At 53.2% G+C, this 115343-nt stretch carries 80 protein-coding genes and 3 tRNA genes (2 of these 83 only partly in view); 40 read left to right on the top strand and 43 right to left on the bottom strand.

Features of this window, described 5'->3' with window-relative positions:
* Both QET40_RS08890 and QET40_RS08885 read left to right on the top strand, forming a co-directional pair.
* Nucleotides 1–491: the end of an AI-2E family transporter gene (locus QET40_RS08890; protein WP_280126819.1), read on the top strand. Its footprint begins 727 nt before the window's first position; only the last 491 of its 1218 coding nucleotides appear in the window; its start codon lies beyond the left edge, outside the window; its stop codon occupies nucleotides 489–491.
* 7 nt (nucleotides 492–498) lie between these two features.
* Complete coding sequence (locus QET40_RS08885; protein WP_280126818.1) at nucleotides 499–2100, top strand: arylsulfatase; 1602 nt, start codon at nucleotides 499–501, stop codon at nucleotides 2098–2100.
* Between the two features lie 188 nt (nucleotides 2101–2288).
* Here QET40_RS08885 and tatC read toward each other — a convergent pair whose 3' ends face one another.
* Nucleotides 2289–3512 (bottom strand): twin-arginine translocase subunit TatC, encoded by a 1224-nt coding sequence (gene tatC, locus QET40_RS08880; protein WP_280126817.1) that lies wholly within the window; start codon nucleotides 3510–3512, stop codon nucleotides 2289–2291.
* A gap of 56 nt (nucleotides 3513–3568) precedes the next feature.
* Between tatC and QET40_RS08875 the strand changes: the two genes are divergently transcribed.
* On the top strand, nucleotides 3569–4885 hold the full coding sequence (locus QET40_RS08875) for a glutamate--tRNA ligase family protein (RefSeq protein WP_280126816.1): 1317 nt from the start codon (nucleotides 3569–3571) through the stop codon (nucleotides 4883–4885).
* Nucleotides 4886–4956: 71 nt separating this feature from the next.
* On the opposite strand, the gene QET40_RS08870 is transcribed toward QET40_RS08875, so the two are convergent.
* The 3 genes from QET40_RS08870 to QET40_RS08860 form a co-directional block, all read right to left on the bottom strand.
* Entirely contained in the window at nucleotides 4957–5676 is a 720-nt protein-coding gene (locus QET40_RS08870) for a YitT family protein (RefSeq protein ID WP_280126815.1), read from the bottom strand.
* 613 nt (nucleotides 5677–6289) lie between these two features.
* The gene (locus tag QET40_RS08865) at nucleotides 6290–7558 is read right to left on the bottom strand and encodes a hypothetical protein (protein ID WP_280126814.1); all 1269 of its coding nucleotides are present in this window, start codon (nucleotides 7556–7558) and stop codon (nucleotides 6290–6292) included.
* Between the two features lie 65 nt (nucleotides 7559–7623).
* Nucleotides 7624–8424, bottom strand: coding sequence for a CbiX/SirB N-terminal domain-containing protein (locus QET40_RS08860; RefSeq protein WP_280126813.1), 801 nt, complete (start codon nucleotides 8422–8424; stop codon nucleotides 7624–7626).
* A 150-nt stretch (nucleotides 8425–8574) separates the two neighbouring features.
* Between QET40_RS08860 and QET40_RS08855 the strand changes: the two genes are divergently transcribed.
* A complete protein-coding gene (locus QET40_RS08855) occupies nucleotides 8575–10518 on the top strand; it encodes a phospho-sugar mutase (RefSeq protein ID WP_280126812.1) in 1944 nt (647 codons plus the stop codon).
* A gap of 564 nt (nucleotides 10519–11082) precedes the next feature.
* On the top strand, nucleotides 11083–23367 hold the full coding sequence (locus tag QET40_RS08850) for a hypothetical protein (protein ID WP_280126811.1): 12285 nt from the start codon (nucleotides 11083–11085) through the stop codon (nucleotides 23365–23367).
* A 262-nt stretch (nucleotides 23368–23629) separates the two neighbouring features.
* On the opposite strand, the gene QET40_RS08845 is transcribed toward QET40_RS08850, so the two are convergent.
* Nucleotides 23630–25465, bottom strand: a complete 1836-nt coding sequence (locus QET40_RS08845; RefSeq protein WP_280126810.1) for a GreA/GreB family elongation factor — start codon at nucleotides 25463–25465, stop codon at nucleotides 23630–23632.
* A 250-nt stretch (nucleotides 25466–25715) separates the two neighbouring features.
* Between QET40_RS08845 and purC the strand changes: the two genes are divergently transcribed.
* From purC to QET40_RS08815, 6 genes are all read left to right on the top strand, one after another.
* Entirely contained in the window at nucleotides 25716–26426 is a 711-nt protein-coding gene (gene purC, locus QET40_RS08840; protein ID WP_280126809.1) for a phosphoribosylaminoimidazolesuccinocarboxamide synthase, read from the top strand.
* A gap of 33 nt (nucleotides 26427–26459) precedes the next feature.
* On the top strand, nucleotides 26460–26906 hold the full coding sequence (locus tag QET40_RS08835; protein ID WP_280126808.1) for a hypothetical protein: 447 nt from the start codon (nucleotides 26460–26462) through the stop codon (nucleotides 26904–26906).
* A gap of 33 nt (nucleotides 26907–26939) precedes the next feature.
* Complete coding sequence (gene purL, locus QET40_RS08830) at nucleotides 26940–29342, top strand: phosphoribosylformylglycinamidine synthase subunit PurL (protein WP_280126807.1); 2403 nt, start codon at nucleotides 26940–26942, stop codon at nucleotides 29340–29342.
* Nucleotides 29343–29387: 45 nt separating this feature from the next.
* A complete protein-coding gene (locus QET40_RS08825) occupies nucleotides 29388–30095 on the top strand; it encodes a phosphoribosylformylglycinamidine synthase subunit PurQ (protein ID WP_280126806.1) in 708 nt (235 codons plus the stop codon).
* Between the two features lie 28 nt (nucleotides 30096–30123).
* Nucleotides 30124–30906 carry a hypothetical protein gene (locus QET40_RS08820; RefSeq protein WP_280126805.1) on the top strand — a complete coding sequence of 261 codons (783 nt, stop codon included), beginning with the start codon at nucleotides 30124–30126 and terminating at the stop codon, nucleotides 30904–30906.
* Nucleotides 30907–31037: 131 nt separating this feature from the next.
* On the top strand, nucleotides 31038–31406 hold the full coding sequence (locus QET40_RS08815) for a septum formation initiator family protein (RefSeq protein ID WP_280126804.1): 369 nt from the start codon (nucleotides 31038–31040) through the stop codon (nucleotides 31404–31406).
* 108 nt (nucleotides 31407–31514) lie between these two features.
* Here QET40_RS08815 and QET40_RS08810 read toward each other — a convergent pair whose 3' ends face one another.
* From QET40_RS08810 to eno, 3 genes are all read right to left on the bottom strand, one after another.
* On the bottom strand, nucleotides 31515–31913 hold the full coding sequence (locus QET40_RS08810) for a hypothetical protein (RefSeq protein ID WP_280126803.1): 399 nt from the start codon (nucleotides 31911–31913) through the stop codon (nucleotides 31515–31517).
* A 51-nt stretch (nucleotides 31914–31964) separates the two neighbouring features.
* Entirely contained in the window at nucleotides 31965–32357 is a 393-nt protein-coding gene (locus QET40_RS08805; RefSeq protein ID WP_280126802.1) for a hypothetical protein, read from the bottom strand.
* A gap of 99 nt (nucleotides 32358–32456) precedes the next feature.
* Entirely contained in the window at nucleotides 32457–33746 is a 1290-nt protein-coding gene (gene eno / locus QET40_RS08800) for a phosphopyruvate hydratase (RefSeq protein ID WP_280126801.1), read from the bottom strand.
* A 132-nt stretch (nucleotides 33747–33878) separates the two neighbouring features.
* Here eno and QET40_RS08795 point away from each other — a divergent pair, with 132 nt between their 5' ends.
* From QET40_RS08795 to QET40_RS08765, 7 genes are all read left to right on the top strand, one after another.
* Nucleotides 33879–34508 carry a hypothetical protein gene (locus QET40_RS08795; protein WP_280126800.1) on the top strand — a complete coding sequence of 210 codons (630 nt, stop codon included), beginning with the start codon at nucleotides 33879–33881 and terminating at the stop codon, nucleotides 34506–34508.
* A gap of 34 nt (nucleotides 34509–34542) precedes the next feature.
* On the top strand, nucleotides 34543–35463 hold the full coding sequence (locus tag QET40_RS08790; RefSeq protein WP_280126799.1) for a dihydrodipicolinate synthase family protein: 921 nt from the start codon (nucleotides 34543–34545) through the stop codon (nucleotides 35461–35463).
* Nucleotides 35464–35474: 11 nt separating this feature from the next.
* Nucleotides 35475–36659: an AGE family epimerase/isomerase gene (locus tag QET40_RS08785; protein ID WP_280126798.1), complete on the top strand. Its 1185-nt coding sequence runs from the start codon at nucleotides 35475–35477 to the stop codon at nucleotides 36657–36659.
* Nucleotides 36660–36770: 111 nt separating this feature from the next.
* A complete protein-coding gene (locus QET40_RS08780) occupies nucleotides 36771–37745 on the top strand; it encodes a serine hydrolase (RefSeq protein WP_280126797.1) in 975 nt (324 codons plus the stop codon).
* Between the two features lie 58 nt (nucleotides 37746–37803).
* A complete protein-coding gene (locus tag QET40_RS08775) occupies nucleotides 37804–38886 on the top strand; it encodes an ATP-dependent 6-phosphofructokinase (protein WP_280126796.1) in 1083 nt (360 codons plus the stop codon).
* 203 nt (nucleotides 38887–39089) lie between these two features.
* A complete protein-coding gene (locus QET40_RS08770; RefSeq protein ID WP_280126795.1) occupies nucleotides 39090–41225 on the top strand; it encodes an alpha-L-fucosidase in 2136 nt (711 codons plus the stop codon).
* 149 nt (nucleotides 41226–41374) lie between these two features.
* Nucleotides 41375–41989: a DUF2238 domain-containing protein gene (locus QET40_RS08765; RefSeq protein ID WP_280126794.1), complete on the top strand. Its 615-nt coding sequence runs from the start codon at nucleotides 41375–41377 to the stop codon at nucleotides 41987–41989.
* A gap of 232 nt (nucleotides 41990–42221) precedes the next feature.
* On the opposite strand, the gene QET40_RS08760 is transcribed toward QET40_RS08765, so the two are convergent.
* The 7 genes from QET40_RS08760 to QET40_RS08730 form a co-directional block, all read right to left on the bottom strand.
* Entirely contained in the window at nucleotides 42222–43376 is a 1155-nt protein-coding gene (locus QET40_RS08760) for a S41 family peptidase (protein WP_280126793.1), read from the bottom strand.
* An 89-nt stretch (nucleotides 43377–43465) separates the two neighbouring features.
* Complete coding sequence (locus QET40_RS08755) at nucleotides 43466–44980, bottom strand: arylsulfatase (protein ID WP_280126792.1); 1515 nt, start codon at nucleotides 44978–44980, stop codon at nucleotides 43466–43468.
* Between the two features lie 35 nt (nucleotides 44981–45015).
* Nucleotides 45016–47868 carry a sugar-binding domain-containing protein gene (locus QET40_RS08750; protein ID WP_280126791.1) on the bottom strand — a complete coding sequence of 951 codons (2853 nt, stop codon included), beginning with the start codon at nucleotides 47866–47868 and terminating at the stop codon, nucleotides 45016–45018.
* 23 nt (nucleotides 47869–47891) lie between these two features.
* Entirely contained in the window at nucleotides 47892–50081 is a 2190-nt protein-coding gene (locus QET40_RS08745; RefSeq protein ID WP_345783067.1) for an alpha-L-fucosidase, read from the bottom strand.
* Between the two features lie 80 nt (nucleotides 50082–50161).
* Nucleotides 50162–53533: a DUF5107 domain-containing protein gene (locus QET40_RS08740; RefSeq protein WP_280126789.1), complete on the bottom strand. Its 3372-nt coding sequence runs from the start codon at nucleotides 53531–53533 to the stop codon at nucleotides 50162–50164.
* A gap of 59 nt (nucleotides 53534–53592) precedes the next feature.
* Nucleotides 53593–54966: a sugar porter family MFS transporter gene (locus tag QET40_RS08735; RefSeq protein WP_280126788.1), complete on the bottom strand. Its 1374-nt coding sequence runs from the start codon at nucleotides 54964–54966 to the stop codon at nucleotides 53593–53595.
* A 35-nt stretch (nucleotides 54967–55001) separates the two neighbouring features.
* Nucleotides 55002–57719: a sugar-binding domain-containing protein gene (locus QET40_RS08730; RefSeq protein ID WP_345783066.1), complete on the bottom strand. Its 2718-nt coding sequence runs from the start codon at nucleotides 57717–57719 to the stop codon at nucleotides 55002–55004.
* A gap of 316 nt (nucleotides 57720–58035) precedes the next feature.
* Between QET40_RS08730 and QET40_RS08725 the strand changes: the two genes are divergently transcribed.
* Complete coding sequence (locus tag QET40_RS08725; RefSeq protein WP_280126786.1) at nucleotides 58036–59088, top strand: LacI family DNA-binding transcriptional regulator; 1053 nt, start codon at nucleotides 58036–58038, stop codon at nucleotides 59086–59088.
* 17 nt (nucleotides 59089–59105) lie between these two features.
* Here the strand turns inward: QET40_RS08725 and QET40_RS08720 are convergent.
* Nucleotides 59106–59180: transfer RNA gene (locus QET40_RS08720), tRNA-Val, on the bottom strand.
* Between the two features lie 202 nt (nucleotides 59181–59382).
* On the opposite strand from QET40_RS08720, the gene trxB reads away from it, so the two are divergent.
* The gene (trxB, locus tag QET40_RS08715) at nucleotides 59383–60312 is read left to right on the top strand and encodes a thioredoxin-disulfide reductase (protein WP_280126785.1); all 930 of its coding nucleotides are present in this window, start codon (nucleotides 59383–59385) and stop codon (nucleotides 60310–60312) included.
* A 41-nt stretch (nucleotides 60313–60353) separates the two neighbouring features.
* On the top strand, nucleotides 60354–61733 hold the full coding sequence (locus QET40_RS08710) for an L-serine ammonia-lyase (RefSeq protein WP_280126784.1): 1380 nt from the start codon (nucleotides 60354–60356) through the stop codon (nucleotides 61731–61733).
* Nucleotides 61734–61855: 122 nt separating this feature from the next.
* On the opposite strand, the gene QET40_RS08705 is transcribed toward QET40_RS08710, so the two are convergent.
* A complete protein-coding gene (locus QET40_RS08705; RefSeq protein ID WP_280126783.1) occupies nucleotides 61856–62215 on the bottom strand; it encodes a hypothetical protein in 360 nt (119 codons plus the stop codon).
* A gap of 125 nt (nucleotides 62216–62340) precedes the next feature.
* On the opposite strand from QET40_RS08705, the gene QET40_RS08700 reads away from it, so the two are divergent.
* Nucleotides 62341–63066 carry a GDSL-type esterase/lipase family protein gene (locus QET40_RS08700; RefSeq protein ID WP_280126782.1) on the top strand — a complete coding sequence of 242 codons (726 nt, stop codon included), beginning with the start codon at nucleotides 62341–62343 and terminating at the stop codon, nucleotides 63064–63066.
* 24 nt (nucleotides 63067–63090) lie between these two features.
* Here QET40_RS08700 and QET40_RS08695 read toward each other — a convergent pair whose 3' ends face one another.
* Nucleotides 63091–63789: a hypothetical protein gene (locus tag QET40_RS08695; protein ID WP_280126781.1), complete on the bottom strand. Its 699-nt coding sequence runs from the start codon at nucleotides 63787–63789 to the stop codon at nucleotides 63091–63093.
* A 143-nt stretch (nucleotides 63790–63932) separates the two neighbouring features.
* On the opposite strand from QET40_RS08695, the gene QET40_RS08690 reads away from it, so the two are divergent.
* The 5 genes from QET40_RS08690 to QET40_RS08670 are packed head-to-tail and all read left to right on the top strand — an operon-like array spanning nucleotide 63933 to nucleotide 68260.
* Nucleotides 63933–64946: an aspartate-semialdehyde dehydrogenase gene (locus tag QET40_RS08690; RefSeq protein WP_280126780.1), complete on the top strand. Its 1014-nt coding sequence runs from the start codon at nucleotides 63933–63935 to the stop codon at nucleotides 64944–64946.
* Nucleotides 64947–64982: 36 nt separating this feature from the next.
* Entirely contained in the window at nucleotides 64983–65867 is an 885-nt protein-coding gene (locus QET40_RS08685) for a farnesyl diphosphate synthase (RefSeq protein ID WP_280126779.1), read from the top strand.
* Nucleotides 65868–65889: 22 nt separating this feature from the next.
* A complete protein-coding gene (gene nadC / locus QET40_RS08680; protein ID WP_280126778.1) occupies nucleotides 65890–66744 on the top strand; it encodes a carboxylating nicotinate-nucleotide diphosphorylase in 855 nt (284 codons plus the stop codon).
* A 41-nt stretch (nucleotides 66745–66785) separates the two neighbouring features.
* Complete coding sequence (pdxH, locus tag QET40_RS08675) at nucleotides 66786–67424, top strand: pyridoxamine 5'-phosphate oxidase (protein ID WP_280126777.1); 639 nt, start codon at nucleotides 66786–66788, stop codon at nucleotides 67422–67424.
* Entirely contained in the window at nucleotides 67421–68260 is an 840-nt protein-coding gene (locus QET40_RS08670) for a D-hexose-6-phosphate mutarotase (protein ID WP_280126776.1), read from the top strand. The genes pdxH and QET40_RS08670 overlap by 4 nt, the downstream gene beginning before the upstream one ends.
* A gap of 53 nt (nucleotides 68261–68313) precedes the next feature.
* On the opposite strand, the gene folP is transcribed toward QET40_RS08670, so the two are convergent.
* Nucleotides 68314–69264 (bottom strand): dihydropteroate synthase, encoded by a 951-nt coding sequence (folP, locus tag QET40_RS08665; protein ID WP_280126775.1) that lies wholly within the window; start codon nucleotides 69262–69264, stop codon nucleotides 68314–68316.
* Between the two features lie 107 nt (nucleotides 69265–69371).
* On the opposite strand from folP, the gene QET40_RS08660 reads away from it, so the two are divergent.
* The gene (locus QET40_RS08660; RefSeq protein ID WP_280126774.1) at nucleotides 69372–69950 is read left to right on the top strand and encodes a hypothetical protein; all 579 of its coding nucleotides are present in this window, start codon (nucleotides 69372–69374) and stop codon (nucleotides 69948–69950) included.
* Nucleotides 69951–70202: 252 nt separating this feature from the next.
* Here QET40_RS08660 and QET40_RS08655 read toward each other — a convergent pair whose 3' ends face one another.
* The 6 genes from QET40_RS08655 to QET40_RS08630 all read right to left on the bottom strand — a co-directional run bounded on the left by QET40_RS08655 (nucleotide 70203) and on the right by QET40_RS08630 (nucleotide 76117).
* A complete protein-coding gene (locus tag QET40_RS08655) occupies nucleotides 70203–70637 on the bottom strand; it encodes an exosortase system-associated protein, TIGR04073 family (RefSeq protein ID WP_280126773.1) in 435 nt (144 codons plus the stop codon).
* A 58-nt stretch (nucleotides 70638–70695) separates the two neighbouring features.
* Nucleotides 70696–71703 carry an NAD(P)H-dependent glycerol-3-phosphate dehydrogenase gene (locus QET40_RS08650; RefSeq protein WP_280126772.1) on the bottom strand — a complete coding sequence of 336 codons (1008 nt, stop codon included), beginning with the start codon at nucleotides 71701–71703 and terminating at the stop codon, nucleotides 70696–70698.
* Nucleotides 71704–72357: a glycerol-3-phosphate 1-O-acyltransferase PlsY gene (plsY, locus tag QET40_RS08645; RefSeq protein ID WP_280126771.1), complete on the bottom strand. Its 654-nt coding sequence runs from the start codon at nucleotides 72355–72357 to the stop codon at nucleotides 71704–71706.
* A gap of 139 nt (nucleotides 72358–72496) precedes the next feature.
* Entirely contained in the window at nucleotides 72497–74341 is a 1845-nt protein-coding gene (locus QET40_RS08640; RefSeq protein ID WP_280126770.1) for a DEAD/DEAH box helicase, read from the bottom strand.
* A 121-nt stretch (nucleotides 74342–74462) separates the two neighbouring features.
* Nucleotides 74463–74954 carry an HAD-IA family hydrolase gene (locus QET40_RS08635; RefSeq protein ID WP_280126769.1) on the bottom strand — a complete coding sequence of 164 codons (492 nt, stop codon included), beginning with the start codon at nucleotides 74952–74954 and terminating at the stop codon, nucleotides 74463–74465.
* A 125-nt stretch (nucleotides 74955–75079) separates the two neighbouring features.
* A complete protein-coding gene (locus QET40_RS08630) occupies nucleotides 75080–76117 on the bottom strand; it encodes a DUF6268 family outer membrane beta-barrel protein (RefSeq protein WP_280126768.1) in 1038 nt (345 codons plus the stop codon).
* 202 nt (nucleotides 76118–76319) lie between these two features.
* Between QET40_RS08630 and QET40_RS08625 the strand changes: the two genes are divergently transcribed.
* Nucleotides 76320–76395, top strand: a tRNA-Phe gene (locus tag QET40_RS08625).
* A 32-nt stretch (nucleotides 76396–76427) separates the two neighbouring features.
* Nucleotides 76428–76504, top strand: a tRNA-Pro gene (locus QET40_RS08620).
* A 449-nt stretch (nucleotides 76505–76953) separates the two neighbouring features.
* Here QET40_RS08620 and phoU read toward each other — a convergent pair.
* The 7 genes from phoU to QET40_RS08585 form a co-directional block, all read right to left on the bottom strand.
* The gene (phoU, locus tag QET40_RS08615) at nucleotides 76954–77616 is read right to left on the bottom strand and encodes a phosphate signaling complex protein PhoU (protein ID WP_280126767.1); all 663 of its coding nucleotides are present in this window, start codon (nucleotides 77614–77616) and stop codon (nucleotides 76954–76956) included.
* Nucleotides 77617–77638: 22 nt separating this feature from the next.
* Entirely contained in the window at nucleotides 77639–78406 is a 768-nt protein-coding gene (gene pstB, locus QET40_RS08610) for a phosphate ABC transporter ATP-binding protein PstB (protein ID WP_322190028.1), read from the bottom strand.
* Nucleotides 78384–79271 (bottom strand): phosphate ABC transporter permease PstA, encoded by an 888-nt coding sequence (pstA, locus tag QET40_RS08605; protein ID WP_280126766.1) that lies wholly within the window; start codon nucleotides 79269–79271, stop codon nucleotides 78384–78386. The genes pstB and pstA overlap by 23 nt, the downstream gene beginning before the upstream one ends.
* A 3-nt stretch (nucleotides 79272–79274) precedes the next feature.
* Nucleotides 79275–80201: a phosphate ABC transporter permease subunit PstC gene (gene pstC / locus QET40_RS08600; RefSeq protein ID WP_280126765.1), complete on the bottom strand. Its 927-nt coding sequence runs from the start codon at nucleotides 80199–80201 to the stop codon at nucleotides 79275–79277.
* A 34-nt stretch (nucleotides 80202–80235) separates the two neighbouring features.
* Entirely contained in the window at nucleotides 80236–81237 is a 1002-nt protein-coding gene (pstS, locus tag QET40_RS08595; protein ID WP_280126764.1) for a phosphate ABC transporter substrate-binding protein PstS, read from the bottom strand.
* A 267-nt stretch (nucleotides 81238–81504) separates the two neighbouring features.
* On the bottom strand, nucleotides 81505–82998 hold the full coding sequence (locus QET40_RS08590; protein ID WP_280126763.1) for a flotillin family protein: 1494 nt from the start codon (nucleotides 82996–82998) through the stop codon (nucleotides 81505–81507).
* A gap of 90 nt (nucleotides 82999–83088) precedes the next feature.
* Nucleotides 83089–83661, bottom strand: coding sequence for a hypothetical protein (locus QET40_RS08585; RefSeq protein ID WP_280126762.1), 573 nt, complete (start codon nucleotides 83659–83661; stop codon nucleotides 83089–83091).
* Between the two features lie 172 nt (nucleotides 83662–83833).
* Here QET40_RS08585 and QET40_RS08580 point away from each other — a divergent pair, with 172 nt between their 5' ends.
* Complete coding sequence (locus QET40_RS08580; protein ID WP_280126761.1) at nucleotides 83834–86812, top strand: glycoside hydrolase family 2 TIM barrel-domain containing protein; 2979 nt, start codon at nucleotides 83834–83836, stop codon at nucleotides 86810–86812.
* 199 nt (nucleotides 86813–87011) lie between these two features.
* Here QET40_RS08580 and QET40_RS08575 read toward each other — a convergent pair whose 3' ends face one another.
* Nucleotides 87012–89918 carry a hypothetical protein gene (locus QET40_RS08575; protein ID WP_280126760.1) on the bottom strand — a complete coding sequence of 969 codons (2907 nt, stop codon included), beginning with the start codon at nucleotides 89916–89918 and terminating at the stop codon, nucleotides 87012–87014.
* Nucleotides 89919–90008: 90 nt separating this feature from the next.
* On the opposite strand from QET40_RS08575, the gene QET40_RS08570 reads away from it, so the two are divergent.
* On the top strand, nucleotides 90009–91205 hold the full coding sequence (locus QET40_RS08570) for a metallophosphoesterase (protein ID WP_280126759.1): 1197 nt from the start codon (nucleotides 90009–90011) through the stop codon (nucleotides 91203–91205).
* Here QET40_RS08570 and QET40_RS08565 read toward each other — a convergent pair.
* Nucleotides 91197–92921: a thiamine pyrophosphate-dependent enzyme gene (locus tag QET40_RS08565; protein ID WP_280126758.1), complete on the bottom strand. Its 1725-nt coding sequence runs from the start codon at nucleotides 92919–92921 to the stop codon at nucleotides 91197–91199. The two genes, QET40_RS08570 and QET40_RS08565, sit on opposite strands and share 9 nt — an antisense overlap.
* A gap of 151 nt (nucleotides 92922–93072) precedes the next feature.
* Between QET40_RS08565 and QET40_RS08560 the strand changes: the two genes are divergently transcribed.
* The 8 genes from QET40_RS08560 (at nucleotide 93073) to QET40_RS08525 (ending at nucleotide 103498) form a co-directional block, all read left to right on the top strand.
* Nucleotides 93073–94380, top strand: coding sequence for a hypothetical protein (locus tag QET40_RS08560; protein WP_280126757.1), 1308 nt, complete (start codon nucleotides 93073–93075; stop codon nucleotides 94378–94380).
* 146 nt (nucleotides 94381–94526) lie between these two features.
* The gene (gene phnX / locus QET40_RS08555; protein WP_280126756.1) at nucleotides 94527–95315 is read left to right on the top strand and encodes a phosphonoacetaldehyde hydrolase; all 789 of its coding nucleotides are present in this window, start codon (nucleotides 94527–94529) and stop codon (nucleotides 95313–95315) included.
* A 28-nt stretch (nucleotides 95316–95343) separates the two neighbouring features.
* Entirely contained in the window at nucleotides 95344–96441 is a 1098-nt protein-coding gene (gene phnW, locus QET40_RS08550) for a 2-aminoethylphosphonate--pyruvate transaminase (RefSeq protein ID WP_280126755.1), read from the top strand.
* A gap of 27 nt (nucleotides 96442–96468) precedes the next feature.
* Complete coding sequence (locus tag QET40_RS08545; RefSeq protein WP_280126754.1) at nucleotides 96469–97224, top strand: ABC transporter ATP-binding protein; 756 nt, start codon at nucleotides 96469–96471, stop codon at nucleotides 97222–97224.
* The gene (locus QET40_RS08540; RefSeq protein WP_280126753.1) at nucleotides 97214–98839 is read left to right on the top strand and encodes an ABC transporter permease subunit; all 1626 of its coding nucleotides are present in this window, start codon (nucleotides 97214–97216) and stop codon (nucleotides 98837–98839) included. The genes QET40_RS08545 and QET40_RS08540 overlap by 11 nt, the downstream gene beginning before the upstream one ends.
* Nucleotides 98840–98854: 15 nt before the next feature.
* Complete coding sequence (locus tag QET40_RS08535; RefSeq protein ID WP_280126752.1) at nucleotides 98855–99826, top strand: extracellular solute-binding protein; 972 nt, start codon at nucleotides 98855–98857, stop codon at nucleotides 99824–99826.
* Between the two features lie 851 nt (nucleotides 99827–100677).
* Nucleotides 100678–101289: a hypothetical protein gene (locus tag QET40_RS08530; protein WP_280126751.1), complete on the top strand. Its 612-nt coding sequence runs from the start codon at nucleotides 100678–100680 to the stop codon at nucleotides 101287–101289.
* A gap of 280 nt (nucleotides 101290–101569) precedes the next feature.
* A complete protein-coding gene (locus tag QET40_RS08525; protein WP_280126750.1) occupies nucleotides 101570–103498 on the top strand; it encodes an autotransporter outer membrane beta-barrel domain-containing protein in 1929 nt (642 codons plus the stop codon).
* A gap of 84 nt (nucleotides 103499–103582) precedes the next feature.
* On the opposite strand, the gene QET40_RS08520 is transcribed toward QET40_RS08525, so the two are convergent.
* The 9 genes from QET40_RS08520 to QET40_RS08480 all read right to left on the bottom strand — a co-directional run.
* The gene (locus QET40_RS08520) at nucleotides 103583–103936 is read right to left on the bottom strand and encodes a hypothetical protein (protein WP_280126749.1); all 354 of its coding nucleotides are present in this window, start codon (nucleotides 103934–103936) and stop codon (nucleotides 103583–103585) included.
* Complete coding sequence (locus QET40_RS08515; RefSeq protein ID WP_280126748.1) at nucleotides 103933–105864, bottom strand: NAD(+) synthase; 1932 nt, start codon at nucleotides 105862–105864, stop codon at nucleotides 103933–103935. Before QET40_RS08515 ends, QET40_RS08520 begins: the two co-directional genes overlap by 4 nt.
* Nucleotides 105865–105972: 108 nt before the next feature.
* On the bottom strand, nucleotides 105973–106956 hold the full coding sequence (cbiB, locus tag QET40_RS08510) for an adenosylcobinamide-phosphate synthase CbiB (protein ID WP_280126747.1): 984 nt from the start codon (nucleotides 106954–106956) through the stop codon (nucleotides 105973–105975).
* On the bottom strand, nucleotides 106953–109565 hold the full coding sequence (locus tag QET40_RS08505; RefSeq protein ID WP_280126746.1) for a cobyric acid synthase: 2613 nt from the start codon (nucleotides 109563–109565) through the stop codon (nucleotides 106953–106955). The genes cbiB and QET40_RS08505 overlap by 4 nt, the downstream gene beginning before the upstream one ends.
* An 11-nt stretch (nucleotides 109566–109576) precedes the next feature.
* Nucleotides 109577–110251, bottom strand: coding sequence for an HAD-IA family hydrolase (locus QET40_RS08500; protein ID WP_280126745.1), 675 nt, complete (start codon nucleotides 110249–110251; stop codon nucleotides 109577–109579).
* A gap of 16 nt (nucleotides 110252–110267) precedes the next feature.
* The gene (gene lpxA, locus QET40_RS08495) at nucleotides 110268–111050 is read right to left on the bottom strand and encodes an acyl-ACP--UDP-N-acetylglucosamine O-acyltransferase (protein ID WP_280126744.1); all 783 of its coding nucleotides are present in this window, start codon (nucleotides 111048–111050) and stop codon (nucleotides 110268–110270) included.
* Between the two features lie 52 nt (nucleotides 111051–111102).
* A complete protein-coding gene (locus tag QET40_RS08490) occupies nucleotides 111103–111972 on the bottom strand; it encodes an RDD family protein (RefSeq protein ID WP_280126743.1) in 870 nt (289 codons plus the stop codon).
* 34 nt (nucleotides 111973–112006) lie between these two features.
* Complete coding sequence (locus tag QET40_RS08485) at nucleotides 112007–113617, bottom strand: FtsX-like permease family protein (RefSeq protein ID WP_280126742.1); 1611 nt, start codon at nucleotides 113615–113617, stop codon at nucleotides 112007–112009.
* A gap of 359 nt (nucleotides 113618–113976) precedes the next feature.
* Nucleotides 113977–115343: the 3' portion of an MFS transporter gene (locus QET40_RS08480; RefSeq protein ID WP_280126741.1), read on the bottom strand. Its footprint extends 454 nt past the window's final position; 1367 of the gene's 1821 nt are visible here — the last part of the coding sequence; its start codon lies beyond the right edge, outside the window; the stop codon is at nucleotides 113977–113979.

Below are 115343 nucleotides of genomic sequence, written 5' to 3'. Positions count from 1 at the left end.
TCGTCTCCACCGTCCAGGAAATCAACGGCTATATCATCTCCTTCCTCCGAGGCCAAATGCTCGTCAGCCTCATTGATGGCGCCCTCACCGCGGTCATCCTCTACTTCATCGGGCTGCCCTACGCCTTTACCATCGGAGCAGCCGTCGCCATCCTCGGCATCATTCCTTACCTCGGCACCATCATCACCGTCGTTCCCGCTACTCTCATTGCATGGTTCGTCTGGCATGACTGGCAGCATATCCTTCTGGTCATCGGCATCTTCACTGCCGTCAACCAATTCGACGGCTGGGTCATCCAGCCCAAAATCGTAGGTAATTCCGTCGGTCTCCACCCTCTGACAGTCATGTTCTCCGTCCTCTTCTGGACACTCGTTCTAGGAGGCATTTTAGGAGCCCTTCTTGCCGTTCCACTCACGGCAGCCCTCAAAGTCATCTTCAGGCGATACATCTGGCAATCCATGAAAGATTCATCTTCCACCACAAGTATTTAATAACAACATGAATAAAAGCAATTCCCTCCTCTTCTCCGGTTTGCTTCTGGCTACTGCAGCCATACCAGCATTCGCCCAAGCCGGAACAGAAATAAGCAAAACCCCCAAGCTTCCCAAAGCTGTCGTCGTCATCTTTGCCGATGATCTCGGGTACGGCGATGTCGGATGCTACGGCGCAGACCCAAAAAAAATTCCGACGCCAGCCATCGACAAACTCTGCAAGCAAGGAATCAAGTTCACCGACGCCTACTCCACCACCTCCGTCTGTACCCCGTCGCGGTACGCCTTCCTCACAGGCCAGTATCCCTGGCGAAAGGAAGGAACCGGAATCCTCCCCGGGGATGCAGCCATGATCATCGATACCGACCAGCCGACTCTCCCCAAAATTATGCAGAAGTACGGTTACAAAACAGCTGTCTTCGGCAAGTGGCACCTTGGCCTCGGTAAAGGGAAAATCGACTGGAACCATTCCATCTCCCCTGGTCCCAACGACATCGGTTTCGATGAAAGCTGCATCTTCGCCGCCACCGGAGACCGTGTCCCATGCGTCATCCTCCGTAACGACAAAGTCGAAAACCTCGACCCCAACGATCCCATCGAAGTTTCCTACAAGCATAACTTCCCCGGCCTCCCCAATGGGAAAGACAATAAAGACCTCCTGAAACTCATGTGGAGCCATGGCCACAACAATGCCATCATCAACGGCATCGGACGCATCGGCTTCATGAAAGGCGGGAAAGCCGCCCTCTGGGACGACGAAAAAAACGCCGACTTCATCACCAATGAAGCCATCCAATTCATCAAACGCAATGCCCAGGCCAAACAGCCTTTCTTCGTCTACTTCGCCACGCACGATATACACGTTCCACGTACCCCCGACAAACGATTCGTCGGTAAAAGCAAGTGCGGGGTCCGTGGAGACGTCACCGTCCAGCTCGACGACTGCGTCGGACGCCTCATGAAGACTCTTGACGAATGCGGCCTCTCCAACGATACCCTCGTCATCTTCACCAGCGATAATGGCCCCGTCCTTGATGACGGTTATGCCGACAACGCCGTTAAAGACAATGTGGGGCACAGTCCTTCCGGCCCCTTCCGTGCCGGCAAATACAGTATCCTTGAGGGAGGTTCCCGCGTCCCCTTCATCGTCCGCTGGCCCGGAGTCGTCAAGCCCGGCATGGAAAGCAAGGCTCTCATCAACCAGATGGACCTCGGCGCCACTCTGCTTGCCCTCCTTGATCCCAAAGCCAAATCACCCTTCCCCGACAGTGAAAATCACCTCCTGGCGCTGGAAGGAAAAGACAGCAAAGGTCGCGACTATCACATCGTCAACTCCTCTGCCAAGATGGTCGGTATCCGCTCCGGCAAATGGAAATACCTCCCCGCCGGCACCCCCATCCGCGATGGGATTAACGGTCTCGGAGCCAAAATGTCACGTGCCCCCGAAGGCGGCCTCCTCATCGACCTGGAAAAGGATCCCAAGGAACTCAACAACCTTGCCTCCAAGCATCCCGACATCGTCAAACACCTCCACAACAAACTCGAAGAAATCAAAAAGTCCCCCGTCAACAAGGAAAACCTGCGGGAATACGCCCTGCTGGACGACTAATCTCCCACCCTATCCTTCAACCATTCATTCAGGAGTCCGGTTTCCAACCGGACTCCTTTTTTATTATCTGGAGACAACACCGACAAATCGGAGGCAACATGTGTGTGCATCATCAAGCCCACCACACCATCCTCCACGTCAACGCTAATCGCAGGCACAAGGGAATTGCCAACCGCTGAACTGGAATCTTAATCCTTAATCCCGTAATCATGCTCCATCCGGGCATACGCCTCGGCATCCTCCTTCGCCCTCCGGCGCGACTCCCTCCAGGCCAGTAGAATACACACCTCATACAGAACATACATCGGCACGGCCATCAACATCATCGTCGGAATATCGGGAGTCGGCGTAATAAAAGCCGCCAAGACAATAATTGCTACAATCGCATAGCGCCTCGTGGACTTCATCAACTCGTAGCTCAGGAGCCCCATCTTCACGAATGGCATCACGACCACCGGCAGTTCAAACCCGATGCCGAACATCAGCACCAACTGCGTCGCAAATGAAATGTAATATCCGATACGCCACTCGTTCGCGATCCCGAAATCCAACGAATACATATAGAAAAACGTCAGTACGCGAGGAAGCACAACCCAGTAGCAGAATCCGACACCCGTTAAAAACAGTCCGAATCCGATAAACAGGCTCTTATACAAAAGCTTCCGTTCATTCTCCAGCAGTCCTGGCACAATAAATTGGAGCAGAAAATACATCAGGAACGGGAACGAAATCACCAGTCCCGCGTAAAATGCCAGCTTGATGGAAAGCATGAACGGCTCGCCCGGCTGGAAGGCACCCATCAACTTTAAAGCCCCGCGCCCGGTACCTTCCGTAATCACCGCCCCCGTCCTCTCCAATTCCATGGACAAGCGAGCAATGCCCTCATTCGAAGAAGCTTCCTTGAAAAAAGCCTCCCTCTCAGCCTCCGGCAACTGTCTCGCAGCACGCAACAGCAAAGCACTCTCCGCCAGCTTCCATTTCTCTCCAGGAACCTTCTTCTCAATAGCCAGACGAGCCTTCTCCGGCAAGCCCGGCAGTACATACGCAAGGGTCTTTGCCTCTCCCCATTCTTCAGTCGTGATCCCAGCCGGCAAATGAGCATTCTCATATGTCGTCCAAACCTCATCAGCCGGTTTGCGGATAATATCCATCAAATCCGTAGCAAACTCAAAACTCACCACCGTTGTAATCACCAGGCATATCGCCATCCGCAAAATCATCGTCCTCAGATCCTCCAAGTGGTCGAGGAAAGGCTTTTCCTCGTCCGCCCCGGTAATCTGCATCCGTTCGCGAAGATGAAATATATGTTTTAGAAAAAACACGTCGAGACAGTCAATCCATTCTCGCGCCTCTTGGCAAGCGGCAAGCTCGCCAAACCACGTCATCCATACCTCATCAACCCCGATTTTCACATTTCCCGCACTTCTAGTGCTTGACCTCGCGCCATGCACGTCTAACCTCATCTTCCATGAACGACAAGGTCCGCACCCGTTTCGCCCCCTCTCCCACCGGTTACCTCCATATCGGCGGCGCACGCACAGCCCTCTTCAACTGGCTCTTCGCCCGCAAGATGAAAGGTACTTTCATCCTCCGTATCGAAGACACCGACAAGGAACGCGACTCCGAGGAAGCCACCCAGGCCATATTCGACGGCCTCCGCTGGCTCGGCATGGACTGGGACGAAGGCCCCATGGCCGGAGGAAACTGCGGTCCCTACTTCCAAAGCCAGCGCAATCATATCTACGACGCCTACTTCCAGAAACTCGTCGACGCCGGACGCGTTTACGAAAGCGACGGCGCCTGGCGATTCCGTTTCGACCGCACCAAGCCAGTCACCTTCAACGATATCATCTGCGGTTCCATCTCCATCGACTACCGGGATGCATCCAATACCCCCGACATGGTCATCAAACGCTCCGACGGCAGCTATGTCTTTCACTTCGTCAATGTCGTCGACGACATTGAAATGCGCATGACCCACGTCATCCGCGGAGAGGACCATATCATGAATACGCCCAAGCACATCCAGATTTTCGAAGCATTGGGCGTTACTCCTCCGGCCTACGGTCATATTCCGCTTATCCTCAACCCCGACGGTTCCAAAATGTCCAAACGCGACACCGGAGCCGCCCTCGGAGCCTACCCCGCACTCGGTTTCCTCCCAGAGTCCGTCGTCAACTTCCTCGCCCTCCTCGGGTGGTCCCCCAAGGACGACACGGAAATCTTCTCACCCGCCCAGCTCATCGACCGCTTCTCCCTCGAAGCCATCAACCGCTCCGCCGCCAAATTCGACATCACCAAATGCACCTGGGTCAACCAACAGCATATCTCCGCCCTCATTTCGGAAGACTTTGTCGCCCGGGCTCTCCCCTTCTGCATCGAAGCCGGGCTTCCGCAAGATTCCCCCATCCTCAAGCCCGCCATCGCCACTGTCCAGCATAAGGTTAAAACCCTCTTGGACGTTCCGGCATTCATTTCTTTCTTCTTCAATCTCGTCATGGACGAAGAAACCCTCGCCAAACTCCAGCCCGGCGCCGGAGCTCTCATGGCAGTCCTTGCCGATATCTTGGAGGGCCTCTCCCAATGGGACGGTCACGAAATCGTCGATATCCTCAAATCCACCGCCAAAGCCCAGGGCTATAAAAAACCGGGAGCCATCATGTTCCCCGCCCGCGTTGCCCTGACAGGCGTTCACGGCGGCCCCGATCTCTCGGACATCTTCCAGCTTCTCGGCAGACAGGAATCCCTCCTCCGTCTCCGTAACGCTGCTGCAGCCTGGGCATAACCCCGGCTTTGCAAAACCCGCCAGCCTTCATTCAAGCCGCCTCCACATTCACTGGGGGCGGCTTGTGCCATTTAGTCCCTCAGACTTGACGGACGGAGCTTGATCCACAAACCCAGTACCCAGGTCTGAATCATGGTGAATATAATTCCTGCTGCAACCGATTCCAGGCCAAACACAGCAAATCCCGCCAGGATCACAGCAACATTGATGGTGCGCATCGCAACGGCGATACGTACCCGGGGATTTTTCCGGTTCAAAATCAGAGCCACCACATCGAACCCCATGGAACTTCCTCGCGCATCCATACACAAATAATATCCCGTTCCCACACTCACGGCAGCCAATACCACCCCCAGAGGCAATGGCCAATCCAATGACCACTCCATCGCCAGAAATAAAGAAAAGCTCCACGCGTAGAACACGCAACCCAGCAGGGATTTCACCATACATTCCCTCCCAAGACCCAGCCACGCCAACACCACCAGAAACATCAGCAAGACATTGGCCAAGACCACGACATCCAGTCCCGTTACCCCGTGCAATACTAGAGAAAAACTCGTCACTCCGCCATTCACTACCCGCAAGGGCACCATCACAAACGCATAGGCAGCCGTCTGCAATACGGTCCCCAGCAACAGCTTGCACACGTCCCTCGCATAATACCGGTAATTCAGTGCAGCCAGCCGTTCCATCACATTCGGCTGATAACATACCACACAACAGTATGGATCCCGAGTGACAATTCCGCCCCATTCGGGAACTGCGCATTCCCGCAGGGAACACGGTTCCACGTCACAACATCGTCGGATGGCGAACCACGAAATTCTTCGTATTCCGCGGTTCGGTCCTCCACGCAGGCCCCTTTCTGCCACGTCCCGACGTATCAAAACGAACTCCGCAGATTACCATGAACACATGTCCGTTCTTGGCATAGATGGAAATCCACTTGCCGGGACCTCGGCTTCCATAATTCAAAAACAACTTCGAATGCCGAATCGACGTCATCAGCCCAGCCTCCCGCAAGACAAACGATACCGTTCCGGAACAATCATAGGAAGAATCATAATGTCGCTTGTGCCCGCCTCCCATTCGATACGGCTTCCCCACAATCGAATTCGCCGCATAAATTGCCCTTTTCACCTGAGGGGGAACATTAGGCGGGGGAATGGCACGCCCGTTGCGCAACGCCGCCGTCTTCCCCTGTACATAATGATACTCCGGCAAACTCTCAGGAGCCTCCACCTGCTGGTTCGAACACGAAACAAACAGCATTGCCAAAACGAACACCAAAACGCAAAACAGACCATGTCGGACGTCAACCCTCATTGCGCAACAAACTGACGGATATTCTTCCCTGAATCAAGGAAGAAAAACGTTTTCATCCAGACAATCCCCCGTTCCGGTTCAGCGGGAAAGGGGCAAAAAGCGGAGGTGATCGTCCATTTTACGAACATCCGGCTGATTCTGGAGAAAGAACGCATCTGCATCTTCGCTGCGCGGCTGGGACACGGCCTTAGTTGCCGCTTCCAGCGCCGTGGCCGTCTTCTTCCATTTCTCTTCCCCCTTGTACAGGGGCAGAATTTTAGCCGCCAAAGCCAGTTTCGTTGCATCGGCCTCCACCTTTTCCACCATCTTCCGCATTCTCTTCACGTCTTCCTCGGACGGAGCCTTGTCTCCCAGTTTGGCAGCATCATCCATCAGAGTCTTCCACTCCTTCACCAACCCGTCGCCGATCTCCGCCAGCGCCGCATCCTGCTCTGGAGAATACCAAGCCGTACTGCGAATCATCGCTATGATTTCCGGAGGATTCTCACCGGCAAACACAATCTCCTGCGGCCAGGGATAAAACTGGGCTATCTTATTCGTCTTCCACAAATTCGCCAATTCCCCGGGCTCTGCATCAATGAGGCGACCAACAGCCTCTTGCATCAAGTCCGACACCAGAAGAGCACCATCGCCATACTCCTTCAGCATCTCCGGCGTAAAAGCACCGCTCTTCGCCGTCAGTTGGGATTGACCATTCTTGTTCTCAATCCTCACTGCATTATACCCCGCTTTCGCAATAATCTTCTTCAAATCCTTCTGCTTCTCCAACACTCCTTTCAACGCAGCACTCAGAGATCCCGCCGGATACCCCGGAGTCTTCGGCAATAGCGATGCAACCTTCTCGGCCAGATCCTTCTTTCCCTTGTTCATCAGCATCTGGTATGTGGAAACACGATCCGCGTCACGCCCCGATACTTGAGCGCCATTCTTCAGCAACAGATCCAGAAGGGCATCATCCTTCGCCTCCAGAGCCGGCATCAGGGCCTTCGTCATTACCTCGGCTTTCTGCTCATCACTCACTCCCACCAAATCACGGTTTTCCTTCACCCACTTCCGGTCTGCCGGCGACAAAAATCCGGCGGCAAAGGATTTCCCCTCTCCGAACTCCCCTTCCGGGGCTCCCGGAACCTGAGGAGCAATCGTTACCTGATTGGCAACCACCGACGTAATCTTCCCCGTAAAACTGCGTTTTCCATCCACACTTGTCCACTTCCGTACCGGGTTGAACTCAGCCAGTTTCCTGGCCTCCTGCAGGACATCACCGCCGGAGGGTTCCTGGGACACCGAAACCAAAGGCAACACAACAGCCGCCATCACAGAACCGATCAAGAGAGACTTCAACTTCATACCCCATACCACTAAAACATCATCTACCTCCGCTCAAGAAACAAACGCATTCAAGAGCAAAAAAATTACACTTTCCCTCCGCTCCCAGCCAGCCAATCCCTCACCACCCCGGTCACCGCTTTCATAAATTCGGGGGATTCCCCTACCGGTGTTGTATAAAAAATACGTTTATCCCCGGCATTGCGCCACCCGAACACGTCTTTCCCGCAAACTCCCACATCCTTCAATCCCAGCAGGGAAGGAATTCCCTCCATCACATGATTGCCGCAATTCAAAAACCAATTCACCACCACCACTTCCTTCTCCGGTATTTCCGCCAGCACGGCATCCATCCCCGGTTCCTGGCTCAGATACCCCGCATAAAATCCTCCGTATTCCGGATACACTTCGGCCCATCGCCGAGCCATCGCCTCACCGCTCCTCACCGGATGGCGCATGCTTCCGTGCTGGATAACCAGCACCCCTTTCCTCCCGCATTCGGCACCTCCGAGCTCCCGCCATCCTTCCAAAACGCGGCGAACCGCTCCATCCAGTTCTGTCCGGACACCCGGCAGGGGCAGCATTTCCACATCCGGCACACAACCTAGCCTTCTTCCATACTCGGACAAGGCTGAAGGCAACTGCACCCGCGTTACCACACCATCCGACAACACAAGAGGCATCACTGCCCATCCTCCCCTCACATCCTTGGGAAAAGCCTCCCACGCCTCAAGTTCCCCATTCAAAACCCCCATATGAAAACGCACCCTCGGAAATTCCTCTCCCAAATGTTTCAGTACACGTTCCCGCCACAGCGCATCATATGCAGCCATGCCGGATCCATGCGCCACAAGCACCACCGTTTTCCCGATCTCACCATTTGCCATACCTGTTCATTATCGCCTCAAACGGACAAGACAGACAAGACAAGAATGCGTGTTCCCCCACCGCCTCTCTGCAATGAACCAACACAGGCAGACGGCATACACGCATTGCATGATTGCCAGTCAAAAAAAATGCGCTAATCTGATCCTACCATGAAACAGCTGGATACTTTGCTTCAGGACGCCGTTGCGACAGGGCAACTCTTGCCCGCCTCCCGCACCAACATTAATCTCCTCCTCTCCGGAACCACCAGCCCCATCGCCGCAGCAGCCATCGCCGAACTTGCCGAACATGGCGAATGGAACGAACTCAACGACAGATTCTATAAAACGCTCGCTTTCGGTACGGGCGGCCTTCGAGGACGAACCATCGGATCCATTGTCACCTCTGCCGAACAAGGAGCAGGCGGCCCCAACGGTCGACCGGAATTTCCCTGCATCGGCACCGCCTGCATGAACTATTTCAATGTCGGCAGAGCCATGCAAGGCCTCATCATCTACGTCAAGCGGCATGTCGCATCGCAAGGCACCGACCGTAAACCGCGAATCGTCATCGGACACGACACCCGCCATTTCTCACGGGACTTCGCCGAATACTGCGCTAAAATCACCACCGATCTCGGGTGCGACGCCTACCTCTTCGATGCTCCGCGCGCTACACCGGAAATTTCATTCGCCATCCGTGAACTCAACGCCGACACCGGCATCGTCCTCACCGCCAGCCACAACCCCGCTCACGACAACGGGTTCAAAGCCTACTTCGACGACGGAGCCCAACTCGTCCCTCCGCACGACAAAGGTGTCATTGATGAAGTCAATCGCCTCGCTTCCGAAGCCTACGAACCTCTCCCCGCCGACCTCCGGGGAACACTCTCCGAACTCGGAGCCAAGTTCGACCGCATCTATATGGACCGCCTCAAGTCCATCACCCTCCAACCCGGCCTCTTCTCCAACGGCGGAGCTAAAGTCGTTTATACCAACCTCCACGGCACTGGCGGACATATCATCGTTCCCCTCCTCCGCGAGATCGGATGCGACGTTGCAACGGTTGCCTCCCAGGATATCCAGGACGGACGTTTCCCCACGGTTAAATCACCTAACCCGGAAAATTCCGAAGCCCTTACTCTCGCTATTGATCAAGCCAATGCCTCTGGTGCAGACATCGTCATTGCCACCGACCCCGATTGTGACCGCATGGGTGTAGCTGTCCGGGAAGCTTCCGGCAACATGCGCCTCCTCACCGGCAACCAGGTCGGGTCCCTCCTTGCCTGGTACCGCTGCAAGACCATGACGGAACTCGGGTGGATCAACGATGCCACCCGGTCCCATGCCGTCATGATCAAAACCTTCGTCACGTCCCAGCTCCAGGATGCAATCGGACATCGCTACGGCATTGAAGTCGTCAATGTCCTCACCGGGTTCAAATATATCGCTCAGAAGCTCGGCAAATACGAAGAAGCCATCCCTGCTGCCAAACGCAGTAACTACAGGACAATGACGGAAGAAGCTACACGAGCCCTCCGCCTCGAATACAGCCGCTTCTTCGTCTTCGGAGGAGAAGAAAGTTACGGGTACCTTGCTCAGGATTTCGTCCGAGACAAGGATGCCAACGCCGCAGCCCTCCTCTTTGCCGAACTCGCCGCCTATGCAGCCTCCATCGGCAAGACCATCCCGGAACTCCTCGATGAACTCTTCTCCGAATACGGCGTCCATCTCGAAATGGGCAAGTCTCTCGTCATGGAAGGCGCGGACGGTGCTGCCAAAATAGCCGCCCTAGCCAAATCCTACGTTTCCTCCCCTATGACCGAAGTCCACGGCATGAAAGTCGTCGCCGTCCGCGACTTCACCAAGGGAGACATGTACGATGAAGAAGGCGACCCCATCCCCCCGTCCGACATGATTTTCATGGATCTCGAAGGAGGGTACTCCTTTGCCGTCCGTCCGTCCGGCACAGAACCGAAAATCAAGTATTACTTCTTCGGCAAAGGTAACCCCGGAGAAGACGTTCCTTCCTCCATGAACGCCGTCCAAGTTACTCTGGATGCCCTTTGGAAGGATGTCGAAGCCGACGCCGTCCGCCGTACGAACAACGCCTGACGGCCCTTCTACATCACTTTATTGTTCCCACCCGGAAACCCACCGGGAACACCATTCACCAAGCCCCGCCGAGGTATCGCTCCGGCGGGGCTTTTTGCGTCTATTCCCCACCGGATTCCCAAATTCTTGGCTTCATCCAGCCCCAATATAACCAATTTTCCATATTGGACTCATTATAAGCAAATTACGAAAATTCAAAAACCATACAAACGTTTAAAATAATAAAAAAATGAGTTATTTTGACGGATTGCAAATCCGCTAGAAAAAAGGTGCTGATGAGACTAAAAAACCGAAACAACGGGCAAAACCATGTCCATATCGGCCTTTTATTCAATGGCTTACAACTCACACCACCGGCTTTCCCTCTTAGAAATACCGTGGGTTATTCCTATACCCGTATGTTGTCATTATCCACCGTTTTCTGGGCGCTCCTTATCGGCGTCCTTTTTGTTTTCCGCCTGCATATACCCAGGACACTCCCTTCCTTCCAATCTTGGTGAGGTCGTATTTCTTCCCCTTCCTTTCAATCTTCTAATAACAACATTCTAAAATCCACCAACAATCATGAAACCCCACCTCCCCCTCAATCTCCGCAAGGCTCTTCTTGCCATCTACACCGCGGCAATAGGTATGGCTCTGACCAGCACCTCCACAACCGCCGCTCTGACGCCGACTCAGACCATCGGTCAAGGAAACCAAGTAACAATCAGCACAACTGAAGATTACCAGATTAACAATAATGCTTATATCCTCCTTGATGGAGGAATACTCGATACACAAAGCCTCCAGGGAGCTTTCCTTATTGGCGCAGGCTCGGAAGGCATACTGGAACTGAAAATCGGCACATGGACTCAGTACAGAACAGCTCTCACAGTCGGTTCCCAAACTGGCGGAGAAGGTACACTCCTTGTTACGGGAGGTAATTTCTCAATTGATTCCAATAGTACCTCCCCTATCGCTATCGGAGAAGATAATGGAAAAGGACTCCTTGCAATTGATGGTGGCAACTTAACAATCGAAACTAAAACTAACGTAGGCTTTAATCAAGGAATCGGGACTATTTCCATCAAAAATGGCTCCCTGACTACTACTGCCGAAATCACTCTGGGAGGATCTAACGGAGCGGAAAATAATGGAGGGACAGGAACCGCCATTATTTCCGACGGAGGAATGTGGAACGCCATAGGCGGAATCAGTATTATCGAGAATGCGGGTAACGGGATTACGCTGGATGGGGGTACATTGAAGATCGACTCATTTGCTCTAAAAGACGGAGGTATCCTGACATGGACATCCGGAACAATGATGACGGACGCTACCATTGAGACTGATCAAACATTTACCGTCACAGGAGATTCCGATTGCATCCTCGTTGGGGAATTGTCCCTGGATGGAAATCTTGTCGTCGATGGAAAATTCTCTCTCTCTGAGGGGCTGTTGGCCATCGGCAAAACCATTGGAGGGAATGGCACGCTCATCATCGATAAACAGTTATCTCTGGGCTCCGGTTCGTTCCAAGGCGATATCATTCTTTCCGGCAATGCCACGCTTGATGGTACAATCGGAACCCTTGATACCAATAACTTCGCGTTGACAATCACGAATGGAACAAACCTGACTATCACGGGAAATTCCACCAGCACCATTAACGGCGGTCTTATCGGACAAGGTACTCTGAATATGGATGCCCCAAGCGGAACCCTGAACCTGACCGCCCAAGGAGACTTCTCTGGTACACTCACGCTGGACAACGGTTTTCTCTACATTCTTGCTCCTACAACGTCTCCAGATTTCGATACGCTCGCTGCCATCAACGTCAACGGAGGATGGTTGGAGCTACAAACCGATCTCACGACGGTTTCCCTTTCCCAATCAACGGGCACCTTCCTCAATATCATCAATAACGCTACGTTGACTGTGGATAATGGAACCGGAACTATTCTGGAAGGTATCGTCGCATTAGGTAGTGGGAACGACTCCGGCACTCTTATCTCTACAGGAGACTTGACTGTTAAGCAGCTTGACGACGGGGCTTACGGTACATTGGACGCTTCTGGTCATACTCTGACAATCGAAGGAATCTCCACGGGCATGACTTCCAATAATCGTCTGACATTAAATGCCAACAACATCGTAATCAACCCGGCAAACAACAATACGGGATTCGGATTTGTCAATGCCACAGCCACGGAAACGTTACAATTCATCTTGAATGGCAGCAAGGAAGACGTATTCGATTCCTCTCTGAATGCCTCCAAGTTGGCTGTTTTCGGAACATTGGACACGGATTACGTTCAAATCTCCGATTCCGTACTGAATCTGATCACCGGCACAACGGTAGAAAACGCAACCCTAGTCTTCTCCCGTGAACCCGAAGCATCTGCCCAGTCGTACAACATCAAGGACGTTTCCCTCGTCAATGGAGGCAATCTGGTTATCAATGACAGCACGGTCTCATTCGACAAATGGGAAGACTTTTCCAGTAACGGCACCGTATACCTTTCCCAAGGATTGCTGATTCAAAATACCGGATCAACTGATGCGACGATCATCAACTCAAAGGTAGACGGTACGAATCAGTTCGGAATATTCAATCCCGCAGGCAACGGAACACTGGCCACCAACGGCAACCTGACTCTGGCCGGAACGGGGAACGAACTGGAAGACGATACCATCCAATCCGCTATGACGCTGACTCTGGAAGGGTCCTATACAACCCTTTCGGGCTCTCGACTGCTGGGTCAGGATATTGTTTTGAATCCCAACACGGATATGGAAGGTTCCAACCTGTCGGTCATGAAAAATACCAACGGGGACTCGGCAAACAGCCTAGGCATCGGTAAAAACACTACACTATCAGATAGTTACATCAACACCTTAAAGACAGAGATTAGCAGCCAATCTACGCTTACACTTCGTGGAAGCCATGCGTCCATTCCATCCGAACTGGGTGACATCGACCTGACCGGCGGCGACAATGCCCTGATTCTTGAAGGCGGCAACCAATCCAACTTCAGATCCTACAGGGACAATACATCCTCCCAACTGACCATTTCCGACTCCTCGCTGACCCAGACGGAACAGTCCGGTGACATCACCGTCCTCGGAACAACGACCATTACGAATACTGCGGCCAATGAACAAGCCAAACTAGTTGTTCAAGATTCCATTGCCTTGACAGGAAACAATACGATCGCCGGTATCGAAAACGGAGAAAAAGCTATTGTCTCTTCAAACAACATTCTGAGGATAGGAGGGACAGGTTCAACCTCCTCTATCACAGATGCCGAGTTGAAGGGCAAGACATTCTCCCTGCAAGGGAAAACCACGGTTCTGGATCGCAATAGCATTACCGGGGATCTACTCCATTTTGAATCAACCGGAGACGGAAATGTCACAATCAACTCGCTTGTGACCGGAATCAATGCCTCTTACACCAATGTGCTCATCGGCAACGATAACGATATATCCGGCACCTTGCTACAGATTACCGAATCGACACAATTCAACAATGGATCTCTTAATCTCAGCGGCCCTTACGTGTCGACGACCATAACCAACGGGAAACTGCTTGAGTTGAACAACGTCACCCGGAATGGAACTCCCGGTTCCGTTGTCAACCTCGGAGATGTTTCCCTCAATAGCGGTTCCGGACTGACCACCCTGGCCATTACTAACGGTACGCAAGCCAGTGCTTCAAACATGCTGAATATGGGAGATCGGTCTTTCATCGCCATTGATGGGGAAACTAACAACGCCTATACATCGTTAAGCCTCGGGAGCTCCGACATACTGACCGGCCCTTACGCCGGCATCAGCGTTGCCAACAACGGGCACCTTATCTTTAGAACCGGCGATATCACCATCACGGAAGATAACAAAAACAAAATCCAATGGGACGCTTCCTCGGAAATCAAAACCCTCGCAGGAAACTTTATTTTCGATGGGGTCAAAGACGATTTGACGTCTCCTACTCCCATCCGTGGTGAAATCAGCGCAGAAGGCAGTTACAGCGTCATTCTCAGGAACGGTGCGCAAGTGTTCGCCACAGGCGTCACTTCCCACAACCTGAACCTGCACGATCCGGACACCATTCTGCAAATCCACATTTCCGACCAATCGTCCACCACTTGGTCGAAAATGGCCATTGCCGACACTCTCTCCATAAGGAACGGGGCCACGCTGACACTTGTCAACAAGTCGGTACGCGCCGACAATCTGGGATCTCTCGGTACCGTCATTGTAAACGGAGGCACACTCTCTGCCACAGGCCAGGCCGGTTCCTATCTGACAGCCTCCAGCATTTCGGCAGCCAACGGATCGTCCATCAGCCTGAATACTATTCAGCTCGACGGCGGCATCTCAACCGTAGCCGATGCCTTGGTTGACACCGTCAATCTGACAAATGCTACCGTGAACGGCAACATTACCGTCAACACCGGAGACATCCTGAACATGACCGGCTCCACAGTGACCGGCACCGTATGGATGGACAATTCGTCCCTGAACATCCGGGGCGGCACAAATGCTATTGACACTTTAGCTCTTGCCAATAACGCCAAAGTAACCATCGACAACGGAGCTACTCTGAATGTCAACACCACCGGCATCGGTTTCGGCTCCGACATGCAGATCAACGGTACGGTCACAGGCAACGTCACCCTGATGGGCGGTACCGTCACGCTGGCCTCCACCGGCATTGTAGACGGTAATCTGGGCATCCAGGGCGGCACGCTCTCCTACGGAGGCGGTACGGTTAACGGAGAACTCTCCTTCCTGGCCGACCCGTACGGCAATTCCGTGATCAACCTGGGAAGTTCCTGGACGCTCGCCTCCGGCAAGGCTCTTGCCGTCGACGGAAACGGAACGATCAACATGGGCACCTTCAACATGACGAGCCACGGTCTCACCGGAAACGGGGATCTGACTCTTACCGGTTCCGGTACCTTCACGTTTGACAAAACCGGTACGCATACTGGCAATATCATCTTGAAGGACTCTGTTTCTATTACAGCTTCGGGGGCAAACCACGGTATGGGGACAAGCGGTTCTCTCATTGCCGAATCAGGAATACACGCCGTCACGTTTGGAATAGATCAGGGTAAGGGACTTGTTATTAACAAGGGAGCCACTGTCAATCTGACAACGACACGCGACTTGCAATTGGGAGGACTGATCAACAATCAGGGTTCCTTGAATGTCTCCGCTGGTGGTAATAATCCCATTCTTTATCTGACCAAAACAGGCTCCGACCTCGGAAACTTGAACCTGATGCAGGGCACGATTGCCCTGAGCACTTGGCAGACTTCCCCCAATCTCATCATCCAAGGTAATGATATCACCAGCAGCGCCGGTACCATCTTCGACCTGAGAGCGTCTTCTCTGACGGCCAACAGCATGAACCTGCTCGGCACGCTGAAGGGAAATAATAACAGTCAGCTGATTCTCGCCAATGGCCTGAAAACCGCATCCATGGAACTGACCGGAACGACCGTATCTTCCCGGAGCATCCAGGCAAACGCAACTTCACTGGGCAATAATTCCAAGTTGACGGCTACGGAAGATCTCACTCTCTCCGACATTACGAATATCGGCAACGACGTCTCCCTCGCCGGAGGCAATGTCTCGCTGTCCTCCGCAGTCACTTTAACATCGGGTAATCTGTCGCTGACAGCCGGGCACAAACTGCTCCTCAACAGCGGCACCTACATCTGGACTAACTCCACAGTAGACGTGCACGACTCGACCACGCTTGCCGAAGGAGTCAGTCTGACTTTAGACGGCGGAAGCCAAAGTCTCGGGACACTCAACGGAAGCACGAACAGCACGATTGCCTTGACGGGCGGCGCAAATGCACAAGCCGCGACAATCCTGTTCGCTGAGGGCAGCATCATGCTGGACGGAGCATCGTCTCTCTCCACGACAACGGCAGCGGACAGCACCATCTCTTCCCTGACCCTGGCAGGCGGTTCCTCGCTAGAGACGGCAGGCGACCTGGAAATCACGATTCTGGAAGACGAAGCCAACGGATCGATTATATCGGACGGAGACTTGACCATAGACAACGACATCACGACTTCCGACACGTTGTCTCTCATCGCAGGCGGAACACTGACGCTCCAGGGAGATTCCTCCACGATCAATGGAGACGATAGCCTCCTTGCGGGAGAAACCATTTCCGTTGACGGAGATTTGACCATGAACGGGGCCAATGCTTCCATTGAAGCAATCGGCGAGATTTCCCTGAACAACATCACGATGACGGGAGAAGGATCTTCCATCACGACGGGGGGCACGCTTGCCATCTCCGGTTCGGGCAATCTGGAACACACCACGATCGAAACAGGCACATTGCACCTTGTCGAAGACGGAGACGGGACAACTATGAAGGATGTTTCCCTAACGGCGGCACATACAATCGTCGATGCCGGCAAAATGCTGAGACTCATGGCCGGCAACGAATATTCCCTCGGAATAACGAGTATCACCGGTGATTTGAATCTGGGTGGAAACAACCAAGCCGCCAACGCCGCGACAGTCACGGCCGAATCCATGAGCATCGGCTACTCGTTCGATGGCCAGGGACGGCAGGTTGACGGTACATTGACCGTGAACACGGGCAGTTCTCTCACGGTACGCCACTCCCTGACCTCAACGGGATCGACTTCCATCGCCGGTTCCGTTACCGCCGGAACGATCGTTCTCTCTGGAAACGCCAACGACCTTGAAGGATACGGTTCCGTCGACGGAGGAACGCTCGAATCCCTCAGTTCCCTGGATATCACGAACGCCACTCTGGGCCGCACGACACTAATCTCCGGAACGGACATGACCATCGCCGGTACAGTAACCGACAACGGAGGCAGTACGCTGACGTCCCGTGAAGGTTCGATTATCCTGAATGCAGAACTGACAGGCGATGGCAATACGCTCACCGCCGCCAATGGCACAGTTGACATCAACGCCGCCATCTCCGGCGACAATCTCAGCATCACTGTTCAAGATCTCGTCATCGACGCAGCCATGACCACCGAAGGCGGTAACATCACCGTCACCGGGATGATGGACGTCAACGCGGCGGCCACGCTGACCGATGTCACGCTGGATGTGGCTCGCACAGACATTACCGGCAACGGCTCCAGTCTGACCGTTTCCAACACCGAAACCTTCGGCAAACTCGGCGACGTCACTGTAGCCGACCACGGCACACTGACACTGACCGGGACAACTGCCGGTACGGCATCATCCCTGAGCGCCGACATCAGCGTCAGCAACAACTCCACGGCAAGCCTCACCAATACGGCACTGACAGGCAGCATCCTCGTCAGCGCCGACTCCAACACACTGACGCTGGATCGAACCTCCGTCTCTGGTAACGTCACTCTGCTGGGAACAACCAACACCCTGTCCATGACGGATTCCTCCATCGGCCAGGCCCTGACGATGGACGGCGGCCAGTTTGACCTGTACGGAACCAATACCGTCGGCGAACTCCTGCTCAACACGACCAACATCAACCTGACCCTGCACAACGGTGCCACGTTGAATGCCGTCGGCAAGGAAACCGTCATCGACAAAAACGGTCTCTACCTGATCGAAGGCACCCACACGGGCAACATCCGCATCGGCAACGGTACGATTGATCTCGGTTCGGTCGCCAATGCCGGCACGCTGAACGGCTCGCTGACAATCGAAGAAGGTACGTTGAACTACAACAACGCGGATTCCGCGATCTCCGCCGGCAATGCCATCACGCTGGCCGGAGGAACGACCACAGCCCGTGAAATCAACGTCAACGCCGAGTGGGATGCCTCCGGCAATACGTTAGTCGCCAACGCCGACGGCACGATCAACCTGGTGGAAGGCAATCTGGAAATCGGCGCCATCGCCTCCGGCAATGGTAACATCACCGTCAACGGTTCAAATAACCTGACAATCGACGGTACGGGCTCTCACACGGGAGATATCGTCCTTAACGGTACGGTCGACCTCATTGCCGGATCCGCAAATGCTCTGGGCACCGACGGTACGCTGGTCGTCAACGGTGCTCACAAGCTCACCATCACCGGAGACCAGAACAAGGATATCCTCCTTGCCACCCGGACAGACGACCTCGTTATCGACAATGCCTCTGACGTCGTCCTCAACGGCGCGGTGGATTCCAGAGGCTTCATTTCCAAAGTCGGTTCAGGAACCCTGACGCTCGAAGATGCGATCATCGACGATCTGGAAGTCAACGGCGGTCTTGTCGTCAGTACGGGAGAAAACATCTTCGGTGATCTGACTGCGGACGGCGGCGACATCTCGCTCGGCATGGGAGACAACTTGATGGCTGATGCCGACCTCAACGCTATCGACGGAACAATCTCCCTCACCGGAGTTACCGCTTCCAACGGAGGCAATATGACAGCCGAGACAAACGGGGAAATCCTCATCCACGACAGCAATTTGAAGATGAACAATGTTCTTAACGACGGTCTCATGACCTTCGATCAGAACTCCGGCATCTCCCTCGACGAACTTACCTCCAACGGTACGCTTAACATCGGATCCACCGATATTGGGGATATCACCCGCGTCGACGTTTCCACGAACGCTACCCTGAGTGGTACAACAACGATCAATACAGGAGCCACTCTGGACGTCACCAAGAATGTCAAGCTCATCAACAACCAGTTCACCGTCAATGGAACGCTGACCGCCGGCAACGACATTGCCCTGGAACACGCTCAGGTTTCCGGTACCGGCGGTACAATCTCGGCCAAGGGTGAAATCGGCATCGACTCCGACTCATCCCTGACCATGGGAGGAAATTCCACGGTCAAGGCCGGTACCGATATGACGGTAGCAGGCAACGCCGACATAGAAGGTTCTCTCTCGGTAGGTAACGACCTCAATGTCTCCGGAAGCCTTACCTCCGACGGTACGACGAAGGTCGGCGGCAACGGTTCCCTGACACTCGACTCCACCGGAGCCGGCGATCTGGGCAACGTCACTGTCAATGACGATGGCAGTCTGACCGTCACCGGCAATGGGAACAGCGTCAACGCCGACAACATCACGATGAACGGCAATGCCTCCGGATCCATCTCCGACACTGTGCTCAACCTCAACGGCGGTCAGGGTGAGATTACCCTCAACGACGCTTCCAGCCTCAACATCGCCAATACAACCGTCAACGGCAGCATCAGCACCACCAATACCTCGTCCACCGACTCCACCCACCTGGGACTCGACACGGTCGACATCAACGGTGACCTGACCGTCGTCGGCGGCGACCTCGTCCTTTCCAACGACAACACCGTCTCCGGTTCCCTCAACATCTCCGACACGGTCAACGTGACGGTCAATGACGAGAACGGCAATCCGGGCACCCTAGTCGTCAAGGAAGGAACGCTGATTGATCCGAATGCCAGTCTCACCATCGACGAGAAGAGCAACTTCACTTCCAACGTCACCATGACCGGAGGCAGCTTCACCGTCAACGGAAACGCCGAAGGCAACAACTTCAACGGAGCTATTTCCTTCAAGCCCAACGACGACTTGACCTATCCGGGTGCCTCCAGCCCCGTCGTCACCATCAACGGCACGCACAACCAGAACATGGGAATCACAGTGGACGCGGACGCCTCGATCAACGTCAACGGCACGCTGAACATCAACGGTACGCTCAGTTCCGGTTCCAACGGAGACGATACGCTCTCCCTCAACGCCAACGGTGAAACTGGCGAAATCGTCATCAATTCCACCAACGAAGGATTCGAAGACGACATCGCCATCGGCGGCGGCACGCTCGTGGTCAACGCCAATGAAGCGATCGGCAAGGACGGCACGCTCTCCGTCACCGGAGAAGGCGTCACGCTGAAGAACACCGCCGACGGAGCCACCGTCAGCAAGGACATCGCCACCAACGACAACGGCCTGACCATCCAGACGGACCAGGACTTCATCCTGGCCGGGCAGATCAACGCCGCCGGAGATACCATCGTCAAGAGCGGAGATGCCGAACTCGTCCTCTCCCATGATCCTGCACTCAACGATGCCAAGTCCATCATCGGCACCCTGGACCAGACGGAAGGAGATATTCTCATGAATGGTACGGATTACACCGTCGGCAACCTCAATATTGCCGAAGGAGATCAGAACTTCACTTCCCTGGGCGGTAACACCATCCACAACGTGACCGCCGGCGAAGGTTCCAGCATCACGCTCACAGGCACCAATGCCGCCGCCAACGGTTCTTCCGCCGACACCCTAGGAAACTCGGAAACCAATGACGGAAAGGTCAACCTCGACGGAGCTACCCTGAACACCGGAGGAACAATCCTCGGATTGGCCGAACTCAATGTCGGCACCAGTTCCAACGGCGTCGGTTCCAGCGCAACCCTGGCCAACTCCGCCGGTACTATTACCAGCACAACGGTTGAAACCGGTTCGGAACTTACCCTTGACGGAAGCACCGTCCAGGGCAACGATCTGGTCAACTCCGGCACCACCACCGTCAAGGACACGGAACTGACCTTGGACGAAGCCATCTACATCCGGGACGGAGGCGAACTCAACATCGACGGCGCCAGCATCATCGACAGCGACATCGTCCTCTCCGACGGCACCGTCAACATACTTAAGGGATCATCCTCTATCATCACGGCAGACAGCACGCTCGACTTCAACGAAGGCATGCTGCGGAGCGCGGGAGACCGCCTCGTCAACGTCCATGAAAACTTCACCATAGAAGGCACCATCCAGATGACCAACGATGGAGAAATCATGGTGGATACCGACAAGACGATGAACGTCAACGGTGGGTTCTCCGGATCGGGAGAACTCTTCAAGACGGGTCAGGGTACCCTCGCCTTCAACAAGGAAAACGCTTCCTACGACGGTACACTCCATCTGGCTGAAGGAATCCTCGCCGCCACGGCCTCCAACGCCTACGGCAGCTCCTCAACGCTGTGCATCCACGGCAATGGAGTCAGCGTCCTCACCGGTACGCATGACGGAGCCCCCGTCGTCTTCGATTCCGGACTAACAGTTGACGGTGACTATGCCTTCAACGTAAAAACCCTGTCCCACACCACCTGGAACGGACAGCTCTACGGAACCCAGGGAACCATGACCAAGACCGGAAACGCCACGCTGGCTATCAACAACGCCAACAGCCAGGGCTTCGCCACCGCCATCAAAGTCAATGAAGGCGACCTCGCCCTCAACGGCAATATCGGCAGCAACGTCACCCTCGCCCGGGGAACGATGCTCTCCGGCAACGGTTCCACCACAGGCCACGTCGATGCCCGTAACGATGACACCGTCATCGAAATCGGAGAAGCCGGCAAAGCCAACAGCGGTATAGAAACCCTCACCCTCGGCTCCGCCGCCTTCGAACGCTCCGAAGCCGACTGCATGGGCGTCTACAAGACCGGCACCAAGACCATCGTCGACCTCGATCTGGCCAACAACGCCAGCGACAAACTCGTCGTCACCGGCAAGGCCGACCTGAACAACTCGCTCGTGGAAATCCGCAAGGGTGCCTACACCCCGACCCAGGAACGCGGCGTAGTCGACGGCACCCGCTTCCACATCGTCGATGCGGGAGAACTTACCGGCACCTTCCATGACGAAGTCCAGCACGATCTCTACCTGCTCAACGCGCACCTCGAAAACACCGCTACCGGAACCGACCTCGTCCTCTCCATCAACCACAAGGGAGCCAACAAGAACGACAACCAGAGCGGCATCTCGGGCGTCATTGAAGGTATCGATAACGACGGCATCGCCACCGGCGAACTGCTCGACATGATCAACGCCTTCAAACACACCAGGAGCGAAGCGGAAGCCAAGGCTGCCCTCGACTCCGTCGGAGGCACCCGCCTAACCACCATGATGAGCTCCATGCTCGCCGGCAACGTCAACCACCTGCGCAACCTGCGCAGCTCGATGGGCACCGGCACCTATGCCATCTCCGTCACTCCGGACGCCAAGGGCGGCATGATCAGCCACGGACGCAGCAACACCGAAGTCTGGGTCACCCCGACGGCCGGCTACAACAAAGCCAACGGAGACAGCAACGCCCCCGGCTTCAGCCGCAGCTCGTGGGGAGCCATGATGGGAGCCGAACGCAGCATCAACGCCAACACCATGCTCGGCATCTCCCTGGGCTACGACTACGCCCGTACCGAAGTCCTGGGAGCCACCGACGAGACCGATACTTACAACATCGACCTCTACGGCACCTACCGCAACGGAGCCTGGCTGAATCGCGCCAGCTTCGGTATCGGGTTCCACGACTTCACCAACGACCGCTTCGTGACAGTCGGCGACCATTTCGCCCACATGTCCCGCGGCGACGCCAACGGTACGTCGTTGAACTTCGCCTACGAGCTCTCCTACACCTTCCAGCTGGACGCCAAGTCCACCATCGCCCCGCTCTTCACCGTCGAGAGTAGCCTGGGCTGGATCGGAAGCTACTCGGAAAAGGGTGATATCGGTAACGCCGGGCTTCACCTCAACCGCCAGGACGCCTGGGCCACCATCCTCGGTCTCGGCGGCCGCTACACCCGCGACTTCAGCGTGATAAGCAGCGCCCCCTCGGCCCGCTTCGAAGCCATGGCCCTCATGACCTTCGACGTCGGCGACCAGGGAGCCCCGCTCACCGCGTCCTTCATGGGAGCCCCCGGCAGGAACTTCACCGTGAACCCTGCGGCCAACAACCGCATCGGAGCCCTGATCGGAGCCGGAGCCACCGTCCCGTTCAATGAACGCCTCTCCGCCTTCGGAGGAACGAGCTTCGAATTCCGCAGCGGCACGAGGGACTTCACGGCAAACATCGGCGTAAGGTACTCCTTCTAAAACCGTATAAGACCGTAAATCCAGGCCCCGCCTTCCTTAATTGGACGGTGGGGCTTTTTTTCGCTACATATCCGGAACAGAGAGACGTATTCTAATTCTCTGTGCACTCTCCTCTTCCCGAACAAAGTAACCTATATATTGTCTCACAAAAAGACCTGCTACAGTTCCTTCCGTAAAGAAAAGAAGTTCTACACACAAAAAGGGCCGCCCTGCCTCTCTCGGCAGGACAGCCCTTTATTAAAAACATTGTCTAGTCCTGAACTTACGGATTCACCGCTTTAATAGCCTTAATCGTAAAGATACGTTTACGTTCTTCGTTGATCGGGACGATCGTCACGGATTCTCCCACCTTGTGGCCAACCAGCTTCTTCCCGGCCTGGGAAAGGTAAGAAACAATGTGCTGCTCGGGATCGGAATCCCAGGCGCCTAGAACCGTGTAATCGACACAATCGCCGGATTCGCTTTCCAAGGTAACAATCGTTCCCATGGAAACGGCGGAAGTATCAGCGCCCTTGAAGTCAGTACCGCGAGCCATGGAAAGATCGCGTTCCAACTCGGCGCGGCGACGGTTCAAAACGCGTTCCACTTCCTTGGCATCCTGATAGCCGGCATTTTCACGCAAGTCACCTTCGGCACGGAAGACGGACTTGTTGTGCTTGTTCTGCGGGATCTTGACGTTGACGAGTTCCTCGTATTCCGCCTTGCGTTTGTCCAGACTGCTCCAGGAAACGAAAACGGGTTCCTGTTTCTTTCTGGTATCGTCGCTTCCGGACTTGAGGATAATGTCCTGCAGAGTCGGATGGATACTCATCATGCGGGCGAGCAAGGCCTTGCGGTCCAACTCGGGGAACGCGGGAGAACCATAAAGAAGTTTGGCAAACTGACGGACTTCACCGAAAGGGACTTCCTTGATCATGTCACAGACAAGGTGGCTGTCGTCCATGATCAGATTCTTCAGGCGGAGCATGCGGTTCGGACCGCCGTCCATATAGTCCTGGTCAATCAGAGCAAGAATGGCGGAACCGACTTCGATGCAAAAGGCCCCCTTGCCATCTGTTTTTCTATTCCGGCAGATCCAGATCAGGCCGTCCGGCTGGAGGGTCTGGCTGAGGACACCCTTGCGGAGGTGTTCCTGCAAGGCAGCTTCCTGTTTTTGTTCCTTGATAAACTTGGCAACTTCGCCGACGGCACGAGCTCCGCCGAGGTCAAAGACACGCAATGCCTGTTCTACCCAGCCATCACCAAAGGCTACGGGATAAGCTTCGTAAATGCTCTTCTGGCGAACAGCGGGAATAGCGCCGAGGATTTCCGGCAAAGGCTCCATGTATTCGCACAGAATATCGGCCAATGCCTTGTACGAAGAAAGATCCTCTCCAATAGCCGAAGCGATCATATCGCGGATCACGGCAAGCTCCAGCGTCTGCTGAAGCACAATAGTACTACCGTTGAGAACATCTTCATTCAGCATTTTCAGCAGTTTCCGAGAACCTTCCTTGTCGGCCACCAGTTTTTCCAGCTTGGCGGAATCGACGACCCGTACCCGGGCTTTGATATCCTTATGGCTGCTGTAGTCGTCAATCACGGACTCCACATAACTCATTTCCTGCTGGCGAAGGCGGATGGCCTCACCCTTGCGGGTCGGCATCGCGAATTCCACTTTGCTGTGAAGTTCCGAACGAACGTTGTCCCACCAGTTTTTCCACTTGGCGGCGGGAACAACGCTTCCTTTGAGATTTTTTTCCAGTTCTTCTGGCTTGAGTTGGTTGTTATTACCTTCCAGCGTCACGCGGATAAGTTCGACGGGATTCGACTTGGCGAGTTCCTTCAATTTTTCCAATTCTTCGTAGCGTTGGACGAGGAAATGGTCGTCCGGGAGAAGGGTCAGAGACTTAAAAGCCAAATCAAGAGCCATCGTATGGCTTGATTTGGCTTCAAAATCGATCACCAGGGTTTTCTTCGGGAGGTTCCAACTGGAAACCTTCCCGGTTCCCCATTCCTTGTGGTGGCAATAACGACCGGGAGAGAGTTGATCAAGTTTTCCTGCGAGAGAGGGGCTGATTTTGCCCAACGATTTCAGTTTCTCCAAATCGGCATGCATACTTCGTTCACCATACCTCTTCCCCTCCGTGAATCAATGCGAATTTCCGTAATCCTGATTTCAGAATGAAATTTCTCTGCTTTATACAGGATGCGCCGAGAAAAGCAAGAAGGCAAGCCGGAAGTCTTCTGTGACAAAATTGGAAGAATTTTTCCTGGCAAACCAACGATATGATTCTGTTGCGGCTTGACCTTGCGAGTCCAATGCAGTATGTGGGGGAGCCGCGTTTTAACCTCCGCGCACCCTAATCATGGAACCCATTTACGAAGGAAAGGCCAAGAGACTTTATACGACCGAAAATCCCAATGTACTCCGCATGGAATACAAGGACGATGCCACCGCCGGCAACGGCGCTAAAAAGGCCCAGTTTGAAAACAAGGGCAAAATGAATAAGGCCATCACGCTCGTCATCTACAAGATGCTTGAAAGCAAAGGCGTGAAAACCCACCTTGTAGCCGATGTGGACGACATCAACATCGACGTCAAAAAAGTTTCCATCCTTCCGCTGGAAGTCATCGTCCGCAACATCGCCGCCGGTTCGTTCAGCAAGCGCATGGGCGTTAAGGAAGGAACCCGCTTCACGAAGCCGATCGTCGAATTCTCCTACAAGGACGACTCTCTGGGCGATCCCTTCATCAACGATGACTACGCCCGGGAACTGGGTGCCGCTACGGAAGCCGAATGCCAGTTCCTCAAGGACCAGGCTCGCACGGTGAATGAAGTGCTCATCGATTTCTTCAAGCAAGTCGGCCTGACCCTCGTCGACTTCAAGATCGAATTTGGTCGCCTTGCCGAAGATCCGACTCAGATCGTTCTCGCCGATGAGATTTCTCCCGATACCTGCCGTCTGTGGGACATTGAAACCGGAGCCAAAATGGACAAGGACCGTTTCCGTCAGGATCTCGGCAATGTAATGGAAGCCTACGAAGAAGTGCTTGCACGCCTCCAGAAGAACGCCTGACTTTAGCCTCAACACCCGTACCTCTTGGGCGATATGACACTCCACTTTGAAGTAATCAGCCGATTTCAGGATGCAGCCAATGCCGACAATCTGCTGTACACTCCCCTCAATGCCGGCCTTCTCTTCCGCCGCAGCCGCGTTTATACGGTTGAAGTAGGAGGTGATGTCGACAAGGCCAGGGAATACCTGCTGAGCATTCTGGTCGATCACATCGCCCAAGAGGTTTCGGAACAAGAGACGCCCATGCTTGACGGGGCTCTCTTCATCCTCGACTACGGTATGAAAGCCGGAGCGCTGGATCTGGAAAAAGAAGCCATCATCCAGAACTATCAGGGCCGTCCGGACATGCCGTTCTCCATTGACAAACTTAAAATCACACAGCGCGTGTATGTATTCGGGGAAGGCGACAAAACAGCTTTGTCCGCCCGCTTTGCCAAGGATGTGTGCAACCCCGCCATCCACAACTGGACTATCGCCTGATTTCTCGCAACCATCCTTCCCTATTTTCCGACCATGTCCGAAAAAACATACCGTATCGTTCCCATCCGCGACTTGACCAGCGACCAGCTTGCCGAGCTGAGCAAGGCGCAAAAACTCTCCCTGTCCACCGAGGACATGGAAGTCATCCAGAAAATCTTTATCGAAGAAGGCCGGGAACCTACCGATGTCGAACTCGAAGTCATTGCCCAAACCTGGTCCGAACACTGCAAGCACCGTATCTTCTCCGCCGAGATCGAGCACACCTCCAATGGCAGCAAGGAAACGGTCAAAAGCCTGTTCAAAACCTATATCCTGCGCCCGTCCGAGGAAATTATGGCCCGCAAGCCGGGATTCGTCCTCAGCGCATTCGTGGACAATGCCGGATTCATCGGACTGGACGACAAACTGGCCGTCTGTTTGAAGGCAGAAACGCACAATCACCCCTCTGCCATTGAGCCTTATGCAGGGGCCAACACCGGACTCGGCGGCGTCATCCGTGACATTCTCGGTGCCGGCAAAGGGGCCAAGCCTATCGCTTCCCTGGACGTTTTCTGCTTCGGAGCCCCCGACACCGATCCACGGACGATCAAGGGAGACGACGTCATCCACCCCCTCGGCATCATGCGCGGAGTTGTCCACGGTGTCCGCGACTATGGTAACCGCATGGGCATTCCGACAGTCAGTGGAGCCATCCAGTTCGACCCGACTTACATCTACAACCCTCTCGTCTACTGCGGTACAGCCGGCGTCATTCCCCGCGAAGACATCCAGAAGGAAATGCGTCCAGGCCTGAAAATCATCGCTATCGGCGGCCGTACGGGACGCGACGGGCTCAAGGGAGCAACCTTCTCGTCCGCCGCTCTGGACGAGGCCTCCCATGAAGAAGACTTCACCGCCGTCCAGATCGGCAACCCGATCGAAGAAAAGAAGACACTTGATTTCATTCTTGAAGCCCGTGAACGCGGCCTGATCGTCTTTATCACGGACTGCGGAGCCGGAGGTTTCTCCTCTGCAGCCGGTGAAATGCTCAGCGAAACCGGCGGGGAAATCTTCCTTGAAAACGCCCCTCTCAAGGAACAGGGGCTCAAATCCTGGGAAATCTTCCTATCCGAATCCCAGGAACGCATGGTGCTCGCCGTTGAAGAAAAAGACATTCCCGAACTTCAGAAGCTAGCCGACACCTTCCAGACGGAACTGACTGTCCTCGGACACTCCGACGACACCGGCATCCTCAAGGTCTGGCACAACGGAGAACTCGTCTGCAGCATGGATAATTCCAAATTGCACGAAGCTCCCACCAAGCATCTGGTTTCCACCTTCGATTCAGTTCCCGCCAAAACCGGGCTCGACCTGCCGGACAAGGATCTGAACACTTCCCTCAAAACCGTCATGGCCGACTTCGCCATCGTCTCCCGCGAACCCATCATCCGCGAATACGACCACGAAGTACAGGGCAACACGATCCTCAAGCCCCTCGCCGGAGCCACAGCCGATGCTCCCCAGGACGGTTCCGTCGTCGCCGTCAACGGTTCCGACAAGTGCATAGCCATGGCCTGCGCCATCCTGCCCGAATGGGGAAAAACCGATCCCTACGCCATGGGCACCGGCACGGTGGACGAATGTGTCCGCCAGCTCACCCTTGTTGGCGCCAATCCCGACCGCATCGGCCTGCTCGACAACTTCTGCATGGGCAATCCCCACAATCCGAAGGAACTCGGGCGCATCGTCGAATGCGTCAAGGGCATCGCCCGCGCGGCTCTAGACTACAATGCCCCGTATATTTCCGGCAAGGACTCATTCTATAACTACTTCGAACTCGACGGCAAGGAAATCAACATCCCCGTCAGTTTCCTTTGCTCAGGATTCGGTATCGTGGAAGACCCCTCCCATGTCACGGGTTCTTCCCTGCGCCGCAATAACAGCAAGCTCTACATGATCGGTTACACGGAAGATGAAATGGGGGCTTCTGTCTTTGCCCGTATCAACGGCATCCAGGAAGCCAAAGTCCCCCAGACGGATTGCAAGGCTAACTTCGCTCTCTACAAGGCATACTATGGAGCCCTCACCGCCGGACTCGTCCTCTCCGCCCATGATATTTCGGAAGGCGGTCTCGCCGTAGCGGCTGCCGAAATGGCATTCTCCGGCAAGGGAGGCATCACGCTGGATCTCTCCAAGCTGCCGACGCGAGGCAACTGGAATTCCCCCGCAGTCCCACTCTTCAGCGAAAGCACCGGACGCATTCTCGTCGAAGTCGACCCCGACCTCGCTTCCGAATTCGAAGCAGCTATGGAAGGATTCCCCTGCGCCTGTATCGGAGAATCCACGGAGGATATCGACAGTCTCAAAGCTACATGCTGCGGAGGCAAACTCGTTCTCGACAGTTCCGTCAAAGAACTTAAGAAGCTCTGGAAAGACGGTTTGACTCCCTATTATTGATTCCTCATTCCCGTCTGATTTCAAACTTTTCCCCACCCTTTCATCATGCCTCACGCACTTCTTCTCAAGTACCCCGGTACCAACTGCGATGTGGAAACGGAACGCGCTCTTCTTGCATCCGGATTCTCCACACAGGTTCAGCCGATCGCGACGGCCACGCCGGATCATGTGAAAAAAGCCCAGCTCGTCGTCCTTAGCGGCGGTTTCAGCTATGGCGACTACGTCACCAGCGGCCGTCTTGCCCAGATGGAAACGGAACGCTTCCTCGGTGATGCCTTGCACAAACACCACGCCAACGGAGGTTTTATCTTCGGCATCTGCAACGGATTTCAGATCCTGACCAAACTGGGGATCCTGCCCAAGGCCAGCCTCATCAATAACAAGAGCGAACGGTTCGAATGCATATGGGATCGTCTCGTCAAAGTTTCCAAGACATCACCCTTCCTTCAGCTGCTTCCCGATGAATTCGAACTTCCTTCCGCCCATGCGGAAGGACGCCTCGTCACCAATCCGGGAGATGCGGAAAAATACCTCGCCGAAGGACTCGTCGCTCTTCAGTACGCCGACAACCACAACGGCTCCGCCAGCAACATTGCCGGACTTCAGGACAAAACCGGACGTGCCATGGGCCTCATGCCCCATCCGGAGCGCTTCCTCCTGCCCGACCGCCACTATGATCGCGACTGGGCGGGCCATCCAGACTGGGGCTGGGGATACTTCTTCTTCAAGTCCGCATTCAATGCCCTGAGCTAAGCACAGCCTTTCCCCGCCCGCCCCATCCATGACCAACACGGCCCTCATCGGATCGTCCTGTCCGCTCGGAAAACTCTGGGCGTCGAAACGGTTTTACGATTACCTGTTTGAACCGGAAAACTGGGATCTCATCCGCAACAAGCAATTCGGAGAAGTTCTTCTCATTGATCCTGCCTTCTGGGAAGGGCCGGCAGCGGCAAAGGCAGAACCGAACAAATACGCGACGCTGACCGAAAAACTGATCCATCGTCTCCACGAAGTAAAAATCGAACGTCTTACCTACATCACAACCCTTGATCTGCTGCCTCCGGACGGCGATGAAGATGCTGACCAGCTCACAGAAAGCAGCGATCCCTATTTGAATGACCGAATTAAGTTGAGAGACTTTCTCAACCTTCAATTCGGGAGAGTCCTTACGATCCGCCTACCTGAACTCATTGGCCTGGGACAGGGTTTTTCCGTGCTCGATGAACTCAAAAAGACGGACAAGGATACACTTCCTGTCTCCCTGCTGGAACGCCACCAGTTCTATCCGGTTTCCCGGATCGTTGCAGATGTTGAAACGGCGTGGATGTGCGGGCTTTTCTCAGCCAATCTTGTTTCCGAGCCGGTCACGACATTCGAACTCGTCGAAAAAATCGTGCCGGAACTTCAGGACAAGCTTCCTGTTGCGCATGAAACGGATCCCACCGGCAGCCTTCGTACATCCAAAATAGCTTTCATGTGGCATGATCCCATGACCGGCTACATTCTGGAAAAGGACGATCTATTCGAAGCCATCCGGTCAGCCTGCATCCAAGAACAACACTGAAAGTTTTTTTCACTACAATCTGACGCCGTATCCCGGCCCGTATCCATGGAAGTATAAATTCCACTACTCGCTGATTTCCATCTTGACACGGGGCCAGGATAGCCTCAAAAGTTTGATGTTAAGACATAGCTATGTTTTTTTCCCGCCGGCGCCATTCCAAATACACGCTTAACGAACTTGCCGTTCGGAGACAAAAGCGTGTAGAAGTCGTCCGGCATACCCTGCCTTTATTTGCGACGGTGCTGTTTTTTTTAATGGCAGCCCTTCTTTCCCTCCTTTGCCTCAAGCCTTGGAAAGAGCTCAGAAATCTGGAACAGGAACAAAGTTTTACACGGGCCAAGCTGGAAAAAGCCCACATCCGCCTCAAGCAAGCCAAACAGGAATACATCTGGATGGCTCAGGATCCGGAATATTTTGAAATGATTGCCAGGGATAAAAACAACCTTGCTCTCCCGGAAGAAAACATCATCCGTATCGAACCGGTGCATTCCATTCATTGATTCCCACCGTGTGCCGGAGGTGCTCCGCAGGAATTTTCCCTCCCCATCCAACCATAAAAAATGCCTTCCTCAAGGGAAGGCATGGATGAGACAAGGCAAACGATTTATTCAGAATACGAGACCGACGATTTCCGAATCGCTCATATCAGCAACGGACTCCTGTGAAGAAAGCAGGCATACGGCATCTTGCAGGCTTTCACTACCCAAAGAGGCATAAGCCACATCCAGCAGAAGCTCGTCATCCACAACCTGTACAGCATAAGTATCCTGAGACACTGAGGAATCCTGCAAGGAAATGACCAAACTCACGCAGACGGCCAAGGCTGCCGCCACCGCTCCGCTCCACTTCCAGCGTCCCCATGAACCATGGGGCACAGGCACCGCAGGCTGTTCTACCGCGGAAATCTTCGCCATGATGGAATCGGCAAATCCGGCAGGGGCCTTAGCCCGCTCCGCCTTGCCAAGCAAATCCCATAATGGACGGTCTTCCTGATTCATTTCTTCCATAGTACTTCTGACTATTAAACACGCGGATTGAGAAAAAGTTCTGCACCGGACTCATTTTTTTTCATCCTTCATGCGTTGCCAGTTCCCCGCCATGCCACCGTCCATCAGGGAGCGGCGTTTGGCACTGCGTGATTTTACCTTGTCTCTCCCTTCGAATTCAAGCAAAGCCGTAAAAAAAGGAGTTTTTCCATCATCCCTCAGTAGAATCATCTCGCATGGATCCTTATCCGTATCCATCCTGTAGGAGAAGGTATGCCCTCTCCGGTCGTCCGGCAGAGAAAAACGTATTTCATGGGGCGACACATGAGCCTCAACCCGATAATGGGGATCGACCCAATCCCCAAGAACAACCTCGCGAGGATCCGGTTTCTCCCCCAGCAGAAAAAACAGGATAACCGCAAGAAGCACCCCGGCAACGGCAAAAACAACGACTTTCCTATTCACTCTTTTGTTCTATGGGAAAAAAATCCATCCCGCAAGACGGGAAGTGCCGCCTACCGGGAATATCCTTCCGGTAGGCGGCACCTCATTCAAATCATTTCATCAAAACAGCAAAAGATCACTGCCGAAACGGGCGGAAGTTCCCAGTTCTTCCTCAATGCGCAACAACTGGTTGTACTTGGCCATGCGGTCGGAACGGCTCAAGGAGCCTGTCTTGATTTGCCCGGCATTCAATGCCACAGCCATATCCGCAATGGTAGAATCCTCCGTTTCTCCGGAACGGTGGGAAATCACTGCCGTATAGCGGTTGCGCATCGCCATATCCACCGTATCGAACGTTTCCGTCAGGGAACCGATCTGGTTAACCTTGACGAGAATGGAATTGGCAACGCCCTTTTCCATCCCCTTCTTCAGGAATTCCACATTCGTCACGAAAAGGTCATCTCCAACAAGCTGGGTCGTAGCACCCAGTTTCTCCGTCAGGACCTTCCAGCCGTCCCAATCATTTTCAGCACAGCCGTCTTCAATTGAGGCAATGGGATATTTTTTCTTCAACTCCACATAGTAATCAGCCAACTCGGAAGCCGTTTTCTTACTTCCGTCGGATTTCTTAAAGACGTACAACCCGGAATCCGCATCATAAAACTCGGAAGACGCTGCATCCAACGCCAACACAATATCTTCTCCCAACTCATATCCCGCCTTCTCGACAGCAAGGGCAATACTGTCCAGAGCATCCTCCACCGATTTGAAATCGGGCGCAAACCCGCCTTCATCACCGACGGCAGTCGACAGCCCCCTGGAGTGCAGCACGTCCTTCAGAGAATGGAAAATTTCCGCACCATACCGGAGAGCCTCCCGGAAAGAAGGAGCCCCTTTGGGCATAATCATCAGTTCCTGAAAGTCAATCGGGGCATCGGAATGCGCTCCTCCATTGATGATATTCATCATTGGAACAGGCAGAACCTTCGCATTCGGTCCTCCGAGGTATTTGTATAAAGGCAACCCCAATTGGACTGCCGCAGCCCTTGCCACGGCAAGAGACACTCCCAAGATAGCGTTGGCCCCCAGCCGGGACTTGTTCACCGTACCGTCCAGCGACGTCATAATCGCATCAATATCCGTCTGCCGAGTCGCATCCCAACCGACAAGAGCCGGGGCAATCAAGTCATTGATATTACCAACCGCTCGGGTTACTCCGCGTCCATGGTACCGGGATTTGTCTCCATCGCGGAGTTCCCAGGCTTCATGCTCGCCCGTCGATGCCCCGCTGGGTACGGATGCCCGTCCCAATGCTCCTCCGGCCAAGCGGACTTCTGCTTCAATAGTAGGATTTCCGCGTGAATCCAAAATTTCACGGCCTATAATTTGAATTATTCTCAATTCTTCCATGCGTATTAGAGTCCGGACACAGGAGTTTTCGCTCAATTTTTCTTTTCCATTTTCGTACATTTTCCATTTCTTCCTTCAAGTTTAACGCATATTTAGATTGAACCATGCACCGATTCATATACGTTGTTTGGCATGTCCCGGTACCATGGAGAACAAGTACTCGTTATTCCCCGATCCGCTTTTGAAGAAGCCGGTTACTTTCAGGGGACCAGCCCGGAGGCCAGCCATCTGCTGGACGCCTGCATGAAGCCGGGGGTAGCCCGTTTCATGGATCGGGAAGTAGCGGAGCAGGATTCCTCCTTCAAACAGATTATTCCTTATGGAATTTTCGTTCGCGACGGTAAAATCCTCCATTACACCCGCGGAGGCTCCGGAGGAGAAGCCAGACTGCACGACAAAGGTTCTCTCGGTATCGGCGGACATATCAACCCCATCGATAACCAGGAAGATACCATCACCCTCGCTACTTACATGGCCGGAGTCGACCGAGAAGTCCGCGAAGAAATTAGCATCAACGGATCCTACACCCAGCGCGTCATTGGAGCCATTAATGATGACACCAACGACGTCGGAGCCGTCCATCTCGGCATCGTCCACCTCTTTGAACTGGAATCGGGCGACGTCACATCCAACGAGTCCGCCCTGGCCAACCTTTCTTTCAAATCCCCGGAAGAACTGGAATCCTCCGAACTGTTCGACCGACTGGAAACATGGGCCCAACTCGCCCTCCGCCTTTTCCGTAACAGTTCCTCAGCCAAATAATCCCCCCTTCTATCAACATCAACAGAAGACTCCCATGAATTCCCAATTAAAACTCCACGGTCTCGTCGCCGCAGTCCATACGCCGTTCCTCGAAAACGGAGACCTGAACCCCGCAGCCGTTGCCGACCAGGCACGCCACCTGTCCGAACAAAACGTCAAACTTGCCTTCATCACCGGCAGTACGGGAGAGTCCTCTTCCATGCAGCTTGCCGAACGCAAGGAAATCTATGCCGCATGGAAAGAAGCAGGTGAGAAGTATGGCGTCGGCGTTATCGCCCACACCGGTTCCAACAGCATCCGCGATGCCCGGGAACTGGCAGCCTATGCCCAGGAACTCGGTTTCCTGGCCACAAGTTCGCTTGCACCGTCCTATTACAAGCCCGGCACTCTGGAACTCCTTGTCGATTGCTGCGCCGAAGCTGCAGCAGGAGCTCCCAACCTCCCTTACTACTTCTACGACATCCCCGTGTTGACCGGCGTCCGCTTCAGTCCCGTCGCCTTCCTCAAACTGGCCAAGGAACGCATCCCCAATTTTGCAGGGATCAAATTCACCAATCCCGATCTTGCCCTGTACATGGATGCTCTGAACTATGAAACTGGTGCATTCGACCTCCCCTGGGGCGTTGACGAATGGTTCCTGGGCGCCCTCGCCACCGGAGCCAAAGGTGCCGTCGGCAGTTCCTTCAACTTTGCTCCCGCCCTGTACCAGAAACTCATGGCTTCCTATGCGGAAGGAGACTTGGCTACGGCTCACGAATGTCAGCTCCTTTCCGTCAAAATGATCAACATCCTGGCGTCTAAAGGCTACATGGGATGTGCCAAAGCAGTCCTCGGCTGGCAGGGAGTCCCGCTGGGACCGGCCCGCCTGCCCCAGGGCAATCCGTCCGCAACTGCCCTGAAGGAACTCCGGGCAGAACTCGAAGCCATCGGCTTCTTCCAGTGGGCACTCAACTAATCCGGTCAACCATGAGCGATTCTCTCGATCTGAAAGAACTGGGCGAATTCTATAAAGACCGCCTGCTCAACGACGTTGTCCCGTTTTGGTTCCCCCGCGCCGTTGATACCCGGCATGGAGGCCTTCTGCATTGCTTCGATGCGGACGGCTCCATCGTCGATACCGACAAATCCGTCTGGGCCCAGGGCCGTATGGCCTGGATGCTGCTGACCATGTATCAGAGCATCGAGAAACGTCCGGAATGGCTTGCATGGGCGGAAAGCGCCCTCACTTTCCTGGAGCGCTACTGCATCGACCCGTCCGATGGCCGCATGTACTTCCATGTAGCCCAGGACGGCACCCCGATTCGCAAGCGCCGTTATGCCTACAGCGAATCGTTTGCCGCTATTTCCTTCGCCGCCCATGCGGCCGCTACGGGGAACGGCGACTCAGCCGTCAAGGCACGCCATTGGTTCGATATCTTCACCCGGATCCACTTCGAACCCGGAGCCATGGAACCGAAGTTCACGGGTAACCGCCCGGCAACCGATCTGGGCTCCCGGATGATCACCCTCGTCACCGCCCAGGAAATGCGCCGGTTTCTGGGCAAAGACCCCTTATTCACTCAATGGATCGACCGTTGCATCAACGACCTGGTCACCCTGTTCATGAAGCCCGACATCAAGGCAGTCATGGAAGTCGTAGCTCCGGACGGCAGCATCATTGATCATTTCAATGAACGTACGCTGAATCCCGGCCATACGATCGAAGGCGGATGGTTCGTCCTGGAAGAAGCCCGGCAACGCGGCAACGACCCAGCCCTGATCAAAATCGGCTGCGACATGATCGACTGGGCCTTCGCACGCGGATGGGACCGGGAACAAGGCGGACTGCTCTACTATTGCGACGTTTACAACAAACCCGTCCAGGAATACTGGCACAACATGAAATTCTGGTGGCCTCACGACGAAGCCCTCATCGGTTCCATGCTTGCCTATGTCCTGACGGGAGAATCCCGCTACGCCACCATGCACAACATGGTGCACGAGTGGTCCTTCAACCACTTCCAGGACAAAGAAAACGGAGAATGGTTCGGCTATCTCAACCGCGACGGTTCCCCCTCCAATACACTCAAGGGCAGCCTGTGGAAATCCTTCTTCCACCACCCGCGCGCCCTATGGACTTGCGCCAAGTATTGCGGGGTCATCAACGACTGATGCCGTAAGTTAAAAACACATTTGGATCCAACGGTTCGCACCACATTTGATGCGAACCGTTTTTTCGCTTTCCAAACCCGAATTTTCGTTTCATTATCTGCCCGCCTCCTTATGAAGAAATTGATTCTAGCATTCGCAGCGCTCGTCGCCCTCTCCGTCATGCCCGCCATGGCTCAGCAGAAGGGTGCGCCAAGCTACATCGCAGTTGAATCCAACTCCGGCAAAATACTGTTCAGCAGCAACGCAGAGAAGGAACGCCCCATCTCCAGCCTCGCCCAGGTTGCCACTGCTCTTGTCGCCCTGGACTGGGTGGAACGTACCAAGGTCGAACTCAACCGTATCATCACGGTTCCTCAGGAAGCCTATGCCATCACGATGGGCAACCCCATGAACCTCCGGCCCGGTGACCGCATCACCCTTCGCGACGCTCTTTACTCAACCCTGCTGGGAGCCGATAACGTTTCTTCGCTGACCATCGCCAATTTCGTCGGCAGAGACCTGTCTGCCCGCCGTGGCGGAGGCTCTCCGATCAGCCTGTTCGTCCGTGAAATGAACAATCTCGCAGCGGCCATCGGCATGAAGAAAACGCATTTCGTTGCCCCTCATGGTCTGGAATCTCCCGATTCGGCCTCCACCTCCTGCGCCGTTGACCTGGCTCTTCTAGGCATGTACGCCACCCAACGGCCAGCCTTCTGCTTCATCGTCAAGCAACCCAGCCGCCGCATCGGAGTAGAAACCCTCTCCAGCGGAACGCAACTTTACGACGTTACCAACACCAACGCCCTCCTTGCACAACCGGGAGTCGACGGAATCAAAACAGCCAAATCAAGGATCTCCGGCCCTTGTATTCTTCTGAGTGCCACGCGCAATGCCTACGTCCGGCAAAACCCGCAAACAGGCAAAGACATGATCTACCCTCAGCGTCTGGTCATCGTCGTACTTGGCACGGAAGACCGTTACAAGCTTTCCAAGAGTCTTATCACTCATAGCTGGAAATCGTGGGAACGATGGATCAACTCGGGGGCTCCCGCGCTTGATCACAAGGAATTCCTCCAACTTCCCACTGCTCAACAACCAACCAAATAATAGCAAATGCCGGGATAAACTCCCGGCAATTTCATTCAACTCACTACTTCAAAAAATTATGAATATCGGTATCCTGAACAGTGGAGGAGATTGCCCCGGACTTAATGCGGTTATCGAAGGAGCCGTCGGCGCCGCTTCCAGAAAAGGCTGGACCGTCTATGGTTTTTACGACGGCTTCGAAGGTCTCCTCTCCGAGCCGGACAAACCCCGCTACGAAATTCTCACTCCCGAAAGCTGCCGCAACATCCGTTCCATGGGCGGCACCATCCTCGGCACTGTCAACAAGGGCAACTTCGCGATCAAAGTAGGCATCGGCCAAAAAGGTGAAATTGAACCCTCGGTTCTCGCCAAGACCAAAGCCACGGTAGAACGTCTCAACATCGAAGCCCTGATCGTTGTCGGCGGAGACGGTTCACAATCCACAGCCCTCCTCCTTTCCGAAATCGGTCTGCCTGTCGTCGGAGTTCCCAAAACCATCGACAATGACCTGGGAGCCACCGATGTCACCTTTGGCTTCAACAGCGCCGTAGAAGTCGTCACCGAAGCCATTGATCGCCTCCGTACGACCGCCTGCGCCCACCAGCGCATGATGGTTGTTGAAGTCATGGGGCGCCATGCCGGATGGATCGCCCTCCATGGTGGCATTGCAGGTAGTGCGGACGTCATCCTCCTCCCCGAAATCCCCTTCGATCTCGGAACCGTCGTCGCATCCATCAACGAACGCAAAGCGAAAGGACAGCGTGAAATCATCGTCGTCGTCTCCGAAGGCGCCATGCTCGCCAACGAATTAATTCTCATCGACGCTGCCACTCAAGGTGAAGTCCGCCTAGGAGGTATCGGCAATGTCATCGCCGAAAAGCTCGAAGAAGCCACCGGTATCGAAACGCGAGCCTGCGTCCTCGGCCATACTCAGCGCGGCGGATCCCCCTGCGCCTTCGACCGCGTCATCGGAACCCGCTTCGGAGCTCATGCCATCCAACTCGTCTCCGCCGGGCAATTCAGCCACATGGTTGCTCTGCACGGTACGGAAATGGTTGCAGTTCCGATCGAAGAAGCAGTCAAAACGCTCAAACTGGTCGATCCCGGCTGCCAACTCGTCCAGACCGGTCGCGACTTGGGCGTCTGCTTTGGCGATCAATAAACCGAGGAACTCTCCTCGACTTTCATACAAGGGGCTGTCTCTCTAAAAAGAGGCAACCCCTTTGTTTTTTTGAAAAAATCGTACAAAACGCCCTTTCCACGGAATCTTACCAGAAAAAAATCCATAAACCACCATCACTGGTCTTTTATTAAATTCCTGCTTTTATTCTGTTCTCCCCACTATTCTTCATTTAGCTTTTTTCCATGTTCAAACTCAGACACCATGCATTCTATCTTCTTACCGCGCTTGGGGGGACGCTCCTCATGCCAGCCTGGGGAGGTCCTGTAGCTCCATGGCTCAGAGCTTACATTGACGGTGAAGAAGTAGTTGGCACTACATTGGAAAGCCGCTACAGCACTCCTGACGATGAAGCGACCAAACCTGTCATCCAATGGGAAAAAGCGGATTCCCGCAACGGAAAACCCGTTCCGGTGCAGCAGGGCAAGGATGCGGAATCCTACACCCTGACGGACAAAGACGCCGGAAAATACTTTCGGATCATTGTGGGCAAAGGGACCAAGGACGCCATCGCCAGCCAATGGATAGGCCCGGTCATCACGGAAGAGCAGGCGGAAAGCATCAACAACCGTTTTGATCCCGGTAAAAGCTACCAGGAAAATGTGGATGCACTCCAAAAGGAGCTGTCCGAAAAACTCAAGGACGCCGTTTACTTCACCGTCGATACAGATAAACTCCACGGCGCGCCTTACGCGATGGTCGGAAACAAACGGATAGCGCTGCCTGAAGATGTCAGGCCTTTCCGGGAAAACGGGAATATCTACGTAAACCATCCTTTTGTGCAAGCCGTTTTCAACAAAGAGCTGCCGGACGAAATCATGGAGGAAGCAGGCGGCCAGAAGGCCTATGAAATAGGCAACGTGGCCAAGGCCCTGAAACTCCACCTCTGGCAGGGAGACAAGGAAAAGGCCCCCGTACCAAACTTCCGCATGCAGCCCATGGCGGAAGGCCTGGTGGTTCTTTCTCCTGAAAAAGATGTTTTCTCCCCCGTCCGGGACCGTGACCTGATCAATGAAGCCATCAACAGACTCTTTGACTTCAAGGCCAATGACAAGCAGTTGAAATGGTTCCGCGACGCCAAATTCGGCCTGTTCGTGCACTGGAACCCCTCTTCCCTGCTGGAACGGGAAATCAGCTGGGAACGCAATGCGGCGCGCCCCAAGGACAGTGCGAGCGGCCACCAAAACGTCATAGACTTTGAATATGACTCAGCCCATCGCCGCTTCAACCCCAAGCAATACGATCCCAGGAAGTGGATGTCCGTGGCCAAAAAAAGCGGCATGAAATACGCTGTTCTGACCACCAAGCACCACGACAGCTTCTCCAACTTCCCCTCCGACTACGACACATTCACCATCGCCAACACTCCCTACGGCAAAGACATCGTGGGGCAGTTCGCGGCAGCGGCCCATGCGGCAGGGCTCAGGCTGGGCTTCTATTATTCCGGTCGGGACTGGTACAATCCCTACTACCTGACCAACCAGCACTACCGCTATCTGGAATACTACTTCGGCCAGCTCAGTGAACTGCTCACCCGCTACGGCCAGGTAGACGTGCTCTGGTTCGACAGCCTGGGCAATAGCTCCCTGAACCAGTGGGATCCGCGTACCATGATGCGCCGCATCAAGCAGTACCAGCCGGACATTCTAGTCAACAACCGCATGAACGGCACGAGGGGAGGCAACAAGGGACCGCTGGCCGACGACCTGAAAGGCGACTTCCTGACGCCGGAATGCAAGCTGGGGCCGTTCAATGATAAAACGCCCTGGGAAAGCTGCATGACCGTGGCTGACATTCCCGGTACACGCTGGACAGGCAACTGGTCCTATACCTCCAAGGCCAAGGTCAAACCCGTTGAAACCTCCATCAAATTCCTGATCAACAACACCGTCAAGGACGGCAACCTGCTTTACAACATCGGGCCCACCCCGCTGGGTACTCTGGATCCGAAACAGGCAGAAACCTTCTTGGCCATGGGTAAATGGATCGCCCCCTACCGGGAGGCTATCTACAATACCCGCGGAGGCCCCTACAAAGACGAACCCTGGGGCGGCAGCTGCTACAAAACAACCAACAGCGGCAAAAAAATCGTTTATCTGCATATCAGTCCGCTGATCGCTCAAAAAGGAAAAGAGCTTAAAGGAAACGAGCCGCTCTTTATCAAAGACATCGGAGAGAAATTCACGAAGGCAACCATCATCGTGAACGGCAAAGGAAACGGGCAGGCTGCCAAACTTGAAAAAGTAGATGACCAATACAAAATCACCCTGCCCGCAGGCGTAGCCTGGGACAGCATAGACACCGTCATCAAACTTCAATGACCCCCTTTCTCCTACGGAGCGAGAGATAGCATGCAGCTCGGGGGCTGTTTCACGAAGGATTGAAAAATCCGACTGAGACAGCCCTTCTTTTTTCCTCCGGACAATTTGGAAATTGGATTCCGTCGTCGTATCGGTTAACCTTTTCCTTAATGAGCAGATTATTTACGGTCATTCTCTCCCTCATGTTCGTCATCCTTTCCATATGGTCGGGATGGGAACCGGTCATGCGCAGCGTCTGGTATATTGAATTTGCCCCGGCAGAAGTCATCTTCATCCTGTTTCTCTTCATCGACAGCCGGTTCCGTTTCAGTGCGACAAGTCGTATTCTGATCTTCGCATGGCTCTTCTGGCATACGATCGGCGCTCATTACACATTTGCCAACGTTCCCTTCCAATGGTTCTCCGATCTGCTGGACACCCCACGTAACCATTTTGATCGCATCAGCCACTTCCTCATCGGTCTATACGCCTTCCCCATTGCCGAATGGCTTACTCGTACCTGCAAGCTCACTCTGCCGGTAGCACTGGTCTTCTCCCTCAGCTCCATCATGGCTGTCGCCGCCGGATACGAAATTTTCGAATGGATTTATGCCGTCTTTGATGGAGGTGAAAACGGTCTCGAAATCCTCGGAGCGCAAGGCGACATCTGGGATGCGCAAAAAGACATGCTCTGCGATACCGCCGGAGCCGTCTTCGCCTTGATCCTCTTCTCCCTCATCAGGCCTTACAAAAGGAGCGTTCACGCACTACCTCCTACTGAGTAGATTCAACAGGTACCCTTAACTATACCAGTAGCGACATCAGTCACTGGCATAGTATTCAATTCGGTCGTCGTGTCACATCCATAATGTCACGAAACGCACTATCCAAAAATTACTCCAGGCAAAAAAATCACAACAAACTATACAATAAAAATATACGTATCATTTCCAGCAAATCATATGGGCAATTATTGTTAATTGTACGTTAATTATGATTTCCAACAATGAGACTGATTCATTTTTTCAACACGAAATTCTCCGCAGCCTTGATCTCGCTGTTTTCACCACGGGCCAGTTCCGCTGGGTCGGCTTCAATTGGAACGTCAGGAGCTATTCCGAAAAACTCAATGGGCTTCCCATTCAAACCGCCACGACTCCGCTGAGACAAAATCAAGGTAGCTACGCCACTAGGAAAACTCCAAGTATATTTGGCACTGGAAGCTCCCGCAGTTGTAGACCCGAACAACTTTGCACCAGCACCATTCTTCAAATCGCGAGCCAAAGTCTCGCCTGCCGACATGCAGCCGGCATCGATAATTACTGCCAGGGGGAGCTTGGTCTCCACCAATGCCGCAGGCAACTCCGAACTATAATTACCCCCTCCATTGCCGCGTAAGTCGATAATCCACCCTTTGGCATCCGGGAATTTGCTCAGGGCTACACGAACGCCTTGCAGGGTTTCCTTCCCACGGATGCGGCGAAGATGCATGTATCCCACGCCGCTGGGAAGCCGGGTGTATGAGCAGAAGCCCTCGCCACGGTCCAGCCTGGGCATGTGGTAGGTATGATTCCATCCCTTCGCTTCCCAATCATTTTTCAAGGTGATGGTACGATCGCGCTTTCCGTCGCTGACGACGAGTTTGTGTTCCGAGATTTTTTGTGAAGCCAAGGGCTGGCGATAGACGAATACAGCCGCACGCTGGGGACTGGAAAAGCCACCGCCCTGCTTCCATGTTTCCTCCGTCTTGGTATCCAGAAATTTTCGGGCAGGTACTCCGTCAATACTGCGAACCAGTGTTCCCGGAGGCAGGTTTTTCAGCACTTCCGGGGAAGCATCCGCAATGACCACCTGCTTGTTGATGGCTGGCATCAGCGTGAGCGGCAACGCATATTCCGGCTCTCTGGCGGGAATGGGGGAGCGGGTTTTCTGAAACCCCGCGTGTCCATCGCGCAAAACACCCAGAGCCTCCATTACCACCTTCAAAAACTCTTCATCATTCCGTGCCTGGTCGGCCTTGTCCTTCAGTTTGCGTTTTGCCTTCTTCCAGTCGTTGCCGATTTTCTTCAGCTCAAAAAATGGATATTTGGCATCCACTTCCTGTTCAAAGGCCTTCCAGTCGGAAGAATACTCCCCGGCATTACCTGTACATGCCAGTAAACACGCCAGCATGCACACTGTGAAAACATGCTTAATCATTAAATCACTCACATATCACGACTCAGCGAAAAAGCAACACAATACTCCACCAATACCGTTGGTCATTTCGTCCCTAATTCATGAAGAAACTCTTCATGAATTTTTTGCACGAGTTCAGGGTATTTTTTGGCGATATTATCTGTTTCTCCCGGATCATTCTTAAGGTTGTAAAGGATGGCATCGGAAGACTTCTTTTTAGCCCTGTTGTCAGAAGAAGAGGGAATGTATTTATAATCTCCGGAAACCATGGCTAACCGAGTCTCGCTAAGAGCCTGTTCCACAAGATTCTTTCTTCCCTGCTTCTTTTGTCCCAGAAGGGTTGACATCAAATTTTGGCTATCGGGGAAAACTCCGTCCGGATAAGTCTGCCGGGTGAGAGCAGCCAGTGATGCGGCCAAATCCATTTGGGAAATAAGGGCATCACTCGTCGTACCATCAGCAGTATGTCCCGGCCATGATACAATGAACGGTACCCTCGTTCCCCCTTCATCCAGACTATATTTGCCACCTTTCCACGGGCCGGACGGTCGATGTCCGTTCAGATCTTTCAAGGCACCATCGTAATATCCGTCAATCACAACCGGCCCGTTGTCACTGGAGAAGATGATCAAAGTATCGTTTTTAATACCTGCCTTTTCCAAAGCCTGGACAATCCGCCCCAGGCAATCATCCAATTGGACAACCGCATCACCCCGGATCCCACACTGGCTCTTGCCGAGAAAACGTCCATGGGGGTCTCTGGGCGTATGAATATCATTGGTGGCAAAATACAGGAAGAACGGTGTCTCTTTATTTTTTTCGATAAAAGCAATGGCCTCATTGGTCAGGTCATCCGCAAGGTCGCAATCCTTCCATAAAGCGGATTTTCCCCCTTTCATGAATCCAATTCTGCTAATGCCGTTAATGATCGTATCCATGTGCTGATTATTGCATGAATACCTTAAGGCTTCAGGATGTTCTCTTCCTGTGGGAACACCCGGGATTTTCTTTTTATAACTGATTTCTATGGGATCATCGGGATCCAAATTCTCGACAATCCCATTCCTGATATATACGCAAGGGACGCGATCAGCCGTTGCGGCCATGATATAACTTTCATCAAAACCGACATCCCTGGGATTCGGAGAAATGGGTTTGTTCCAGTCGATTTCTCCATTGCCCAGCCCCAAATGCCATTTTCCAACAGCACATGTTTTATACCCTGCCTTCTTCAACATCGAAGGCAGGGTCATTCTCCTGTCTGCCGTTGGAACAATGAGAGGAGCGTCACCCGGAAGAATATGGACTCCCTTTCTTCTCCACGGGTACTCCCCCGTCATCACAGCATAACGGGAAGGGGTACAAACGGATGTCGTACTGTGGGCATTGGTAAATCTCACTCCCTGTTCCGCCAGTTTATCGATATGGGGTGTAGGGATTTTTGTTGCTCCATAACACCCCGTATCGCCGTATCCCAGATCATCCGCATAAAAATAAATGATTGCCTTGGGGCGTGGAATATTTTGATCTTCAGCTGCCAGTGAAGTACATGCAAAACATGCTGCGCATGCACAACCCACAAGTGTCCTTACAAACATACTATCTTTTATCATAGCGGATATGCCTCGTGAGATTACTTGTTTTTGACGGGTGAAGAAGGGAGCAGTTTTTCCAAATCCTCGACGGTCAGTTCCTGGGATGGGTTAAAATCCGCGGAAGCCATGTATTGCAGGATGCTGTGGCGGAATTGGCGTGCGCCGGGGCGTTTGTCCAAATCCTTGTCGAGATCCGCGCCACAGACGATCAATTTGCCATTCCCGACCTTCATTTCCATGAGTAGCCCCAGCTTCCGATTGATGAACCAGTCGTCGATGTAGTGGATGATGGGGCGATACGATTTCGGCAGGGAATCCATCACGATGGCCTGGCTGTCATGCACGATGTCCCACCACTGCCAGTCGGAATAGCCGTCGTTGGGGAATGCCGCCAAAGCCGGATGTTTGGGATTGCAGTACACGCCGAGCGTGTGCGGAGCCTGATTGTTCGTCCAGGCCGTGTTCCAGAAGATCGATGAGAATCCGACGGCGATGTTGCCGCCATTCTGCGGAGCGAGAGAGCCTTTCTTCAGGGAGAGGAGTACCTTTCCGCCCTGAGCCAGGTGTTCCTTGGTCTTCTGATCGAAACAATGCGTCACATAAGGCATATCCTTCACCTCGGGAAGTGTGGCCGGATACACCCAGATGTTCCACATATTGCGCCCCTGGACGGATGCTCCGGAAGCATCCTTGACGCTCACCTCCACTGTCAGGCATGCGGGATCTGCAATCTGAGACAGAGGGAATGAAATCTTTCCAACCTGATTAGCATTTCCCAAGGGGATATCGCTGGAGAATTGACCGGAAGCCACCACCTTGCCGTCTCGACATGATGCCTTCCACTCCACCGAGGCTCCCTTCAGGGCTTCCTTGCCGAAATGGGCAATCTCCACCGGGGCTTCCAAGGTTTCGTTGTTGTGCCAGATCATGCGCGGGAAACGCACCAGAGGCACGGTGTCGCTGCAGAACGTCCGGTACTCCTGTGCATCGACATAGCCCTTGGAGCCCCATTGGGCATTCAAGGTTCCGACCAGAGCCGAACCCTGACCAGGAAAATCCGTCAGGCCCAAAAGCTGGAACCCGCCCATGTTCGGCGTGCGCAGAGCGGCTTCGATATCCGCCTTATAGCAGAGCGTTTGGAGCCTGCCGGAAGCAAAGAGGAACTCGTCCGCCAGATCGGCCATGCCCTTGTTGGCAAGCACTTCCTGAAACAGCTCGAAATTCTTCGCCTTCAAAACGCCCGTGTACTTGGCAATTTCCTTGAAGTCGGGGAAGGCGCACCACTGGCCGATTTCATGGCTGACTGTGGGCATGTTCTTCTTGATGATGTCGCGGAAGTCATAGTCAAACGTCGGCGGCTGGGCATTGATCCGGCTACGGAGTCCGGCTCCCCAGCCCTGGATTCTAGGATCCGGAGCATTCCAGTAATCGGCGTTTCCCAGATACGGCCACCCGGCGGCCCCCGTGTAAACGCGGCGCGAGTCTGCCTTCTTCCAGCTATCGACGAGATTCGCCAGATAGTTCACAAGATTATTACCGCCGGGTTCGTTCCCATAAGCCATCAGACAGAATGAAGGGTGGTTGCCGTATTCCTTAAGAATGCGGTCTCCTTCTTCGCGCACCCAGTTATTGAGTTTAGGATCATCGCCGACCACCATGCTCCAGGCTCCGCATTCCACCTGCAAATACAATCCCAACTTGTCCGCAGCCTCAAAGGCAGCCTCCGGTGGACACCAGGAATGGAAGCGGATGTGGTTGAGTCCATACTCCCGGGCTGTTTTGAACATTTTTTCCCAGGAAGCTACATCCGTAGCAGGATACCCCGTCTTCGGGAAGACACAGCATTCCAGCGTACCACGCAAGAAAACCGGTTTCCCATTAATAACAAAACGCGTACCATCCACCTTGAACTCGCGAAGGCCAAAAACCGTCTTCTTCACATCGGCATCCCGGCCTTCACCGATAGTCGTCCGGACATAGTAACACACGGGATTGTGCTCGTCCCAAAGCTCGGCCTTGTCGCCGAGGATCAAGTTGGCCTGTACCTGCGCCGTCCCCTCGCCCTGTTCCACCTGTAATTCCACAGGATCGCCGATTCTCCGTCCATCTTCCGTCACCACTTCTACAAGAACCTTGCTCGCCCGGACGGGATTCTTCCTGACGGAAGCATCCATCTGGACGGACTTGCCTTTCACGGACGGAGTCAGCCGGACATCTTCCACGCGAGCAGGAGGAAGTGCATTGATCGCCATTCTGCCGACGATGCCGTTCCAATTGCTCTGCGTATGGTCGGAAACGCTGTGCGCATCAATACCGACAGGGATGTGTACGCGGTTATCCACCCGCACCGTCAGCCGGTGTTTCCCCGGTGTCAACCCCTTGAGCAGGTAACGATGGGGCGTACCAAGCGAATCCCGGCTGCCAACGAACTGATCGTCCACATAAAGAGATGTCTCCCAGTGCGTCCGTTCCAGTTCTACCATCCACTCACCCGATGATGAAGCGGGAAGGTCAATTTCTCTCTGGAACCAGGTAACGCCCTGATAATATTTGTCCGGTTGCAGCCAGGAAGGTACTTTGTATGGGATGTCCCCGCCCTGCTGCGCATATTTTTTGTACACGGGATCCCCCAATACAGACTTGGTATCCCTCTTGTTGCCGACCCACGGTGTATTGGGCCCCACGTTTTCTCCGATGCCCTGGCTCTGGATCGAGCCCGGGAGCGTTAACGCATGATCCAGCTTTTTGCCGAACCATTGTTCCTGAACACCCCTGTCATCGGGATCCAGAGCATAATTCCATGTACCCTGGAGCGGAATGTCCGCCATCGACGCATAACTCAATGCGCCTGCCAGAATGGCTGTTGATAGTATGTGTCGTATCGTTGTCATAAGAAAAATCTGGGATAGCACTGCTAGAACAGGGATAGTTCCGCGATGCTCAGTTCCTTGCCTCCGGCTGCGATCCCGGTAGCTTCCACCCGGATGTACCGGGCCTTGACCTTTTTCTTGAAGAAATGTTCGCGCTTCGTCGGATCATTGATCAGGTTGCCGAATTCGAAGTTTTCCAGCACCGACCAGCTTTTGCCGTCCTGGCTCGTCTTAATGACGCCGCGTTCCATCATCCCCTTGGCATTCTCCTTCTGCGGGGTATAGGCAAAGCCGCTCAAGAGACGTTCGGTACCCAGATCGAGTTCCAGGAAATGAGGAGATTGCCCGGGCGGAGTCGTCCAATACGTCTGGTCATTGCCATCGAAAGCTTTGTCGGCTTCATGTCCGGGCTCCTGCCCGGATGACTTCGCCAGAGTCCAATCGCCCTTCGGATAACCGACGATTTCCTTGAATACGGGGCCAGCCTGCCCGCCAGCAATGGCCAGGGCCTTCAGCATCCCGCAATCCATCGTGAAGGGAGCCTTATACACGGGAGATGAAGCCGTAGGATCCGTACCGTCAACCGTGTAGTGAATTACCATCGTGCCGCCAAGATTCTTCGCCGCATCCTGTCCATGGGATTTCCACCCGAACTGATGGCGGACTGATTCCAGCGTCACCCTATTCTCCCTACTTACCGTAGCCTGCAATTGCGGTGGACGGTTCTTGTAAAAGTGCGCAGAAACTTTGGCGATGCCGGGAGGCACGCTGCGAGATTGAAGTACACGCACGCGAATCTTGTCCGTCGTCACGTCAGGGAAACGCAGAATCCGTTTGTAACCGATGTTGGTCGCTTGGGCAATTTCCTTCCAGGCTCCATCAATCCAGGCATCCACGGCATGTTCTTCCACGCGTTCACCGCATTTGGCAATGGCCTCCTGAAGCACCAGGCGGTTGATCGTCACCGGATGAGACATACTCAGGATGAGTTCACCAGACAAACCCGGCAACTGAACAAAAGTATCGAGATCATCATCCAGCAGAGCAACATCACCCTGGGCACCCTTCAGAAGATCCGTTCCGTAGGTTTCGCGAATGCGTTGCCCCACTTCCTCCAGGCACTGGACGTCTGCCGGAGAGAATTTCCCCTCGCGATTCGGCGGGATATTCAGCAAGAACACGGAATTGCCCCCGACGGCGCGCTCATAGATATCGAACACATCGTCGGCATTGCGCACCTTCTGGTTGGTATCGTCGCGATAAAACCAGCCCTCGCGAATCGAGGTATTCACTTCCGTCGGCTGGTAGTGCAGGAACTTGGCTGCGTAGAGTTTTTCCCGGCTGGCAATGTCATTGTCCGTAATATCCGGGAATTGCTGTGACGTCAGCGGGTCAAACTGGTAGGGGATCACATTCCATTCGGAAGCGCGCGTTCCTCCGGCTTCATTGCCGCACCAGCGAATATCCTCGCGCCCGAAAACCACAGCCTTTGGGGCCAGCTTATGGATCAATTCCTTCCACGCGGTATAATTGTACTTCTGCCCACCCTTGCTCTTGGGATGGGCGCCATCAAACCACAACTCGTTCACGGGGCCGTACTCCGTCAGCAATTCATAGAGCTGGTTCAGGAAATATTCATTGTAGTCATCGACCTCAAATTCAAATTTCTCCGTACTCTTGAAGGGACGCCCCGGAACATTCCTGGGAATTGTCCTCTTGGTAGCTTTGCTGCCATTGCCGTACAGCCCTTGAGGGTTTTCCATCTGATACAAATCTGCCGGAGAAACATAAATACCCAGCTTCAATCCGTACTTTTGGCATGACTGAACCAGTTCTCGAAGAATATCTCCCTTTCCATTTTCAAAGTTACTCGACATCATGCCGTGGTCGGTATACCGGGTTTGCCACAGGCAAAACCCATCGTGGTGTTTGACAGTCATGATAACCATCTTCATGCCCGCCGTCTTCATCACCCGGCACCATTGATCGGTATCAAGCGTCTTCAGGTCAAAAACTTTCGGATCTTCCTTCCCATCCCCCCATTCCTTACAGGTGAATGTATTGGGACCCATGTTAATAAAAGCGATAAACTCGTTTTTGAGAGCATCCAGCTGGTTGGATGTCGGGACAACCTGAGCAGCCTTCCGTATAATGGATTCCTGACTTTCGCCCAACTCCACCGGAATGGTCGAAAAAGTGGCAACTTCTTCAGCCAAGGCAAAAGAATGGATCATGGCAACGCAAACAGCCGACTGGAACAGTATCGTATAATTCATACAATCGATGATTGATATTCGCTTCCCATATATGGGGTCTAGTTCATTAGAATTTTCCTGTGAATCAGAACACCCTGATGGGAAGGTGACAGGGAAAGTACCTCATCGAAGCAAGTTGCAGTCTCAGTCTGCTTTTCCAAGCCCAGATAGCCCAAGCCCATCACGTAGTAACAGTGAATCCTGTTGCGGCAATTGATATCATCCTCCCAGATGGCGAGATCCGGCAGAGAGACGGCAAAGTAATCAATGCTACACTCATCGTACAAATGCTTTTCCCCGTAAGCCACCAGCTTGTTGAAACAGCCGCGCGCCTTGTCCTCATGCCCCAGGGCACGCCAGGCAAGCCCCTGATAAAAGATCTTGTCCGGCTGAGGATCGTTGTAGAAGAATGCCTGCTGAGGCTCGTTAGAACCCGTTGTGGCCAGCATCAGGAAGCGGGAAGCCTCCTCGTCATACCCCAAGGCACGCAGAGCAAGCCCCTTGTAGTAGTTGATGTCATTTTCCTCGGCATTGGCGAGCTTCCCTTCTCCGAGATTCTCTGGATAAACATCCGTCGCATTCAAGTGTTCCAAGGCTAGTTCCGCCTGCCCCGCGTTCAGGGCGGCTTTGGCCAGGGCCACGTGAGCCACGACGTATTGCCCGGTGATCTTGCCTTCGCCGCCTTCCCAAGGATGGAAATGGCGTCTGGAGATTACATCCAACGCTTCTTCATGGTGTCCCTGAAGGTTGAGCAGGGTAACCAGCTCGACTACGAGATCGTCTCGACCATCCACCACGTCACAATGCTGTTGCAGGAAGTTCAGGCGTTTGTCGGGAGACATGCCTGTTTTTTTGTACAATTGATCCAGCTCCATCAAAATGCGCGAGTCCTGATCATCCAAAGAGTAGGCCTTTTCCAGCAGGGCAATGGCTTCAGCCTTGAGATCGTACTTATTGTAATAGGCGAGAGCCAGATTGCGCAGGACTGTCGGGAAACCAGCATCCAGCTCAATGGAAAGTTCCCAGCACTCGCGGGCGAGATCGTACTGCCGCATGGCATACCAGAAGTTGCCCAGATAGTAGGGAGCCCGCGCATCCGAAGGATTCAGACGCATGGCCTCCTTCAGAATGAGAACTTCCTCGATCCTGTTGGGGAAACACCTGCCGGGGTCCATTGCTTCACCCTTGGAGCAATAGGCACGCGCATCAGCTTCGCGCCCCTGTCGGGCGGCCAGCCAGCCCAGCATGTAGTACACCATGGGGTACACCTCGCCCGATTCCGGAATCGCCATCGAGAGCAGTTCTTCCGCCTCGGCATACAAGCCCGCAGCTGCATAATCGCAGGCATATTCCATGTAGGAATGGGCGTTACCGCGCATGAGTCCCTGCAATTCAGACAATGTGTCAACATCACCGGTCGAAAGGTACAGCTCGAACAGGCACCCCAGATTGAAGCCATCTATTTTGAGGGAATCTTTCGCCCACTTCATCACCTCCTCAATCCTGCCCATCTTGCGAAGGATGGAACACTTTAATTGCCGGGCCTGATGGTTGTGGTAGTTGCGAATCAAGGAACGTTCGACTTCTTCCAGCGCATTGTTCCAGCACCGGACATTGCGACCATCCGGAGCATTGGCACGACGGCAATCGATACGAGCCACTGCCAGGTAGGCGGGATCCTGCCAGGCGGCATTCCAGGTAGCCTTGTAAAAGGCATCGTACGCCTCGTCACAGCGATCCTGCATCAGGAGGCTCCAGCCAAGATTGTAGTATGGTTCGCCATCGTAGGGATTGGGATTCCGCTGCGTCGCCGTGTCGATAGCCTTGCGGAAGTGGCCTTCCGCCAGATCAAAGCGTCCTTTGCGCAGATAGAGCAGTCCCATGGCGTTATTGCAACGGATGTCCCCCGGCTCGCGCTTGAGGGCTTCCATGTAATAATCCTGCGGAAGATAGGTGGCATGGCGGTATTGTTCCAGGTGGTGCCCCGTCAGGAAAAGTTGTTCCATGGATGCAATCTCCGCCGGACGTTTTGCCGCCTGAGCGGGATCCGGCACCGGGTGGATTTCCGCTGGTTCCGGCTGATAGCTCAGGATTTCCCGGCCATCGGCCGCCATCAATTTCAGGCAAATATCCTTTTCCTCGATACTTCCCACCGGAAGTGTCCTGTCGCAAGTCTGTTCCGGCGAAGAATCGAAAATCTCGGTGGCAAGAACATTCCCTTCCGCATCTTCCAAAATCAACTGTAAATCGCTATACCGTCCCGTCGTATAGACAATCACACGCGCCTGACCATCCCGAACTTCGAGATTGACGATCGCCTCGGTCGTTGCGTTCTTGACATAACCAACAGCGGAATACGGGATGAAGTACTGCTTCCACGACTTCTCTTCGTAGGGTTGCAGCCACGAGAAGTCCGGCTGGTTATCGGTGTAAACACCCGTCATCAACTCAATATACGGGCCATCTTCATCGGTGAGGTTGCGATCCCAGGCCTTCCCGAAATCCCCACATCCCCAGGTCCATTGCTTCTTGCCGGGGGAAACATGATGGCTGGCAACATGGAGTACACCCGCCTCATCATCCGTCTGATAGCCCCCGACGAAATCGTATTTGGATTTGACAGCCATGTACGAAGTCGGCACAGGGATATTCTCATACCGGGAAATATCAACGCCTGCAGAATAATCCTGCTTGTAATAGGTTCCCGTCGCAATCGGGAAGGAAGACACATCGCGCTTCCCGTGATCAAACACCGCATGGACATCCGGCGGAAACACAGATTGGTAATACTTATTCACCACCACGGCGGGGTTTGCCCACCACAGGAACGTCTGGGGGAAGGGAGTGCGGTTGTACACATCGACGCAAATTTCCAGATACGAACGGCCGGGATGCAGGGTGAAGCCCTGCCTGGCCTTCGTCCGGAACATGCGCTCCACTTCATTGCACCACACGGTGACACTGCCGTCCGCGTTTTTCTCCACCAGGGCTTCCGTCGGCAAAAAGGTGCTGGGACGGTGATGCTGGGGCCAGTTGAATTCAATACCGCCGGAAATCCATGGCCCGGTAAGCCCGACCAGAGCCGGTTTGACCACTTGGTTGTAATATACAAAGTGGCGTTGTTTCACCTTGTCGTATGCCATGTGCACGCGTCCGCCCAATTCCGGCAGAATCATGATCTTCACATACTCATTCTCCAGGAAAAAAGCCCGATAAGCCTTATCTATTTTCGTGTCTGAAATACTTTCGATAACCGGATAGGGATACACGGAACCGGAACTCCCCTGATAAACGCGTTTTTCCAGAAAGACAGGAGCTTTCTCTTCCTCCCCGGCCTGGTAGGTCGGCAACATGATTGTTTCTTCCCATGCCCGGACCTCGCCCGGGGTGGATACTGTGGATTGAATCAAATAAGCAGTAATGGGTTCCATGACTTTTGTCGTAGTAATATAATAATTTAAAAAATGTTCTGATGAGTCGGAGCTCCAGATTATTTGGCAAGCTCACGCTCAATCTCCTCCAGAGACTTCCGTTTGGTCTCCGGAAGGTACTTCCTGATGAAGAGGAAGCCAGCCACGCAAATGACTCCATACAGCCCAAAGGTGCCTGCTGCACCCATCGAGGCATTGAAGATGGGGAAAGTCCAGGTCAGCAGGAAACATGACACCCACAGGGAAAAAGTAGAAATCCCCATGGCAAGCCCGCGAATCCTGTTCGGGAAGATCTCGGAAATCACCACCCAGGTCACCGGTGCCAGCGTCATGGCATAGGCGGCAATCGCCACCATTACCAGGAGCAGAAGAGGCCAGCCGGAAACCGAATAGTAATAGCACAGCCCCATCACCCCATAGATGCAGGCCAAAGAGATGGAACCCAGACTCATCAAAGTCCGGCGCCCCAGTTTGTCCACCGTGTACATGCCCACAAAAGTGAATACCACATTGGTCACCCCCGTAATGACGATGTTGAACAGAATATCGGACACTTTATAACCCGCCGAAGCAAACACCTCGTGGGCGTAGTTGAAGATCACATTGATCCCGCACCATTGCTGGAAGGCGGCAATCACCACCCCGATCATCACGAGACGGGGCATATTGCCCTGAGTAAGCCGGGAGAGACCTTCGCGGGACGAACTCTTCTTCTCTTCCTCACTACCCTGGACAATCTGAATCAGTTCCTTGCGCGCATTTTCCTCGCCGACAACACGTGCCAGCACACATTCCGCCTTGCCTGCAAAGCCCTTCATCGCCAGCCAGCGCGGACTTTCGGGGATCAGGAAGAGGAAGAGGAAAAAGAGCAACGCCGGAACGTTCTCCGCCCAGAACATCCATCGCCATCCCATCTGGCCATTCCACGTATCGAGGATATTGACTCCATCCTGCACTGGCTCGGCAATGCCCCAGTTGGTCAATTGTGCGGCAAGAATGCCCAGCACAATCGTCAACTGGTTGATCGAGACGTACATTCCACGCTTGTTAGCCGGGGAAATCTCCGCAATGTACATCGGAGAAAGGTTGGACACGATGCCAATGGCAACCCCACCCACCAAACGGTAAATGATAAACCAGAAGATCGAATCCACCCAACCCGTTCCGATAGCGGAAATGATGAAGATGATGGCAGAAATAATCATCAAAGGCTTGCGCCCATACTTGTCCGCCAGAACTCCCGCCACCATCACTCCCATAATGCACCCAATAATGGCACTACCCATCACCCAGCCCTGCATGGCTGGAGAATCCGAAATGCCAAAGTACACCTCATAGAAGGGTTTTGCCCCGCCGATCACGACCCAGTCGTAACCGAACAGCAAACCACCCATGGCCGATACCAGGGAAATGAGAAGAAGGTAAAGTTTCATGGTACTCAGAATGTGTTGAGTGGATTCATCCTGTTTTATTGATTCAGAAGTTGCTTAATGGCCTCGTCATTGCCCTGGTCAACAGCTTTGGGAGCCACGGATGAATCACCGAAAATCATGTCCAGCTCGGGAAGGCTCACCTTGGTTCCGGGAGCAAATTCCTGACCGCCGACATAGTTGGCAATTGATCGGAGCAACTGGCGGGATGCCGGACGCTTCTCCATATTCTTATCCACATCCATGCAGAGAACAAACAACTTGCCCTTGCCCACGGCTGCTTCGAAGGCGATGCCCAGCTTCCTGTTGAATTCATAGGTATCAACACTCTGAATCACGGGCTTCAACTGGCGCAGTGCCGTCAGATCCACCGCCTGGGACGAGTTGAGAATGTCCCACCACTGCCAGTCGGCATATTCATCCGTCGGGAAGTTGCCAAAAGCCTTGCTGTTTTTATCAATCAAGGTACCTACAATCATCGGATTCCAGCGGAACATGATCGGGTTCCAGAAATGACTGGCAAAATGCGTCTTCCTGCCCTTCGCATCGCGGGGAATAAAGAGAACATTTTTGCCCTCATTCAAATCGCGACGGACATTTTCATTCCACTCGCGGGCAATGGTATAGCCTTCCGTCGGAGCCGGAGTCCCCGCTTCGGGGTACACCCAGATATCCCAGGAATTCTTCAGTCCATCGGCACTCGCCAGCTTGAGCGTCAGTTTGGACGGTTTCGTGACGTCCTTCAGCGGGATTTTGACAGAGCCAATTCCCTCAACCGTACTGCATGGAATCTCCTTCATCGGCAGCACGCCATTGATCACGACATCACCGGACTGAGTCTCCAGAGACCACTTGAGATCACCCTTTGGAAGCGGCTTGTTGCCGTAGTGATAGACCTCAAACTGCGCATCGAGTGTTTCTCCACTGCCGTAAACGCGTTGGGGGATGCGGCAAAGAAGAACCGTCGGAGCACAGGACTCACGGTATTTGGCAGGTTTCACCAAGCCCTTGCTCTCCCAGAAGGCATCGAGAAGGCCGACGAAGGCACATCCCTGCCCCGGAAAGTCCGCCAACCCCAGCAACTGGAATCCGCCTGAATTCGGCGTACGGAGGAGGGATTCATTCACTTCCTTATACTGAAGGACAGTATGCGCCCCCGTCGCCTTGAAAAACTCGTCAGCCTGTGCCAACATACCATTGGCATCCAGTCGTTCACGGAACACCTCGAAGTTACGCGGAGCAAGCACTCCCGTATACTTCTTCATTTCATCAAAGTTGGGATACATGCATCTTTGCCCGGACTCGTGGGCAATGACAGGTACGTCAATATCGGATTCCTTCCGCTTGTCCCACATTGTCGAAGGATTGCCTTCGTACACGGTAATCCCTCCCTTGCCGGTAACGTGTGACACATAGAACTGGTCGGACTTGACATGGGTACGCGCTGTCGAAGCAGAATACAGACGCCGGGTATCGTAAGCCTGCGCCTTCTTGACAAGATCCTCCAGCACATTGAAATCACCCTGATTTTCATTCCCATTGCACATCAGGATAAATGAAGGATGGTTGCCGTATTCATCGAGGATCGCGTACATTTCCTTCTCGAAGAAATCGCGGCGCGCCGGGTATTTCCCCACATCCTTGATCCACATGGGAAGTTCCGCCTGCAAATAAATCCCCACTTCGTCCGCGGCCTGGAAGGCAGCCTTCGGCGGACACCAGGAATGGAAGCGGATATGGTTCATCCCATACGACTTGACCGTTTCAAAAATCTTCTTCCAGTCCGCCGGATTCGTCGATGGATACCCAGTCAGCGGGAACACCGCACAATCGAGAGCTCCACGCAAATGGACATTGCGTCCATTCACCTGAACATGGTGTTTGCCCTGAGTCACTTCGCGCATCCCGAACACGGCAGACTTCGAATTCTTCACATCTCCCACGGACAAATCAGCAGTCAATTCATACAAATTGGGAGTGAACTCATCCCACAGCTTCACATCAGCTCCCATCGGAATCTCGGCTGAAACCGTTGCCCCCGCCTTATCCAGCACCACGGGCACCTTCTGCGTGGCAACAAGCTTGCCGCCTTTTTCACGAACGGAGAACATAAGTTCACCCTTCGCCTGTCCGGCATCGGGATTGGAAACCACTGCTTCCACACGCACACTCGTGCTGGCAAGCTGGGGCATAGTCTTGAGCTTGTCCACACGGATGCGGTCATCCGCAATCAACTCCATCTCCCCGACAATACCATTCCAGTTCGTCTGCGTGTACTCCGTCGTCCCGTGGTTCCACTGGTCCATAGGGTACTTGAGGCGGTTGTCCACGCAAATAGTAATTTCATGTTCGCCGGGCGTGAGTTGCTTCGTCAAAACAAAACGATTCGGCGTGCTCAAACGCTCATCTACGGCAACCGGATTGCCATCGACATACACAGATGTCTCCCAATGGCAACGTTCCAGATGCAGCACAATCTCCTTGCCTGCCCAGGATTCCGGGATAACGACACTCTTGCGATACCAGGCCGGCCCCATAAACTCGAACTTTCGCGTCAGGCGATCCACATGACGAGCCGGATTGGCAACCCCCTTCCCCGCCTGATCCGTCGTACCGGGCAGCAGAATGGTGTCGTTCAGATCCTTCTTATATAACTCGGAGCCGGGTGTCTTGCCAAAGCCCATCATGTCCAACTGGAACTGCCAGGTACCGGACAAGTCGATCGTTTCTTCGGCCATGACCGGAGCCAGCCCCATCAGGCCGCAGCACAAAAGGCTGGCAGCATGGTATAATCTCGACCGGAAACCATGTCGGCAGGATGTGTTCTGATTCTTGTTCATATCTTGATTGTCTGCTTAAGATTGGGGAATTTATCTTCGTTTGGCGATGAAGTTCAGTCTTTGCTATGAAGAAAAAACGTAGCGGATTCAACATCTTTAGTGCATTTGAATCCATTAACGCGAGTTTAACGAAAAAACACATTGAAGTCGTTGATTGTCACCTCTATGTTATCAGAACAGATTTCCTGTTTTTAACGCATTCGAAACGTAAAACACCTAGGAGAAACATCTCATGAATCGAGACAAAGTAACTCTTCACGACATCGCCAAGGCCGCTGGCGTCTCCCAAATGACTGTATCCCGAGCCATCAGGGGAGCTCCCGGAGTCAGCAAACAATTGCAACGCTCAATCACTAAACTGGCTTTGTCCATGGGATATGTACCCAACCGTAGCCTTCATGAACTCGGCAGGCACGGTTCCTCCATGACTGTCGGAGTCATCCTCCCCTATCTGGGCAACACCATCTTTGCCGAAATTCTGGAAAACATCGAAGCCATCCTATCCTCATACGGTTATCGTATTCTTCTCTGCTGTACTTTCAACAATCTCATCAAGGAATTTCACGATGTATCCTGCCTGCTCGAACGGCAAGTCAACGGCATTATCTGGGCACCCCTCCATCTGGAAGACAGCATACCCGCTGCCACCATCATCAAAAAACAGCACTGCCCCCTCGTGTTCGTCGACAGGAAAATCCCTCAATGGAAGTCAGACTCCGTCCTGGCGGACGACTTCGACGGTTCCCTGGCTCTGACCAGGCATCTGTTGGAAATGGGACACACCCGTATTGCTTACGTTGGAGCCAAGCAAGACTCTTACGTCGAATGGGAAAGAAAACGGGGATTCCTGGAGGGAATGCAGGAACGCAACCTGTCCGTACCCGACGAATGGATCATCAGGGGAGACTCCGACATCGCCGGAGGAAAAAAGGCGGCAAGCCAACTTTTGAAATGCAGGCCAAAGCCCGATGCCGTCCTCTGTTTCAACGACTCCCTGTCCATCGGGGTCGAAATGGGCCTCCTGGAACACGGTATCAACATACCGCAGCAAATAGCCCTGGCTGGTTTTTCCGGTACTTTGGAAATGGAAACGGCACGAGTCCCAATCACGGGAGTCTTTCAGGACGCCGTCGCCCTTGGCAAAACCTCGGCAGAATTCCTTTTGAAGCGTATGATCAATACCAAAGTCAAACTTGCCCACGAAGAAAAAATCCTGCCCACAAAACTCGTTGCCAGGGAGTCCACTATCGGACCCCAGAAAAAGGAAAAGCCCGCAAGTTATTGAACTTACGAGCTTTATAATGGTACAGGGAGAGGGATTCGAACCCCCGACCAACTGCGTGTAAAACAGCCGCTCTACCACTGAGCTATCCCTGCATGAAACTGGAAGGTGAAGGGCTTATACGAACGATCATCCTACTTGGCAAGAAAAATCATCCAAGAAGACATCGATTTACCCCGGGAAACTCATCTCATTCGGAAGGATTCCATGCCGCGATTAGGGATATGCGATGGCAGTTTTTTGGCTCGTCAATACCCGGACAGGCTCTATGATACAGGGTAAAACGACAGGAAAATCATGAGCGAAAACGTCATTATCATTGGAGCCGGCTGCGCCGGATACACAGCTGCCATTTATACAGCCAGGGCCAACCTGACTCCGCTTGTCATCACGGGATCCCAAATCGGCGGTCAATTGACAACAACAACTGAAGTGGAAAACTTCCCCGGCTTTCCGGAAGGAATCATGGGGCCGGATCTCATGTTCCGCATGCAGGAACAGGCAGAAAAATTCGGAACGCGCTTTGCTTATGAAGATGTCATTTCCGTAATCAAGGACGAAGCGACAGGATTGTTCACCATCAAGACATCCAGCCAGGAGTACCAGTCCAAGACAGTTATTGTCGCCACAGGGGCTTCCGCACGCTACCCGGGCATCGAAGGAGAAGAAAAACTGATCGGCCACGGCCTGACAGCCTGCGCCACATGCGACGGCGCTTTCTACCGGGATGTTCCCGTTGCCGTCGTCGGCGGAGGCGACAGTGCCTGCGAAGAAGCCGCCTTCCTGACTCGCTTTGCCTCCAAGGTCTATCTCATCCACCGCCGGGACACTCTCCGTGCCTCCAGAATCATGGCGGAACGAACGCTGGCAAACGAGAAGATCACTCCCGTTTGGAATTCCGTCATTTCCGGTTACATAACGGATGACAAGGGAGAAGTAGACGGAGCCATCCTTACCGATACCCGGACAGGAGCAACCTCCGAGCTCCCTCTCAAATGTGTCTTCATGGCCATCGGCCATACACCGAACAGTTCCTTCCTCGGAGATCTCGTCGATCGCGATTCCGCCGGATACATCATGCGGACTCCCGGGCTCATGGCAACCAAGACTCCCGGACTTTTCGCCGCCGGCGATGTAGCCGACCCCCACTATCGCCAGGCCATCTCGTCTGCCGGCATGGGTTGTTCCGCAGCCATCGAAGCGGAACGCTATATCATGGGACATTAATTGCCGTTCCCTTCTTTCAAGAGGCTCATTTTACCCTCTCCATGAACCATTACAGCGTCTTCGAACTGTTCAATATCGGCATCGGGCCCTCGTCGTCCCACACGGTTGGGCCGATGAGGGCAGCCAATCGGTTCCTGAGCAGAATTCAAAAATCTCCGTCATTGGGGCAGATCTCCCGTGTTCTCTGCCAATGCTTCGGCTCACTGTCCGCCACAGGACACGGACACGGTACGGACACGGCTATCATCATGGGTCTCCTGGGAGAATTGCCGGAAGATATTGATCCCAAAACCATTCCGGGCCGTATTGCCGAGCTCGACCGGACTCGGGAACTAACCCTGGCTCCCGGCAAAACTATTGAATTCATCCATTCCAGAGATGTTGACCTGAGCAACTTCACCCCCTTGCCTCTTCACCCTAACGGCATGCACTTCCTGGCACTTGATGCCGAAGAAAAACCTGTGGAAGAAATGGTCATTTATTCCACAGGAGGTGGTTTCATCTCGACGGAAGAGGAATTGCGAAACCCGAAGGATACTCCGGACATTACCTATCCCTTTCCCTATTCCTCTGCAGATGAACTTGTCCGGATGGCACATGATTCCGGAGGCCCCATCTCGGACATTGTCCTTGCCAACGAGTCTGTCTGCAAATCCGAAAAACAAGTTCGCAAGCAACTACGCCACATCTGGCACACGATGCAGCAATGCATCAAAAACGGACTGACAGCCAACGGAACATTGCCCGGCCCCCTCCATGTACCCAGACGAGCCAGAGCACTGCGCAAAACCCTCCTCATCCGGGGCGAAGCCCAATTGCAGGATCCTCTTTCCATTCTGGACTGGGTCAACCTCTACGCTATTGCCGTCAATGAAGAAAATGCAGCCGGCGGACGCGTCGTCACTGCTCCGACCAACGGAGCATCGGGGATCATTCCCGCCGTCCTCAACTACGCGACGAAGTTCTGCTCATCCCCGTACGACGATCCCGTCGAGCGATTCCTTCTTACGGCCGGAGGTATCGCGATCCTCTACAAAAAAAACGCTTCCATTTCCGGTGCCGATGTCGGCTGTCAGGGAGAAGTAGGAGTCGCCTGTTCCATGGCAGCCGCCGCCCTGACAGAATATTTGGGAGGTTCTCCGGAACAGGTGGAAAACGCTGCGGAAATCGGCATTGAACACAACCTTGGGCTCACCTGCGATCCCATCGGTGGACTCGTCCAAATCCCGTGTATCGAACGCAATGCCATCGCTTCGGTCAAAGCTCTCAATGCTGCCCGCATTGCCCTGCGCGGGAGCGGAGACCACTTTGTCCACTTGGACAAGGCCATCCGTACCATGCTGGACACCGGCCGCGACATGCAGTCCAAATACAAGGAAACCGCACAAGGCGGATTGGCCGTCAATGTCGTCAATTGCTAAGGATTCTAGAGTTACGAAGAGAAAAAGAACGACCTTTTCATTCTTCTCATCCCCCCATATGCAACATGGCCCGGTTTCCTAATCGGAAAACCGGGCCACGGAAATACAATAATCGAAAAGCTTTATTCAGCAGAAGCTTCCTTTTCTTTTTCGGCAGCCTTGCGAGCTTCTTTAGCTTCTTCCTTAGCCTTCTTGAGCTCTTCCTTCATCTTTGCTTTTTCGTCAGGATCAAGACGACCGTTCTTGTTCACGTCGTATTTTTCAAGCATTGCCGCTTTCTTTTCAGCGGGGGTCATCCTCTTGACGGGCTTATCGGCAGAAAAGGCAGGAGCGCAAAGGGCTGCAGCAAGCAGAAGGAATATATACTTTTTCATAAACTGGATGTTTTCTTTTGAAAGGTTATCTCTCTTTACTCCACTCCAGTCGGGATGTCTCTCTTTTTTTAAGGCTCCCTCTACATTTTTTCTCATCCATCCGGTCAAGCTTCATTCGCATCATTCCATGATCCCGACCGTTCATGCAACTTGACGAGTCGGAACACCGGACTATATTGGTAAAACTTCTGTCTTTTTCTCTCTACCACAGAAATATTCTCCCTCGTCAAACCATGAAAATTCCGCGTCTTCCCGTCCTAAACCCACTCATACTTGCATTCCTGGCTTCATCCTCCCTTGCCTCCGAACCCATCATCCCGGCAACACGCCCTACGGAAAACACCAGTCACTGGGTACCGGCAAGAACCCGGGAAGTCAAACGCCAGTTGAAAGAACTGCCATGCGATATCCTCTTTGTGGGTGATTCCATCACGGAATGCTGGGAACGGGAGGGTAGGCAAATTTGGCAATCAGTCTTTCTCCCCATGAAAGCCGTCAACTTCGGCATCAGCGGAGACCGTACGGACAATGTCCTCTGGCGCATCAAGGATACCGGGCTTAAAACAACAACTCCACCGAAGTGTTGCATTATCCTGCTTGGAACCAACAACATCGGCAAATGGGATGCCAAACAAAAAACGGACGACATCGTCCGAGGTATCGAATCCGTCTGCAAAGCCATTCGGAAAAAATTCCCGCTGGCTCACCTCATCCTTATGGGAGTAACGCCTTACGGCAACGACCCAGCAGCTCCTCATCGCCGGCAAGGCGATGAAATCAACGCCAAGCTTGCCAAATTAAATCTGCCTTATTCCGATTTCCTGAACTTGAATGACAAAATGCTCAACGAGGACGGGACTCAAAAGGAAGGCCTCTTCAAAGACCATGTCCACCTTACTGCAGCAGGCTACCAAATATGGGCCGATGCCCTACTCCCACTACTTCATAAGCAAAAGTAGACAGAATATATCTCCTGGATCCCACTACTGGGCGCCATTAACCCACTTGCCTCCGCCTTCCGGCAGATAGCCGTTGGAGACAGGGGCATAATAGGTTGATTTTGTATTTCCCCACAGAGGAATCCCGATCAACTTGTTCCACCAGTAGGACATGCTCATTCCCGTGTAGCAACCGTAACTCCAGCATTCGGCATCAGACTGGAAAATTCCGGGTTTGATCTTCTCCAGATCGGTTTCATGAATCCACTGCATGGAAACCGCCATAATCTCATTGCCATAGTCCAGCATGAACGCATAGGCATTGGAATGGCCAAAGTAATAGAAAGACTCTACTTTCTCTCCCCGAGCTCTCGGCACTGCATTTAACGTGGAAATTGCCTCATCGGCGCTTTTCACCCACTTTATGTTCACCTTGTATTTGGAAGCCAGGTCATTAATCCACTGCACGTACGGTTTGCCATCCTCGCGGGCACGCGTCTCATAACCGGGACGGTACACAATCCAGGTAATTTTCGCCTTGGGGTTTTTCTGCTGGATTTGAGCGATGCGAATTGTCGAAGCGCGAACAAAATTCGCCCACCAGTTGTCATGGCGATCCGGTTTGATTCTTAACTGTTCCCAACGTTTCAGGGCAGGACCTCCCGTCAAAACGACATGGGAGGCATGGGACACGCAGGAAAACGCCAGCAGAGCAACGGCAATACCAATAGGGCGAATCGACATGCAGCAACTATCCACACAAGGATTTAGATGTCAATGCAAGGGGAAAGAAAAAATTCATGAGGGGCGCGCTATCGGATTGCCAATCAGCCTCATCCTTGTACACTTCCCGTGCGGACGGATATTACCCCCTCCGACCTGGAACTATGACTCAAGCAATGAACGTCGCAATTGTGGGCGCAACCGGTGCGGTTGGCGTCGAAATTCTCTCTTGTCTCGAAAATCGCAATTTCCCGCTCAAATCTCTGAAACTTCTGGCCTCCGCCCGTTCCGCAGGCAAACAAGTATCCTTCCGGGGCAAGATGCTTACCGTTGAAGAACTCACGGAGAATTCTTTTGAAGGAGTCGATCTCGCCCTGTTCAGCGCAGGCGGCGACATCTCCCGTCAATTCGCTCCGATAGCCGCAGCGGCCGGTTGTGTCGTGGTAGATAATTCCTCGGCCTTTCGCCAGGATCCCGATGTTCCTCTCGTCGTTCCGGAAATCAACCCGGAAGCAGCTCTCAACCACCCGCGCAATATCATCGCCAATCCGAACTGCACGACCATCATCACCCTGATGGCCCTCTATCCACTGCACCTCAAGTTCGTCCTCAAGACGATCATCGCCTCCAGCTACCAGGCCGTTTCCGGTAGCGGTCAGCACGGCATTACCGAATTGGAAAACCAGGTGCGCGCCATCGCGGACGGTCACCCCTTTACTCCCAGCGTCTACCCCTGCCAGATCGCCTTCAACGTCATCCCGCAAATCGACTCCTTTACGGATACCGGGTACACCAAGGAAGAACTCAAAATGCTCAACGAGAGCCGCAAGATCCTCTCCTTGCCCGATCTCAAGGTCACCTGCACCTGTGTCCGCGTCCCCGTATATAGATCTCACTCCATCTCGGCCATAGCCCAATTCGAACGACCGGTTAGCGTCGAAGAAGCCCGTAAAGCCTATGACGGCATGCCTGGTATCGCCATCAAAGACGATCCCGCAACTTCCACCTGGCCCACGCCTCTGGACACAACCTGCCAGGATACCTGCCTCGTCGGACGCATCCGCAAAGACCTCGCCATCGACAACGCCCTCAACCTCTGGGCCGTCGGAGACCAGGTTCTCAAGGGAGCGGCGCTCAATGCCGTACAGATCGCCGAGTTGCTCGTCAAGCACGACTGACAAAACGGCAAACTAGCCCACCAATCCCAACCCGTCATGAATCTCAAGGAATACATCGCACACTGCAACACAATGGTCGAACGAGAACTGGACCGCCTCCTCCCTCCGGAAGAGACGGTACCCTCTACCATTCACCAAGCTATGCGGTACAGTATTTTTGCCGGGGGAAAACGGCTCCGTCCCGTCCTCTGCATGGCAGCTGCCCAAACGTGCGGAGGCAGGGAAGAAGATGCCCTCCTTCCCGCCTGTGTCGTAGAAACCCTGCATACGTATTCCCTGATTCATGATGATCTGCCCGGCATGGATAACGACGACCTGCGGCGCGGCAAACCCACCTGCCACAAAGTCTTCGGCGAAGGAATAGCCATCCTGGCCGGAGACGCTCTGCTGACAGAGGCTTTCGCCATGCTCTCCAGGGTCGAGCCGACGGAAAGATATTCCGTCAAGGACTTCATCGTCGAACTTGCCTCCACCGGAGGCAGCGTCAAATTGATCGGCGGCCAGGTTCTCGACCTCGAAGGGGAACACAAAAAGCTCACCGAACCTGAACTTCGTGCCATTCACGAAGGAAAAACAGCTGCCCTGCTCACCACAGCGCTCCGCTTCGGAGCCATGACGGTCAACGCAACCCCGGAACAACTTGCGAGCCTCACCACATTCGGTTATAATCTGGGGTTGGCCTTTCAAGTCGTCGACGACATTCTGGACGTCACCGCCACCACTGAAGAACTCGGTAAAACCGCCGGCAAAGACGCCAATGCGGAAAAATCCACCTACCCCGCCCTCCTCGGCCTGGAGGGCGCCCGGAAGGAAGCCGATCGCCTTACTCAGGCTGCCATGGATGCTTTGTCCATGTTCCCGGAATCCCGGAAAGAACGCCTCGTCCAGCTGGCGGATTACCTCCTCAACCGTAAGAATTAATTCAATTTCCACTTATAGACTCATGGTCTCCAATAACGTCGATCAACTCATTAAACTCGCCCTGGAAGAAGATTTCGGCACAGGCGACGTCACGTCCCAGTATTTCGTCCCGGAAACCCTCACAGCCAAAGCCATCCTCACTCCCCGGAAAAAAGGAGTCCTCTCCGGCGTAGAAGTAGCCGCCCAAGTCTTCCGTACCGTAGACCCCACGCTGAAAGTAGAAGTGTATCTGCACGATGGAGAAGCCGTAGCTCCGGGGGCCGTCGTCATGTTGATCGAGGGGAAAGCGCAGTCCATTCTCGGAGCCGAACGCACAGCACTCAATTTCATCCAGCGCCTGTCCGGCGTCGCCACCCTGACGCGCAAATACGTCAAGCAAGTATCCCACACCAGCGCACGCATCCTCGACACACGCAAAACAACCCCCGGATACCGTCTGCTCGAAAAAGCGGCCGTCGTTCACGGAGGAGGTACCAATCACCGCCTCGGACTCTATGACCGTGCCATGGTCAAGGACAACCATCTCATGACGGATGGCAATCTGGAACACCTCCAGAAATGCATCAATACGCTCCGAGCCGAAAAACCAGGCGTGGAAATCCAGCTTGAAGCCGACCGACTCGACCAACTCGAAGCTTTTCTCAAGCTCGACGGAGTCGATCACATTCTGCTCGATAACATGTCCCCCGACATGCTCCGCCAAGCCGTTGCCATGCGCGGAGATTCCTCCACTCCTCTGCTGGAAGCCAGCGGCGGAGTCACGATGGAAACCGTCGCCGCTATCGCGGAATCAGGCGTTGATTTCATCTCCGTGGGCTATATCACCCACTCTGCGCCCTCCCTGGACCTCGGACTCGACTTCGCCGTACAAGCCTGATCGGGTTCATCCCCAACCAATCAACTCCTCCGGAAAACGCCATGGATTTATCAAGCTTCAGAAAAGAATACCTCAAAGATACCCTCCACCGCAAGGATCTCCATGCCAATCCGGTCGAGCAATTCCAGATCTGGTTCAATCAGGCGCTGGAGGCCAACATTCCCGAGCCCAACGCCATGAGCGTCGCCACGGTCAACGCACAGGGGCATCCCTCTCTGCGTACTGTCCTGCTCAAGTACTTCAGTGAGGAAGGCTTTGTTTTCTTCACTAACTACGAAAGCCGCAAGGCACACGACATCAGCGAAAACGCGAATGTCTGCATCATGTTTCCCTGGGTTGTCCTCGAACGCCAGATCATCATCTACGGCAAAGCGGAAAAAGTCTCCCGGGCAGAATCCCTGCGCTACTTCATGAAGCGCCCTAAAGATTCCCAGCTGGGAGCATGGGTCTCGCATCAGAGTTCAGTCATTTCCGGCAGGAAGCTTCTGGAAATGAAACTCATGGAGTTGAAACGGAAATTTGCCGACGGAGAGGTTCCCATTCCTTCTTTCTGGGGAGGTTTCCGGATCGTCCCGTCACAAGTCGAATTCTGGCAGGGCGGCCCCGGACGCGTCCATGACCGTTTCATGTACACCCGCCGGGAAGATAATTCCTGGACTATCGAACGTCTCCAGCCATGATCGCCGAACGGACAACTGCCAGCGGACTGCGCTTCCTTGACATCTCTACAGCAGACTGCACCGCCAGCCTGTGCATCCAGGGAGCCCATCTGACCTCATGGAAACCCGCCGGACAGGAACACGACTGTCTCTTCCTTAGCCCGGATACACAGCTGGAACCGGGCAAGGCCATCCGCGGAGGCATTCCCATCTGCTGGCCATGGTTCGGTAAACGTCCCGGGGCTCCTTCTCACGGTATCGCCAGGATTTCGGAGTGGACGCTTGATAACGTCTCTGAAACCGAAGAAGGAGTCCACATATCCCTCCGTCTTCTCCCCGCCGAAGAAGGAATGCCCGTCGCCTTCCTGCGCATCGGTCTTGGGAAAACCCTCACCATGTCTCTCAAGACAACGGCGAGACACCACGCCCACGATCTTACGGAAGCCTTCCACAACTACTTTCTTCTCGGCGATGTCCGCCAAAGCCGCATCACCGGCCTGGGAGATGCTCCTTACGAGGAATTTGCAGGACAAGCCGCCCACCACGCCAAAATCCCTCTTCCTCTTACACTGCATTCCGCCATCGACCGGGTCTATAGCGTGGACGAATCGCTTCAGGAACTCATTCTGGAAGATCACGCCCTGTGCCGCCAGATCCGCATCACCCGGCAGGGAGCCTCATCCGTAGTCATCTGGAACCCTTGGGAAGAAGGAACCCGTTCCATCAACGACCTACCCTCCGGCTCATGGCAGCATTTCCTCTGCGTAGAAACAGCGAATGCCTTGGAGAACATCATTCGCCTGGAACCCGGGCACACCCACATTATCACTCAGACCATCAGCGTAGAATCTCTGTAACTCAATCTTCGACGATACTCTCGTTCATTGAAACCAAGTCATTAGTTATCTGCTCACGCTTCATAGGCTTCCACCGCGCGCAAAAGCTTTAAGCAATCCGCACATTCCCGCACGTCATGGACGCGATGGATCTGGGCTCCGTGTCTGTCGCCGTACATCGTCAGGGCAGCCGTTCCATAGGGCTGGCGACCCCGCTCCAGCTCTCCAAGGATGGTACTAATCATCCGCTTGCGGGAAAGAGCCAGAAGAATCGGGCGTTCTGCGACACGCAATTCCTCAAGGCGGGCAATCAATTCAAGATTATGTTCCAGCGTTTTGCCAAAGCCAATACCGGGATCCCAGCAAATTTGCTCCTCCCTGACCCCCGCACACATCAATGCAGCATAGCGTTCTGAAAAGAAATCTCTGACTTCAGTAACAACACAGTCATATTCCGGAGCATCCTGCATCGTCTTCGGTTCTCCCTTCATATGCATCACCACCACACCGCAGCCTGTCTCTGCACACAGTTCAGCCATCCCAGGAGCCTGCATTCCTTCTATATCATTGATAATATCCGCCCCCGCTTCCAATACGGCACGGGCAACAACCGTCTTACGGGTATCGACGGAAATCAGCACATCCCCGCATACCGCCCTCACAGCGCGAACCACGGGTAAAACGCGGGCCATCTCCACCTCTTCGTCCACATTCTCGGATCCCGGACGCGTCGACTCTCCGCCAATATCAATAATCGCCGCCCCATCCTCTATCATCCGCATGGCATGAACCGTGGCCTGTTCACAGGACATGTGGGCACCTCCATCGGAAAAGGAATCGGGAGTCACGTTCAAAATCCCCATCAATATTCCTCCGGCACCGACATCCAGAGTTTTTCTTCCAGTCTGCCAAATCATGTTCTTCACTATCATGACGGGAGTATTCTGCCCCAAAATCCCCTCCATGATGAGCTTTTTCCGTACCATGCCAGCAAAAAATCCATCCTGTACAGGAGTAGGATTCATGATTCATGCTTGATCATTTGATTGCCTTCCGATCTTTTCTATCATAATACAGAAGTGCAAACAGGACAGTCTGCAGGAAACGACATTCCAACAGCCCATTTACCACCATGAAAAGATTCACTATGTTCCTCGCCATCATCTGCATGGCCATTTCCGGGCTTACCTTCGCCGTTGACGAAGGCTTCAATGACGAAGACGGCCCCTATGTTCGCGTCATCCGCCATGATGACGGTTCCAAAAGCATCTTCAAAAGACTCCCCAACCAAAAGGGCATGCAAAAACGTATGTACAATTCGGTCGGCACTCTGATTTCCGTCACCCAGTACGCCACCGGAAAATGGGGAGAACTCACCGGATGCAAAATCTACGACGGCAAGAAAAATGAAATCTACAAAGTCTCCTACGGCTACGACAAAAAGACCGCCAAGCTGCTGGAAGAACGCATGTACGATTCGAAAACCAACCTTCTCCTGCGCCGCTTCATCTACACCTACGACGATGCCGGCAACCGCAGCAAACCCATCTGCATCAACATCCGTAAGGACGTTGCCGAAGAATACAAAAAGCTGATGGAAGCATCCATGCCCGAAAAGGATCCCTTTGCCGACGATCCCAAACAAGCCCTTCCCACTACTCCTCCGGGAACTCCGGCCCAGGAACCCAATAAGCCCTCACAAAATAAGTAGGAATCTTCGGTTTTTACAACAAAGTTTCAGTAGGGATGCTCCACATATCGGCGGAGCATCCTTTTTTTATCCCGGTATTTTCCCGTGTAGATTCAATCCCGCCTGTACCTGACTGTATCGACATCCTGACGGAACCTCTACGGGTTCATGGGATAGTCAGTAATACTCTCCTTTCGAGAGGTATAAAAAAGAACCGTCCCTTCCAATAAGAGACGGTTCTGAAAACTTACGATAGACTAGCGGATAAACCAATTAGTCGAGCTGGGTACGAGAATAACGGTAGTAGCTCTGGAAGCCCAACTCAGCCGGAAATTCACTCATACCACCGTTGGGATTGTATTCGCGAAGGCCGCTCTGGCCGCAGAAGCCCTGATACGGGGGCTTGTAGGTGCACTTGTAGGTCGGAGCCCAGAAGGTTACGAGTTCGTACAGGCCGTATCCCATTCTCTGAAGCATGCGGGAGGTACCGTCAACGAGGCCGACGGAGAACCCGGCATAGTTGCCATCCTCGGAGTTCCAGCGAATCATCTGGACCGGGATTTCTTCAGCAGAGTAAAGGAGATTGCTCAGAGCACGTCCCAACTTGCGAGAAGGAGTGTACTCGGCAGCAGGAGGAGCCTGAATATCTGCCATGGCTGTGCCCAACAGGCCAGCAGCAAATAGAAGAGTATAAATGGCGCGTTTCATGGTGTTCTTCATATATGACATATCGCTAATGGAAATCAATCGAAAAATGACAAAAGATTTAATCATGTTCCGGACGTGGGTCACGATTCATCAATTCATTTAAGGCAGAAAGAGGGGCTTTCCCTTCATAAAGAACTGAATAGACAGCGTCAATCAAAGGAGTTCTAGCCCCGACTTCCCGTGCCATCTCATAGATGGAACGCGTATTGGGCACGCCTTCCGCCACCATCTTCAGGGAATCCAGCGTTTCCTGGAGAGAAATACCACGGGCCAGGCTCTGTCCGACGCGCTGGTTGCGCGAATGGGAAGAGTAACAAGTCACAACGAGATCGCCCATTCCGGACAACCCCATGAACGTCTCCTTGTTTCCCCCGTAGAGGGAACCGATGCGAGTCATCTCGGCCAGACCGCGCGTCACCAAGGCAGCCAAAGCATTATCCCCGATTTTAAGTCCCACGCAAAGACCGGCCCCAATGGCAAAAACATTCTTGATTGTCCCTCCCAGTTCCATACTGGTCACATCATTGGATGTGTACACACGGAACTTGCCCGTTGACAAAGCTCTCTGGACACGATCGGCATAATCCTGCTCCTCGAACCCGATCAGGGTCGCCGATGGCAACCCCATGCAAATATCCTCTGCATGATTGGGACCGGAAAGCGCACCGATCTTATTGGAGGGAAGGTATTCCTTCAAAATCTGGGTCATTCGGCAATGCGTACCCTGTTCGATTCCCTTCGTACAGGAAACGAGGATAGCGTCCGACCGCAGTCCGGCATTCTGCAATGTGCTGGCCACGGAACGCATCGCTACGGACGGCACGACAATCAATACTAAGTCAGCATCCAGCACTTGGTTTAAATCGGATGTCGGCATGATATTTTCCGCCAAAAGCGGGGCCGCGTCCAATAAAAAAGGATTCCGTCGAGTGGAAGCGAGGAGCTCGGCCTGGGTTTTATCCTGTGTCCACAACACGACATCTCTGCCTGATTCGGCTGCGACCATGGACAACGCTGTTCCCCAAGAGCCTGCGCCGACAATGGCAATTTTTTGTAATTCTTTCATTTATTTCCGGGAAAATGCTTTTGGTTCAGTGCCTTTTAACAGGCGCGAAATATTTGACCGATGCTTGGCAATCACCAAAATGGCCACCAACAGCAAAAAGATAATCACAATGGCGTCCGGCCTCCAGACCAACCCTCCCAATGCAAAAAAACCATAGCAATACAAACCACTCACCACCATGGCTACAGCGGCCACAATACTCGCCAGGGATACATAGCGCGTCGTCAGGAATACAACCAGCCAAACGACTATGGCAATGCCGAACACCTGGGGAGACAGAGCCATCAGGACACCGGCCGTCGTCGCCACTCCCTTACCCCCCTTGAACTGGAGGTAACACGTATACGTATGCCCCACGATCGTTGCCAGGCAAACCAGTACCAGCACCGTTTCCGACATCCAGGCCGAGGAACCGGGCCCCTGCAGGAATGAAGAGAAGTGCGCCCAGCAAAATACAGGGAGAAATCCCTTCATAAAGTCCAATACAAACACAGGGAATCCAAGACTTTTACCCAAGACACGCACAGCATTTGTCGCTCCAATATTATGCGATCCATGTTCTCTCAGGTCGACTCCTTTGATGCGCCCGGCCAGATAACCGAACGGTACGGCACCAATCAGATAGGAAGCAATAATGTACAGAAAAGCGATCACGAATTGGTCAATAATATACGCGTCACAGCACCGCCACGCAACGGTAAACAGACAACACATTTATGAATAATAACATAGAACCGGATCCAACCTTTGCATGGCGGTTTCCGGCTCTATCACATATACCCGGTAAGCACACTTACCAACGGCCTCGCTGGCTGCGGAATCCTCCACCGCTGCGACTGCCACGGTCACGGTAGCCGCCGCGCTCCGAATCGGAAGCGTAACCGCCGCTACGCGAACCGCCGCGCGAATTACCAAAGCGCTCGCCACGACCACCGCGGAAACCTCCGGCAAACGGACGCCGAGAATGACTTCTGCCCCGGTCTTCTCGCTCCGGTCCAGGAGCGCCTTTGTCTTCGCGAACATTGACCTCGTAACCACAAATCGTCGCCGTAGACAGGGCTTCAAGCAACTTGGGGGCAACAGCCGCATCCACTTCAATCAAGGAATGTTTGGGGAACATGCGAATATCCCCGATAGCGCCGCGGTCCATTTCCACCGTATTGTAAAACAACCCCGCAATATCCTTCGGGCGGATGCCCAGCATCTTGCCGCCATTCATAAACAGGGTGACAGATTCTCCATTGCTTTCCCAGGAATCTCCCTTCTGGGGCATTTCACCATCCTCGCGTTCGGTTCCTCGCGACTTGCGCGACGAGAAGCGGGAAGGCTTATCCTCCGGAATTGGCTGAACCTCACGATGGGATTTGCTCTTGACCAGCTCGAAGAGGGCGGACACAAGATCCTCGGCGGAAGCTTCCACTTCGCGCAATTCCTCCGGAAGCCCGGACCCCGGTTTCAATTTTTCGATCACATCATCCACGAGAGACTCCGTGCGCAACTGTTCCACTTCAACGGCAGTCATTACAGGCTCGCAAGAGAGTTTCGTACCGATAAAGCGCTCAATGCGGTTCAATAAAGCAAAATCACGACGTCCGACAAAAGTAATAGCCTTGCCCTTGCGACCGGCGCGAGCCGTACGACCGATACGATGCACATAATCCTCCGGATCGCGAGGCAATTCAAAATTGACCACAGCATCCACATCGTCCACGTCCAGACCGCGGGCAGCAATGTCCGTCGCCACCAGCACTTTCAGGTTGCCTCGGCGGAACGACTCCATCACGCGTTCGCGCATAATCTGGGGCATATCCCCATGGAGGCGGTCCACCGCATAGCCGCGAGCCATTAAACCGTCTACAATATCGTCCACCACCCGCTTCGTGTTGGCAAAAACGAGTCCCATCTTCACACGGCCCGTATCCAGTAAGCGGCTCAACAACTCAATGCGGGATGAAAACACGACCTCGTAGTAAAATTGCTCAATGGTTGGCACCGTCAGCGTCGGACGCTCAATGGCAATTTCTACCGGATCCGTCATGAACCGGGACGCCAGAGCACGGATCTGAGGGGACATGGTTGCAGAGAAGAACAATGTCTGCTTCTTGTCCGGCATCGCATCGGCAATCCGGTCAATGTCTTCCAGAAAACCCATGTCCAGCATCTCGTCCGCTTCATCCAGAATCAACATCTTCAGGTTATCCAAACGCAGTGCGCCGGAATCCATGTGATCCATGATTCTACCGGGCGTACCGACAACGAACTGCACTCCCCGGCGCAAGGCATCCAGCTGGGGTTTGAAAGATGCACCTCCGTAAACGGGAACGGCGGACACCCCGTCCAGAAACAAGGCCAGCTTGTCCACCTCGCGGCAAATTTGAACGGCAAGCTCACGCGTCGGGCACAGGCACAAAACCTGGACGCCTCGTACATCGGTAGAGATCATTTCGAGAGCAGGAATGGCAAAAGCCAGCGTCTTGCCGGATCCCGTATGGGAAAGACCGATGATATCGGAACTGTTCAAGGCCGCCGGAATAGCGCGTTCCTGAATTGCAGAAGGAGTCTCAAAACCGAGAACTTCAATAGCTTCAAGAATTTCAGGGCAAATGCCCAAGGAGGAAAAGGAGGATACGTCTGACATAAATAAATGGAATGAAGGAGCGCTTCAGAACGTTATGAAGCTGACGGTTGATGCTCCTTCTGGCAAGCGCAAAGATGAAAAACTTTGTTCAAATTCATCTTCATCTCTTAAAATAAATAAATTACACACCAAAAATACTTTTCAACTCCTCCACATTTTGTTCAACCCGCATGGGATCGAACCTGTAGGAACGGAATCCGAAGACTTTCCCCGTCAAAATATTCTCAGCCAGATCATCCACATACAACGTCTCTGCCGGATCCAGTTTCAATCCGGAAACTGCATATTCGTACATTCCGTCACCGGGCTTCATCTCTCCGACGACATAAGAATACACGACATTGTCAAAAAACCTGTAAAATGCACTCTTCCGGATTTCTTCCTCATGCAAAGGGTTCGTATTGGAAAAAAGCACCAGACGGACGGAACGCTCCTTCATCCATGCACAAAAATCATGCATCGGGTGGATAGGAGCAAAAATATCGCACCACCGGAAGGAAAATTCATCCGCACTGCCTTGGAAATTCGTTATCTCCATACCACGGCTGATAAATTCTTCAGACCGCAACCCTCCCGATTCAAACAAGGCATACAATTGTCTGAATGCCGTCATTCTCGCTTCATCCGGGATCGAACCACGAAACAGTCCCTCCCACGGATTACTCCGAAGGCGCAACAAAACATTCCCAACGTCTATCAATGCATTCTTGATCATCGGACACATCTCCTCTACAGAAATTAGTAGGCAAACTGCAACCCCGCCTTGATATAAAACCCGGGATCCATCTGCTTTTTCGAAATTTCGTTCCTGCCGTTCGCCGTTTTAAAACGGGCGGAATTATACACGGAAACTCCCGCATCGACCACCAGCTTGGGATGGACTCTCCCCCAAGTTCCCAGTTTCGTCTCCGTGGCAAGTCCGACAATGCCGGATGTCCAGCAAAAACGTTCATAACGCCGATTATGCTTCACCGTCCAGGTACCGGACATAATCGAACAAAACGGACCCCAGGAAAAAACGCCACCCTCATTATTCATCAACGAAAACCGGGTACCCTCGAAATGAAATGTCCATACGGGAGACACCTTCCAGTTCATAATGAAAAACGGAAACAGAGGAGAATCCCCCAACTGCGGAGCATAAGCCATCCCGATGGAATAATCGAATGAATCCGACGCTTTGCTTCGTAACAGCACATGTCCTCCCAAATAGATATCGCGACTGCACCATGTATCCAGATCGGAAGATAGTTCGGGGGTTAGCCCTGCCATCAAATAAGTCGACCCAAACAGACGATATCCGGCCGTCGCGGAAAGCCAGATAGTATATAGGCGGTCCATGTCGAAATCAGCATCCTCTTTCCCATGAATCCAGGTCACGCGCAATGCAGCATCCATATTAAATACAAAACGGTTACCTTTGTCGTTCAAGAGATTGAACTTCGTCATCCAATTCGTCACATGTACATTCCCGGAACCATTTTTCGCCTTCATCGGCCCCAGCAGCTCATAATAGGACTGTGACGGGAAAAGAGGCTTGGGAGAACTCCCCGCACCGCCGCTATTATCATTGATCGAAGGATCATAGGATGAATAATCATAGGCATCATACCCACCCGCACTGCCATAAGCCGAGGATTCATCATACCGAGGGGATGTATTCTGATAAGTATCATACCCATACTCGCTATCATAGTTAGCTCCCTTGGCAACACATGCAGCAAAAATCAGACCTGTAAAGATACTCAATACTCGCTTGGGAAGACACATGTACATGTCTTAGCCGAATCACGCCCCAAAGAAAGAAAAAAATGTAATTTTACTACAATACATTGACAGTGTTAATCTAACAATTATAGTAATCCCTCCTTCAGAATCACATAATGCTGAAAAATCCATTTTCCGATCATTTTAGTGTTGCCAAGAATGGGAAGCAATGGTAGTTTCTTTCCCGTCAACTCCACAGGGAGTTGCAAGTGGCTCGGTAGCTCAGTCGGTAGAGCAGGTGATTGAAAATCCCCGTGTCGGCGGTTCGATCCCGTCCCGAGCCACCACTTTTTATCCCAATTCTTTACCCTTTTTTATTCGGGAAGTAGCTCAGCCTGGTGGAGCGCCTGCTTTGGGAGCAGGATGTCGCAGGTTCGAATCCTGTCTTCCCGACCATTTTAAACGGGTTCCTGTTTTACTTGTCGCTGGAGGGCATTCATTTTGACGAAAAGCCGCCGTTTTGAAGTTGACCCAATTCTATTGACTCCCGTCATATTTTCATTTACTGAAAAATCATGGGCGTTATCAATGAAATTTGGCAAAACATGACGGCACCACTTCGTGCCGAGGCAACACCAGAAAACCTTGCCCTATGGGAATCTCGTGCCCCGGAATGGATCGTCACGTGTAAAAAATGCGGACTTCAGGATCCATTCGGCCGATATGGAATCCGCCAAAAGGCCGCCGGAAAAAGATGGCTCTTCGGACCATGCCGCCAATGCGGTAAATGGTCTTGGCACCCCGTAACCAGAAAATAGTCCCCCCTAGATATCAATTATAAGATACGCCCGCCGCGATTTGGAAAAATCAACGCCGGGCGTATTGGTGTTCCTATGACAGGTTGTTTATAAATCCCGGGAGTGCCGGACAATTTTACCCGTTTCGAGGTAAATAACGTCTTCGCAAATGTTCGTGGCGATGTCGGCAACACGTTCCAGTACGCGAGAAATACCGACGCAATTAAGGTAATACCCCCCCTGGTTGGGATAGCGGGCAATCATTTCCTCGGCTTTACGGACGTTTTCGCGGTTAAAGTCGTCCACCACCGAATCCTTGCGGATGGTTTCAAACGCCAGCAGGGTATTGCTGTCGTTCATCGCCATCAGAGAACTCCGCAGCATGCCGCGGGCACTATCCGCCATGGAGCTGAAATCGAACTTGTCTTTCACTTCCTCCACCCGGGGAGCCATGTGTAGAACACGGCGGGCGATGTTCACGGCAAGATCGCCGACGCGTTCGATCTCGTTATTGACCTTCAACAGGGTAATCACGGTACGCAAATCAGTTGCTACAGGCTGGTAGAGAGCCAGGATTTTGAGGCACTCTTCCTCGATTTTTATTTCGTTGCAGTCAATGGCATAGTCTCCGTCTATCACCGCATGAGCAGAGTCGCAATCCAGAGAGTCAACGGCCTGGAGTGCGCGTTTCAGGGAGCTTTCCACTTCGCGAGCCAATTGTTCCACCATATCCTTGAGGTGGTTGATTTCATGAGTAAAATGTTCTTTCATAATAATTTAACGGTAAGATCTATTAACCGAAACGTCCCGTAATATACTCTTCGGTCTGTTTGTTTTTCGGATTGGTAAACATGATGTTGGTGTCGTTCACCTCAATGATGCTGCCTTTGTAAAAGAAAGCCGTATAGTCACTGACACGGGCGGCTTGCTGCATGTTGTGAGTCACGATGACAATGGTGAAGCGTTTCTTGAGTTCCATGAGCAGTTCCTCAATTTTCAACGTTGCAACCGGGTCAATGGCACTTGTAGGTTCGTCCATCAGCAATACATCCGGAGCGGCGGCTATAGCTCGTGCAATACACAAACGCTGCTGTTGTCCGCCAGACAGGGCCAGACCGCTCTTTTTGAGTTTGTCCTTGACTTCTTCCCAGATAGAAGCACCCTTCAGAGCCTCCTCTACACGGTCCGCGACCTCGGACTTGCTCAACTTGTAATGCAATTTGAGAGGATAGGCGACATTGTCGAAAATCGACATGGGAAACGGAGTCGGTTTCTGAAAGATCATGCCGATTTTACGGCGCAATTCCAGAATATCCACATCATTGTCGAGAATGTTTTTCCCGTCGAACAACACCTCGCCTTCCGTCCTCTGGTCACGGTAAAGTTCGAAAATGCGGTTGTAGATGCGCAAGTGAGTGGATTTACCGCATCCGGAGGGACCGATCACTGCAGTAATCCTGTGTTCGGCAATGTCCAGATTGTTGTCGAACAAAGCCTGATGAGTTCCGTAGAAAAAGTTCAGATTACGAGCCGAAATCTTAGTTTTTATGTTGTCTGTCATTGAAGATGATTCGTGTTGAAATATTGATAATCAAGATGACTGCCGCTATAATCAGGGCAGCTCCCCACCCCGCAGCCTGCATGGACTCAAAGGGAGAGTTCATAGAGTACTCCGTAATCAGGACGGGCATGTTGGCAGTCGGCTGGGAAAAATAATCCGTCGGCCATGCATCGGCGAACATAGCTGTGAACAGAAGCGGTGCCGTCTCGCCGCTAACGCGGGCCAAAGAGAGCAAAACTCCGGTGACAAGCCCGTTTTTCGAAGCACGGGTGACGAGGCACAAAGTCGTCCTCGTTCGAGTCATCCCGAGGGCAAGGGCCGACTCCCGCAGAGTATTGGGTACCATAGCCATCATATCTTCGGTCGTACGCATCACCACGGGGAACATGATAATTGCCAGGGCAAAAGACCCGGAAAATCCGGAAAAATGCCCCGTCGGCACCACGATCAACCCGTACACGAACAATCCGACGATGATGGATGGAATCCCCATCATCACATTGGCGCTGAAACGAATCAACTTCGGGAACTTCCCGTATTTTCCGAACTCGGCCAAATAGATCCCGGCGGCAATCGCTGGCGGCACGGCCATGATCACGGCACCCAGCGTCACATACACGGTCCCGAGCAAAGCATTGGCAATACCGGAGTTCGAACTTCCGTAAGGTTTCGACGGATTAGTCAGGAAACTCCAGTCGATCACCCCGATACCATGGTAAACGACCGTTCCGAGGATCCATGCCATCCCGCCGACAGCCACCACAATCGAGAATAGGGAAAAAATGCGGAGCAGGCAGTCCGACAGTTTGCGGAATCCCATCGGGCGCTCCTTCATGATCGTATCAAGTTGTTGAGAATTCTTCATAGTTCAATGTTCCTCACCGCGTTTGGCCCCTGTAGCGAACAGATAGTATTGGGCGAAAACCTGGATACCGAATGACATAATCAACAGGATCAACCCAAGAGCGAACAGAGTGCTTCTCTGCAACCCGTCCGCTTCGGCAAAGTTGTTGGCAAGCGTAGCGGCAATCGTCGTACCGCTGGAGAATATCCCATGAGGCATATCCATCATGTTGCCGATGACGAAAAGTACCGCCATCGTTTCCCCCAGTGCCCGGCCAAGGCCAATGAATACACCACCCAAGATTCCGCGGATACCGTACTTGACAATGACGTCGCGGGCGGCTTCCAGTTTGGTGCAACCGATACCGAAGGCGGATTCGCGCAGCATCGGAGGAGTCATCTTGAATACATCGCGCATGATCGCACTCATGTAGGGCAGGATCATCAATGCCAATATCAAACCTGCCGTCAGAAATCCGAATCCGTTGTAATCTTTACCGAGGATGGCACTGATCACCGGCACTTTCTCCAATCCCAGCGTTTCCGCTAGAAAAGGTTGCACGTATTCCTGCATCAGCGGGGCGAGGACAAACAACCCCCACATCCCGTAAATTACACTTGGGATAGCCGCCAGCAAATCCATAGCCTGACTCAATGTCCGGTTCACCCATGGAGGAGAATCAACCACGTACATGGCCGAAACAAACGACAGGGGCAAGGCCAGCACAAGAGCGATAACCGTCGTCAGCAGCGTCCCCAGAATATTGGGCAAGGCACCGTACTCCTTCGCAACCGGATCCCAGGAATCCGACCAGAGGAACCCGATGCCGAAACGGCTCCAGGCATCCCCGGAGTTGATGCCCAGCTGAATGAATATGCTGAGCATCAACAATCCGATCAGAGAAGCACAGGCCAGGCAAACGGTTCTAAACAATTGGTCCGTCTTAGACATGGCGAGTTCCTTCAGAACGTATGGGTAATGGGGATTACTTCTTCAGAGGGCCGGCATTGATCAGGCCGACTACATTTTCAGGCAGAGGCACGTAATTCAATTGCGTCGCCTTAGGAGCGCCTTCCGTAAAGCACCAGTTGAAATAACGGGTAAGGGCGGCCTTCTTATCGGCGGCAAGATCTTTGCGGATCAGGATGTACGTCACACCCGTAATCGGCCAGGATTTTTCACCGGGAGTATCCGTCAGAGCCATGCATAAGCCGGGGGCGTTCTGCCAGTCCGCATTGGAAGCGGAGGCAGAGAAAGTTTCCACGCTGGGGGAAACAAATACGCCTTCGCGGTTCTTCAGGATCGCGCAATTCAGATTGGACTCCACCGCATAGGTGTATTCCGTGTAGCCGATGCTGCCCTTGATCTTGGCAACGTTGTTGCACACACCGGGATTTTTCTGACCACCAAGACCGACAGGCCACTTGACGGACGGACCAGCACCAACCTTTTCCTTCCATTCGGAGGAAATTTTGCTCAAATAGTCGGTGAAAATAAATGTCGTACCGCTGGAATCGGAACGGCGCACGACCGTGATCTTCAGGTCGGGAAGATTCAGGTCGGGATTCAATGCTTTGACGGCATCGTCATTCCAACGGGTGATCTTACCGAGATAGATATCGGCAAGGGTTTGCTGGTCGAGCTTCAATGCACCGGAGGCAATGCCCGGAATGTTGACGATCACGACAACGCCTCCCGTCAACATCGGGAACTGGATCAGAGCCGCTTCATTCTGCTCTTGAAGGGAAAGAGGATTGTCAGTCCCTGCGAAATCAACCGTTCCAGCTTTGATCTGGTTAATTCCGGCACCGGAGCCAAGGCTTTGGTAGTTGATTTTGACCTCCGGATTTTTAGCGGAATAGTCAAACGTCCAGGCCTGATAGACGGGAGCCGGGAATGAAGCGCCGGCGCCATTGAGGTTCATTTCCGCGTGGGAGACGGAAACGGCGGCAACGGAGAACAGCATGATGAACAGATTTTTTAACATAGTGTCTGTATGGGTTATACCGGAGGCAAGAACCTGCCGGCGCATCACATATCCCCTGTTCCCGCCCAATCAACGACAACTTTTGGGTGACAAAACGGACACTGGCAATAGAAGTATCCCAAAATCTTTCTGCCTCAACAACATTCCGCCAACCCATTCTCAACAAAGAAACCGAAACCGGTAGCAAGCCGACATTTCCCGCTGCCTCATTCAAACACAATAAAAAACCGGCGGGAATTGCTTCCCGCCGGCTCATGGCTCTATAATTTATTCTTCAACCCTGGCAGGAGGAACCTCGACCGAAGTAGCAGGTGCAGAGGCATCCACCGGTTTGCCGAGGAATCCCGGCAGTTCCAACCCTACGCTCTTGCCCAGTTCATGCAGAGGCAGGGTATCCTTGACGAGGTTTTGAACAAACCCGCCCACGGATGCTTCCTTGCTGTTGCCCATAACGACAACTTTGTCAAATTTGAGACTGGACACGGCATTCGTCTGATATTCAACGATCTTGGTAAGCTGTTCCGTCACCAGCAGGTTGGAGGCGGCATTTGCGGAGCCGGCGGCCTGCACAATTTGCAAAAAGCCATGGGCCTTGCCGGCCAGCACCGCTTCCACGGCAGCAGCCTCACCTTTACCCACCAGCTCGATACCTTCACCTTCGGCACGCTTTTTAAGGAGCAATGCCTGGGATTCGCCCTCCGCCAGCTTTCTGATAGCCTCGGCTTCGGCCTGTTTCTCAATCAAGAGAGCATCAGCCTTACCTTGCTGTTCCAGCTTGAGAACGGCAGCCGTCGCTTCGGCCTGGACTTCGCGTTCCCGTTTCTGAATCTGGGCACTCACCAGGACGTTGGCTTCCTGAGTAGCTCGTTCGCGTTCGGCACGCTTCAATTCAGCTTCTTTTTCAGCCAGATAGGCTTCTTCCAAGGTTTTGGCTTCCTGAACCTTCTCGGCAATTTCGGATATCTTCTTGGCTTCCGCCTGCTTAACTTTCAACCGTGATTGGGATTCTGCAATCTTAATCGCAGCCTCGTTCTGGCCTTCAATAGCCTCGGCACGAGCCGAAGCCACATTGACGCTCTGTTCCTTTTCGGCTTCAGCCTTGCCGATTTCACCACGGCGAGTTTCATCAGCTACTTTGATCATGGCGTCATTGATCGCGCGGGCGGCAGCTTCCTGCCCCAGGGCATTGATATACCCGGAGGCATCCTGAATGTCCGTAATATTGGCATTAATCAGGTGAAGGCCGACCTTGTGCAATTCTACATCGACGCCTTCAGTAATACCCTTGATAAGCTTTTCACGGTCGGAGTTGATTTCTTCAATCGTCATGGAAGCGATCACGACACGCATCTGCCCCATGATAATTTCCGTAGCCAGGCTGCGGATTTCTTCGCGGGAACGTCCCAGCAAACGGGCGGCGGCATTCTGCATGATGTCCGGCAATGTAGAAATGCCTACGATGAACGAAGACGGCACATCCACACGGATATTCTGCGAAGAAAGGGCTCCCTGCAAAGGAACGTCGATATTGATCGGATTCAAATCCAGATAGCTGTAGGACTGGAACACCGGCAGCACAAAAGTCGAACCGCCATGGTAGCAACGAGCCGGCTGACCTGAACCAACCCTCCCGAAAACGATCAGGATTTTATCGGGGGGACACATCCTGTACCGGCTGAACAGCCAGGAGGACACAACGATAATAAACAGGATCAAAGCGGCAACTGGAAGAATTGCGGGGATCTCGGCTATTATATTCATATGGTATTATCTATTTATTGGTTTAAGGGAAAAGACACAATAGTAACGGAAGCTCCGCCATCCAGGCAGGCTCCGGACTGACAAAAAAAATCATAAAGCTTCGACCGTCAGGATACCTGCATTGACAGCGACAACCTTAACGGGGGATTCGGCCCGCAAAGGCACCTCACCTTCCTGAATGGCTGGCAAATACAACAATTGGTTCGGATGGGACACAAGCACTTGTCCTCCCGTGGCCTTTCCCGGAGGAACAGTCACATACACTTTGCCTGTCATCCCGACGAGGGTTTCGTACTTCAACGTACCGTCCGAACGCATCCCGTACACCATCCGCATAAGAAGTACAATCGCTCCGAACATGAGCAGGCCGACTCCCAATGCCACCCCCACCGTACCCCAACGGCTCAGTCCCGCATCCATGGCCATGATGCCGCCCCAGCCGAAACCAAGGAAGAAACCGACAATCGACCGAAGGGAAAGCACATGCAAATCGGTATCCGCGTGGACATCGCCTCCGCCGGCGTCAAAATCCATATCCCCTCCACTCCCGATTCCGAAAACCATCATGATCGACAAGAACACCGCCACAATCGTAGAAATGCCCGCAATAATGGAATAGATCCCGTAGGAACTCAAATAATCGAATGTGAAGAAATCCTGCATGAAAAAGCAAATACTTGTATCCTCTATAACGTCTCCTGCCTCTCGTGTCTATCAAAATGCGTTTTCCACCACGATTCGCTCGCGGACAAAAAAAGCGGGAAAGAAATTCTTTCCCTCTGCGTATATATTCTTACCGCTCCTCTTCGGAGAACAACATTTCTTTCCCATCTCTATGTTCCGCCTTTCTTCCCCACTTGCAGTGCTTCTTCTTTCGTCCGCCCCTCTTTTCCACCAGGCTCAGGCCCAGGAAAAAGAACTGACTTTCGATTCAGTCCAGAAAGAATACGACTCCATCAACCAGAGAGTTTCCGTTCGTCATACACCCATTCCCTCAAGAATCCCCGGAGTGCCAAATCCGCAGATGACGCTTGATGGCAACTGGTTGTTCAACCCCAGACCGGAAACAGGATTCGAACGTAAAGACTCTCTCGCCGGACTTCCCGGCTGGGATTCCGTCTTCGTCCCGTCGGAATGGTACATGCCCGGCTACCGGGTGGAGAAAGGCCAGTGGGCAGGCTACTTCCGCGATTTCACGATCCCTGCCGACTGGCAGGGTAAACGTACCGTCCTCCGTTTCGGGGCCGTCGAGAGCGAATGCCGCGTCTTCATCAACGGTAAGGAAGCCGGCACCCACATGGGATCAATGGTACCGTTCGAATTCGACATCACCGACTTACTCAAGCCGGGACGAAACACCGTCTCCCTTCTCGTCCGCAGCGAATCCGAAATCTCCGCAACATCCCGCATTTCCCATTATGCCAAGCACCAGGTCGGAGGTATCCTCCGCAGCGTCACCCTCTTCGCCCTGCCCCAGACGCACATCTCCGATCTCTTCTGCAAGACAAATCTCTCCGACGATCTACGCAAAGCCACGATGGACATCGAATTCGATCTTGCCGGGTTCAAGGAAGGAGACAAGCTTCAGGCCAGCTTCGTCCTGAAGAAAAAAGGAGTCGAAGGACTTCCGCCCGAAACCGGCTCCGTTGCTGCACAAGAACTGGAAGTGACCCGGGGAGGCAAATTAACCATCAAGGGTGTCGCTATCGACTCCCCGGAACTCTGGCACGCCGAACATCCCTACCTCTACTCTGCGGAACTCACCTTGAAAAATCCCGGAGGAGACCTGCAAACCGTCACGCGCAACATCGGTTTCCGCAAAATTGAAACAAGGGGAAACTCCCTTTTCGTCAACAACAAGCCCGTCAAACTTCACGGCGTGGCCCACCACGACATCCACCCCTACTATGGCCGCGCCATCCCGGACAAGGAAATTCTCAAAAAGGACATCCAGATGTTCCGCGATGCAAACTGCAACTACATCCGCACCTCCCACTATTCCCCCGACGAATACCTCGTCGACCTCTGTGACCGCTACGGCATCTTCCTCGAAGACGAAGCCTCCGTCTGTTGGGACCGCACCGACAACTCGCGCCGAAGGGCAGAACTCGTCCTCTACGATTTCAAATCCATGCTCATGCGCGACCGCAACCATCCCAGCATCCTCGTCTGGTCCATCGCCAATGAAAGCTATTGGTCACCCCGGTACGTTCCATGCCTCAAACTGGCCAAGGACACCACGCCGGACATTCCCGTCAAATTCTCGCACTCCGAATACTTTGGCATCAAGCGCGACCTTGATGTCGGTACCAAGCACTACCCCGGCTGGCAAGGGCTGATGAAGTACGACAACTACTTCCGCCCGATAGTCTTCGACGAAGCACTCCACGTCAATTGCTACAACACCTCCGAGAACATGACGGATCCCTCCCTGCGGGATCTCTGGGGAGACTATGCCAAATACTTCGTCGACAACATGCAGACGTCCCCTGCCATCATGGGCCTCGGCATCTGGTGCGGCATCGACGAAATGTACTACCCCAAGGGAGAAAAACCCATCATGGGTGGCGGGGAATGGGGAGTCATCGACGGATTCCGCCGTCCCAAGCCCGAATACTGGCACATGAAAATGGCCTACTCACCTGTCCGCGTCACAAGCCGTCATTTCCAAACTATCGGCAACCAGACCGTCGTATCCCTGGAAAACCGCTTCAACACACGGAACCTGAACACACTTGACGTCGAATGGACGGATGGGGACCAATCCGGTATCGTCAGCGTAGATGTAGCCCCCATGGAACAGGGTACCCTGATCATTCCACATTCCATGAAGGGAGACGAACTGACGCTTCGTTTCAAGGACAAGCGAGGCTTCGACGTCGCCATAGAAAAACTGCCGCGCCATTTCACCGCCAGTTATCCCATGCCCTCCATGAAATCCGCGTCCGTTCCGGTCATCACGCAAAAGGACGGTATGCTCGACATCCAGTCAGGCAACGTTACCTTCCGCATCCCGGAACAAACCGGCTTGCCTGAAACCATCGCTAAAAACGGTCAGGACATCGTCACAGGAGGCATGAAAATGTACGCCGTCCCCATGCTGCGCGAAAACCAGGTCGTCGATTTCATCCCTATTGACAACCCGAACCAAGTCACCGTCTTTTCTTCGCCTTCCCTCAAAAACTGGAAAAAGGACTCCATGACCTGGCAGGAAAAAGACGGCCTTGCCTCCGTCCATGTCTCCGGTAAATTCGGCGATGTCCCCGTCGAATTCATCTACTCCATCAATGGAAGCGGCAAATTGCGCGTCGACTACACAATCAACCTGAAAAAACTGCCCTACGACAGTCGGCAAATCGGTATCGGATTCGACTTGCCTCGTTCCTACGACCAGCTGGCCTGGAAACGCATGACCACATGGACAGCCTACCCCGACGACCATATCGGGCGCCCCGAAGGCAAGGCCAGAGCTCTTGCCCCGGAAACCCTGCAGGACTACCACGCCAACTGGGAAACCCCGCGACATGCCTGGTCCCTGGACGGCAATGAACATGGTTCCAACGATTTCCGCTCCACCAAGCACAATTTGATCACCGGTTCCCTATCCGATCCCCAGGGCAATACCGTCACCATCGAATCCAATGGTCGTCAACACCTCCGCGCCTGGCTGGACAACAACCATATCTCGTTCCTCCTTGCCCAATATTCCAACGGCGGTACGGAACACTATCTTAGCTACAACTCCAATCGCACCCGTCCCAACCTCAAGGACGAAAGCGGAGAATTCCCCGGTTGGGTGCAAATCCAATTCTGATTTTCCCGACTTTCCTTGATCGCTTCCTACGATCATGCCCCTGCCCTGCAGCCTCTTTCCAGGCAGCAGGGCAGTTCTTTATCAAGCGAAATGTTCACAGGTTTGCCATCACCTGCACTCTAGTTTACGGTCAAAAAGACGGCCCGCCCAGAGGAAAGCTGGACGGGCCGGAAAATGGCGTAACCAATCGGAGAAAAAATTACTTCTTCATCACGGATTCCATGCCGGGCTGCATATCGCACGTGACTGGAGCATCAGTACCGGGGAAAGCGACTTCCAGCTTGATCGGCAGAGTCGTGTTGACATGTACTTCAGAGACGTATTTTTCCGAGGGAATCACACGGTAGGTATCTCCCTTGCGTTCCACCTTACCGTTCCAGATTTCCGGTATGCCGTCCTTGCCGACATACAACCATGTTGTCGTCAGCACATGTTCGCCGAGGCACTTGAAGATTTCGTGCACATCGTTGTCGCAGGAGCCGCCCTGTGCATTCGGACCAGTTCCGTAGCCAACAACCGCCGTAGCATACGGAGCCTTCCACCATGACGATATCATCGGGATAGGCTGTTCTCCCAAGGTTTGAGGCACAAATTTACCTTTGCCGGGATGATCGGGATCCGGAGTAAACACCGATGTAGCAATCCGCGGATCGACCATGAATGCCCAGTGCAGTTCTCCGGAAACAGGGTCCAGCAAATTGGCACAGGATCCCATGCCGTTCATGGCCTGGCGGAGGTAATCCAGCTTGCCCGTCAAACGATACAGGTCAAAAAGCCCGTAGAGACGCCAGGCACTCCAGCCGTGCGGGGAACCCATCAGGTTCGGACACCAGAGCACATCGTACTGGGATTCCCAGAACCGAAGCGAGGCATTATTCATACGGCTATCCGGCTGGACGATCTGTGACAGGCAACGGTGCTTGGCCACAAGCTCCTCGGCTGCTTTGATATATCCGGCCTTCTTTTCCGGACGGGCGAAAGAACGAGCCCATTGGGCAAGCTGGGTGTAGGAACAGGAAATCATGCCGTCCTCAAACGTCATTTCGCCTTCCGTCTCAATGTTGTCGAGGTTGCGTGCCAGGTCGTCCATGGCTTTCTCCACGGAAGCGTACTGGCGATCGTACCGTTCCTTCCAAACCGGATCGGATGCGGACAGTCTGCGTTCGATATCCATGACTTCCATGATGGACTTGCCGATGTAAATCACGCTTGTATAATGAGTTCTACCGCTGCGATAAGCACCATCCTCCTTCTGCGTTTTCATCACGAAATCACACAACATGGCAGCACGTTCCAGATCCTTGATGTCTCCCGTCAGGAGGTAGCGTTGTGCATAAAGGGAAGCCGCGCAGGCGTGATTCTGGATGCGGTGTGGCAGGGCAGGAGCAGTCGGTTGCATCGTTTCGAGATTGTACATCGTGGGGAACAATTCGTTGAAATCCTTGTCCAATTGTTCATCCAGTGCCTTGTCCGGCTCAAACTGGCTCCACCGGAATGAAGGGAAGAATCCATACCATCCCTCGACATGGGTTCCCGCTTTCTGTTTCGCTTTCACCGCCCACTTGCGGGCTCCGTCCATGTACCAGGACCATGGATGCCTGACAGTCAGAACCATTTCCGATTCCTTGCCGGAACCGTTCTTGATACGAAGGCGGTAAAATCCAGGTGTCTCCGGCAATGTCACCACAGCTTTTCCGTCCTGCATGCGAATGGGCGTGGCGGACTGACCGCACAAGGCCCATTCCACGGAAGCCCCCGGGCCAGCCAAGGCAATTTCCACTTCTTCACCGGGTTCACCTGTATACTTGTCAGTCGTGCCGAAAGGTGCTCCCGTGTATCTGGCCGCAACAGACGGAACATCGGCCAGCGACGGAACATCGGCCAGATAAACCGTCCATGTACGTTCTTCTCCGGGTTTCAGAAGGGAAGATTGTTGCGGAGATCTGGACGGCAGAGGTTGATCCGCGAGAAGATCCAAAACAATGCCATTGATCCGGTGTCCTCCGTTATTGTAATGCAGATGCCAGGATGAGACGGGGTCTGGAGAAAAGATGCCGACAATGCTCCCTTGAGGAGACATCGCATACCCCCAGAAATGAGTCGGTTCACAACGGAGGAACGAGGGGAAATGCCGGGTGTCCCACTGAGGATAACTGATCATGCAGGTATCAATCCCCAAATTCAGTTGGAGAGTATCGGCAGATAATTCCTCATCTCCTGTATTCTTGACCCGTATCTTGACGGCCAGAGCGTCATCCTCCACGGCATATGTCAGTCCGGCTTGCAAATTGCCGTCACTGCCCTCGAAGGAAAAAGCACCGGGGGATTCGGACAACAACTTCATCACGGGCCGGGTCTCTCCGCCGCTCTTTCTCACCAACTTCAGACTGGGTCCGCCAAGATCCCCCCGGAACAATTCCACTTTGCCCCCATTCAGCGTCAGTTCGCGCAACAACCCGCTCTGCTTGTCAAACGAAGCGCCTACCCGTCCATCCTTCAACACCACACAAGGAGGGGGCTGGACATTCCCCTCCGTACAATTGATCCGGGAAAAATACCCTTTCATGGCATACGTCCGCACGCCGACAAAGGCAATTTGCGGCAATTTGACAGCCGACACAGAATCCCAACCGACCGGTTCCGGAGCTCCCTTGTCCCAAGCCTTAAAACGCTGTTCCCCGTCACTGACCTGGAGTTTCAGAAGAATCGTCCCTCCTTTTTTGAAAGATCGTTCCACCATTGATTCCCCATAAAATCCGGATTTCATCCTTCCGTTTTCATTAAAAATGACCATGCCATAAGCCACATCGCGATCATTGGGCCCAATCAGGGCAATCGCTCCGGATGACCATTGTTCCGGATTTTCCGGCACATTTAACTCGGCCGTTACTTCCAAATTAGCTTCCTGAGCCGGGACATGCGCCAATTTCGGCATTCCCGCCTTGAGCAAACCGTCTACAACCAACGCAGCTCCATCCTGGGATTTTACCCCCAGACTACGATTGTTTTTTCCATCCGGCAAGGGCATCCATTCTCCCGGTTCGGCCGCCTGCGAGGACCATAACATAGGCATCAACGAAAGATAAGCAAGAGAAGATAGCTTCATATCCCGGTATATACGCGATGAAGAAGCGAAATCTTCCAGTATTCTTCCATTCCTGAAAGAATATCTCTCTGAAAATCGTACCACATCCAGATGAAAAACGCTCTTTTCCCGATCTTCTGCCTGTCTGCTGCAACAGCTCTCGTCTGCTCTGCCGAAAACTACTCATTCGATCACGGCCCCTACTTGCAGGAATTGACAGACGACGGTGTCACCATCGTTTTCACCACATCCGGCAAAGGTTATTCCTGGGTAGAAATCCGGGAACAAAGCGACGGAGAACAAGCTCCCGGAGAATCATACTGGACATCCAAAGACGGATTGAAAGAAGCCGACAACACGCTTCATGCCATCCGCATTCCCGACCTCAAGCCCAACACGGCCTACCAGTACAAACTCCATTCCAAGGAAATTACTAAATTCGCCCCCTACCGGGTAACGTTTGGAGAAGAAATCGCCTCACCCTGGTACGATTTCAAAACATTCGATCCGCAAGCCACCACCTGTTCCGTAATCGCCATGAGCGATGTCCACGACCACACGGACCAGTTGAAGGATCTACTCAAGTTCGGAGACTACAATACCTGCGACGCCATCTTCTATGTGGGGGACATGTTGAGCAACAGTTTCGAAAAAAACTGGGCCTTCAAAAGCTACATTGATGCCAGTACCGAGATGTTCGCTAAAAACAAGCCTTTCATCTTCGTCCGCGGCAACCATGAAACGCGCGGCCCCGTCGCCCGCATGATCCCTGCCTACACACCCCGCACCAATGGGGAAATTTACGGAACGCAACGCATTGGCAACACATTCTTCGTCTTCCTCGATACCGGGGAAGACAAACCGAACGACCACCGGGAATACTTCGGCCTCGTCGATTTCGATGCCTACCGTACCCGACAGGCCAAATGGCTCTCCAAAGTCGTTGAAACATCCGAATACAAACAGGCAGCCTGCCGCATCGTCTTCAGCCATTTCCCGATCTCGGAAATCGAACAATACAACAGCAAACTTCCCGACGGACAAAGCCACGGCATGAAAGATGCCAGCGACAAAATGCTCAAAATCCTCAATAACGCAAACGTCGATCTCATGGTCGCAGGGCACACGCACCGATTCACCTATCATGAACCGGTTCCCGGCAAGCGCAATTTTCCCATCCTCGTCGGCAGCAATAAAAGCGCCGTCCGTCTTGACATCGAAAACGGCACCATCAAGGCTCAAGCCTACGATATAGAGAACAAGCCCCTGCTGGAAACCACGCTCGGACGCCGGGAAGGATCAAAATAGTTTGCGGTTTCCCGCCAGAGTGTCCCACACCTGCCCGACTTCCCCGTTCAATGTCTGTTTGACCATAGACAGGGAAAACGAAGCAGCCTGCCCGATACTGATGTAAGGAGGCAGTGAAATGGCATTCCTGTCCACGACGGCATCCAGCAAAGCCGGGCCGGGATAGTCGAGGAATTCTTTGACAAGACGTTCGATATCGCACGGCTTTTCGAGGCGGAATCCACGGATGCCGACAGCTCTCGCCAAATCCGCAAACGATGGGTTATGCAAATCAATCTGACTCGGGACAAGCCCGGCAGCCTCCATCTCCAGCTGGATGAAATCAAGACAGTCGTTATTATAGACGACAAGCTTGATGGGGAGTTTGTACTGGGCCACAGTAATGAGATCTCCTGCCAGCATGGAGAATCCACCGTCGCCACACAAGGCAATCACCTGTCTTCCCGGGAAGGCAGCCTGAGCCCCGATTGCCATCGGCATGGCATCCGCCATGGACCCGTGGGAGAAGGAACCGATCAAATTCCTGCCTTTCGTCGCACAAATATAGCGGGCCGCCCATATGCAGGGAGTTCCCGTATCAATTGTGAACACGGCATCATTGTCTGCCAGAGCATTAAGGGCTGTCGTCAGGTGTTCCGGACGAATGGGGGGCTTTTCCGAATCCGGCTCAATGTAGGCATTCATTTTCTTGATCTGGTGTCCATGTCTCTTGAGGGACTCTGTCAGATGAATGCCATTATCCTTGGTATGAACCAATGGAGCAAGGGCATCCGCCGTCGATCCCGCATCGCCGCAAATTCCAAGATCCAGTCGGCAGCGACGGCCAAGGTACTCTCCGCGGATGTCGATTTGCACGACCTTGACATTGGTAGGAATAAAATTCTGATAGGGGAAATCCGTTCCCCACATCACCAGTAAATCGCACCGCTTCATCGCCTCGTAGGCATCACCCCATCCAAGAAGCCCCGTCATTCCCACGCCATTGGGGTTGTCGTATTCGAAGATTTCCTTGCCACGCCACGTATAGGCGACGGGAGCTTTTAATTTTTGAGCCAGGGCCGCAATCTTGTGTTCCGAGCCGGCACAGCCAATCCCGCAAAAGAACGTAATTTTTTCACTCGCATTCACTAATTCCGCCAAAGCCTTGATTTCAGAATCGGCAGGCACGAGCCGCGGATTGGAAAACGCGGGGGGATGCACCAGTTCCCGGCCCTCCGCCTTGGAGGCAGCAACATCTCCCGGCAGAACAATCACGCCAACATCCTGACGCGCATAGGCATGCTGGATCGCTGAAAGCAGCACGCGGGGAACCTGCCCCGGTTCCGATGCCAGTTCGGAATAAACACTGCACTCGCGAAACAATTCTTCCGGATGAGTTGCCTGAAAATAATCCACTCCAACCTGGCTTTGCGGAATGTGGGAGGCGATAGCCAAAACCCGGGCATGGCTTCTGTGAGCATCAAAAAGACCGTTGATCAAGTGCAAGTTGCCGGGGCCGCTACTGCCACAGCATACGGCCAGACTGCCGGTCAGTTGCGCCTCCGCACTAGCGGCAAACGCTGCGACTTCTTCATGACGGACATGGATCCATTCAATCGTCTTTTTCCGGCGGAGGGCATCCGTAATGGGATTCAAACTGTCCCCGACTATACCGTAGATCCTTTTGATCCCGGACTGCTCCAATATGTCAACAACCTGATCTGCTACCGAATACATACCGATTAGACCAATCAGAGACGGAAGCGATCAACACTTCTCCAAGAAATCTATACAAATGACGCAACAAAACGGTCACTTATGTGTCCATTTCCTAACCATAAATCCGTTCTCGTCCTGAAAAAAATGGTTACTCTGCGAATCGTAGCTTATGAAAAACAACAACACTCCCCTCATTCTGACATCGTTGCTCGCAGGAGCTTCCATGATCCAACTTGCCGGAGCCGCCGCACCGACGACAGTTGCCGCAACGCAACCGGAGGTTACTCCTTCCGTCACCAAAAACATCTACTTCTGGGATCAGGCTTTCGGGCTCGCACCCCAAAAGAAAGTACATCTCTATAAAAACAGTAACAACCCCTATATTCAGGAAGTCAACGTCAGCCTCCGCATGCAATACCAGGCCGGATGGGTGGACGGACAAGTCGGCAACTATGACGGCAGCCGCAACTGGACGGACGGATACCGCCGCTTCCGTGCAGGCTGGAACGCCAAAGTATTGAATGACTTCAAACTCCAAAACGTCTGGAACATCGGAGGCGTAAACAGCACCGGTTCCTGGAACAAATCCCAGGGATACTGGGATGATCACAGCCAAACGTCAGCCAGCCTCTACGAAGCATTCATCCAATACAATTACAAGGACAAGGGCTACACTTTCGCCTTCGGTAAAACCAACCCGGAAATCTACGCCGAAAACCGCGTTTCATCCAGTTCCCTCAAAGTGCCAGAATTCTCCATCGTCGAATCGACTGTCCTCTTTGACTCCGTCTGGGGGTTCTGGGCTGCCAACGACACCAAAAAGGACAAACTCGGCTACTACATCGGCATCTGGTCGGGAACAAACGACTCCAATAAACAAATCTGGGGTACATGGGAAAATTGCTTTACCACGGCGGAACTCTCCTATGGTCTTGACAAGATCCTTCTGGACAAGGGGCGTTTCTACATTGACTGGGTTCACAGCTTCGCCGATACGGACAAGCCTCTGGCCGGTAGAAGCAGTACTTTCGTCGGTTCCCAGAACGAAGACGTTTTGTCCGCCTACTACATCGGCAAGCAAGGTAAATTCGGCATTACCGTTGAAGGGCTCTGGGCACTCAAGAGCAACAACAAGGACGCCGACGATATGTTCGGTCTTGTCGTGCTGCCCACCTACTCCATCACAGATCACGTCGAGGCCGTGGCCCGTTTCCAGTTTGCCTCTGGCGACAATGCCGTCAACGTCGGTAAAAACCGCTATGTCAAGGCTCTCCAAAGACAATCTCCGGGCTACGCCGATTCCTACTATGCCATCGGTGGCGGGTTCAACTTCTACGTCTATAGCGCAGAACCTTCCCGTCTGAAAATCATGACAATGATGGAATACTGCAACTCCACCGTCAGTCAGGAAAACAAAGCTAAAAACGCCGGATTCACCGGTTGGCAGTTTATCTGCGGTGCCTATCTCAACTTCTAAAGAAATCATCATCCCAAAGAATTTGTTACGATAAAGACACAGTAAATTTCTTAGCGGACCAGTGTGTTTCGGATAGGTTCGATCCGTTCGGCACACTGGTCCGTTCTTTTATCAAAATATCCAACATTGGATCTTCATACAACGCCATGAGCAAAATCAACTGCATCATTATGGACTGGGCGGGTACCGCCATCGATTTCGGCTGCTTCGCCCCCCTCCATGTCTTCCTCCGTGTCTTTGCCGAGAAAAACATTAAAATCACCTACCGCCAGGCACGGGAACCGATGGGGTTGCTGAAAATCGATCACATCCGCGCTATCCTCTCGATGCCTCCAATCCGCGAACAATTCCGGGCAGTTCATGGCAGGGATTGGACGGAAGAGGATGTCCTCGGAATGTACGAAAGTTTCGAACGACATCTCTTCGCCTCGCTCAAGGATTTCACGACTCCCATCCCCGGCGTTATCGAAACACTCGAAGCACTCAAAGCACAAGGCATCAAAATCGGTTCCACCACAGGCTACACGGCAGCCATGATGGATATCGTTCGTCCTGAAGCCGCAGCCAAAGGCTACGTGGTCGACAACCTTGTCACTCCTACCAATCTGCCCGCCGGCCGCCCAGCGCCTTACATGATCTACCAAAACATGATCGACCTGGCCATCCCCTCCGTCGACCAAGTCGTCAAAGTCGGGGACACCATTGCAGATATCCGGGAAGGGATTAATGCCAAAGTCCACACTGTCGGCATCATCTCCGGAAGCAACGAACTCGGTCTTTCGGAAGAAGAATACGGCAACCTTCCCGCCGGAAAAATCAACGCGATGAAATCGGAAGTCCGCCAACGCATGCTTACCGCAGGAGCCCACTACGTTATCGATTCCATCACCGATCTTCCCGCCTGCATCGACACCATCAACAAATTCAACGGATAATATAACAACCTCAAGCTTTTTACTTCATATGAGAAATTACCTCCTCCTCACACCCGGCCCCCTGAGTACATCCCCCTCCGTCCGCGAAGCCATGCTTCAGGACTGGTGTACCTGGGACAAAGACTACAACGAAGGCATTGTCTCCGTCATCCGCCAAGAGTTGCTTCGCATCGCCGGACTGGACAATTCCTATACCTCAGTCCTCCTGCAGGGCAGCGGCACCTACAGCGTAGAAGCCGTCCTCGGCAGTGCAGTCAAGCCGGAAGACAAGCTTCTCATTGTCTCCAACGGAGCCTACGGAAAACGCATGGGGGACATCGCCCGCTACCACGGCCTGAACTACGCCATCATATCTCTGAAGGAACCCCTGCAGGTCACCGCCGATGTCGTCCTCAAAGCCCTTGTCGAGCACCCGGACACAACCCATCTCGCCATAGTACACTGCGAAACGACAACAGGTATCATCAACCCCATCGAAGAAGTCGCCAAAGCTATAGAAGGACATGAACTCACTTTCATCGTTGATGCCATGAGCAGTTTCGGAGGTATCCCCATCGATATCAATGGGTTAAACATCGACTTCCTCATCAGCAGCGCCAACAAGTGCATCCAGGGTGTTCCCGGCTTTGGGTTCATCATTGCCAAACGAGCCAAAATAGAATCCTGCAAGGGTACTTCCCGCAGCCTCTCCCTGGACATCTACGACCAGTGGAGCGAAATGGAAAAAGGCCATGGCAAATGGCGTTTCACTTCCCCAACACATGTTGTCCGCGCTTTCTTCCAGGCACTCAAAGAACTCAATGACGAAGGAGGGATTGCCGCGCGTCACCAGCGTTACCGGGAAAACCACAGTATTCTCGTCGAAGGTATGGAACGCCTCGGATTCAAAGCTCTTCTCCCCGCCGACGTACAATCTCCCATTATCACTTCTTTCCTGTATCCGGAAGAAGACTTCGATTTCCCCGCCTTTTATGAAGCGCTCAAACAACGCGGATTCGTCATCTATCCCGGTAAAATTTCCGAGGCTCCAACCTTCCGCATCGGCAATATAGGCGATGTTTTCCCGGAAGACTTCGCACGCCTCGTCAACCAAGTAGCCGCCATCCGAGGAAACAAAACCCGGTAACTTCCCATCCTTTACCAAAACACAATTATGCTGGAACTTCACAATATCAAAAAAATCTATAACGACACCCCCGTTCTCAACGGCATCAGCCTCACGATAGGGAAAGGAGAAATCGTTTCCATCCTCGGACCATCCGGCAGCGGCAAAACCACTCTGCTTAACGTCATCCTGGGATTAACGGACATGGACGGCGGCTCCATCATTTACGATGGGGAAGATCTCAGCCGCACCCCCATGCAACAGCGCGGATTCAATATCGTCTTTCAGGACTACGCTCTGTTTCCCAATCTGAACGCCTACCAGAACATCACCTACGGCCTTAAAAACAAACCCAACATCTGTTCGCGGAAAGAAGTGGAAGAACTCATTGAACTTTTAGGACTCTCCGAACATCTCGACAAAAGGATTGAACAGCTCTCCGGAGGACAAAAACAGCGTGTCGCTCTCGCACGTACTCTTGTCATGAAACCTCGTATCCTTCTCCTCGACGAACCCCTCAGCGCCCTTGATGGCGTCATTAAGGAATCCATCAAAACGCGTATCAAAACCATCGCACGGGAATATAATCTCACCACCGTCATTGTCACCCACGATCCGGAAGAAGCCCTGACTCTTTCCGACCGAGTCCTGATCCTCAACGAAGGCAGGATTTCCCAATACTCCACCCCGGTCGAAATCGTCTCCCAACCATGCAATAACTTTGTCAAGACATTCATCCTGAATCAGCTCGAGATCAAACGCAACAACATCATGTCCCTCTTCGGAGGTTGTTATGCATCATAAGGAAAAATCGGAAATCAAAATCGTCTTCTGGGCAGTCATCGCCGTTTTTGCCGTATTCCTCGCCCTGCCTATGGGTTACCTGGTGAGGCAATCCCTGTCCGCCAACGGAAGTTTCGGGCTGGAAAATTACGCTGAAACATTGGCCAACGGACGATTCCTCCACTCATTCGGCAACAGTTTCCTAATCTCGGGGGCTTCCGCTCTGATCACAACGATCCTGGCTTTTTTCCTGGCTTATACGGTCAACAACACCGCCCTCCCCGGGAGGATCAGGAAGATCATCGGAGGATTAACCATTTCCCCGATGTTCCTGCCGACTATCACCTACGGTTTCGTCATCATTTATTCATTCGGCAAAGAAGGTTTGCTCACCACCATTCTGGGGTTCCAGCCCTTTGACATCTACGGGTTCAACGGGATGCTTCTCGGGTATGTCATTTATACGCTGCCCATCGCCTTCCTGCTCATCAACAACACGTTTAAATACATTGATAAAAACTTCGCGATCGTTTCGCGCATCATGGGAGACACTCCGATCCAGACTTTCTTCTGTACGGCAGTTCGTCCTCTGGTCGGAACCCTTGGAGCCGCTTTCATCCAGGCGTTCACCCTCAGTTTCACGGACTTCGGCATCCCCGCCTCCATCGGCGGCCAATTCGATGTTGTCGCCATCCATCTGTACAATGAAATGCTAGGAGCCATCCCGAACTTCGCCGGAGGCTCCACGATCGCCGTCATCATGCTCCTGCCGTCCATCATCAGTATCATCCTGATCGGATATCTGGAACGCTACAACTTCCGCTATAACAAAATCTCCCGGCAGGAAATCAAGTCCAGCCCCGTCCGGGACACCATTTGCGCCTCCGGTTCATTGATCCTCCTCGGAGGGATCATCGCCATCTTTGCAGTTATGTTCGTCGTACCTTTCATCCGTAGCTGGCCCTACGAGCCCTCATTGACGTTCGATAACATTATTCGTCTTCTGAAGTCACCCAATCTAACGGGAATTTACGAAAACTCCCTGCTCGTCGCTTTCTTTACCTCCGCCGCAGGTACCTTTCTCGCCTACGGAGCCTCTCTGGTCACGGCCCGGTCGGAACTCCACGGCGCAGCGCGAAGCATCATCAATGGCATTGCCCTTGTCACCAACACCATTCCAGGCATGGTTCTCGGCATTGCCTACCTCTTTGCCTTCTCCGGCACCAGTCTGCAAAACACCTTCCTTATCCTCATCGTCTGCAACGTCATCCACTTCTTCACGACTCCCTACCTTATGGGTAAAAGTTCACTGGAAAAAATGAACAAAGGTTGGGAAGCGACAGCCTCCCTCATGGGTGACAGCTGGATCAAGACGATGTTCCGAGTCGTCATTCCCAACTCTATGGGCACAATTCTTGAAATCTTCTCCTATTATTTCATCAACAGCATGATCACCATCAGCGCCATCATCTTCCTCGTCGGCGCCAGAACTGCCGTGTTCACCACGAAAATCAAGGAACTTCAGCACTTCGCGAAGTTCGACGAAATCTTTGTCATGTCGGTTCTCATCCTCCTCACCAATATCGTGATCAGGGTGGTCATCTCAGGGATATCCCGGAACCGTCATGCACAATAACCACACCCATACCATATGAAACAACTACGTTCCATCCTCGCCGCCTGTATCCTCGGAAGTGCCACCATGGCTTTCATGACCTCCTGTCAGGGAGAAAAACAGGTCATCATCTACTCCAATGCCGACGATGAAGCTATCGCCGCCATGGGACAGGCCCTGGACAAGGCCGGTTACAAAGACAAATACATGTTCACCACGTTCAGTACGTCGGAACTGGGTGGCAAAGTAATCGCCGAAGGTAAAAACATTGAGGCGGATATGCTGACGCTCTCCTCCTATTACCTGGACAGCGCCCAAAGCGCCAACAAGATGTTCCTTCCCCTGACTTTTGCCATGGAGCCCCTTAAGCCCGTCAATCCCTGCTTCGGTCCCATCACCGGACAGGAAGGCGCTATCTTCATTAATACCAAAGTCATCGAGGATCGTGGAATCGCCGTTCCCAAGTCCTTAAAGGATCTGTCCAAACCCGAGTATAAAGGACTCATCTCCATCCCCAACATCAAGAGTTCGTCAACTGCCTGGCTCATGGTCCAGGCCCTTGTCAACGCTTATGGAGAAGAAGAAACACGGCAAATCCTCAAGGCCATGATTGACAATGCCGGTCCCCATTTGGAAAATTCCGGATCAGCACCCCTCAAAAAACTGCGGGCCGGGGAAGTCGCCATCGCTTTCGGTCTGCGCCAGCAAGCCGTAGCCGACAAAAAGAAGGGGCTTCCCATCGATTATGTCGATCCCACGGAAGGGACCTTCTCCCTGATGGAGGCTGTTGCCATCCCGGACAAGGGTGACAACACCAATCCCGAGACCATGAAAATGGCTGAAATCATGATCCGCGAAGGCCGCAAGGAGTTAATCAAAACCTATCCCGTCCCCCTCTTCCACGGGGAACAGGCCGTCTCAGACGCCAAATCGCCCCATCAGAAAACATTCCCCCAGCCTCTGACAGTAGAATTGCTGAAAAAACATCAATCATTAATGGATAATTAAAAAATAAATCCAATTTAATGATTTCAAGGCTTCTCTCTTCAGGGAGAGAAGCTTTTTATATATTAATATCGTCTTCGGACAAACGACATTTTCAATACTTCCCCATTTTGTTCCTAAAATAAGGCAGAAAAATCCCTCTCCCGACCATGGGAGAGGGGCACGAACGAGATACAGTTGTTCGTTTTCTCTCCTGGAGATCTTCCCGCTAGTCACCGGATAACCCGGTAGAACTTCTGGAAAAATATTCTTATGTGGCTCAACCACAAAAAGAAAATACAATTTACAACGACAGGAATACTTCCCTCCTCGCTGTCGCGAGGACACTAACGGTTTTGCAAACCGCTGTCAATTTTTTTTACACCCATTGACATTCAATGTGGTTGTTGCCGAAATGAATTTAATTCAAGAAAAATAAATATACATTATATATGATTATAATTTACTGACGATCAGAAGAGTAATAAAAAAACAAGCGGTTTGCAAATTCGTTAGAAAAACAATGGATCTTCAATATACCACCCCTTCAAATGAAAATCAGATATTTATTTCCATTTTCTCTAATTTTTAGCGTTTCTACAATACCGGCAAATGCTGATTTAGTAGTCACCACTGTCGATGAACTTAATGATTGTCGCGATCAGTATTTTCAAAACGGCGCCTTCGTTCTGGATTCAGTCGGGAACGTTTCCTTCACGCCTCTTTCGGAATCTCCGGAATCAACCTCGTTTCCTTATCTATTGACTTCCAGTGCCAGCAACAAAACAGTAGATACCCGTTTTTCCATAACAAATACGGGGGATATCTCTTTCCAAGGCAACGGTACCTATGGGGGGATAAACTCTTCGGGGAATATGGGAGGCTACCTTTCCAATTCCGTCGTATTTTCAAATACGAGGTCTATCTCCTTTTCCGATTTCTCAGGCTATACGGGAGGAGCCATTAACTGTCCCTACGGCGGACTGATCTTTTCCGATATCAACGGAAATATCACCTTCGAAAACAACAAGTCATCATCGGAAGGAGGAGCCATACAACTGAGGGGAAATCAGGCGGACATGCCTGGTAACCTGACTGTTCATAATCTTCAGGGGGATTTTATAGCAAAAGGGAATTCCTCCACATACGGCGGCGTTTTGTTCAGCATTTCCGGACATCTGGATTTTTCAAAGACGGGAGACCTGATCTTCGAAAACAACATGGCACAAGGAAATTCCTATTCCAATGGTGGAGCTCTTTACAGTGGAGGAGTAGCAAACCACATGTCCTTTGTCGATACGGGGAACATGGTCTTCCGGGGAAATGAAGCACCTTATTGCGGCGGTGCCATTTATATAGACTTTACGCTTCTGGACGAGAACATCGCTCCAATCCTGTTTCAAAATACGGGAGATATTCTTTTCGAGAATAATCAAGCCACTTACGGGGGGAGCTATCAGTGCCCTCAACTACCGGCCCACCAGTAAGTACGACATTGTCTTTGAAAACACGGGAAAGATATCCTTTATCGGAAACAGCGCCGTTGTCGGCGGCGGCATCTATGCCGGATCATTAGGCAGCGGACTGGATGTCGGAGTCAGGATTACCGGAGCGGAGAGCGTACTTTTCGATAGTAATTATGCCACTAAAGATGGTGGAGGAGGAAGTGCCATTTATTCTACCAACCTGTACATTGCCAATTGCGGAGATGTTTCGTTCACCAATAACAGAGGTGTTTACGACGGAAACGCCGTTGTCTACCTGAGCATGATGGGGAAAGGCAACAATGTCCTTTCCGCAGACAGGGGGGATATTCTTTTCCGCAACAATCTTCCCGGGGTGAATGAATATGTCAATTTAGCCATAAACGCCTGGGGGATGGATGAAACGGATTTGAACGTACGCGCAGCGGAAGGAAGAAAAGTTTCCTTCTACGACCCAATCATCATCGAACCCGATGCCGAGCCCGAGGACGCAAAGCCGATCACTTGGGATCTGAACAAGGGTGATGGCTATACGGGTACGGTTGTTTTTTCCGGAGAGGATTTGGAAGACCCAGATATGGCTGTTTCAACGATAAAAGGCGGCGATCTTGTCGTACACCAGGGATCACTCGTACTCCAGCAAGGAGCATCCCTGCTCGTTGAAGGCGAAGGACACGGGTTTTCCCAATACGCAGGGATCCTGGATATCAGCAATGCCAAGATCACAGCTCCTTTTATCCGAATCGGCGGTACGCCTGAAGGGGATATCGTTACCATCAGGCCCGGTGAACATGCGATATTGGAAGGGGATGAAATTACGATGAATGGCAATATCATCGTCGATTTCGCCTACCATATGACCGAAACGGGATTTTCCTCCCCCGGCCCGGTTGAAATTATTGCCGGGCAATTCCTCCTCGGAGGATCCCTCGGCATTCACAATACGGAAACCGACACGAATTACTACTATGCGGACAACCGGTGGGCTGCTCCCCATAGCTTTACATTGCTGCATGATGCACAACAAATCCATGACGGGGATTTTGATTCCGTTGCGTCTTTAGCGACGGGAAGCGACCGCATCGACTCTCCCTACACCTACAATGGAACATGGAGCCGTGAATGGATTGATTCGGATGGAGACGGCACATTGGATCAATTGAATGTCGTATGGACTCCCGATACCGTAGAACCTCCCGTCGATCCGGTAGATCCTGACGATCCTAATCCGCCCACACCTCCGGCTCCGATCATCCGAGACATCCTGCCCGAACTGGCGGGAGGTCTCGCCATGAACACCATGTGGTCATCCGCTTCCAATGCCCTCTCCACATCCAATGCCGCACTCGGCAACCTCGGTGTCACCCGGTTCAAGATGGAACCGAAAAACAACTACTGGATCAAGGGACTCGGAGACTTCACCAACCACGGTTCCGTTGGAACCCGTGACGGATACGACTACAATGGAGGAGGGTACGCCGTCGGCGCCGATCGCAAGATCACGACCAACGCAATTCTCGGCCTTTCCTTCGGCAATCTCTACGGCAAGAACTACAGCCGCTCCTTCGTCGGAGATGTCGACCAGACATCCGAAGTCGCTCTTCTTTACGGTGGCTGGAGAAAAGAGATCAATCCCAAGAACGCGCTGACTGTAACAGGAGCGGCCGGTTACGGATGGACGAAGAACAAAATGGATTCATTCCATACGGGAAACTGGTCACACGGCGAGTGGGATAACCGCACTCTCTTCGGCACTCTCAAGGGACAGTGGGACCACGCTCTGAAAAACAACTGGAGCGTAAGCGCATTCCTTGGGCTTGAGTACACGGATGTCACTCAGGACTCATTCACGGAAAAAGGCTGGGACGCCCGCCGCTTCGATGAAGGACACATGAGGAATCTTTCCCTTCCAGTCGGAATGGGAGTCTCCAAACAAAGCTCGTTAAACGGAATGGGCTGGGTCAATTCCCTGTCCGTCAGCTATGTGCCGGACGTCTATCGCGAAAATCCGAGCGCCGGAGCCGAACGCCTGATGAACGGATACCGTTGGACGGCAAAAGGAATTGTGCCGGACCGCAATGCCGTACGAATCAATTACGACAGCACTCTCGCAATCTCTCCGCAATGGACGGCATATGCCGGGTATGAGTTCGAAGGCCGGAACAGGTCGGTGTATCACCGCGTCAACCTGGGCGTAAGCTTCTCGTACTAAAGCAAGACCTCTTTGGATCTGCAGCAGATGTCCGATAAAGACCTGCCGCAGATCCGGAACAACAAAGCCACCAACATAGGGAACTCACTTTCTCCCTGATTTTTTCCTGTCTCTTTTCTTCTTGCGCTTGACGTTTCTCAAATCGCGATACTGCTCCAGCAATTCCTTCCTCCTGCCTTTCGGATAACGATACGCTACAATCGATTTGGGAAAAAACTGCCAGCAAAAGATACCGGCAAGCATCAACACCAGGAATAAAAAAGCAAATGGCACCGGCAAATGGTCAAAAGCGGAACTGGTTGCTTGATCCCATACTTCTCCCGTTTTTTGACGTCCTCCCAGCAAGGCTGCCAGCATAGAGATCAAACCCAGAAAAGCAAACAAGGCCAGAAGGACAAGGAAGATCTCCCAGGGACTTCTTTCAATCTCGCCAGTCATCGGCAATAATGATCCAATTCATCCATCCATACTTTAACGACGGCATCGGAAGGCATGCGCCAGTCGCCCCGAGGGGATAACGCGATCGTCCCCACTTTAGGACCGTCCGGAATACAGTTCCTCTTGAACTGCTGGGAGAAAAACCGCCACAAAAATGTCCTGAGGCATTTTGCAATGAACGCACGGTCGAATTCCTGGCGGAATGCATGTTCCGCCAGAAAAAGGATTTTAGAGGGAGACGCCCCGTACTTGATAAAATGGTACAGGAAGAAGTCATGCAGGTCATAGGGGCCCAGCACATCCTCCGTTTTCTGATCAATTGATCCATCCTCGGAGGCAGGCAGCAGTTCCGGACTTACCGGGGTTGCATTGATGTCCAGAAGCACAGCTTCCAACTCTCCTCCCGCTTCCGAAGCAAGGCTCTGGATCAACCGGCGGATTAAGGTTTTGGGGATGGAGCAATTGACCGCGTACATGGACATGTGGTCGCCATTGTACGTTGACCATCCCAAGGCGATTTCCGACAAGTCGCCGGTACCGATGACCAGGCCGCCCATCTTGTTGGCCAGGTCCATTAAAATCTGAGTACGTTCCCGCGCCTGGACATTCTCGTAAGTCGTCGACAATTCCTGAGGATCGTGTCCTATGTCGTCAAAATGTACGAGACAGGCCTGTTTGATGTCGATCTCGCGCAATTCCACCCCCAGAAGGCGGCACATCGCCAAGGCATTGTTGTACGTTCTGCCCGTCGTGCCGAATCCGGGCATCGTGACGGCCACGATATCGGAAGCCGGCCTGCGAAGCAGGGTACAACAGCGGGACGAAATCAAAAGGGCCAGGGTAGAATCCAAGCCTCCGGAAATCCCGATGACGAGCTTCTTCGCACCGGTATGTTCCACCCGTTTGGCAAGGCCGGCCACCTGGATGGCAATAATTTCACGGCAACGTTCGTCGGCATGAGCCTCTCCGGGCAGGAAAGGACGGGGAGGATTGAAAGCGTATTCCAAATCCGGAGAAGCCGGCGTTTCATCCAACCGGATCACCCTTCCGGTCGTCTCGATCCCGTCACGGCAATCATTGAACGAACTCTCGGAAAGACGAGCCGCAGCCAAACGCTCGAAATCGATATCAGCCGTAATCAAGGTAGCCTCGCGGCAAAAACGCTCGTTTTCTGCAGCCAGCCTTCCGTTGTCGGCAATCAGGGAATGACCACTGAAGACGACATCCGTCGTCGATTCATGGACACCGCAGGATGCAAAAACATAGGCAGCCAGGCAACGGCCGCTCTGTTGCCGGACGAGATCCCGGCGGTATTCCGCCTTACCCGTCAATTCCGTACTGGCAGACAGATTGAAAATAGCCCGCGCTCCTTCCAAAGCCAAGCGCGAACTGGGTGGAATCACGCTCCAAAGATCCTCGCATAGTTCAACCCCGAAAATCAGCGGCGAATCTCCTGCGCGGAATACGGTATCCCGGGCCACAGGCACCTCCTCTCCGTCCAGCGTCACATGGGAGGCATTCAGGGCACGCCCCGACCGAAACTGGCGCTGCTCGTAAAATTCCCGGACATGGGGCAAAATTGTTTTGGGAACCACGGCCCGCATCGTTCCGTTCTGGGCTACGACCGCCACATTGAACAGGGCTTCCCCCTGCAAAACTGGAAGTCCGAACACGGCAATCGACCCCTTCCCTGCCGTTGCACGAGCCATTTTACGTGCGCCTCGTGCAGCATGGGACAACAATGTACCCTGGAAAAAAAGATCCCGACACGAATACCCCGTCACCCCCAATTCGGGGAAAACCACAACGGAGCAACCTTGACCGACAGCCTCTTCGTAGCTGGCAATCATTTGATCCACATTGTAATCCACATCGGCAACCCGCACTTGCGGTACAGCGGCGGCAACTCGGTAATATCCGTACATCATGGGCTAGAGGGGGGGAGAACGAACCTCTTCTAACTTACATGAAGGGGGCAAAGCGATGAAAAAACTCCACAGCAGGCTAATTCAGGAAATTATTATCCCCTATCTTCCTTACCACTGAAGAACCAGCACGGATACGGCAATAGCCAGGACCGTCGCCGCCGCCATCAGCAGAACAGCATGCCGGGCATCCTCTACTGTGGCTTCCGTCCTGCCTTCCCCAATGTAGGGATAGGGAGCCGGCATCCCCTTGTAGGAAACGGGACCACTCAAGCGAAGTCCCAGGGCTCCGGCAAATGCCGCCTCGCTCCAGGCTGAATTCGGACTCGCATGTTCATGTCTATATTTCCAGCCGATGGAAAGAGCACCATGAAGAGAACAACCGGGAACAACTGCGGCTGCCACGGCTATCAACGGTAGTGACAACCGAGCTGGAATCCAGTTGAGCACATCATCCGTTCTTGCCGCCCAGGTGCCGAAACGGCGGTACTCATCATTCCTCTTGCCCCACATGGCATCCATGATATTGGAAACACGGTGAAAGACGGCGCAGAGGGCACCGGCTTCAATTCCTCCGAACGTACATCCAAGAGCCACCCAAAAGATGGTAGAAAAAACGCCATCCGTCCAATTCTCCGCCACACTTTCAATAGCAGCCCTCAGGACTCCGTGCATATCCAACTTCTTCGTGTCCCTTCCGACGATCATCGATACCGCCCTCCGCGCTCCCTCCAAATCGCCGGAAGAAGCCTCCCGAATCACACGCCAGGCATGCTCGGCCAGGCTCCGGGGAGCCAGGCAGGCATACACCGCCATTGCTCCCGGCACAAGAACTCCCCATTCGGACGGAAACAAGCGGCGACATGCGAACAAAAGGCAAAAACACAAGAACAACCAAGGAAGAACGGAACAAAACCAGGCCATCCCCCCGGATAAAAACGTCTTGCCAAACATACGTTTCCAGAAACATTCCACCTTTCGGCACCACCATCCCGCCAGGCATACGGGATGCCAGTCCACACGGGGATCCCCCAAAGCCAAATCCAGCGCGAAAGCCAGGGGAATGAGCCACACGGTGTCGTTAACCATCGTCATGCCAGTCCCATGCTCCGGTAGATCGCTTTCAAATCAACACTTTCGCGGACGATATCCGCCAAACGATCCAGAGCACCGTCCAAATCGCACCGAACGAGAATCCTTCCCGCAGGTTTCAAACCGGCGTCCGTTCGGACGCGGTCAATCATTGCCCGGCGGAATTCATCATCCTCGAACACCCCATGCAAATACGTCGCCCAAACCCGCCCAGTTCCATAACCGCAGGCAGAACCGTCAGGACGGAAAAACAACGGCTCGCACCCGCTCCCGGCACGCGAACGCCCATGGTGGATTTCATACCCGGAAGTCGTCCGTCCCAAAGGTGTTGTGACCCCGTGCAAGGCAGTCAGTATTTTGTCACGTTCGAATGTCGTCTCCAAATCCAGGAGTCCCAAACCGGAAAACGAACGCCGGGAAGATTCGATCCCGGAAGGATCCTCAATCGTCCTGCCCAGCATCTGCAAACCACCGCAGATACCCAGCACCCACTTGCCGGAAGCAGCGTGCCTGCGGATCAACTCCGCCAGTCCGGCTGCCTCAAGCGTTTCAAAGTCATGCACTACATTCTTGGATCCAGGTAAGATCACCCAGTCCGGCGAACCAAATTCATCCGCCGTACGCACCTGACGCAACCGGATATCCGGTTCTTCGGCAAGCGGAGCAAAATCCGTATAGTTCGATACATGGCGAAGCATGACGACAGCAACGTCCAAGACCCCGCCGACCGGGACATCTCCTCCAACACTCTGGAAGGAAAAAGTCGCCCTGTCCTCTTCGGGAATGTTCAGGGAACGGATCATCGGGACGATGCCGACGACGGGCACTCCCGTCCGGGCCTGAATGTAGTCGTGGGCAGGCCCCAGCAGCGAAGCATCGCCTCGGAACTTATTGACGAGAAATCCGCCCAGCAACTCCCGTTCCTCCCGGTCAAACGTCATCCACGTTCCCAGAAACGAGGCATACACCCCGCCGCGGTCAATATCCCCTGTCAACAACACGGAAGCTCCGGCGTACCTGGCCATGGACATATTGACAATATCCACGGACTTGAGATTCACCTCACCGGGGCTCCCCGCCCCTTCCAGCACCATCACATCGCATTCTCGGGACAGGGAATCGTATGCCTCGCAAACGGTCGGCCACAAGGAACTTTTGTGCCGATAATACTCACGGGCATCCATATTGCCGACAGGATGCCCCATCAACACAATCTGGGAACCCATGTCGGAGTGAGGCTTGAGCAGCACGGGATTCATCCTCGCATCGGGATCCTTCCGGCATGCCCGGGCCTGTACCATCTGAGCCCGCCCCATCTCTTCGCCCAACGCAGTTACTCCGGAATTCAGAGCCATATTCTGCGCCTTGAAAGGCGCCACCGCATACCCGTCCTGAACGAGAATACGACCGAACGCGGACGTCAGCACGCTCTTCCCGGCGTCGGAACAAGTCCCCTGCAGCATCAGGGCCGGTACTCTCTTTTTGATCACGGGTACCGGGAATTCCACTCGGGACGGCTCTCCCGGATCATTCCCGCACACATACCCGGAGAGAGCCCGGACCAGACGTTTATGATCCTCCGGAAACCTCACCGCCGCACGAAACCACACACCGCCGGACAAACCTTCGTAATTGGAACAATCGCGCAAAGCAATACCGTGTTCCACCAGGCACTTGCGGGCGAGATCCCCCCCGTAAGGCCAGCGGAACAGCACATAATTGGCTGAAGAGGGAATGCGCACCACTCCTGGCAAGGCATCCAGACGCCGCTCCAAATCGTCACGCCGCTCCGCATTCATACACCGTTCCTTATCGGCAAAAGTTCCTCCCTCCCGGAAAACGGCCTTCATCGCTTCTGCCGCACATGTTGAAACATTCCATGCAGGCAAGGCCGCACGCAACCTCTCCGCCACGGCAGGACACGCAACAGCATACCCGGCACGAAGCCCCGCCATCCCGTAAAATTTCGTCAACGAACGCAAGACCATCAGATTGGGCAACGCCGCAGCCATGTTCACCAGCGATGCTTCCTCTCCGACATAGTCGATAAACGCTTCATCCAGTATCCACAGGACATCCTGCCTCCGAGTCACCGCTTCCAGCAACTCGTCTCTGTCCAAGAGCACCCCGGACGGATTCCCCGGATTCGCCAAAAAGACCATGCCTCCCGTCCGTGCCGAAGAGGCCAATTCTTTCGGATCCGCACGAAACCCGGATTTTTCCCCAAACACGAGGGAACGCACCGGAATGCCGGCCTTCAAGCAAGCAAGCCTGTATTCGGAGAATGCCGGTTCGGCAATCAACCCTTCCGCCGGGGTAAACGCCCCCGGCAGAACATGGATCAGCTCATTGCTGCCATTCCCCGGCACAAAACACGCAGCATCCAGACCATGGCGTTCCGCAGCGCAAGCCGCCGCGTCCTCCGCGTGCGGAGGCGGATAAGGAGCCAGCTTCTCCAAGCTTCCCCAAAGAGCGGCACGTATGAAATCCGGCAAACCGGAGGGATTGACATTGACACTGAAATCCACAAGGTCCTCTGGCGCATGCCCCGACACCTCCGCCAGCTTCAATAAATCCCCGCCATGGGAAAAATCCCCGTTCGACATCGTCATGGACTTACCCTTCAGACCCGGCTACCCACCAGAATAGATCGCAACTCCGCCACGGACTCGCAAACGGGGACCCGGAACGATTCCAAGGCGTCACGCGTACTATAGCCCCAGTCGACCAGAACAAGTCCAGTCCCGGCATTGACCGCCGTATTGCCGTCATGAGCGGAATCCCCCACCATGCAGACATCCGCAGGCGTTAGTCCCCAGCTTTCGATAATATGAAATAGCGAAGAGGGATCGGGTTTACGGGGGAACTCCGATGAAAATCCGAGAATCGGGTCCAGAGGAATCCCCGGAAGTTTGTCAAGGACGAGAGGGCGCGTCACATCATGAGGCTTGTTGGACAACACCGCCAGGCGGGCACCTCCGTCCGACAACTCCCGCAACATGGGGATGATTCCCTCAAAGGGAGTCGTGCCACCCTGCCAGGTATGGGGATATTCGCGACCAAACTCTGCATACAGACACATCACATCATCGTCGCTAACCTCTCCCTTCGATTTCCGGAAAGCCTTCAACGCAGAACGGCACAATTCCCGGGCGCCCTTGCCCACCATCGTCGCCACGGTTTCCGCCGGATAAGGCGGATACCCCTGCGCCTTCAAGGCACGATTCAATCCTTCGGTAAGACCGGGCAGGGAATCGACCAGAGTACCGTCCAGATCGAACACAAATCCCTTGTACATATTCGTCAATCCTTCCTTAATGACCAAAACCGCGTTCCGAAGTCTGCAGGAACTTGACGAGATTGACGACATAGGGATTCGTCCCGAAACGCTCATCATTCAGCAACTCCTCCACCGCATCAGAAAATACCGTACCCTTATGCAGGAAAAACTTTTTATATGCCTGTTTGAGCGCCCGGATATCTTCTTCGCTAAACCCGCGACGCTGGAGGCCTATCGTATTGACGGAACGCACAACACAAGGGTGGCCTTCGGAAATCATGTACGGAGGAATATCTTTGACAACCCGGTTCCCTCCACCGATCAGGCTATGCTCACCGATGCGGACGAATTGATGAACGACCGTCCCTCCGGAAACAATCGCATAATCGCCAATCACCACATGGCCTGCTATGGCGGCGTAACCGGACAAAATCACATGATCACCCATGCGGCAATCATGCCCCATGTGAGCAGCAACCAGCATGTTGTTGTAATTGCCGACGACCGTCTTCTCTCCGGGATCCGTCGCGCGGTTCACCGAACTATATTCGCGGAACACATTGTGATGTCCCACTTCCAAATAGGTCGGCTCACCCTTGTACTTCAAATCCTGGCTCCTACCACCAATATAACAGTGGGGATAAAACTCATTGCATTCGCCAAACGTGGACGGGCCGTCGATAGTTACGTTGCTGTGAAGCACGCAACCTTTGCCCAACTTCACCTTGTCGCCGATCACACAGAACGGGCCGACATAAACGTCGTCAGCCAATTCCGCACCCGGATGAACAACTGCACTGGGATGGATTTCTGCCATGGCAGCGGGATTCTGCCGCAATTTCTCCGGAAAGGCAAAACCAAAAACAGGTTTAACGCCCTTCCTGCATCATTCTAAAGGTCTCCTCCATCGCAGCCGTGATCGAATCGGTCCAGGGAACCAGCAATTGACCGGATCCCTCAATCAGGAGCAAAGCCAGAGCCAGCACCGCAACGATGCGGAACGGCGACACGCGACGACGGATCTCCACCAGAGTCGTCAGACGCTGGTCCCAGGGGGAAAGCATGTTCTTTCTCGTCCACCACCAGGACAATGCCAGCAGAACGGGAGAAAAGACCGTCGTCACCAACCCCATGCCGAAAAATATTACATAAAACGACCGGGTCAACATGCGCATCAAACGGAGTTTCCCCCCATCCATCATCACCACGCGCAAACCGAGCAGAGCCTTGCCCGGAGTCGTCCCCCACAAAGACAAAGACACCGCCTCCAGCAACACCACCGGCAACCAAATAAGAGCATTGAAAAAAGAAAGATGAAACTCGCTGAACGACAAGCGTAAGAAAACAATGTAGAGCAACAGGTAAATCAACAAATCAATGATCCGTGCCATAAAACGAAGCTCGGGAGAAGCGAGCTCCACCCGGCGCTGGACATCGACCTTCCCGAATTCGTCCATACGCTCCAAAGGGACTGCTCCCTCTACGTCAGCATCGGAAGTTTGAACATCGGAGACATGTCCGAATTCTCCATCCGGTTCAGCCTCCTCCAATTCCCGTGAGAACCGGGTCAGGAAAAAATCCTTCAACTCCGGCAAATCCTTCAGAGGCATCCAAGACTTGCATCCACGATGCCACCCCATCGTATCGGCATCCAGTTCGCCACGTTCCACCATGGACATAATCTCCACAGCAGGAACGGGATCCTGTTTCTGTTGCCCAATTGCGTAATAAATATCCATAATCGCGTTCTAAAATCGTTTTTCTCAATCCCGGTTACATGCTTCGGAGAGCTTTCGCAGGATCCTGGTAGGCAGTCAGCACGGCAGGTACCACCGATGCCACGACAACCATCACAAATGCCTTCACCGACTGATTCAGCAATTCCGCAGGATTGATCTCCGCCGGAATCTCCACCCCGTGGAAATCCATCGGAAACGGATCAATACCGATCGTCTTTAGGAATATGTGGATCTGCACCCGGTAATGCAACACCAGCAACGCCAAAGCCACCCCCAACGCCGCCCCGGCAATGCCGATAATCACCCCTTGCCACAGGAACACCCGCACGACCTGCCAGGGAGTAGCCCCCAAAGCCTTCATCAGAGCCAGTTCCTTCTTCCTCTGGATCGATACGGTAAACATCACCGCCATAATGCAAAAGGCAGCAATCATCCCGATAAAGGAGAGAACAAACCCCATCATCATGCGTTCCTGCTGAATCAACTTGAACCAGGAACTGTACTTGTCCATCCACGATTCAATGCCCCAACCGGAACTACCTTCATACGTTACAGGCAGGGCATGCTCCACATCGGCAGTCACCTGGGCAAGATCGTAGGGATTCTTCGTCCTGATCGCAATCGCCTGCACGTAATCATCCTCAAATCCCTGAAGCTCCTGACCAATCTCAAGCGGTATAAAAAGATCCGGACAAGTCACATGCTGGGACGCCTGATAGATTCCGATCACCGTCAGATCCTTCGGCAAAATAAGACTCTTGATCATGCGGACGCTGTTAATATCCTCCTTGTCCTTGTTCACCGACTTCAATGCCGAAACCATCGCCTTCAACTGACCGGAGACATTGGCAGGAAAAGTCAGTTCGCCCGCGACATCATCTCCGAAAGCGTCTTCCGGCAACACATCCAACACCTTTCCGATAGCCTCAGCCTCCACCTGTAGCCGGGGAGATCCATCCAGTTTCTGCAATAAAGACACCGCTTCCCTGACATCCGATCCGTTCCAGACAACGCCATCTTTTCCGTTGGGGCGCTTCTTGTCGGCAAGAGAGAGCAACCGGTCGAGTTCCGTTTCAAACCTCGTCGCAAGCAATGGGCGATCCATCTGTGAAAACGCACGCACTGCATCTCCATAATTACGCGTGGTAAACACGCGCAGCTTGTCATTAACCGATAAGCCCAGCATCCGGGCCACCGTTGAAGAAACCACCGCATTCTCGCCCAACCCGAGATCAAACGACCCCGAGCTTAACAACGGAGCAAGCTCCGCCATCTGCTCCTTGTTTTCCGTATCCAGAGCCCGGAACGAACATGGTCTTTGGGCACCGTTCACATCCACCAGGGCATAATCCTCCACCAGGGCATAAGTCGATTCTACCCCCGGCACCTTATTGATCGTCTCTTCCAGAGTCCGCCAGTCGCCAATCGCCCCGCGAAGACCTAGGGCCGCATAATAATTCATCTGCAAATGGGGGGAATAGGCAAGCAACCTCTCCTGAAGCTCCTTCTGCAAGCCTCCCATCACCGACAACACAATAATAAGAACCATCACCCCCAGCGACACACCCAGCAAACAAATCAGCGTAATCACTGAAAAATACGTGCGCAACGGATTCAAATAACGCAGGGCCAATGACAGGCTCATGTGGCGACTCAGAAAATTCTTCATAAATACCGCCGGGAGAATGAAGGAAGCCCTCCCCGATTCCAAGGACAAAATGAGTCTGAGCGTAATCCCGGTCAGGATTTCTAAACCGCTGCGGTGAAATTGGAACTGGATGATGTCGGCTCTATCGCCTGGTAGGATGCCTGTTTCTAAACCAAAATGCATCATGATATGAAGGAGGCAGTCGATATGATATGTTCCAATTTCACCGCAGCAGTTTAAAGACAGACCGTAGAAAACACCTGGATTCTACTAAAGAAAAAATTAGAGCCACACTGCATTAGCAGAGTGGCTCCAAGGTGAAAAGAGTTAATAATAAATATGAAGAGAGGAAGAAATCAGGCCTTTAATTCGTCTTCTTTCAGTTCCTTCTCATTTGTCGGCATTTTACCGGTCGTAAAGTAGGTCTCGATTTCTTCAAGAGAACGCCCCTTTGTTTCGGGAAGGAAGAAGTTCACCGTAATAAAATAAATCACCGTAAAGCCCGCCAGCATGAAGAACACGCTGGAGTAACCGATAGCTGCCACCCACGGCAGGAAGAACATAGCAATCGTCGTCGAAACCCCCTGGTTAATCAAAAGGGCGATGGACATGCCGTTGGAACGAATGCGCGTCGGCATCAGTTCGGAAAGAGCCAACCAGACACACACACCAGGTCCTACTCCGTAGAAGGAAATGAAGATAACGAAGCCAACCACGATCATCCAAGCAACCGTTTGAGAAGGACGGTCGCCAAGATCGGCGCTCAGGATCTTGATCCCGGCAATATTTCCATTCTTATCAGGAGAAGCCATAGGAATCGTCGCCATGGCAGGAGATTCCTCGCCGCCCTTCATCACTTTAGCAAAGTTGAAAACAAGGCTATTCTGTGCACCTCCCTGTTCATAGTTGACAACAAGCTGTTTGTTACTGTTGTCTTCGGAAGGATCTAGCCCCAGCTTGGTCAACACAGCGGGCGTATTCAGGTCGACATTGAGATGCTTATCCACGATCATCGTGCTGACTTGTTCCTTGACGGAAACACGGCTCTGTTCGATAGAAAGGAACAAGAAGCCGATAAGGCACAGCCCCACGATGATTCCGGACGTACCAATGCGCAGAAGGAATTTACGTCCCATCTTGTCAACAAGAGCGACAGCAACAATAGTCATGACCATATTAGCTACCTTCAAGGCAATATCGCCAGCGTTAGCAGACGTACCTTCAAGTCCACCCTGATGGAAGATACTCACCGAATAGTTGAGCATGGAATTAATGCCGGTCGCCTGGGTACAGGCAAGAATGACAACAGCAAGAATGAAAGGATAAACGTACTTTTTCTGAAACAACGTTTCCTTTTTCCCGGAACCGGCCTGAGCTTGCGCCTTGGCTTCGGCTGCAGTAGCTTCGATTTCCTCCATCGTCTGAACAGCCACTTTTTCGGAATTTCCGCGACGCAGAGCAGCCAGGGCTTCTTCCTTGCGATTACGCTTGAAAAGCCATCGAGGTGATTCTGTTACAAACAGAGCGCCAATGCTCAACAAGACTCCGGGAATAATGGATACCCAGAAAATACCGCGCCAAGCCGTATCCTGGTGGAGATTCCAGTTTTCCACAGCCCAAGAGAACCCGTAGGCAATAAGAGCGGCCAGCACAAGCCCAATCGTCAGCATTAACTGGAACATACCGGTTCCCTTTCCTCGCGAATCGGCACTCAGACATTCGG

This window comes from Akkermansia sp. N21169 (genome assembly GCF_029854675.1).
Taxonomy (GTDB): Bacteria; Verrucomicrobiota; Verrucomicrobiia; order Verrucomicrobiales; family Akkermansiaceae; genus Akkermansia.
The sequence above is the reverse complement of the archived record's forward strand: the minus strand, read 5'-3'. Positions and strand labels throughout refer to the sequence as shown.

What these genes read in the sequence shown, in the direction of transcription:
- QET40_RS08885 (WP_280126818.1), top strand. Translation starts at nt 499, where the DNA reads ATGAATAAAAGCAATTCCCTCCTCTTCTCCGGTTTGCTTCTGGCTACT.
- QET40_RS08875 (WP_280126816.1), top strand. Translation starts at nt 3,569, where the DNA reads ATGAACGACAAGGTCCGCACCCGTTTCGCCCCCTCTCCCACCGGTTAC.
- QET40_RS08865 (WP_280126814.1), bottom strand. Translation starts at nt 7,558, where the DNA reads ATGAAGTTGAAGTCTCTCTTGATCGGTTCTGTGATGGCGGCTGTTGTG.
- QET40_RS08860 (WP_280126813.1), bottom strand. Translation starts at nt 8,424, where the DNA reads ATGGCAAATGGTGAGATCGGGAAAACGGTGGTGCTTGTGGCGCATGGA.
- QET40_RS08855 (WP_280126812.1), top strand. Translation starts at nt 8,575, where the DNA reads ATGAAACAGCTGGATACTTTGCTTCAGGACGCCGTTGCGACAGGGCAA.
- QET40_RS08850 (WP_280126811.1), top strand. Translation starts at nt 11,083, where the DNA reads ATGAAACCCCACCTCCCCCTCAATCTCCGCAAGGCTCTTCTTGCCATC.
- QET40_RS08845 (WP_280126810.1), bottom strand. Translation starts at nt 25,465, where the DNA reads ATGCATGCCGATTTGGAGAAACTGAAATCGTTGGGCAAAATCAGCCCC.
- purC (WP_280126809.1), top strand. Translation starts at nt 25,716, where the DNA reads ATGGAACCCATTTACGAAGGAAAGGCCAAGAGACTTTATACGACCGAA.
- QET40_RS08835 (WP_280126808.1), top strand. Translation starts at nt 26,460, where the DNA reads ATGACACTCCACTTTGAAGTAATCAGCCGATTTCAGGATGCAGCCAAT.
- purL (WP_280126807.1), top strand. Translation starts at nt 26,940, where the DNA reads ATGTCCGAAAAAACATACCGTATCGTTCCCATCCGCGACTTGACCAGC.
- QET40_RS08825 (WP_280126806.1), top strand. Translation starts at nt 29,388, where the DNA reads ATGCCTCACGCACTTCTTCTCAAGTACCCCGGTACCAACTGCGATGTG.
- QET40_RS08820 (WP_280126805.1), top strand. Translation starts at nt 30,124, where the DNA reads ATGACCAACACGGCCCTCATCGGATCGTCCTGTCCGCTCGGAAAACTC.
- QET40_RS08815 (WP_280126804.1), top strand. Translation starts at nt 31,038, where the DNA reads ATGTTTTTTTCCCGCCGGCGCCATTCCAAATACACGCTTAACGAACTT.
- QET40_RS08810 (WP_280126803.1), bottom strand. Translation starts at nt 31,913, where the DNA reads ATGGAAGAAATGAATCAGGAAGACCGTCCATTATGGGATTTGCTTGGC.
- eno (WP_280126801.1), bottom strand. Translation starts at nt 33,746, where the DNA reads ATGGAAGAATTGAGAATAATTCAAATTATAGGCCGTGAAATTTTGGAT.
- QET40_RS08795 (WP_280126800.1), top strand. Translation starts at nt 33,879, where the DNA reads ATGTCCCGGTACCATGGAGAACAAGTACTCGTTATTCCCCGATCCGCT.
- QET40_RS08790 (WP_280126799.1), top strand. Translation starts at nt 34,543, where the DNA reads ATGAATTCCCAATTAAAACTCCACGGTCTCGTCGCCGCAGTCCATACG.
- QET40_RS08785 (WP_280126798.1), top strand. Translation starts at nt 35,475, where the DNA reads ATGAGCGATTCTCTCGATCTGAAAGAACTGGGCGAATTCTATAAAGAC.
- QET40_RS08780 (WP_280126797.1), top strand. Translation starts at nt 36,771, where the DNA reads ATGAAGAAATTGATTCTAGCATTCGCAGCGCTCGTCGCCCTCTCCGTC.
- QET40_RS08775 (WP_280126796.1), top strand. Translation starts at nt 37,804, where the DNA reads ATGAATATCGGTATCCTGAACAGTGGAGGAGATTGCCCCGGACTTAAT.
- QET40_RS08770 (WP_280126795.1), top strand. Translation starts at nt 39,090, where the DNA reads ATGTTCAAACTCAGACACCATGCATTCTATCTTCTTACCGCGCTTGGG.
- QET40_RS08765 (WP_280126794.1), top strand. Translation starts at nt 41,375, where the DNA reads ATGAGCAGATTATTTACGGTCATTCTCTCCCTCATGTTCGTCATCCTT.
- QET40_RS08760 (WP_280126793.1), bottom strand. Translation starts at nt 43,376, where the DNA reads ATGCTGGCGTGTTTACTGGCATGTACAGGTAATGCCGGGGAGTATTCT.
- QET40_RS08755 (WP_280126792.1), bottom strand. Translation starts at nt 44,980, where the DNA reads ATGTTTGTAAGGACACTTGTGGGTTGTGCATGCGCAGCATGTTTTGCA.
- QET40_RS08750 (WP_280126791.1), bottom strand. Translation starts at nt 47,868, where the DNA reads ATGACAACGATACGACACATACTATCAACAGCCATTCTGGCAGGCGCA.
- QET40_RS08745 (WP_345783067.1), bottom strand. Translation starts at nt 50,081, where the DNA reads ATGATCCATTCTTTTGCCTTGGCTGAAGAAGTTGCCACTTTTTCGACC.
- QET40_RS08740 (WP_280126789.1), bottom strand. Translation starts at nt 53,533, where the DNA reads ATGGAACCCATTACTGCTTATTTGATTCAATCCACAGTATCCACCCCG.
- QET40_RS08735 (WP_280126788.1), bottom strand. Translation starts at nt 54,966, where the DNA reads ATGAAACTTTACCTTCTTCTCATTTCCCTGGTATCGGCCATGGGTGGT.
- QET40_RS08730 (WP_345783066.1), bottom strand. Translation starts at nt 57,719, where the DNA reads ATGGGGCTGGCTCCGGTCATGGCCGAAGAAACGATCGACTTGTCCGGT.
- QET40_RS08725 (WP_280126786.1), top strand. Translation starts at nt 58,036, where the DNA reads ATGAATCGAGACAAAGTAACTCTTCACGACATCGCCAAGGCCGCTGGC.
- trxB (WP_280126785.1), top strand. Translation starts at nt 59,383, where the DNA reads ATGAGCGAAAACGTCATTATCATTGGAGCCGGCTGCGCCGGATACACA.
- QET40_RS08710 (WP_280126784.1), top strand. Translation starts at nt 60,354, where the DNA reads ATGAACCATTACAGCGTCTTCGAACTGTTCAATATCGGCATCGGGCCC.
- QET40_RS08700 (WP_280126782.1), top strand. Translation starts at nt 62,341, where the DNA reads ATGAAAATTCCGCGTCTTCCCGTCCTAAACCCACTCATACTTGCATTC.
- QET40_RS08695 (WP_280126781.1), bottom strand. Translation starts at nt 63,789, where the DNA reads ATGTCGATTCGCCCTATTGGTATTGCCGTTGCTCTGCTGGCGTTTTCC.
- QET40_RS08690 (WP_280126780.1), top strand. Translation starts at nt 63,933, where the DNA reads ATGACTCAAGCAATGAACGTCGCAATTGTGGGCGCAACCGGTGCGGTT.
- QET40_RS08685 (WP_280126779.1), top strand. Translation starts at nt 64,983, where the DNA reads ATGAATCTCAAGGAATACATCGCACACTGCAACACAATGGTCGAACGA.
- nadC (WP_280126778.1), top strand. Translation starts at nt 65,890, where the DNA reads ATGGTCTCCAATAACGTCGATCAACTCATTAAACTCGCCCTGGAAGAA.
- pdxH (WP_280126777.1), top strand. Translation starts at nt 66,786, where the DNA reads ATGGATTTATCAAGCTTCAGAAAAGAATACCTCAAAGATACCCTCCAC.
- QET40_RS08670 (WP_280126776.1), top strand. Translation starts at nt 67,421, where the DNA reads ATGATCGCCGAACGGACAACTGCCAGCGGACTGCGCTTCCTTGACATC.
- folP (WP_280126775.1), bottom strand. Translation starts at nt 69,264, where the DNA reads ATGAATCCTACTCCTGTACAGGATGGATTTTTTGCTGGCATGGTACGG.
- QET40_RS08660 (WP_280126774.1), top strand. Translation starts at nt 69,372, where the DNA reads ATGAAAAGATTCACTATGTTCCTCGCCATCATCTGCATGGCCATTTCC.
- QET40_RS08655 (WP_280126773.1), bottom strand. Translation starts at nt 70,637, where the DNA reads ATGAAACGCGCCATTTATACTCTTCTATTTGCTGCTGGCCTGTTGGGC.
- QET40_RS08650 (WP_280126772.1), bottom strand. Translation starts at nt 71,703, where the DNA reads ATGAAAGAATTACAAAAAATTGCCATTGTCGGCGCAGGCTCTTGGGGA.
- QET40_RS08640 (WP_280126770.1), bottom strand. Translation starts at nt 74,341, where the DNA reads ATGTCAGACGTATCCTCCTTTTCCTCCTTGGGCATTTGCCCTGAAATT.
- QET40_RS08635 (WP_280126769.1), bottom strand. Translation starts at nt 74,954, where the DNA reads ATGACGGCATTCAGACAATTGTATGCCTTGTTTGAATCGGGAGGGTTG.
- QET40_RS08630 (WP_280126768.1), bottom strand. Translation starts at nt 76,117, where the DNA reads ATGTACATGTGTCTTCCCAAGCGAGTATTGAGTATCTTTACAGGTCTG.
- phoU (WP_280126767.1), bottom strand. Translation starts at nt 77,616, where the DNA reads ATGAAAGAACATTTTACTCATGAAATCAACCACCTCAAGGATATGGTG.
- pstB (WP_322190028.1), bottom strand. Translation starts at nt 78,406, where the DNA reads ATGACAGACAACATAAAAACTAAGATTTCGGCTCGTAATCTGAACTTT.
- pstA (WP_280126766.1), bottom strand. Translation starts at nt 79,271, where the DNA reads ATGAAGAATTCTCAACAACTTGATACGATCATGAAGGAGCGCCCGATG.
- pstC (WP_280126765.1), bottom strand. Translation starts at nt 80,201, where the DNA reads ATGTCTAAGACGGACCAATTGTTTAGAACCGTTTGCCTGGCCTGTGCT.
- pstS (WP_280126764.1), bottom strand. Translation starts at nt 81,237, where the DNA reads ATGTTAAAAAATCTGTTCATCATGCTGTTCTCCGTTGCCGCCGTTTCC.
- QET40_RS08590 (WP_280126763.1), bottom strand. Translation starts at nt 82,998, where the DNA reads ATGAATATAATAGCCGAGATCCCCGCAATTCTTCCAGTTGCCGCTTTG.
- QET40_RS08585 (WP_280126762.1), bottom strand. Translation starts at nt 83,661, where the DNA reads ATGCAGGATTTCTTCACATTCGATTATTTGAGTTCCTACGGGATCTAT.
- QET40_RS08580 (WP_280126761.1), top strand. Translation starts at nt 83,834, where the DNA reads ATGTTCCGCCTTTCTTCCCCACTTGCAGTGCTTCTTCTTTCGTCCGCC.
- QET40_RS08575 (WP_280126760.1), bottom strand. Translation starts at nt 89,918, where the DNA reads ATGAAGCTATCTTCTCTTGCTTATCTTTCGTTGATGCCTATGTTATGG.
- QET40_RS08570 (WP_280126759.1), top strand. Translation starts at nt 90,009, where the DNA reads ATGAAAAACGCTCTTTTCCCGATCTTCTGCCTGTCTGCTGCAACAGCT.
- QET40_RS08565 (WP_280126758.1), bottom strand. Translation starts at nt 92,921, where the DNA reads ATGTATTCGGTAGCAGATCAGGTTGTTGACATATTGGAGCAGTCCGGG.
- QET40_RS08560 (WP_280126757.1), top strand. Translation starts at nt 93,073, where the DNA reads ATGAAAAACAACAACACTCCCCTCATTCTGACATCGTTGCTCGCAGGA.
- phnX (WP_280126756.1), top strand. Translation starts at nt 94,527, where the DNA reads ATGAGCAAAATCAACTGCATCATTATGGACTGGGCGGGTACCGCCATC.
- phnW (WP_280126755.1), top strand. Translation starts at nt 95,344, where the DNA reads ATGAGAAATTACCTCCTCCTCACACCCGGCCCCCTGAGTACATCCCCC.
- QET40_RS08545 (WP_280126754.1), top strand. Translation starts at nt 96,469, where the DNA reads ATGCTGGAACTTCACAATATCAAAAAAATCTATAACGACACCCCCGTT.
- QET40_RS08540 (WP_280126753.1), top strand. Translation starts at nt 97,214, where the DNA reads ATGCATCATAAGGAAAAATCGGAAATCAAAATCGTCTTCTGGGCAGTC.
- QET40_RS08535 (WP_280126752.1), top strand. Translation starts at nt 98,855, where the DNA reads ATGAAACAACTACGTTCCATCCTCGCCGCCTGTATCCTCGGAAGTGCC.
- QET40_RS08530 (WP_280126751.1), top strand. Translation starts at nt 100,678, where the DNA reads ATGGGAGGCTACCTTTCCAATTCCGTCGTATTTTCAAATACGAGGTCT.
- QET40_RS08525 (WP_280126750.1), top strand. Translation starts at nt 101,570, where the DNA reads ATGATGGGGAAAGGCAACAATGTCCTTTCCGCAGACAGGGGGGATATT.
- QET40_RS08520 (WP_280126749.1), bottom strand. Translation starts at nt 103,936, where the DNA reads ATGACTGGCGAGATTGAAAGAAGTCCCTGGGAGATCTTCCTTGTCCTT.
- QET40_RS08515 (WP_280126748.1), bottom strand. Translation starts at nt 105,864, where the DNA reads ATGATGTACGGATATTACCGAGTTGCCGCCGCTGTACCGCAAGTGCGG.
- cbiB (WP_280126747.1), bottom strand. Translation starts at nt 106,956, where the DNA reads ATGACGATGGTTAACGACACCGTGTGGCTCATTCCCCTGGCTTTCGCG.
- QET40_RS08505 (WP_280126746.1), bottom strand. Translation starts at nt 109,565, where the DNA reads ATGACGATGTCGAACGGGGATTTTTCCCATGGCGGGGATTTATTGAAG.
- QET40_RS08500 (WP_280126745.1), bottom strand. Translation starts at nt 110,251, where the DNA reads ATGTACAAGGGATTTGTGTTCGATCTGGACGGTACTCTGGTCGATTCC.
- lpxA (WP_280126744.1), bottom strand. Translation starts at nt 111,050, where the DNA reads ATGGCAGAAATCCATCCCAGTGCAGTTGTTCATCCGGGTGCGGAATTG.
- QET40_RS08490 (WP_280126743.1), bottom strand. Translation starts at nt 111,972, where the DNA reads ATGGATATTTATTACGCAATTGGGCAACAGAAACAGGATCCCGTTCCT.
- QET40_RS08485 (WP_280126742.1), bottom strand. Translation starts at nt 113,617, where the DNA reads ATGAGCCTGTCATTGGCCCTGCGTTATTTGAATCCGTTGCGCACGTAT.